106 protein-coding genes, 1 tRNA gene and 8 pseudogenes (1 of these 115 cut by a window edge) are annotated in these 113704 nt (G+C 64.9%); 70 read left to right on the top strand and 45 right to left on the bottom strand.

The genetic code is table 11. From position 1 onward, the window contains the following. The 3 genes from rho to hemE all read right to left on the bottom strand — a co-directional run. A protein-coding gene (gene rho / locus HUU99_RS06240; protein ID WP_174285708.1) for a transcription termination factor Rho crosses the window boundary here: on the bottom strand, positions 1-614 show its beginning. The gene continues 643 nt to the left of window position 1, outside the view; the window shows 614 of its 1257 coding nt (coding positions 1-614); it begins with the start codon at positions 612-614; the stop codon falls past the left edge of the window. Between the two features lie 240 nt (positions 615-854). Beyond that, positions 855-1316 (bottom strand): CopD family protein, encoded by a 462-nt coding sequence (locus HUU99_RS06235; protein WP_174285707.1) that lies wholly within the window; start codon positions 1314-1316, stop codon positions 855-857. Next, positions 1313-2347: a uroporphyrinogen decarboxylase gene (hemE, locus tag HUU99_RS06230; protein ID WP_302479976.1), complete on the bottom strand. Its 1035-nt coding sequence runs from the start codon at positions 2345-2347 to the stop codon at positions 1313-1315. The genes HUU99_RS06235 and hemE overlap by 4 nt, the downstream gene beginning before the upstream one ends. Positions 2348-2634: 287 nt before the next feature. On the opposite strand from hemE, the gene HUU99_RS06225 reads away from it, so the two are divergent. The 12 genes from HUU99_RS06225 (at position 2635) to HUU99_RS06175 (ending at position 9973) form a co-directional block, all read left to right on the top strand. Then, positions 2635-3465 carry a pyruvate, water dikinase regulatory protein gene (locus HUU99_RS06225; protein WP_174285706.1) on the top strand — a complete coding sequence of 277 codons (831 nt, stop codon included), beginning with the start codon at positions 2635-2637 and terminating at the stop codon, positions 3463-3465. Positions 3466-3570: 105 nt separating this feature from the next. Continuing rightward, on the top strand, positions 3571-4173 hold the full coding sequence (locus tag HUU99_RS06220) for a Maf family protein (protein ID WP_174285705.1): 603 nt from the start codon (positions 3571-3573) through the stop codon (positions 4171-4173). Between the two features lie 49 nt (positions 4174-4222). Further along, a complete protein-coding gene (locus HUU99_RS15545; protein WP_254602962.1) occupies positions 4223-5035 on the top strand; it encodes a shikimate dehydrogenase family protein in 813 nt (270 codons plus the stop codon). Continuing rightward, positions 5032-5640, top strand: coding sequence for a dephospho-CoA kinase (gene coaE / locus HUU99_RS15540; protein ID WP_254602961.1), 609 nt, complete (start codon positions 5032-5034; stop codon positions 5638-5640). The genes HUU99_RS15545 and coaE overlap by 4 nt, the downstream gene beginning before the upstream one ends. A gap of 7 nt (positions 5641-5647) precedes the next feature. Beyond that, positions 5648-6340: a DNA polymerase III subunit epsilon gene (dnaQ, locus tag HUU99_RS06210; protein WP_174285715.1), complete on the top strand. Its 693-nt coding sequence runs from the start codon at positions 5648-5650 to the stop codon at positions 6338-6340. 49 nt (positions 6341-6389) lie between these two features. Then, positions 6390-6974 carry a ribosome hibernation-promoting factor, HPF/YfiA family gene (gene hpf, locus HUU99_RS06205; protein WP_174285704.1) on the top strand — a complete coding sequence of 195 codons (585 nt, stop codon included), beginning with the start codon at positions 6390-6392 and terminating at the stop codon, positions 6972-6974. Positions 6975-6996: 22 nt separating this feature from the next. Continuing rightward, positions 6997-7464 carry a PTS sugar transporter subunit IIA gene (locus HUU99_RS06200; protein ID WP_174285703.1) on the top strand — a complete coding sequence of 156 codons (468 nt, stop codon included), beginning with the start codon at positions 6997-6999 and terminating at the stop codon, positions 7462-7464. Continuing rightward, entirely contained in the window at positions 7439-7918 is a 480-nt protein-coding gene (locus HUU99_RS06195; protein WP_174285702.1) for a PaaI family thioesterase, read from the top strand. The genes HUU99_RS06200 and HUU99_RS06195 overlap by 26 nt, the downstream gene beginning before the upstream one ends. Then, a complete protein-coding gene (locus tag HUU99_RS06190) occupies positions 7915-8241 on the top strand; it encodes a DUF1491 family protein (protein ID WP_174285701.1) in 327 nt (108 codons plus the stop codon). Before HUU99_RS06195 ends, HUU99_RS06190 begins: the two co-directional genes overlap by 4 nt. Before the next feature lie 151 nt (positions 8242-8392). Beyond that, on the top strand, positions 8393-9031 hold the full coding sequence (locus HUU99_RS06185) for a cell wall hydrolase (RefSeq protein WP_174285700.1): 639 nt from the start codon (positions 8393-8395) through the stop codon (positions 9029-9031). Between the two features lie 39 nt (positions 9032-9070). Next, on the top strand, positions 9071-9583 hold the full coding sequence (locus HUU99_RS06180; protein ID WP_254602960.1) for an MmcB family DNA repair protein: 513 nt from the start codon (positions 9071-9073) through the stop codon (positions 9581-9583). Between the two features lie 90 nt (positions 9584-9673). Next, the gene (locus tag HUU99_RS06175) at positions 9674-9973 is read left to right on the top strand and encodes a hypothetical protein (RefSeq protein WP_174285699.1); all 300 of its coding nucleotides are present in this window, start codon (positions 9674-9676) and stop codon (positions 9971-9973) included. Between the two features lie 19 nt (positions 9974-9992). Here HUU99_RS06175 and HUU99_RS06170 read toward each other — a convergent pair whose 3' ends face one another. Next, positions 9993-11168 carry an MBL fold metallo-hydrolase gene (locus tag HUU99_RS06170; RefSeq protein WP_174285698.1) on the bottom strand — a complete coding sequence of 392 codons (1176 nt, stop codon included), beginning with the start codon at positions 11166-11168 and terminating at the stop codon, positions 9993-9995. Between the two features lie 187 nt (positions 11169-11355). On the opposite strand from HUU99_RS06170, the gene HUU99_RS06165 reads away from it, so the two are divergent. Continuing rightward, entirely contained in the window at positions 11356-12924 is a 1569-nt protein-coding gene (locus HUU99_RS06165) for an amidase (RefSeq protein WP_438827178.1), read from the top strand. On the opposite strand, the gene HUU99_RS06160 is transcribed toward HUU99_RS06165, so the two are convergent. The 5 genes from HUU99_RS06160 to lnt form a co-directional block, all read right to left on the bottom strand. Continuing rightward, on the bottom strand, positions 12921-13370 hold the full coding sequence (locus HUU99_RS06160; protein WP_174285696.1) for a DUF2721 domain-containing protein: 450 nt from the start codon (positions 13368-13370) through the stop codon (positions 12921-12923). The genes HUU99_RS06165 and HUU99_RS06160 overlap by 4 nt on opposite strands. Before the next feature lie 52 nt (positions 13371-13422). Beyond that, positions 13423-14103, bottom strand: coding sequence for a tRNA (guanosine(46)-N7)-methyltransferase TrmB (gene trmB, locus HUU99_RS06155; protein ID WP_174285695.1), 681 nt, complete (start codon positions 14101-14103; stop codon positions 13423-13425). 55 nt (positions 14104-14158) lie between these two features. Next, complete coding sequence (locus HUU99_RS06150) at positions 14159-15202, bottom strand: hypothetical protein (protein WP_174285694.1); 1044 nt, start codon at positions 15200-15202, stop codon at positions 14159-14161. Positions 15203-15376: 174 nt separating this feature from the next. Next, positions 15377-16600 carry a methionine adenosyltransferase gene (gene metK / locus HUU99_RS06145; RefSeq protein WP_174285693.1) on the bottom strand — a complete coding sequence of 408 codons (1224 nt, stop codon included), beginning with the start codon at positions 16598-16600 and terminating at the stop codon, positions 15377-15379. 42 nt (positions 16601-16642) lie between these two features. Next, the gene (gene lnt / locus HUU99_RS06140; protein ID WP_375380067.1) at positions 16643-18202 is read right to left on the bottom strand and encodes an apolipoprotein N-acyltransferase; all 1560 of its coding nucleotides are present in this window, start codon (positions 18200-18202) and stop codon (positions 16643-16645) included. A 148-nt stretch (positions 18203-18350) separates the two neighbouring features. On the opposite strand from lnt, the gene HUU99_RS06135 reads away from it, so the two are divergent. Further along, positions 18351-18791, top strand: coding sequence for a VOC family protein (locus HUU99_RS06135; RefSeq protein WP_174285691.1), 441 nt, complete (start codon positions 18351-18353; stop codon positions 18789-18791). Further along, entirely contained in the window at positions 18788-19090 is a 303-nt protein-coding gene (locus tag HUU99_RS06130) for a polyhydroxyalkanoic acid system family protein (RefSeq protein WP_174285690.1), read from the top strand. The genes HUU99_RS06135 and HUU99_RS06130 overlap by 4 nt, the downstream gene beginning before the upstream one ends. Before the next feature lies 1 nt (position 19091). Here HUU99_RS06130 and HUU99_RS06125 read toward each other — a convergent pair whose 3' ends face one another. Genes HUU99_RS06125 through tsaD form a run of 4 tightly spaced genes read right to left on the bottom strand, consistent with a single transcriptional unit; the run spans position 19092 to position 23425 of the window. Then, positions 19092-20075, bottom strand: a complete 984-nt coding sequence (locus HUU99_RS06125) for a hypothetical protein (RefSeq protein WP_174285689.1) — start codon at positions 20073-20075, stop codon at positions 19092-19094. Further along, on the bottom strand, positions 20054-21376 hold the full coding sequence (locus tag HUU99_RS06120; RefSeq protein ID WP_174285688.1) for a PQQ-dependent sugar dehydrogenase: 1323 nt from the start codon (positions 21374-21376) through the stop codon (positions 20054-20056). Before HUU99_RS06120 ends, HUU99_RS06125 begins: the two co-directional genes overlap by 22 nt. Positions 21377-21416: 40 nt before the next feature. After that, positions 21417-22394: an NAD(P)H-dependent glycerol-3-phosphate dehydrogenase gene (locus HUU99_RS06115; RefSeq protein WP_174285687.1), complete on the bottom strand. Its 978-nt coding sequence runs from the start codon at positions 22392-22394 to the stop codon at positions 21417-21419. Continuing rightward, complete coding sequence (tsaD, locus tag HUU99_RS06110; protein WP_174285686.1) at positions 22391-23425, bottom strand: tRNA (adenosine(37)-N6)-threonylcarbamoyltransferase complex transferase subunit TsaD; 1035 nt, start codon at positions 23423-23425, stop codon at positions 22391-22393. Before tsaD ends, HUU99_RS06115 begins: the two co-directional genes overlap by 4 nt. A gap of 163 nt (positions 23426-23588) precedes the next feature. Between tsaD and HUU99_RS06105 the strand changes: the two genes are divergently transcribed. The 6 genes from HUU99_RS06105 to HUU99_RS06080 all read left to right on the top strand — a co-directional run bounded on the left by HUU99_RS06105 (position 23589) and on the right by HUU99_RS06080 (position 27697). Continuing rightward, positions 23589-24104, top strand: a complete 516-nt coding sequence (locus HUU99_RS06105; protein WP_174285685.1) for a DUF2975 domain-containing protein — start codon at positions 23589-23591, stop codon at positions 24102-24104. Between the two features lie 12 nt (positions 24105-24116). Then, a complete protein-coding gene (locus tag HUU99_RS06100; RefSeq protein WP_438827177.1) occupies positions 24117-24332 on the top strand; it encodes a helix-turn-helix domain-containing protein in 216 nt (71 codons plus the stop codon). A gap of 27 nt (positions 24333-24359) precedes the next feature. Then, complete coding sequence (locus HUU99_RS06095) at positions 24360-25049, top strand: hypothetical protein (RefSeq protein ID WP_174285683.1); 690 nt, start codon at positions 24360-24362, stop codon at positions 25047-25049. A 102-nt stretch (positions 25050-25151) separates the two neighbouring features. Continuing rightward, positions 25152-26063, top strand: a complete 912-nt coding sequence (gene hemC, locus HUU99_RS06090) for a hydroxymethylbilane synthase (RefSeq protein WP_174285682.1) — start codon at positions 25152-25154, stop codon at positions 26061-26063. An 11-nt stretch (positions 26064-26074) separates the two neighbouring features. Continuing rightward, positions 26075-26713, top strand: a complete 639-nt coding sequence (locus tag HUU99_RS06085) for a uroporphyrinogen-III synthase (protein ID WP_254602959.1) — start codon at positions 26075-26077, stop codon at positions 26711-26713. Positions 26714-26743: 30 nt separating this feature from the next. Beyond that, the gene (locus tag HUU99_RS06080; RefSeq protein WP_174285680.1) at positions 26744-27697 is read left to right on the top strand and encodes a hypothetical protein; all 954 of its coding nucleotides are present in this window, start codon (positions 26744-26746) and stop codon (positions 27695-27697) included. Here the strand turns inward: HUU99_RS06080 and HUU99_RS06075 are convergent. After that, positions 27694-28494, bottom strand: a complete 801-nt coding sequence (locus HUU99_RS06075; RefSeq protein WP_174285679.1) for a DUF72 domain-containing protein — start codon at positions 28492-28494, stop codon at positions 27694-27696. The genes HUU99_RS06080 and HUU99_RS06075 overlap by 4 nt on opposite strands. Positions 28495-28822: 328 nt before the next feature. Here HUU99_RS06075 and HUU99_RS15535 point away from each other — a divergent pair. From HUU99_RS15535 to HUU99_RS06065, 4 genes and pseudogenes are all read left to right on the top strand, one after another. Beyond that, positions 28823-29065, top strand: a pseudogene (locus HUU99_RS15535) (Arm DNA-binding domain-containing protein); the annotation flags it as partial. Between the two features lie 79 nt (positions 29066-29144). Then, entirely contained in the window at positions 29145-29645 is a 501-nt protein-coding gene (locus HUU99_RS15530; RefSeq protein WP_254602970.1) for a hypothetical protein, read from the top strand. A 57-nt stretch (positions 29646-29702) separates the two neighbouring features. After that, a complete protein-coding gene (locus HUU99_RS15525; protein WP_254602958.1) occupies positions 29703-30032 on the top strand; it encodes a hypothetical protein in 330 nt (109 codons plus the stop codon). Positions 30033-30130: 98 nt separating this feature from the next. Next, a pseudogene (locus HUU99_RS06065) lies at positions 30131-30365 on the top strand (transposase); the annotation flags it as partial. Here the strand turns inward: HUU99_RS06065 and HUU99_RS06060 are convergent. From HUU99_RS06060 to HUU99_RS06050, 3 genes and pseudogenes are all read right to left on the bottom strand, one after another. Further along, positions 30364-30851, bottom strand: a pseudogene (locus tag HUU99_RS06060) (transposase); the annotation flags it as partial. The pseudogenes HUU99_RS06065 and HUU99_RS06060 overlap by 2 nt on opposite strands. Before the next feature lie 55 nt (positions 30852-30906). Next, positions 30907-31402: pseudogene (locus HUU99_RS06055) on the bottom strand (IS110 family transposase); the annotation flags it as partial. Positions 31403-31643: 241 nt separating this feature from the next. Further along, positions 31644-34322: a TonB-dependent receptor gene (locus tag HUU99_RS06050; protein WP_174285678.1), complete on the bottom strand. Its 2679-nt coding sequence runs from the start codon at positions 34320-34322 to the stop codon at positions 31644-31646. A 299-nt stretch (positions 34323-34621) separates the two neighbouring features. On the opposite strand from HUU99_RS06050, the gene HUU99_RS06045 reads away from it, so the two are divergent. Both HUU99_RS06045 and HUU99_RS06040 read left to right on the top strand, forming a co-directional pair. Beyond that, a complete protein-coding gene (locus tag HUU99_RS06045) occupies positions 34622-36631 on the top strand; it encodes a tetratricopeptide repeat-containing sulfotransferase family protein (protein ID WP_174285677.1) in 2010 nt (669 codons plus the stop codon). Positions 36632-36829: 198 nt separating this feature from the next. Next, a complete protein-coding gene (locus HUU99_RS06040; protein ID WP_174285676.1) occupies positions 36830-37987 on the top strand; it encodes an MFS transporter in 1158 nt (385 codons plus the stop codon). Between the two features lie 10 nt (positions 37988-37997). On the opposite strand, the gene HUU99_RS06035 is transcribed toward HUU99_RS06040, so the two are convergent. Then, positions 37998-38468 carry a c-type cytochrome gene (locus tag HUU99_RS06035; RefSeq protein ID WP_174285675.1) on the bottom strand — a complete coding sequence of 157 codons (471 nt, stop codon included), beginning with the start codon at positions 38466-38468 and terminating at the stop codon, positions 37998-38000. 269 nt (positions 38469-38737) lie between these two features. Here HUU99_RS06035 and HUU99_RS06030 point away from each other — a divergent pair, with 269 nt between their 5' ends. From HUU99_RS06030 to HUU99_RS06005, 6 genes are all read left to right on the top strand, one after another. Continuing rightward, complete coding sequence (locus tag HUU99_RS06030; RefSeq protein WP_254602957.1) at positions 38738-39976, top strand: amine dehydrogenase large subunit; 1239 nt, start codon at positions 38738-38740, stop codon at positions 39974-39976. Positions 39977-39997: 21 nt separating this feature from the next. Continuing rightward, positions 39998-40507: a MauE/DoxX family redox-associated membrane protein gene (locus HUU99_RS06025; RefSeq protein ID WP_254602956.1), complete on the top strand. Its 510-nt coding sequence runs from the start codon at positions 39998-40000 to the stop codon at positions 40505-40507. 17 nt (positions 40508-40524) lie between these two features. Beyond that, positions 40525-41127, top strand: coding sequence for a redoxin domain-containing protein (locus HUU99_RS06020; protein WP_174285673.1), 603 nt, complete (start codon positions 40525-40527; stop codon positions 41125-41127). 31 nt (positions 41128-41158) lie between these two features. Next, entirely contained in the window at positions 41159-41701 is a 543-nt protein-coding gene (locus HUU99_RS06015) for a methylamine dehydrogenase light chain (RefSeq protein WP_174285672.1), read from the top strand. A gap of 10 nt (positions 41702-41711) precedes the next feature. Beyond that, on the top strand, positions 41712-42236 hold the full coding sequence (locus HUU99_RS06010; protein WP_174285671.1) for a cytochrome C: 525 nt from the start codon (positions 41712-41714) through the stop codon (positions 42234-42236). 129 nt (positions 42237-42365) lie between these two features. Then, the gene (locus tag HUU99_RS06005; protein WP_174285670.1) at positions 42366-42998 is read left to right on the top strand and encodes a TetR/AcrR family transcriptional regulator; all 633 of its coding nucleotides are present in this window, start codon (positions 42366-42368) and stop codon (positions 42996-42998) included. A gap of 149 nt (positions 42999-43147) precedes the next feature. Here the strand turns inward: HUU99_RS06005 and HUU99_RS06000 are convergent. Then, positions 43148-43689: pseudogene (locus tag HUU99_RS06000) on the bottom strand (ATP-binding protein); the annotation flags it as partial. 75 nt (positions 43690-43764) lie between these two features. Then, positions 43765-44355, bottom strand: a pseudogene (locus HUU99_RS05995) (DUF932 domain-containing protein); the annotation flags it as partial. A 385-nt stretch (positions 44356-44740) separates the two neighbouring features. On the opposite strand from HUU99_RS05995, the gene HUU99_RS05990 reads away from it, so the two are divergent. Beyond that, the gene (locus HUU99_RS05990) at positions 44741-46030 is read left to right on the top strand and encodes a tyrosine-type recombinase/integrase (RefSeq protein WP_217430796.1); all 1290 of its coding nucleotides are present in this window, start codon (positions 44741-44743) and stop codon (positions 46028-46030) included. 495 nt (positions 46031-46525) lie between these two features. On the opposite strand, the gene HUU99_RS05985 is transcribed toward HUU99_RS05990, so the two are convergent. Further along, positions 46526-47251 (bottom strand): TetR/AcrR family transcriptional regulator, encoded by a 726-nt coding sequence (locus tag HUU99_RS05985; RefSeq protein ID WP_302479973.1) that lies wholly within the window; start codon positions 47249-47251, stop codon positions 46526-46528. 248 nt (positions 47252-47499) lie between these two features. Here HUU99_RS05985 and HUU99_RS05980 point away from each other — a divergent pair, with 248 nt between their 5' ends. The 15 genes and pseudogenes from HUU99_RS05980 (at position 47500) to HUU99_RS05915 (ending at position 65421) form a co-directional block, all read left to right on the top strand. Further along, positions 47500-48198, top strand: coding sequence for a nucleoside/nucleotide kinase family protein (locus HUU99_RS05980; RefSeq protein WP_174285667.1), 699 nt, complete (start codon positions 47500-47502; stop codon positions 48196-48198). A 140-nt stretch (positions 48199-48338) separates the two neighbouring features. Next, entirely contained in the window at positions 48339-49535 is a 1197-nt protein-coding gene (locus HUU99_RS05975; RefSeq protein WP_217430795.1) for an ABC transporter substrate-binding protein, read from the top strand. 47 nt (positions 49536-49582) lie between these two features. Continuing rightward, complete coding sequence (locus tag HUU99_RS05970; protein WP_174285665.1) at positions 49583-50422, top strand: carbohydrate ABC transporter permease; 840 nt, start codon at positions 49583-49585, stop codon at positions 50420-50422. Further along, a complete protein-coding gene (locus HUU99_RS05965; protein ID WP_174285664.1) occupies positions 50419-51246 on the top strand; it encodes a carbohydrate ABC transporter permease in 828 nt (275 codons plus the stop codon). The genes HUU99_RS05970 and HUU99_RS05965 overlap by 4 nt, the downstream gene beginning before the upstream one ends. Then, a complete protein-coding gene (locus tag HUU99_RS05960) occupies positions 51243-52247 on the top strand; it encodes an ABC transporter ATP-binding protein (RefSeq protein WP_174285663.1) in 1005 nt (334 codons plus the stop codon). Before HUU99_RS05965 ends, HUU99_RS05960 begins: the two co-directional genes overlap by 4 nt. Positions 52248-52284: 37 nt before the next feature. Further along, positions 52285-53757: a mannitol dehydrogenase family protein gene (locus tag HUU99_RS05955; RefSeq protein ID WP_174285662.1), complete on the top strand. Its 1473-nt coding sequence runs from the start codon at positions 52285-52287 to the stop codon at positions 53755-53757. 121 nt (positions 53758-53878) lie between these two features. Beyond that, the gene (locus HUU99_RS05950; protein ID WP_217430794.1) at positions 53879-56128 is read left to right on the top strand and encodes a TonB-dependent receptor; all 2250 of its coding nucleotides are present in this window, start codon (positions 53879-53881) and stop codon (positions 56126-56128) included. Further along, positions 56076-57749, top strand: coding sequence for a tannase/feruloyl esterase family alpha/beta hydrolase (locus HUU99_RS05945; protein ID WP_217430793.1), 1674 nt, complete (start codon positions 56076-56078; stop codon positions 57747-57749). Before HUU99_RS05950 ends, HUU99_RS05945 begins: the two co-directional genes overlap by 53 nt. Before the next feature lie 55 nt (positions 57750-57804). Next, positions 57805-58836 carry an NAD(P)H-dependent flavin oxidoreductase gene (locus HUU99_RS05940; protein ID WP_217430792.1) on the top strand — a complete coding sequence of 344 codons (1032 nt, stop codon included), beginning with the start codon at positions 57805-57807 and terminating at the stop codon, positions 58834-58836. Further along, on the top strand, positions 58829-60403 hold the full coding sequence (locus HUU99_RS05935; RefSeq protein ID WP_174285659.1) for an AMP-binding protein: 1575 nt from the start codon (positions 58829-58831) through the stop codon (positions 60401-60403). Before HUU99_RS05940 ends, HUU99_RS05935 begins: the two co-directional genes overlap by 8 nt. A 288-nt stretch (positions 60404-60691) precedes the next feature. After that, positions 60692-61510 (top strand): annotated as a pseudogene (tnpC, locus tag HUU99_RS05930) (IS66 family transposase); the annotation flags it as partial. Between the two features lie 52 nt (positions 61511-61562). Further along, positions 61563-62087: pseudogene (locus HUU99_RS15520) on the top strand (IS110 family transposase); the annotation flags it as partial. 12 nt (positions 62088-62099) lie between these two features. Continuing rightward, a complete protein-coding gene (locus HUU99_RS15700) occupies positions 62100-63026 on the top strand; it encodes a TrbI/VirB10 family protein (protein ID WP_368039927.1) in 927 nt (308 codons plus the stop codon). Positions 63027-63803: 777 nt separating this feature from the next. Next, positions 63804-65126, top strand: coding sequence for a group II intron reverse transcriptase/maturase (ltrA, locus tag HUU99_RS05920; RefSeq protein WP_174285657.1), 1323 nt, complete (start codon positions 63804-63806; stop codon positions 65124-65126). A gap of 112 nt (positions 65127-65238) precedes the next feature. Next, entirely contained in the window at positions 65239-65421 is a 183-nt protein-coding gene (locus HUU99_RS05915) for a helix-turn-helix domain-containing protein (protein ID WP_302479974.1), read from the top strand. Here HUU99_RS05915 and HUU99_RS05910 read toward each other — a convergent pair. The 13 genes from HUU99_RS05910 to HUU99_RS05850 all read right to left on the bottom strand — a co-directional run bounded on the left by HUU99_RS05910 (position 65418) and on the right by HUU99_RS05850 (position 78685). Next, positions 65418-66371, bottom strand: coding sequence for a LysR family transcriptional regulator (locus tag HUU99_RS05910; protein ID WP_174285655.1), 954 nt, complete (start codon positions 66369-66371; stop codon positions 65418-65420). The genes HUU99_RS05915 and HUU99_RS05910 overlap by 4 nt on opposite strands. A 130-nt stretch (positions 66372-66501) precedes the next feature. Continuing rightward, complete coding sequence (locus HUU99_RS05905) at positions 66502-66978, bottom strand: MaoC family dehydratase (RefSeq protein ID WP_174285654.1); 477 nt, start codon at positions 66976-66978, stop codon at positions 66502-66504. A gap of 157 nt (positions 66979-67135) precedes the next feature. Then, positions 67136-67693, bottom strand: coding sequence for a hypothetical protein (locus HUU99_RS05900; RefSeq protein ID WP_254602964.1), 558 nt, complete (start codon positions 67691-67693; stop codon positions 67136-67138). 27 nt (positions 67694-67720) lie between these two features. Next, complete coding sequence (locus HUU99_RS05895; protein ID WP_174285653.1) at positions 67721-68599, bottom strand: SDR family NAD(P)-dependent oxidoreductase; 879 nt, start codon at positions 68597-68599, stop codon at positions 67721-67723. Between the two features lie 48 nt (positions 68600-68647). Beyond that, the gene (locus HUU99_RS05890) at positions 68648-69475 is read right to left on the bottom strand and encodes an enoyl-CoA hydratase-related protein (protein ID WP_174285652.1); all 828 of its coding nucleotides are present in this window, start codon (positions 69473-69475) and stop codon (positions 68648-68650) included. Next, positions 69475-70248, bottom strand: coding sequence for a tyrosine-protein phosphatase (locus HUU99_RS05885; RefSeq protein ID WP_254602963.1), 774 nt, complete (start codon positions 70246-70248; stop codon positions 69475-69477). The genes HUU99_RS05890 and HUU99_RS05885 overlap by 1 nt, the downstream gene beginning before the upstream one ends. 29 nt (positions 70249-70277) lie before the next feature. Next, on the bottom strand, positions 70278-71879 hold the full coding sequence (locus HUU99_RS05880) for a class I adenylate-forming enzyme family protein (protein WP_254602953.1): 1602 nt from the start codon (positions 71877-71879) through the stop codon (positions 70278-70280). Positions 71880-71980: 101 nt separating this feature from the next. Continuing rightward, the gene (locus HUU99_RS05875; protein ID WP_174285649.1) at positions 71981-72757 is read right to left on the bottom strand and encodes an SDR family NAD(P)-dependent oxidoreductase; all 777 of its coding nucleotides are present in this window, start codon (positions 72755-72757) and stop codon (positions 71981-71983) included. A gap of 10 nt (positions 72758-72767) precedes the next feature. Beyond that, positions 72768-73817 carry a phosphotransferase family protein gene (locus HUU99_RS05870; protein ID WP_254602952.1) on the bottom strand — a complete coding sequence of 350 codons (1050 nt, stop codon included), beginning with the start codon at positions 73815-73817 and terminating at the stop codon, positions 72768-72770. After that, positions 73795-75036, bottom strand: a complete 1242-nt coding sequence (locus HUU99_RS05865) for an acyl-CoA dehydrogenase family protein (RefSeq protein ID WP_174285648.1) — start codon at positions 75034-75036, stop codon at positions 73795-73797. The genes HUU99_RS05870 and HUU99_RS05865 overlap by 23 nt, the downstream gene beginning before the upstream one ends. Further along, positions 75033-76343, bottom strand: coding sequence for an NADH:flavin oxidoreductase/NADH oxidase family protein (locus tag HUU99_RS05860; RefSeq protein ID WP_174285647.1), 1311 nt, complete (start codon positions 76341-76343; stop codon positions 75033-75035). Before HUU99_RS05860 ends, HUU99_RS05865 begins: the two co-directional genes overlap by 4 nt. 37 nt (positions 76344-76380) lie before the next feature. Further along, positions 76381-77367 (bottom strand): alpha/beta hydrolase, encoded by a 987-nt coding sequence (locus HUU99_RS05855; RefSeq protein ID WP_174285646.1) that lies wholly within the window; start codon positions 77365-77367, stop codon positions 76381-76383. Between the two features lie 73 nt (positions 77368-77440). Beyond that, positions 77441-78685, bottom strand: a complete 1245-nt coding sequence (locus tag HUU99_RS05850) for a TetR/AcrR family transcriptional regulator (RefSeq protein WP_174285645.1) — start codon at positions 78683-78685, stop codon at positions 77441-77443. A 131-nt stretch (positions 78686-78816) separates the two neighbouring features. Between HUU99_RS05850 and HUU99_RS05845 the strand changes: the two genes are divergently transcribed. Next, positions 78817-81069 (top strand): TonB-dependent receptor, encoded by a 2253-nt coding sequence (locus HUU99_RS05845; protein WP_174285644.1) that lies wholly within the window; start codon positions 78817-78819, stop codon positions 81067-81069. Positions 81070-81529: 460 nt separating this feature from the next. Here the strand turns inward: HUU99_RS05845 and HUU99_RS05840 are convergent, their stop codons facing one another. The 5 genes from HUU99_RS05840 to HUU99_RS05825 all read right to left on the bottom strand — a co-directional run bounded on the left by HUU99_RS05840 (position 81530) and on the right by HUU99_RS05825 (position 86910). Beyond that, positions 81530-82798, bottom strand: a complete 1269-nt coding sequence (locus HUU99_RS05840) for a type IV secretion system DNA-binding domain-containing protein (protein WP_254602951.1) — start codon at positions 82796-82798, stop codon at positions 81530-81532. Beyond that, positions 82767-83306, bottom strand: coding sequence for a hypothetical protein (locus HUU99_RS15510; protein ID WP_254602950.1), 540 nt, complete (start codon positions 83304-83306; stop codon positions 82767-82769). Before HUU99_RS15510 ends, HUU99_RS05840 begins: the two co-directional genes overlap by 32 nt. Continuing rightward, a complete protein-coding gene (locus tag HUU99_RS15870; protein ID WP_375380070.1) occupies positions 83303-84040 on the bottom strand; it encodes a hypothetical protein in 738 nt (245 codons plus the stop codon). Before HUU99_RS15870 ends, HUU99_RS15510 begins: the two co-directional genes overlap by 4 nt. Then, positions 84037-84798, bottom strand: a complete 762-nt coding sequence (locus tag HUU99_RS05830) for an HAD family hydrolase (protein WP_174285643.1) — start codon at positions 84796-84798, stop codon at positions 84037-84039. Before HUU99_RS05830 ends, HUU99_RS15870 begins: the two co-directional genes overlap by 4 nt. Before the next feature lie 171 nt (positions 84799-84969). After that, positions 84970-86910: an ATP-binding protein gene (locus HUU99_RS05825; protein ID WP_174285642.1), complete on the bottom strand. Its 1941-nt coding sequence runs from the start codon at positions 86908-86910 to the stop codon at positions 84970-84972. 655 nt (positions 86911-87565) lie between these two features. Here HUU99_RS05825 and HUU99_RS05820 point away from each other — a divergent pair. Beyond that, positions 87566-88021 carry a hypothetical protein gene (locus HUU99_RS05820; RefSeq protein WP_174285641.1) on the top strand — a complete coding sequence of 152 codons (456 nt, stop codon included), beginning with the start codon at positions 87566-87568 and terminating at the stop codon, positions 88019-88021. Positions 88022-88511: 490 nt separating this feature from the next. On the opposite strand, the gene HUU99_RS05815 is transcribed toward HUU99_RS05820, so the two are convergent. Next, positions 88512-88586, bottom strand: a tRNA-Gly gene (locus HUU99_RS05815). Between the two features lie 232 nt (positions 88587-88818). Between HUU99_RS05815 and HUU99_RS05810 the strand changes: the two genes are divergently transcribed. Genes HUU99_RS05810 through HUU99_RS05800 form a run of 3 tightly spaced genes read left to right on the top strand, consistent with a single transcriptional unit; the run spans position 88819 to position 94367 of the window. Next, complete coding sequence (locus tag HUU99_RS05810) at positions 88819-89511, top strand: hypothetical protein (RefSeq protein ID WP_368039925.1); 693 nt, start codon at positions 88819-88821, stop codon at positions 89509-89511. After that, entirely contained in the window at positions 89405-90970 is a 1566-nt protein-coding gene (locus HUU99_RS05805; protein ID WP_174285639.1) for a Y-family DNA polymerase, read from the top strand. The genes HUU99_RS05810 and HUU99_RS05805 overlap by 107 nt, the downstream gene beginning before the upstream one ends. 49 nt (positions 90971-91019) lie before the next feature. Then, positions 91020-94367 (top strand): error-prone DNA polymerase, encoded by a 3348-nt coding sequence (locus tag HUU99_RS05800; RefSeq protein WP_174285638.1) that lies wholly within the window; start codon positions 91020-91022, stop codon positions 94365-94367. Between the two features lie 28 nt (positions 94368-94395). On the opposite strand, the gene rpoZ is transcribed toward HUU99_RS05800, so the two are convergent. Continuing rightward, positions 94396-94740 (bottom strand): DNA-directed RNA polymerase subunit omega, encoded by a 345-nt coding sequence (rpoZ, locus tag HUU99_RS05795; protein WP_174285637.1) that lies wholly within the window; start codon positions 94738-94740, stop codon positions 94396-94398. A 156-nt stretch (positions 94741-94896) separates the two neighbouring features. Next, complete coding sequence (locus HUU99_RS05790) at positions 94897-95511, bottom strand: class I SAM-dependent methyltransferase (protein ID WP_174285636.1); 615 nt, start codon at positions 95509-95511, stop codon at positions 94897-94899. A gap of 154 nt (positions 95512-95665) precedes the next feature. Between HUU99_RS05790 and HUU99_RS05785 the strand changes: the two genes are divergently transcribed. Next, positions 95666-95989: an antibiotic biosynthesis monooxygenase family protein gene (locus tag HUU99_RS05785; RefSeq protein WP_174285635.1), complete on the top strand. Its 324-nt coding sequence runs from the start codon at positions 95666-95668 to the stop codon at positions 95987-95989. Beyond that, the gene (locus HUU99_RS05780; protein WP_174285634.1) at positions 95986-97269 is read left to right on the top strand and encodes an MFS transporter; all 1284 of its coding nucleotides are present in this window, start codon (positions 95986-95988) and stop codon (positions 97267-97269) included. The genes HUU99_RS05785 and HUU99_RS05780 overlap by 4 nt, the downstream gene beginning before the upstream one ends. A 23-nt stretch (positions 97270-97292) precedes the next feature. Here the strand turns inward: HUU99_RS05780 and HUU99_RS05775 are convergent, their stop codons facing one another. After that, positions 97293-99560, bottom strand: a complete 2268-nt coding sequence (locus tag HUU99_RS05775; protein WP_174285633.1) for a CDC48 family AAA ATPase — start codon at positions 99558-99560, stop codon at positions 97293-97295. A gap of 314 nt (positions 99561-99874) precedes the next feature. On the opposite strand from HUU99_RS05775, the gene HUU99_RS05770 reads away from it, so the two are divergent. Beyond that, positions 99875-100768, top strand: a complete 894-nt coding sequence (locus HUU99_RS05770) for a LysR substrate-binding domain-containing protein (protein ID WP_174285632.1) — start codon at positions 99875-99877, stop codon at positions 100766-100768. A 26-nt stretch (positions 100769-100794) separates the two neighbouring features. Here the strand turns inward: HUU99_RS05770 and HUU99_RS05765 are convergent, their stop codons facing one another. Further along, positions 100795-101730 (bottom strand): ribose-phosphate pyrophosphokinase, encoded by a 936-nt coding sequence (locus HUU99_RS05765; RefSeq protein ID WP_174285631.1) that lies wholly within the window; start codon positions 101728-101730, stop codon positions 100795-100797. Between the two features lie 120 nt (positions 101731-101850). Here HUU99_RS05765 and gltX point away from each other — a divergent pair, with 120 nt between their 5' ends. The 8 genes from gltX to HUU99_RS05725 all read left to right on the top strand — a co-directional run bounded on the left by gltX (position 101851) and on the right by HUU99_RS05725 (position 107931). Further along, positions 101851-103179: a glutamate--tRNA ligase gene (gene gltX, locus HUU99_RS05760; RefSeq protein ID WP_174285630.1), complete on the top strand. Its 1329-nt coding sequence runs from the start codon at positions 101851-101853 to the stop codon at positions 103177-103179. Positions 103180-103282: 103 nt separating this feature from the next. Next, positions 103283-103945 (top strand): energy transducer TonB, encoded by a 663-nt coding sequence (locus HUU99_RS05755; RefSeq protein WP_174285629.1) that lies wholly within the window; start codon positions 103283-103285, stop codon positions 103943-103945. A gap of 54 nt (positions 103946-103999) precedes the next feature. Continuing rightward, a complete protein-coding gene (locus tag HUU99_RS05750; RefSeq protein ID WP_174285628.1) occupies positions 104000-104350 on the top strand; it encodes a hypothetical protein in 351 nt (116 codons plus the stop codon). Positions 104351-104364: 14 nt separating this feature from the next. After that, positions 104365-105324 carry a bifunctional diaminohydroxyphosphoribosylaminopyrimidine deaminase/5-amino-6-(5-phosphoribosylamino)uracil reductase RibD gene (ribD, locus tag HUU99_RS05745; RefSeq protein ID WP_368039924.1) on the top strand — a complete coding sequence of 320 codons (960 nt, stop codon included), beginning with the start codon at positions 104365-104367 and terminating at the stop codon, positions 105322-105324. A 1-nt stretch (position 105325) separates the two neighbouring features. Further along, positions 105326-105949 (top strand): riboflavin synthase, encoded by a 624-nt coding sequence (locus HUU99_RS05740; protein WP_174285626.1) that lies wholly within the window; start codon positions 105326-105328, stop codon positions 105947-105949. Then, positions 105933-107084 carry a 3,4-dihydroxy-2-butanone-4-phosphate synthase gene (ribB, locus tag HUU99_RS05735; protein ID WP_174285625.1) on the top strand — a complete coding sequence of 384 codons (1152 nt, stop codon included), beginning with the start codon at positions 105933-105935 and terminating at the stop codon, positions 107082-107084. The genes HUU99_RS05740 and ribB overlap by 17 nt, the downstream gene beginning before the upstream one ends. Next, complete coding sequence (gene ribH / locus HUU99_RS05730; RefSeq protein ID WP_174285624.1) at positions 107084-107506, top strand: 6,7-dimethyl-8-ribityllumazine synthase; 423 nt, start codon at positions 107084-107086, stop codon at positions 107504-107506. Before ribB ends, ribH begins: the two co-directional genes overlap by 1 nt. Next, positions 107503-107931: a hypothetical protein gene (locus tag HUU99_RS05725; protein WP_174285623.1), complete on the top strand. Its 429-nt coding sequence runs from the start codon at positions 107503-107505 to the stop codon at positions 107929-107931. Before ribH ends, HUU99_RS05725 begins: the two co-directional genes overlap by 4 nt. Positions 107932-108219: 288 nt before the next feature. On the opposite strand, the gene HUU99_RS05720 is transcribed toward HUU99_RS05725, so the two are convergent. Further along, positions 108220-109308 carry an alkene reductase gene (locus HUU99_RS05720; RefSeq protein WP_174285622.1) on the bottom strand — a complete coding sequence of 363 codons (1089 nt, stop codon included), beginning with the start codon at positions 109306-109308 and terminating at the stop codon, positions 108220-108222. A gap of 60 nt (positions 109309-109368) precedes the next feature. Here HUU99_RS05720 and HUU99_RS05715 point away from each other — a divergent pair, with 60 nt between their 5' ends. The 5 genes from HUU99_RS05715 to ssb all read left to right on the top strand — a co-directional run. After that, positions 109369-110337: a DMT family transporter gene (locus HUU99_RS05715; protein WP_174285621.1), complete on the top strand. Its 969-nt coding sequence runs from the start codon at positions 109369-109371 to the stop codon at positions 110335-110337. Continuing rightward, a complete protein-coding gene (locus HUU99_RS05710; RefSeq protein WP_174285620.1) occupies positions 110334-110981 on the top strand; it encodes a COQ9 family protein in 648 nt (215 codons plus the stop codon). Before HUU99_RS05715 ends, HUU99_RS05710 begins: the two co-directional genes overlap by 4 nt. 65 nt (positions 110982-111046) lie before the next feature. After that, on the top strand, positions 111047-111310 hold the full coding sequence (locus tag HUU99_RS05705; protein WP_174285619.1) for a FeoA family protein: 264 nt from the start codon (positions 111047-111049) through the stop codon (positions 111308-111310). Positions 111311-111323: 13 nt separating this feature from the next. After that, positions 111324-113189 (top strand): ferrous iron transporter B, encoded by a 1866-nt coding sequence (feoB, locus tag HUU99_RS05700; protein ID WP_174285618.1) that lies wholly within the window; start codon positions 111324-111326, stop codon positions 113187-113189. A 9-nt stretch (positions 113190-113198) separates the two neighbouring features. Continuing rightward, on the top strand, positions 113199-113704 hold a 506-nt coding region (ssb, locus tag HUU99_RS05695), incomplete at its 3' end, for a single-stranded DNA-binding protein (RefSeq protein WP_174285617.1).

The raw sequence follows: 113704 nt of genomic DNA, 5'->3' as shown, positions 1-113704 counted from the left end.
ATCAGGAACACCTCGGGGTGGTTGTCGGTGATCGCCTTCGCGATATTCTGCAGCATCACCGTCTTGCCGACGCGCGGCGGCGCGACGATCAGCGTGCGCTGACCCTTGCCCTGCGGCGACACGATGTCGATGACCCGCGCCGACTTGTCCTTCTGCGTCGGGTCGACGCAGTCGAGCGTCAGCTTCGATTCGGGGTAGAGCGGAGTGAGATTGTCGAAATTCACCCGGTGGCGCACCGCATCGGGATCGTCGAAATTGACCGCCGTCAGCCGGATCAGCGCGAAATAGCGTTCGCCGTCCTTCGGCCCGCGGATCTCGCCCTCGACCGTATCGCCGGTACGAAGCCCATGCTTTCGCACCTGGTTGGGCGAGATGTAGATATCGTCGGGGCCGGCGAGATAGTTCGCCTCGGGCGAACGCAGGAAGCCGAAGCCGTCCTGCATCACCTCGATCGTGCCGAGGCCCATGATCTGGTCGCCATTCTCCGCCTGGACCTTCAGGATCGCGAACAACAGGTCCTGCTTGCGCAGCGTGGAGGCGCTTTCGACGCCCAGTTCTTCCGCCATGCTGACCAGCTCGGCGGGGGTTTTCTTCTTCAGGTCTCTGAGATGCATGGATAGTTTCCGGGCGCTTGGGCGTATCGGTGAAAGAAGGCTGCAGCGTGTGGGAAGCGCTATCGCAGCAAAGCGGGTAAGGCTCGGGCAACGGCGCGGCAGGACGCCGCGCTGGTATCACGGACGGGTTAAGATGCGCCGTCGCTCAAGTCAAGCGCCGGACACCGCGGGCAAAGCCCGCCGTCGACCGATCCGGATGCGAGTTCCGGGCGAGCTGCGCTAACTCGGGCCGCGTTCGGATCAGAACGGCTTCACGATCACCAGGATCACGATCAGCGTCACCATCAACGCCGGTATCTCGTTGAGCATCCGCAGCGTCTTGCCGGTCAGCGTCGGCTTCCCCGCGGCGAGCTTTCGCGCATAGCCGACCGCCCAGCCGTGATAGCCGCTCAGGATGAGGACCAGCAGCAACTTGGCGTGGAGCCACCCAAGTCCCGGCTGTCCGCTCGCGATCCCCAGGTTGAGCGCCAGGGCGATACCCAGCACCCATACGACCACGAGCGCCGGCGTCAGGATGATGTGGCGAATTTTGGCCTCGCGCGACGCCCATTCGGCCGCCTCGGCATCGCGCCCGGCGGCCAGCGCCTCCTGGTGATAGACGAGGTAGCGCGGCAGCATGAACAGCCCCGCCATCCAGAAGATCACGAAGATCAGATGCGCCGCCTTCACCCAGTCATATGCCGCGCCCAGAAAGCCTGTCATCGTCTGCTCCTCACGCGCGCCAGCGCCCGTTCGACATGTTCGATCGGCGTATCCTGCAGGATGCCGTGGCCGAGGTTGAACACATGCGGCCGCCCCTCGAACGCCGCAACCACCCGGTCGATCGCATGATCGAGCGTCGCGCCGCCCGCGATCAACGCCAGCGGGTCGAGATTGCCCTGCACCGGCATGCCGCCGGGTAACGACGCATGCGCCCATCCGGGATCGACCGTCTCGTCCACGCCGATCGCATCGACACCCGTCTCGCGCGCATAGGCCGGCAGCTTGCCGCCGGCACCCTTGGGGAAGCCGATGATCGGCGTATCCGGATGCCGCGCATGCAGCGCATCGACGATCGTGGCGGTCGGCGCGATGACCCAGCGTTCGAACTGCTGCGGGCTCAGACTCCCCGACCAGCTGTCGAACAATTGCACCGCCTCCACCCCCGCCGCGATCTGCCCGGACAGATAATCGATCGTCCGCGCCGCGATCGCGTCGATGATCGCCGCGAACCCGGCCTCGTCGCCATAGGCGAAGCGCCGCGTCTCCTGCTGGTCGCGGCTCCCCTGCCCGGCGACCATGTACGTCGCGACGGTCCACGGCGATCCGGCGAACCCCAGAAACGTGGTCCGAGGCGGCAGTATCGCGGCGACCGCGCGGACGGTCGCATAGACCGGGTCGAGCCGCTCCACGGCATCGCTCAGGTCGACAAGGAGGCTGTCGACGAGCGCCGGGGTCAACCGCGGCCCCTCGCCGACGCCGAAGCGCAGATCCTGGCCGAGCGACCAGGGGACCATCAGGATATCGGAGAACAGGATCGCGCCGTCGAAGCCGAACCGGCGGATCGGCTGCAGCGTCACCTCGGCCGCCGCATCCGGATCGGTCGCGAGCGAGAGGAAGCCGCCCTTCTCGCCGCGGAGCGCACGGTATTCCGGGAGATACCGCCCCGCCTGCCGCATGAACCATATCGGCGGCACCGTCGCGACGTGCCCCTTCAGTACGGCGAGCAACGGTTTGGCGCGTTCGTCGGTCAGCGTCCCGGCCCTTCTTTCTATAGAATAGAGATTCAAAGAGGATGTAGCAGTTGTTGCACCGCGCAAAGCGGGGCTTATGCGTTCGTCCCCGACTTGCCAACAGCGCCAGCGCATCGCCGGGCCGATGATATCCCCGTTATCCACAGGCTGTGCGCGGAACCCGGGGGTGTGGACGCGGATGTGGATATCGTCGGGCTTTTCCACCGGTCCCGCGCGCCTTGGCGGCCCGGCCCGGTTACGCTAGCGATCGTCCCCATGTTATCCACGGTTTCCCCCCGGTCCGCACGATGAAGCGGCTGCATCTGCATCTCTTGTCGGATTCGACAGGCGAGACGCTGGAGAACATCGCGAAGGCGGCTTTGGCGCAATATGACGACGTCGAGACGGTCCGTCATTTCTGGCCGATGGTCCGGACCGAGGCGCATCTGGAACGCATCCTGCAGGAGATCGCGCAGAATCCGGGGCTGGTGATCTTCACGCTCGTGAACCCCGCGACGCGGCGCAACCTGGAACAACGCTGCCGCGCGCTCGGCCTGCCCGCAGTCGCGCCGCTCGATCCGGTCAACGATGCGCTGTCGGGCTTGCTCGGGCAGCAGGCGAAGGCGCGGCCGGGGCGTCAGCACGTCCTCGACGCCGCCTATTTCGCGCGGGTCGATGCGATCCAGTTCACCATCGCGCACGACGACGGCATCGCATGGGAGGAATGGGAGGAGGCCGACATCGTCCTCGCCGGGGTCAGCCGGTCGTCCAAGACGCCGACATCGATCTACCTCGCCAATCGCAGCTACAAGACCGCCAACATCCCGATCGTCGTCGAAAGCCCGCCGCCGCCCGCGCTGTTTTCGCTGAAGAACCCGCTGGTCGTCGGACTGACGACGAGCGCGGATCGGCTGATCCAGGTCCGCCGCAACCGGCTGTTGTCGCTGGGCCAGGCACCGCAGACGCCCTATGTCGACGAGGATGCGGTGACCAAGGAACTCGCGTTCGCACGGCGGATGTTCGCGGACAATGGCTGGCCCGTCATCGACGTCACCCGCCGCTCGATCGAGGAGACCGCCGCGGCGATCATCGCGCTGGTGAACGAACGGCGTGGGGAGCGGGTGATCGATGGGGAGTAAGGGTGTCCCGCTTTCCGTCACCCCGGACTTGATCCGGGGCCCATCGTCCCGCGAAGCCAAACGCCGGTGGATATGCGGCTCGATGGATGCCGGGTCGAGCCCGGCATGACGGACGGTCGCACCCTCGTCCTCGCTTCGCAAAGCGCGTCGCGCCGCGCGATGCTGACCGATGCGAGTGTCCCGTTCGAGGCGATCGCAGCGGGCGTGGACGAGGATGCCGCCAAGGCATCGCTCGCACATCTGTCGCCGCGCGATCTCGCGGATGCGCTTGCCGAACTGAAGGCGTTGAGGGTTTCCGCGCGAATGCCCGGCCGGCTGGTGCTCGGCAGCGATTCGCTCGTCGCGCTGGCGGACGGCCGCATCCTCGACAAGCCGGTGTCGCGCGACGATGCCGCGGATCATCTTCGGCGGATGAGCGGCGGCGTCCATGACCTGTGGAGCGGGGTGGTGATGGCGGAGGACGGTCGCGCGGTCTGGCGGCACGTCGAACGCGCGAAACTCCATGTCCGCCCCCTGTCCTACAGCTTCGTCGAGGCGTATCTCGACGCCGAATGGCCCGCGATATCGGGATGCGTCGGCTGTTTCAGGATCGAGGGACCGGGCGTGCAACTCTTCAGCAGGATCGACGGCAGCCATTTCACCGTCCTCGGGATGCCGTTGCTGCCCGTGCTCGATTATCTGCGCGTGCGGTCGGTGATCGCGTCGTGAGGGAGCGATTCCGACGCGGACGTGGCGTGTGGTTCGTCCACTTCCAGCGATGAATAGGCCTTATGCGGAGGTTATCGGCGATCCGATCGCGCACTCAAAATCGCCGCTGATCCACGGATTCTGGCTGAAGGCGCTCGGCATCGACGCCGACTACCGCGCGACTCACGTTACGCCGGAGGGGCTGCCCGCTTATTTCGCCGATCGCCGCGCCGATCCGGCCTGGCGCGGATGCAACATCACCGTCCCGCACAAGCTCCTGGCGCTCGACCATATCGAGGACCGCGGCGATGTCCGCCACACGATCGGCGCGATCAATCTGGCGTTCCGGGCGGAGGACGGCGCGGTGATCGGGACCAACACCGATGGTGCCGGATTCTACGCACCGATCGCGGACCTGCCGCTCGCTGCTGCGCCGGTGACGGTCGTCGGCGCGGGCGGCGCGGCGCGCGCGATCCTGTTCGCGCTGTCCCGGGTCGGGGTCGGGCCGGTCACGATCCTGAACCGCAGCCCGCTGAAGGGCGCAGGGCTGTTGTCGACCTTCGGGTTGAAGGGCAGGGTGCTGCCGCTCGACGCCCCGATCCCGCCTTGCGCGCTGCTGGTCAATGCCAGCACGCTCGGCATGGCGGGGCAGCCGCCGTTCGTGCCCGACCTGTCGGCGTTGCCGGACGACGCGGTGGTGTACGACATCGTCTATGCGCCGCTCGAAACGCCGCTGCTCGCCGCGGCGCGCGCGCGCGACCTCGATACGGTCGATGGGCTCGAGATGCTCGTCGGACAAGCGGCGGTGGCGTTCGAGATCCTGTTCGGCCGAGCGCCGCCACACGAGCGCGACGAGGAATTGCGCGGGTTGCTGACGGCGTGAGAACCGTCGCACTCACCGGCTCGATCGGGATGGGCAAATCCACCGTCGCGGCGATGTTCGCGGACGAGGGCGTGCCCGTCTTCGATGCCGATGCGACGGTACGCCGGTTGCAAGGTCCCGGTGGCGGTTTGCTCGCCCCAATCGAGGCGGCGTTTCCCGGGATGACGGGCCTGGCGGGGGTCGACCGCGCCGCGCTCGGCTCTGCGGTGTTCGGCGACGCCGCCGCGCTGAAGCGACTGGAAGCGATCGTCCACCCGGCGGTTGCGGCGGCGCGTGCCGCCTTCCTGGCCGAACACGCCGCCGCGCCGATCGTCTTGTTCGACATCCCCCTGCTGTTCGAAACCGGGGGCGACCGCGCCGTCGATGCCGTCATCGTGGTCTCCGCCGATCCTGCTGTTCAGCGCGCGCGGGTCCTCGCCCGCCCGGGCATGGCGCCCGAGAAACTCGCTGCGATCCTCGCCCGCCAGACCCCCGATGCGGAGAAGCGGGCGGGTGCCGATATCGTCATCCCGACGGACGTCTCGCTTGACGTAACCCGCGCGGCGGTGCGCGATGCGATCCGGCATCTTTCGGGCGCTTGCCTCCACCGGCGCGAAGGCGGATAAGGCCGCGATGCGCGAGATCGTCTTCGATACCGAAACGACCGGCCTCAATTTCTCGGGTGGCGACCGGCTGGTCGAGATCGGCTGCGTCGAACTGGTCAACCGGGTCGAGACCGGCCGCGTCTTTCACGCCTATTACCACCCCGAACGCGGCATGCCCGCCGAGGCGCAGGCGATCCACGGGCTGTCCGAGGCGTTCCTGTCCGACAAGCCGCGCTTCGCCGACGGGCATTTGACGCTGCTGGAATTCATTGGCGACGCGCCACTGATCGCGCACAACGCGTCGTTCGATTTCGGCTTCCTCAACGGCGAGCTGAAGAAATGCGGGCGCGAAGTGATCTGCCTGACCCGCATGATCGACACGCTGCAGGTCGCACGCTCGCGGCATCCCGGCGCGAAGCACAGCCTCGATGCGCTATGTTCGCGCTACGGGATCGACCGCAGCCACCGCGTGCTGCACGGCGCGCTGCTCGACGCGCAATTGCTCGCGCAGGTCTATGTCGAACTGATGGGCGGACGCCAGATCGGGCTCGGCCTGGTCAGCGACGTGGCGGCTGCCGCAGCCGCCCCGACTCGGGTGCGCGCGCCCAGCACGATCCGCGAACCGCGGCTGTTTCGACCGAGCGCGGCGGAACTTGTCGCGCACGCAGCCTTTCTGAAAACGATCGATCGTCCGATCTGGGGGGCCGCGGCGTCCGGCTGACGCCCTTCGCGAGGTCAACGGGCCCGCGTCCCGACACATGGAGAATAGAATGGATATCCAGATTTCCGGTCATCAGGTCGCCACCGGCGACGCGCTCAAGGCTCATGTGGAGGACCGGCTTCAGGGTATCGTCGACAAATATTTCTCACGCGCCATCTGGTCCGACGTCACCTTCGGCAAGGGACCGCACGATGCGGGCTTCACCTGCGACGTGACGGTCGGCGTCATGAAGGGCGTGGTGCTGAAGGGGAAGCACGACGCGCATGACGCGCACCAGTCGTTCGACGGCGCGGCGGGCAAGATCGAGAAGCAGCTCCGCCGTTATATGCGCCGGCTGAAGGCGCATCATGCGCCGGAGGCGATCGCGGCCGCGGAACAGTCCGAATTCGAAAATGCGGGCTATACGCTGTTCCAGGAGCAGCCCGACGCCGAAGAAGCAGGCGACGCACCGCTGATCGTGGCGGAAACGCGGGTCGATGTGCCCGACGCCAGCGTATCCGATGCGGTCATGATGCTCGACCTGCGCAATACCGCCGCGCTCCTGTTCAAGAATGCGGGGACCGGGGCCTACAACATGGTCTATCGCCGCGGCGACGGCACGATCGGCTGGGTCGAACCGCAGCGCGTCGGCTGACGCGTCGCGCCGCGACGGGATCATGAACGACTTGAGCGACATCCTGCGGCCCGAGGCCGTTCTGGCCGGGCTGCCGGTGGCGACGAAGAAGGCGCTGTTCGTGCAGCTCGCCACCGTCGCGGCGGGGATCGTGACGGTCGACGCGCGCGATGCCGCAGACCGGCTGGCGGCGCGCGAGAAACTGGGATCGACCGGCTTCGGTGGCGGCGTCGCGATCCCGCATGCCAAGATGCCGGGACTCGACCAGGTGACGGGCGTGTTCGCGCGACTGGTCCAGCCGATCGGGTTTCAGGCGGTGGACGACCTGCCAGTCGACCTGGTCTTCATGCTGCTGTCGCCGGTCGAGCCGGGGGCGGATCATCTGAAGGCGCTGGCCCGCGTGTCGCGTCGGTTGCGCGATGCGGCCTTCCTGGAAAAGCTGCGCGGGGCGGCGTCGCGCGACGCGCTGTACGCGCTGTTCACCGATGACGGGGTGCGCGGCGCTGCCTGAGCCGTCCCTTCCCGGCCAGGCGTCGCATTTCCGTGCGCTGGAGCGGCTCTACGCCGAGGCACCGATCAACCGGTTGTTCGATTCGACGCTCGAGATCGTCGAACCCGGGCTGGCGCGAATCTATTTTACGATCGACGACCGCTATTATCATGCCGCCGGCGCGGCGCACGGCACCAGCTATTTCAAGATGCTCGACGATGCGGCTTTCTACGCCGCGAACAGCCTCGTCACCGACCGCTTCCTGCTGACGACGCAGTTCAGCCTGTTGCTGACCCGGCCGTTGAAACGTGGCCCGGTGGTGGCGGAGGGGCGGTGGATCAGCGGGCGGCGGCGGGTGTTCGTCGCCGATGCCCGGCTGATCGACGCGAGCGGCGAGGAGGCGGCGCGCGGGACGGGCACGTTCATGCGTTCGCGGATCGCATTGGCCGGACTGCCCGGCTATCTCGCGCCATGACCACGAGATTGCCGAGCGGCGTGCTGGTGTCCGCGCTGATCCGGCGCGTGGCGGAGGCGGGCGGGTTCGCGACGGTGCTGGCGAAGGGCGACGCAGGGGGCGGCGGCATATTGGTCGTCGCGACCGACCGCGGCGATGCGGAGCGGCTGTACGAACGCGGGCTCGGCAGCGACGGGCGCACCGCGCTGATCGAGTCGACGCCGGCCGAAGATCCGTCGGGCTATTGGCGACGACGCCGGGCGCGCGATCCGGATTTATGGGTGATCGAACTGGACATCCCGTCGGCGCAACGCTTCGCCGCGGAAATATTGCTCGACGATTGACGCGACGGCGAAACGAAACCACGCGCCGCGCATCGTAATCGGCGTTGTGCCGCAGCGGGTGCGATCCGGTGTGGTTACGCAGTCGGGGGGATGCTCGGACGATCGCTTTGCCGATCGGGTCCGCGGTCCAACCGCACAGCAAATTGATTGAATGACCGTTCTGCAGCGTGCCGCGACCATCGCGGCGATGTCTTTTGCCCTGGCCGGCCTGATCGGCACCAGCAGCCCGGGTCTCGCGACGGAAATCGACCGTGGCACCGTGATCGCCTCACCGATCGTGACCCCGGTAACGCCGCTGGCCCCGACCTTCGGTCCCGCCCGTCCCGTCGTCCAGCCGATCCCGACCGCCGCCGCGCCCGTCGAGGCCGCCGGCACCGCATTCGACAGCCTGGATGCCGCGGTCGCCGCGCAGGATGCGGCCATTGCCGACGATGCGCTCCGCTGCCTTGCCGGGGCGATCTATTTCGAGGCGAAGGGCGAACCGCTGTCGGGGCAGCTCGCGGTCGCGGATGTCATCATCAACCGCACCAAATCGGGCCGTTTCCCCGAAGACGTCTGCGGCGTCGTCAAACAGCACGGGCAATTCTCGTTCGTGCATGGCGGATCGATCCCGTCGATCGACAGCAACCGCGCCGGATACCGGACCGCCATTGCGGTCGCCAAGGTCGCGCTTCGCGCCGCCTGGGAAAATCCCGCGACGGACGCGTTGTTCTTCCACGCCCGGCAAGTCGCGCCCGGCTGGGGAATGATAAAGGTCGCCGCGATCGGCAACCACATTTTCTATCGCTGACCGCTTGGCGATGTTCGCCTGATGTTCTAGTCCGGCGGCATGCCGTGTACGCGCCCCGATCGGCCGGACGATGCCTGTGTCACGCATCCCGGATCGCCGATGTGCGCCGCCGACGTGGTACGCGGCGCCACCCGGTTGCTGGTCGCGCACGATCTGCTGGCGATCGGCGAGGTGCCGCTGGAGGGGGGTCGTCGCGCCGACCTGATGGCGGTCGATCCGCGGGGCGGGATCGTCATCGTCGAGGTGAAGGTATCGCGCGCCGATCTGCTGGGCGACGGCAAATGGCCCGATTATCTCGGTTGCTGCGACCGATTTTTCTGGGCGGTGCCGGCAGGGTTCGACCTTGCGCCGCTGGAGAAGCCCGGCTTCCTGCCCGATCGGTGCGGGATCATCGTCGCGGACCGGTACGGTGCCGCGATCGTCCGCGAAGCCGCGACGATCCCCCTGGCCGCGCACGTCCGCCGCCGGGCGACGCTGGCCTTCGCCAGACGAGCGGCGCGGCGGGTGATCGCCGGCATCGACCCCGACGCGTTTCCGCTTCCCGTGAGATAGAAACTAGGTCTAACCGGGCGCAACGTCCGAGTGGCAATCCCGTTACGCCGCCGTCTCTCAAGACGGTCTATCGACGAAGGGGTCATCAATATGCGTCGTTTCACCATCGCGCTTTCCGCCGCGTCGTTTCTCCTGCCGGCCGCCATGGTCGTGCCGACCGCGGCGGCGGATGCGCGCCACCATTTCCGGCATTACAACCGGCATTATTATCACGGCTGCCGCCATTCGAGCGGTACGACCGGGCTGGTCGCGGGCGGCGTCGGTGGTGCGCTGGTCGGCAATTCCCTGTTTGGGCACGGTGCGCTCGGCACGGTCGCCGGCGGTGTCGGCGGCGCATTCGCCGGTCGTGCGATCGACCGGACGATCACCGCCCGGCGTCGCTGCCGCTGACGATGGGCGGTAAGCGCGCCTATTCGAGCGCGCGTACCGCCGGCGTATCGAGGCAAGCGAGCAACCGCGCCCGCGACATCGCCGCCACCGGGGCGGGCGGCGCATAAGGCGCGATATCGACCGGCCAGCCGATCGCGACGGGGTCGAACCCGCGCTGCCCGGTGCAGGTCATCGCCGCCGCCAGCAATTTCGGCGGCGTGTCGTACGCCTCGTACGACAGGCGGAAGGTGCCCCAATGGACCGGAATCGCGCGCGCCGCGCCGGTCAGGCGATACGCGTCGACCGCGTCGATCGGCCCCATATGCGCGGCGATCGCCATCTGGCCGGGGGTGAAGCGGAACGCGCCGATCGGCAGCAACGCCAGCCGGATCGGACCGTGCGCTGCGGCCTCGCGTGCCCATCGGCCGTCGCCGAAGCCGGTATCGCCCGCGAAATACAGATTGCCGCCGCTCGGAAATTGCACGACGAACCCGGACCAGAGCGCGCGGTTGCGGTCGGTGAACCAGCGGCTGGTCCAGTGATGCGCGCGGGTCGCGATGATCGTCACGCCCGGCTTCACGACGACCGAGCCGCCCCAGTCGATCGCGGTCGCCGTTGCCCCCGTCTGTGCGACGATGCTGTCGTTGCCCAGGCTGGTGACGATCCGCGGCCGGTCGCGCGTCCAGAGCCGCTTGAGCGTCGCCAGATCGAGATGGTCGTAGTGATTGTGGCTGACCAGCACGATATCGATCCGCGGCAGCGCGTCGAACGCGATCCCCGGTTCGGTCGTCCGGGTCGGCCCGAGCAGGCCGAACGGGCCGGCGCGGTCCGACCATAGCGGGTCCGTCAGGATATTGAGCCCCTGCGTCTGGATCAGCACGGTCGCATGCCCGACCCAGGTCACGACCATGCGATCGCCCTCGACGCGGGGTGGCGGCGCGATCGGCGCGATCGCGACATGGTCGGGCCAGGGTGGCCGGCCGTCGCGCTTCGTCAGATAGCGCCATAGGAACCCGGCGCGGCTGTTGCCGGTCGGCGGCGCGAAGGTTTCCGCATCGCCATCGGGATTGAAGAAGCGCTGGCCGTCGAAATGGTCGCTTGCGGGCCCGCGATAATAGATCCGGTCGAGGAAGCGGGGAACGATCGTGATCGCCAGCGCCAGTATCACGACGACGACCAGGATCGCCGCGGCAACGACCTTGACGACCACCATCATGCCGGGTCGATGGCCTGACCGACGCTCGATGCGCAGCCGGTGAAGAGGATATGCCGGCCGTCCAAGCGCATGAAATTCTTTCGTTCTGATGATCTGGATGTCCAGCGATCGAAGTCGATCGGGGGTTCCCGCGGTCGCCGGCGATGCTAGCATCGCCCGTAGAACGAGGGAGGACATGATGTACGGAATGGCGACCGCAATGGCGGTTCTGGCACTGGCTCCCGTGCCAGTCATGGCGCGGACGGTGACGGTCGAGGAACGGTCGATCGACGATCTCCAGCGGATGATGGCCGGCGGGCAAGCGACGAGCGTCGATCTCGTTCGCGCCTATCTCGCGCGGATCGCGGCGATGGACCGCAAGGGGCCGGCGCTGCGTGCGGTCATCGCGCTCAATCCCGACGCGCTCGCCCAGGCCAGGGCGCTCGATGCCGAACGGAAGAACGGCCATGTCCGCGGTCCGCTGCACGGCGTGCCGATCCTCATCAAGGACAATATCGAGACGCTGGACCCAATCGCCACGACCGCGGGCAGCCTGGCGCTGAAGGACAATGTCACCCGGCGCGATGCCGGGGTGGTAGCGCGGCTGCGCGCAGCGGGCGCGGTGATCCTGGGCAAGACCAACCTCAGCGAATGGGCCAATATCCGTTCGACCCGGTCGATGAGCGGGTGGAGCGCGATCGGCGGGCTGGTCCGCAACCCCTATGCGCTCGACCGGACCGCGTGCGGATCGTCGAGCGGATCGGGCGCGGCGGCGGCGGCGAGCTTCGCGGCGGCGGCGGTCGGGACGGAGACCGACGGATCGGTGGTATGCCCGTCGTCGCTGAACGGGCTGGTCGGACTGAAGCCGTCGATCGGGCTGGTCAGCCGCGGCCATGTCGTGCCGATCAGCCACAGCCAGGACACGCCCGGGCCGATGGCGCGAAGCGTGCGCGATGTGGCCGAGATGTTCACCGCGATGGTCGGCTCCGATCCGCTCGATCCGGCCACCGCCGGCGCTCACGCGATCGACTATGCCGCCGGCCTGTCGACCAGTGCGCTGACGGGCATGCGGATCGCGGTGCTGAAGCCCGATACGATGACCCCCGATCTCGCGCTCGCCTATGACCGCGCGCTGTCGGTGCTGAAGGCGGCGGGGGCGGTGCTGGTGCCGGTCGAACGGCCCAAGCTGGAGGGGATCGGCGAGGCCGAGTTCGCGGTGCTGGCGACGGAACTGAAGGCGGACCTCGACCTCTATCTCGCCACCACGCCGCCCGCGGTGAAGACGCGCACGCTGGACGACGTGATCGCGTTCGACCGTGCCAACGCGGCGACCGAAATGCCGTATTTCGGGCAGGAGACGTTCGACAAGGCCGCCACGACGAAGGGCCTCGACGACCCCGCCTACAAGGCCGCGCGCGCCAAATCGCTGCGGCTGGCCGGGGCGGAGGGGATCGACGCGATGCTGAAGACGGCGAACGCGACGATCCTGGTCGCGCCCAGCTACGGCGCGGCATGGCTGTCGGATCCGGTCTATGGCGACCAGTATAACGGCCCCAGCTCCAGCGAACTGCCGGCAATCGCGGGGTATCCCAACCTGACGGTGCCGATGGGGCTGGTCGGTGGATTGCCCGTCGGATTGTCCTTCATCGCGACGAAGTTCGGCGAGGCGACGGTGCTGGGTGCGGGCTATGCGTTCGAGCAACGCGCGCATGCCAGAGTCGCGCCGCGCTACTTGCCCGTGGCGGCGGTCGGGCCGGGGCTGGAGGGTGTCCGCTAGCCGAGCAGGTCCTTGCGGATCCGGATCGCCTCCAGCGACACCCGGACCTCGACCATGAAACCGACAAGCGCGGCGATCAGCAACGCCATGGCGATGATGAAGCTCAGCGCGACGACGGTTCCCAAGTGCAGTTTGGCGAGCCCGCCGATGAAGAGCAGCGCGACGACGGCGCATGTCATCACCGCGCTCGATACCGCGAGAAACAGGGCGGCATTGATGATCGAGATGCGGCGATCGAGCAGGCGCAGTTCCCAGATGTGGCGATCATGTTCGGGGCCCGTCGAGCCGGGATGCAGCGCCTCCAGCACGCGTCCGCGATCGACGACCCGCGACAGCCGCCCGGCCAGCACGTTCAGCAGCGCGCCGATGCCCGCGAGCATGAAGACGGGGGACAGCGAAAGCTGGATCGTCTGCGCGATCGTGGAAACGGCGGGAAGCGTCGGCATCGTCCCAGTCTACCGAGCGGCGCGGGGGCGGCAAGGCGCAAACAGGTTCGCGTCAATCGCGGATATAGCGGAAGTACCACACCTCGCGCCCCTGCCGCCGCGCCTTGCGTTCGTAGCGCGTCTCCGGCCAGTCGGCGGGGCGGTCGAGGAAATCGCTGGGGCCCGTCGCCAGCCAGCGGAAATCGCGGCGTCCACCCAGCACCATCAGCGCCCAGCGGCAATAGGTCGGATCGTCGGTGCCCAGCCGGAACTCGCCGCCCGGTTTCAGCTTGGCGGCGATCGCGTCGAGCGGGCCGTGATTGACCATCCGCCGCTTGGCGTGCCGCGCTTTGCGCCAGGGATCGGGATGGAGCAGGTAAACGCGCTCCAGGCCGGCATCGGGCAGCCGTTCCAGGACGTCCAGCGCATCGCCCATGTGCAGCCGGACATTGGTCAGGCCGTTGTCGCGGATATGCGCCAGCGCGCCGACCACACCGTTCAGGAACGGTTCGCAACCGATGAACCCGGTATCCGGTGCCGCCCCCGCCTGCCCCGCGAGATGCTCGCCGGCCCCGAACCCGATCTCCAGCTGCAGCGGGCGATCCTCGCCGAACAGCGTCGCCGCCGACAACGCACCCGTCACCGGAACGCTGACCCTGGCGAGCGCATCCTCGACGAGTGCCGCCTGTCCGACGCGTAGCTTGTGCCCCTGGCGACGGCCATAAAGGCGGCGGATGGTGGAGGGATCGTTCATCGCCGCCGCCCTTAGAGCAGCGCGCGCACCGGGCAAAGCCGCGCGGACCCGTGCGTTATCTGCGGAGCCCGATCGTCATGCCGGTCTTGCCCCCGGCACCCGTCGCGGTTCGCGCAATCGGCTGGTGACCGCCCAGCACCAGGTCGAGCACCTGCTGCGGCTGCGGCAATTGATCGAACGAGGGGAATGTCGCGATGCTGCCGTCGAGATCGGCATAGGTCACCGCATAGCCCCCCGTGCTCGGCTGGCCGGGTAGCGTCAGTCCCTTGTACACGCTGGCGATCCGGCCCGAATCGGCGATCGCGAGCGTGTAGCCGTCGCTGGTCCCCATCGCGCGGTAGACGGCGTAGTCGACCGTCGGCGGTACCGGATCGCGGCAATATTCGACGGGCGTCGCATCCGCGGGATGGTCCTTCTCCATACCTGCCGCGACCGCGCCGCCCAGCAGCGCCTGCATCATGTCGGGTTTGCGCGCCGCCGCCTTGTGGTATGTCAGTCCGTCGGCGCATTCCCCGACCGGCTTCGCGACAGGCACGCTGTCGCCGGTCGTCGGCCAGCGGATCGCCGCGATCAGCGCGGAAAGTTTCGCGTCCGCCGCGGCCGGGTCGAGCGTCGTCGCGCTGAGTCGGACCGCGACCAGCCACGCGCCGACCGGACTTACGGCCAGCGTGGTCGACTTGTACTTGCCGCGCCCGGGCACATAGACCTGCCGCAGGCCGGAGGCGACCGCTGCTCCGGGGTGCGCGAACGGCGTCGGCAGCGGGGCGACCGGGGTCGCGCCGCCATAGATGTCGCGCAGCGCGATCGCGGTCTGCGCACGGTCGAACCAGATGGGGACGCTCATCAACGCGGGTCGGAAGATATGGATGGTGGCGACCGTCGCCCGGTCGGGGCTGGCGAATTCGGCCGCGATGTCGCGTTCCGCGGTGCCGTTGTCGGTCAGCGTGGTGCGCGGCAGGCCCGCCAGCGTCGCGGTCAGGATCACCCCGCTATCGGCATGCTGCCATCCCTTGCCGAGCGGTACCGGCAGGTCGCGGCGCTGCGCGGCGGCCGGCGCGGCAAGGGCAAGAAGAGCCAGAACGACGATCGCGACGCGCATGAAAAGCCCCTGTTCCGCCCCGTCATATCTCTTCCGGTTCCCCCGCGAAAGCGGGGGCCCAGGGGCCACGAACGTACCGCTCGTATTCCTCGGCTCCTGCGTTCGCAGGAGAACGAAAAGATCGTGCCAGTCGAATCGGATCGCAGGCTAGTGGCGGTCGCCCGGACGTCGAGATCAGTTGGCGACCGCCGCCTTCAACGCGTCGATCAGGTCGGTCTTTTCCCAGGTGAACAGGTCACCTTCGGGCTCGCGGCCGAAATGGCCGTAGGCGGCGGTCTTCTGGTAGATCGGCGCGTTCAGCTTCAGATGTTCGCGGATACCCTTGGGCGTCAGGCGGACCAGCTTGGGGAGCACCGCTTCGAGCACCGCCTCGTCCACGGTGCCGGTGCCATGCGTATCGACATAGACGCTCAGCGGCTCGGCGACGCCGATCGCGTAGCTCAGCTGGATCGTCACCCGGCGCGCAAGTCCGGCGGCGACGACGTTCTTCGCCAGATAGCGCGCGACATAGGCGGCGGAGCGATCGACCTTGGTCGGGTCCTTGCCGCTGAACGCGCCGCCGCCATGCGGGGCCGCGCCGCCATAGGTGTCGACGATGATCTTGCGACCGGTCAGGCCTGCGTCGCCGTCGGGGCCGCCGATCTCGAACTGGCCGGTCGGATTGATGTAGATGCTGGTCGCGTCGGTGATGAAGCCGTCGGGCAGGATGTCGCGGAACGCGCCCATCACGTAATCGCGCAGCACCTTGTACTTCGCGGGATCGGCATTCTCGCCCTTCTCGCAATAGCCCGGCGCATGCTGGGTGGAGACGACCAGCGCGGTCGCGCGCACCGGCTTCTCGTTCTCATATTCCAGCGTCACCTGGCTTTTCGCGTCGGGTTCGAGGAACGGGGCCGCGCCCGAATGCCGGTCCGCCGCCAGCCGCTCGAGGATCTTGTGGCTGTAATACAGCGTCGCCGGCATCAGGCCCGGGGTCTCGTCGGTCGCGTAGCCGAACATGATGCCCTGGTCGCCCGCGCCCTCGTCCTTGTTACCGCTCTCGTCGACGCCCATCGCGATGTCGGCGGACTGCGGATGGAGATTGTTCGAGAAGGCGAAGGTCTGCCAGTGGAAGCCGGTCTGTTCATAGCCGATCCGCTTCACCGTCGCGCGGACGGTGTCCTCGATCTCCTGCTCGACGCCGGGTGCCCAGTTACCCTCGGTATCCATGATGCCGGTGCCGCGGATCTCGCCCGCGATCACGACCATGTTGGTCGTCGTCAGCGTCTCGCACGCGATCCGCGCCTGCGGGTCCTTGCCAAGGAAAAGATCGACGATCGAGTCGCTGATCTGGTCGGCGACCTTGTCCGGATGACCTTCGGAAACCGACTCGGACGTGAAGAGAAAAGAGCTACGCATCGATCGTTCTCACACCATATAAAGAAAGCTTTATATGACCGCCTAGCGCGCGCGGCGGCGGATGGCAACGCCGAGCAGCAGCATCGCCGCTGCGACGATCGCCGCCGCCGCGTTGCCGATCCGCGAAAACGGGGTGGGGGGCAGCGCGTCCGGTATGGGTGCCTCGACCGCGCCCGCCCGGCCCGCCGGGATGCTCGCGACCAGGCGACCGTCCGCGGCGACGATCGCGGAAATACCGGTGGGGGTGGAGCGGACGATCGGCAGTCCTTCCTCGATCGCGCGCATCCGTGCCTGCGCCAGATGCTGCGGCGGCCCCCAGCGCCCGAACCAGGCGTCGTTCGACGGATTGAACAACAGTCGCGGCCGATGCGCTTCGTCGACGATCTGACCGGAGAAGACGATCTCGTAGCAGATCTGCATACCGATCATGCCGAACCCGGGCAGCGCGAACGTCCGCGGGCCCGGCCCTTCCTTGAAATCGACATCGCCGGGCACCAGCCGCGACAGCCCGATCGCCGACAGGACGGGTCGCATCGGCAGATATTCGCCATAGGGCACGAGATGCGCCTTGTCGTAACGCGCGAGGATTCGGCCGCGTGCGTCGAGCGCGTAGATCGCGTTGCTCGCGCTCGTCACCGCGCCGCGTTCGAACTGCAACGCGGTCCCGCCCGCCAGCAATATGTCGCGCGGCCCGAGCAACCGCGCCAGCCGCGCGCGTGCCGCCGCCGGATCGACGTCGTAGATGTAATTCGGATAGCCGCCTTCGAGATAGTCGCGCACCACCCCCTCGGGCCACAGCAGCAATCGCGGGGTCGCGTCCGATCGGCCCGACAGGCCGCCGAGCGTGTGGATCATCACCGTGCTATCGGTCTCGCCGCGCTGGTCCTGGCCGATGTTCGGCTGGACGACTCGCAGGCTGGCGGTTTCGGCCGCCGGCGGCACGGTGTCGTCGTGGCTGATGAGAAACGCCGCGCCGATCGACGCCGCCACGACCGTCACCCCGCGCCAGCGTCGCTGTACGACCGATATCAACGCGCCTGCGACCACGATCGTCAGCCCCGACAGCGCATAGGTGCCGACGACCCGCGCGACCCGCGCGATCGCGATCACCGGTACCCACACGACGCCCAGCGGGTCCCAGGCATAGCCGGTGAACATCGTCGCGCGCAGCCATTCGGTCGCGATCCACGCCGCGCCGAATACCAGCACGAACGGCCAGCCGGGCGGCGTCGTCCGATCGCCGGTCGCGCGCGGGCTCCCCAGCCGCCATGCGACGCCCGCCGCCATCATCGGATACACCGCGAGATACAGCGCGAGCAGGACGGGCGCGGCATAGCCGAGCGTCGGCGGCATCGCCTGCTGGAAATCGAACGCGTGCTGGATCCAGTTGTCGTTGATCGTGAAGTGCCCGAGCCCGAACAGCCAGCCGCGCCAAAGCGCCGAACGGATCGTCGGCGCGTCGTGCACCAGCCAGAGCCACGCGGCGAAGCAGGCGAGCGTCAGCGGCCATAGATCGAACGGCGCGAACCCGCACGCGGCGGCAGCGCCGAGGAGGACGCAGGCGAGGGCAGGGAAGCGTGTCACGGTCGCGCCTATATCCATTCCTCCCCGGGACGGGGAGGGGGACCAGCGAAGCTGGTGGCGGGGGTGGGCCGCTAGCGGATCGCTCGTGGTGAGCCCCCCTCCACCCCGCCGCTGCGCGTCGCGGTCCCCCTCCCCGTCCCGGGGAGGAATGTGTTAGGAGCGTCGCATGACGCTACGCCCCTTCCACCTCGCCTTTCCCGTCCACGACCTCGCCGCGGCGCGCGCCTTCTACGGCGGCGTGCTCGGCTGCGCCGAGGGGCGGTCGAGCGATCGGTGGATCGATTTCGATCTGCAAGGCCATCAGATCGTCGCGCATCTCGATCCCGCCGCGCGCGCGGTGGCGGTCGAGAATGCGGTCGATGGTCATTCGGTGCCGGTCCCGCATTTCGGCGTCGTGCTGACGATGCCCGGCTGGGAGGCGATGGCGGCGCGGGTGGCGGCGGCCGGGGTCAGGTTCGGGATCGAACCGCATGTCCGTTTCAGGGGCCGGGCCGGCGAACAGGCGACGATGTTCTTTTGCGATCCGAGCGGCAACGCGCTGGAGTTCAAGGCGTTCGGGGACGACGCCATGCTGTTCGCGACCGACGAGGAAGAGGTGACGATATGAGCCAGCCGATCGAACTCGACATCACGCACCAGCTGGGCAAGGCGGGGGCCCGCGCCAGGCTGGACGGCAACATCGCCCGGATCGGCGAGAAGATTCCCGGCGGTGCCGTGGTCGATCACCGGTGGGAGGGCGACACGATGCACTTCACCGTCGGCGCGATGGGGCAGAACATCGCCAGCCGGCTGACGGTGTTCGAAACCCATGTCCATGCGGTCGTGAACCTGCCGCCGTTCATGGCATTGTTCGCCGGCATGGTCCGCGCATCGATCGAGCGCGAAGGACCCAAATTGCTGCGGTGAGTCAGAGTTTGCCGTCGAACCGGTAGACGTCGATCGTGCCGGGTGTTTCGGTCGGGAAGGCGAGGATCACCGTCGTCAGTCCGGATTTGGCCTGGAAAGCGGCCATCGCCGATGGCGACCGCGTGAAGGTCAGGATCATGCGGGGCGGAATCGGGGGACCGCCCCATATATCGCCCCAGCGCTCCCGGTACACGAGACGCAGCGTCGCGCTCCGATCGCCATTCGCCGGACGCGTGAGCGCCAGGATATACGGCACGATGTGGGTCGGATTGGCGAGCGCCACGAGACGCTCGCCGACCGGAACGAAGGGGTTCGCCGTGCCGGACGGCACGACATCCCTCTTGTCGTAGGGCAGCAGCACCGCATCACCGTGCGCGCTGTCGGGGGCGGCGATGCCGAGATAGGTATAGGCGGCCTGGACGATGAACGGCGAAGGCGTTGCGTCGGTCGTCAGCCATGGCACCGCGGTCGCGTCGGTCCCGCAGGCGGACAATGCATAGCGCGCGATCTTGCCGGTGCCGCCGGCAAACGCGACGAAGGACAGGCTGCCGTACAGATCGGCCATCGATGTCGGGCGACCGACCGCGCCGCGCATCGGGGCGATGCCCACCGCCTTGATACCGGCCAGCGTTCCCGCCTGAAGATCGAACGTCAGCCAGTCGCCGCTGCCGGTGGTCGCGATCAACCCGTAAGGGCCGGAAAAAGCGAGTGCGGTTACGTCGGCGACGCGCCGATCGTGCGTGGCGATGCGGACGCCCCATCGCATCGCCAGTGTCCCTGCGTCCTTCGTCGGTGCGATAGCCAGCGGGGTGACCGTCGCGGCGACCGGTGCGGGCGATCCCATCGGCGCGACGCCGCAAGAGGCGGCGATGAAGGGCGCATCGTCGGGTGGCGGCGGCGGGATCGACGACCAAGCCGCGGACGCCGCGAGCAAGCCGGCCAAGGCGATCGCGGCGACCTTCATCACCGCGCGCTCACCCGCCATACCCGGTTCCCGACATCGTCCGCGACCAGGAGGCCGCCGTCCTTGTCGACGATCACCCCGACCGGCCGCCCGCGCGCCTTGCCGTCCTTGTCGAGGAACCCGGTCAGCACATCGATCGGCTTCGCACCGGCGGTCGGGAATCCGTTCGCGGCGAAGGGGATGTACACGACCTTGTAGCCCGACACGGGTTTGCGGTTCCACGATCCGTGTTCGCCGACGAATGCGCCGTTCGACCATGCCGCGCCCAGCTTCGTCCCGTCCGCGAACGCCAGGCCGAGCGCCGCGACATGCGGGCCGAGCGCGTAATCGGGCCGCTTCGAATATTGCTGCAGCTGCGGGTTGTCGGGCTGGACGCGGGCATCGGGATAGCCGCCCCAATAATACCAGGGCCAGCCGAAATGATCCCCGAACTCGACCTGCGTCAGGTAATCGGGCGCAAGATCGGACCCGAGCATGTCGCGTTCGTTGACGACGGTCCACAGCTGCCCCGCCTTGGTCAGCGCCATGCCGTTGGGGTTGCGAAGTCCCGCGGCGTAGATGCGGAACGTCTTCTCCTTCGGCCAGACCTGCAGGATCGCGGCGCGGTTCTGCTCGGCGTCGATGCCGTCGTCCGCGATGTTGGTCGACGAGCCGACGCTGACCAGCAACGTCCGCCCATCGGGCGCGGGGATGACGTTGCGCGCCCAGTGATTGCCGCCGCCGGGCAGCTTCACGACCAGTTCGGGCTTCGCGGTAATCGCGGTCGCGCCGTCGGTATAGGGCACGCGGACCAGCGCATCGGTATCGGCAATGTACAGCTGCCCCTCGAACAACGTCATCCCGAAGGGCGAATCGAGCCCGGTCATGAACACGGTCTTCACGTCCGCCACGCCGTCGCCCTTCGTCGATCGCAGCAGCGTGATCCGGTTCGCGGACGGCGCACCCGCCCCGGCCTTGCCCATCAGGTGCTTCATCACCCAATTCTGGATACCGCCGCCCCCCCGCGGCGGGGAATTGGTTTCGGCGACCAGCACGTCGCCATCGGGCAATCGGTAGAGCCAGCGCGGATGGTCCAGCCCGGTCGCGTACGCCTTTACCGACAGGCCGGGTGCCGGGGTCGGCGTCGCGCCGGCGGGCCAGCCGACCGCATCGGCGACGTCGATCGTCGGGATCGTCTGCACCCGCGGCGTGGAGATCGTCGGCGTCTTGCCCTCGACCGCCGCGATCGGCAGCCGCGCCGTGTCGGGCCAGCCGACATAGACCGCAGCGGCGATGACGACGAGGACGAAGAGTCCGAAGACGATCAGGATGTGTCTGCGCATGGCGGCGAGGGTAGAACGGCGCGGGCGTGGGGGGAAGGGGTCAGGCCGTCTCCGACCGCAACGGCCGCGCGAGCAGGTCGCCGATGACGTCGTGCACGTCCGCCCCCTCCAGCAACCGGCACACCGCGTCGCACACCGGCATGTCGACGCCCGCCGCCGCAGCGGCTTCGCGCAGCACGGGGGCGGTGAACGCGCCCTCCGCCACCGTCCGCCGATCCGCGAGCAGGTCCGCCGCCGCAGCGCCGCGCCCGAGCCCGACGCCGAGCGAAAAATTGCGCGAGCTGTTCGACGAACAGGTCAGCACCAGATCGCCGAGCCCCGACAGCCCCGCGAGCGTCTCGGCCCGCGCCCCGCGCGCGAGCCCGAACCGCGTCATCTCGGCAAAGCCGCGCGCGATCAGCGCGGCGCGCGCGTTCTGGCCGAGCCCGCCACCCTCGACCACGCCGCACGCGATCGCCAGCACGTTCTTGACCGCACCGCCGATCTCCGCGCCGGTCACGTCGGACGACGCATAGAGCCGGAAATGCGGCACCGCGATCCGTTGCGCGATCCGGTCGCGCAAGCCGTCATCCGCACATGCCAGCGTCACCGCGGTCGGCAGTCCGGCGGCGACCTCGTGCGCGAAGGTCGGTCCGGACAGCACGGCGATCGGGCTGTCGGGGCATATTGCGGCGGCGACTTCGCCGACCAGCCGCTGCGTCCCCGCTTCGATCCCCTTGGCGCACAGGATCAAGGCCGCGCCACCGACCGGCGTATCCGCCAGCACCGCGCCGACATGCTGCGCCGGTGCCACGACGAGCAGCGCGTCGTGTCCCGCCATCGCGGCCAGGTCCCCCGTCGCGCGCACCCGCGACGACAGCAAGACGCCGGGAAGGTAGAGCGCATTTTCGTGGCCGTCGTTGATCCCCGCGACCACCGCCGGCTCGCGCGCCCACAACAGCACGTCCGCCGCGTCCCCCGCCGCGACCTGCGCCAGCGCGGTGCCCCATGCGCCACCGCCGATGACGCCGACCTTCACGCCTTCACCCCCGCCCCGCGTACCGCTTCGGCGGCGGGGTCGAGCGGCCAGCGCGGACGCGCTGGCACGTCGAGCGGATCGGTCAGCCCGGCCGCGAACCGCTCCGCCCCCGCCCAGGCGATCATCGCGGCATTGTCGGTGCACAGCCACGAGGGTGGCGCGACGAAGCGAAGCCCGTGCACGGTCGCGAGCGACTGCAAAGCCGTCCGCACCGCGCCGTTCGCCGCGACCCCCCCCGCGACGACGAGGGCGGTCGCCCCGTTTGCCCGCCCGATCGCGCGGGCCGTCCGGTCGACCAGGCAATCCACCACCGCCGCCTGGAACGACGCGGCGACATCCTCGGCGCGGTGGTTCGGCGCGGCGCGCAGGACCGCGCTCTTCAGCCCGGCGAAGGAGAAATGCGGCTCGGCCGATCCCTTGAGCGGCCGCGGCAGCGGCACTGCCGCCGCATCGCCCAGCGCCGCGGCGCGCTCGACCGCCGGCCCACCGGGAAAGCCCAGCCCCAATATCTTCGCGGTCTTGTCGAACGCCTCGCCCGCGGCATCGTCGATCGTCGTCGCCAGCCGCCGGTATCGCCCGACGCCCTCGACGAACAGCAACTGGCAATGCCCGCCCGACACCAGCAGCAGCAGATAGGGAAAGCCGAGATCGGGATCGGACAGCCGAGCGGACAGCGCATGTCCTTCGAGGTGATTGACCGCGATCAGCGGCCTGGCACCCGCATGCGCCAGCGCCTTCGCCATCACCAGCCCGACCATGACGCCGCCGATCAGCCCCGGCCCCGCCGTCGCCGCCACCGCATCGACATCGTCGAGCGTCAGCCCCGCGTCGGAAAGCGCCCCCGCGACCAGCGGCTGGATCATCTCGACATGCGCGCGTGCCGCGATCTCGGGCACGACGCCGCCGAACGGCGCATGCGCTGCCTCCTGCCCCGCCAGCCGGTGCGCCAGGATACGCCGATCCCCCGTGACGATCGCGGCGGCGGTCTCGTCGCACGAGGATTCGATGCCGAGGATGATGGGGGCGGGCATGGGACCAGCCCTAGGCCCGATCGGCGATGGCGGACAAGCCGGGCGTGGCGAACGCTAGGGAAGGGGACGGTAGGGCAAGCTTCCCGTCGCATCGATAAACAATAAACGTCTTGACCTGCTTTGGCGGTTGTCTTATTGATTATCGATAAGAGGAGCCGATCACATGGATCAGACCCGACGACTGACGACGGCAACATTATTGGTGATCCGAATTGGCATCGCCTTGAACGCGCTGTTCCTGGCCGCAGTCGTAATCGGCCTGACGGCATCCGCCCTTATGGGCCAGCGATTCACCATCCTGCTGCTCGGGGCCGGCATCGACCTTGCCGAGCGGACCGCGGGCATGCGTTTGCTCCTCCTGGTCGGTCTCGTGATGGCGCTGGCGACCTTCGTCCTGCTCCGCGCGCTGCGCGACATCGTCGCGAGCGTGCGGTCGGGTACGCCGTTCGTCGCCGCGAATGCTGGTCGACTGCACCGAGTCGGCTGGGCGCTGCTCGCGCTTCAGCTGCTCGATCTGCCCTGCGCCCTGATCGCGCGCGGCTATCCGAGCCTGGGCGATGCAGCGCCGGCCGGCGGCGTGTCGCTGGGCGGCTGGATGGCCGTGCTGATGGTGTTCGTCCTCGCCCGCGTGTTCGCGGCCGGGACGGTCATGCACGACGAACTCGAAGGGACGGTGTGAGCCGTGCCGATTATGGTTACGTTGGACGACATGCTTGCCCGGCGAGGCATGACGCTGACCCAGCTTTCCGAAGCGGTCGACATCACGCTTGCCAATCTTTCGATCCTGAAGACCGGCAAGGCCAAGGCGATTCGTTTCTCGACGCTGGAGGCGATCTGCGCCGTTCTCGACTGCCAGCCCGCGGATATCCTCGCGTTCGAACGCTCCGACGCCGCGGCTGCGCGCTGAAATCGACCCCCACCAACGAGGTGAACCATGACCGCCGTTTCCGTCTTCCGCCTGAACCTGCTGCGCGCAGGCTATCTCTTGCTCGTCGTCGGGCTCGGCCTGACGATCTGGCCCTCGATCCTCGATATCGGACACGCCTGGGCGCTGCGACAAGGGGTCGTCGTCTGCATGCTCGGTGCCATGTCGGCGCTCGCCGTGCTGGGACTGCGCCATCCGCTCCGGATGCTGCCGATCCTGTTCTTCGAAATGGCATGGAAGACGCTTTGGCTCTGTCGTGTCGCCCTGCCTCTATGGTCCGCCGATCGGCTCGACGCGGCAACGACCGAGACGATGTACGAATGTCTCGGGGTCGTGATCTTCCCCTTCGTCATTCCCTGGACCTACGCGATCGATACCTATTTCGGGGTGCGGCGGATCCCTGGATCGCGTGCAGGACGGCGGCGCGATGAGTTTCACGGCTGCGGTCGATCTCCTGCCGGCGCGCACTTCGCTTCAGGAACGAAGGCCGCCGCAAACCGGCTGGTGGACATCGCCGCGCGCCGTGCCCGGATGATCGTCGGGCGCGATGGCAGGCCAGCCCGCTTCCCGTCGGAACGCCCCCTCGCAATGTTGGATTTTCCGTGCCACCTCACGCCGCATGCCGATGACGCCATGCCCGATGCGTTGCTTGTCCAATTTGCAATCGACCGCGCGGGAGGGATTCCGGCGCGGACGTAGTGTCCACTTCGTCCACTTCCGAATGCGTTTCCTGCAATCGCCTGAGAATCGGATGATGCCGACTCGCTCGTCGGTATCGCGCCGAAACGCCGGGAAAGCGGCATGATTCGCTTCAGGATCGGCACGCGCGGCTCGGCGCTTGCGCTGGTGCAGGCGCATATGGTGCAGGCCGCGATCGCGGATCGCCAAGGCTGGGCGCTGGACGATATCGAAATCGTCACCATCAAGACCACCGGCGACCGGGTGCAGGACCGCGCACTCGCGGAGATCGGCGGCAAGGCGTTGTGGACGGAGGAACTCGACCGCGCGCTGCTGGCCGGCGCGGTCGATGCCTGCGTGCATTCGATGAAGGACGTCGAGACGATCCGTCCGACTGCGATCCGCATCGCCGCGATGTTGCCGCGCGCCGATGTGCGCGACCGGCTGATCGGCGCGGAGAGCGTTCCGGCGCTCCGGCAGGGGGCGGTCGTCGGCACCAGCAGCCCGCGGCGGCGCGCGCAGCTGCTTCGGCTTCGACCCGACCTGGAGATCGTCGTGTTCCGCGGCAACGTCGGTACGCGGTTGGCGAAGCTGGAGGCGGGGGCGGTCGACGCGACGTTGCTGGCGGCGGCTGGGCTGGACCGGCTTGGGCAGGCGGATATCGGCCATGCGATCGGGACCGACGTCATGCTGCCCGCACCCGCACAAGGCGCGGTCGGGATCGAGGTACGGCAGGACGATGCGACCGCGACGGCCATCATCGGTGCGATCGACCATGCCGAAACGAGCGTCTGCATCCATGCCGAACGCGCGTTCCTGGCCGCGATCGGCGCGGATTGTCATTCGCCGGTCGCCGCGCTGGCGAGCCTTGCCGGGGAAACGCTGTCGATCCGCGGCGAACTGATCGCGGTCGACGGCGAGGTGTCGGTCGAGGGCCGGGTCGAGGGAACCCCCGACGAGGATCTGGGCGGGGCGCTGGCGGCCGACCTGCTCGCGCGCGCGCCGCGCGCGCTTCGGGCGTTGTTCGCGGGGTGAGGCATGCGATCGTGCTTCGGCCCGCGCCGGGGGCGGACCGGACGATCGCCGCGCTGGCGGCGGCGGGGCTGGTGGCGACGGCGTTGCCGCTGTTCGCGGTGCGGCCGGTCGCCTGGACGGTGCCCGCCGGGGGCTATGACGCGGTGGTGCTGACGAGCGCGAATGCGGTGCGCCACGCCGGACCCGAGCTCACCGCACTGGGCCTGCCCGTGCTTGCGGTGGGACAAGCGACCGCGGCCGCGGCGGCGGAGGCCGGTCTCGCCGTCGCGGCGACGGGGGAGGGCGATGTCGCCGCGCTGCTGGATTCGCACGGCCGACGCTATCCGCGGCTGCTCCATCTTGCGGGGCGCGACCGAGCCGCCGACCCGCGGCTGACCGCGGTGACCGTCTATGTCGCCGATCCGCTCGGCGTGACGGCAGCGGCGCTCGCGGTGCTGGACGGTGGCGTGGTCCTGGCGCATTCGCCGCGGGCCGCGTGCCGATTGCGGACGGTGATGGCGGCGTATGCGCTCGGCCGTGCCGATACGCGGCTGGCGGCGCTCAGCGCGGCGGTGGCGACGGCGGCCGGGACGGGCTGGGGGGCGGTCGCGGTGGCGGACCGGCCGACCGACGCGGCGATCGTCGCGGCGGCGCGGCGGCTCGCCGATTGACCGTTGCCACCGGGACGGGGATAAGCGGCTATGGACGGCTACCGATCGACCGAGACTTCGCGTGCCCGCCGACCCCGGATCGGGCTGCCGATCGCGATGGTCGCGCTTGGTCTGCTCGCCGGGATCGCGCTGACCATCGTCGCGGTGCAGCGCGTCCGCTGGTTCGGCGCGCCGGTTGCGACCAATGCGGCGGCGGCGGTGCGGACGGGCAATTCGGATTTCCAGCCGGCCCAACCGCTTGGCCCCGGCGATACCGCCGCGACGCCGGTGCCGGCAGACCCGGCGCTGCTGGCGACGCGGGAGGCGACGCTCGCCGCGCAACTGACCGGACTGGAAGTGCGCACCGCGACGGTCTCGGAGGATGCGGTGGCGGCAGGCGGCGAGGCGGCGCGCGCCGAATCGGTGCTCGTGGCGGCGGCGGCCCGGCGCGCGATCGATCGCGGCACCGCGCTCGGCTATCTCGAGGAACAGTTGCGCGTGCGCTTCGGCCAGTCGCAACCGCGCGCGGTCGCGATCGTGCTGCAGGCGTCGCGCGCGCCGGTGACGCTGGACGATCTTCGCCAGGGGCTGGACGGGATCGGGGCCGATCTGGCGACCGGACGCAGCGACGCGCATTGGAGCGACAGTCTCGACCGGTTGTTGGCGAACCTGGTGGTCCTGCGCCGGGCCGGGACGCCGTCGCCGCTGCCGGTCGATCGGCTGGCGCGCGCACGGCGGTTGCTCGACGGCGGGCAGGTCGATGCGGCACGCGGCGAAGTGGCGGGCCTGCCGGGGGCGGGAACCGCCGCCAACTGGATGACCGCGGCGCGGCGCTATATATTGGTCCGCCAGGCGCTCGATGCGATCGACAACGCCGCCATCCTCGGCCAGCCGGTCGCGGCACCGCCCCAGCCGGCGGGGACGTCCCAGCCGGCGGTGAAGCCCGGTCCTGCCACCGGACCCCAGGGGGCGAACGCGGCGGTGCCGCCGATGGCGACCCGCTAGGTACCGATCCGCTCGATCAGCGCCATCGCTCCTTGCGGCGCGCGGACCTTTGCACCGTTGATGAAGAACAGGAAGGTATCGCGGGGTTGCCGGACCGGGGCCTTGTCCTCGACATAAGCCAGCCCGTCGGGTCGCCCGCCCGCCGCCCAGATCGTCGCGGCGGTCGCCCAGCCGTCCAGCGCCTGCGGGGCATAGCCGGCGACGAACCGTTCCTCGGCCTGTTCGAGCCGCGCATAGACGAAATCCGCGGTCACATCGGCGATGGCCGGATAGTCCGCGGAATCGGCGAAGACGACGGCGACGCCGGCTTCGCGGCACATCGCGACGAATTCGGGGACCGCGAAACTGTCATGCCGGACCTGCACCGCGTGGCGGAGCGACAGGCCGTCCTGCTTGGCGGGCAACAGCTTCAGGAACGCCGCGAAATCGTCCGCATCGAATGTCTTGGTCGCCATGAACTGCCACAGGATCGGGCCGAGCTTGTCACCTAGTTCGACGATCCCCTGCCCGGCGAAGCGCGCGATCGACTCGCCCGCCTCGGACAATATCTTGCGGTTGGTGCAATAGCGCGACGCTTTCAGCGAAAAGACGAACCCGTCGGGCACCGCCTTCGCCCAGGCTGCGAAGGTCGCCGGTTTCTGGCTGCCATAATAGGTGCCGTTGATCTCGATCGCGGTGACATGGTTCGCGGCGTAATCGAGTTCGCGCTTCTGCGGCCATTTGTCGGGATAGAATGTCCCGCGCCAGGGTTCGTAGGTCCAGCCGCCGATACCGACGCGAATCGCTGCGTTGCTCATCGGGTGGGTATAGCTTGGTGTTCGATGGGTGTGGAGCGCCGCGGCGAAGCCGCGTCGTCGGTCAGCGCCGGGCGCTGCCGACCGGGCCGCCGTTGATCGCGCTTCAGCTTCGCTAAATCTCGGCGGCGGCTGGAGCGGGCGAAGGGATTCGAACCCTCGACCCCAACCTTGGCAAAATTGCTTAGGGCCAATTCGTACATATCCGACTCTACGATTTTCTACGCTTAATCATGTAGTTGGTTGATTTCAGTCGCCGACAATAGCATACCCATATCCAACTTTCCGGTCGGCGTGGTGGCTACGTGGTGTCTGACGGTCGCAACCTTGGATGCAACCCATGGTAAGACGTAGCAGCACAGCATTGACGAATCGACTCTGCAACGACGCGGGGAAGCAGCCCCGCCGCTATCATCTCTGGGACAGTGATCTGCCCGGCTTCGGCCTGCGGGTCGAGCCGAGCGGGACCAAGACCTTCATAGCGAAGTACCGTGGGAATGGCGGCGGTGGCCAGGCTGAGCAGAAGGTGGTGACGATTGGCCGCCATGGTCCGCTCACCCCAGAGCTTGCTCGCCGGAAGGCAAAAGTCATTCTCGGCGGCGTCGCGGTCGGCGAGGACACCTGCGTCCAACGTGAAGGAGCAGCGGCGTCGGATGAAGATGGCAGCGCTGGTCGACCTCTACGAGAGGGAGGGCTGCTACATTCAACGGGGAAAGCGTCAGGGCTTTCCCATGAAGGAGCGTACGAAGGCCTACACGATCGCGCGCTTGCGGCACCACGTAGTGCCGCTTTTGGGGTGCCGTGTGGCTGGCGAGGTCACTGCAGGTGAGATCGAGCGCTTCTTCAAGGATGTTACCGAAGGTAAGACGGCCAAACAGGAAAAGCTGGGGCCACGGCGGATCGTCACAGCGAAGGGTGGCGACCGCGCGGCTCGAAAGGTCTTTCGTGATCTGTCCGCCGTTTTCAGCTTCGCGATCCGGCACGAAGTCGTCGATCGTAACCCATGCGAGAAGGCGGCAGTTCGCAAGACCGACAATCGCAAGGAACGATACCTGACGCTGCTGGAAGTCCAGCGGCTCCGAGAGGCGATCGACGGGCTTGCCGCAAAAGGCACGAACACCAAGGCCCTAGATATCATGCGACTGTGGCACTGACGGAGTGTCGACGGGATGAAATCGCGGGGCTCAAGCGGGACGAGATCGATTTCGAGCATGGCTGCCTGCGGCTTGCCGATTCGAAAACCGGAAAAATCGGTGCGCCCGCTTGGTATCGCGGCAATCGCGGTTCTGCGCGGCGTTACCCGGGTCGACGGATCGGACTATGTCTTCCCGACGGAGTTGGGCGAGGGGTTTTTCCAGGGATACAAGACGCCTTGGAAGCACGCGATAGCGAAGGCCAATTTGCCGGGTGTTTCGCCTCATACGCTTCGCCATACGATGGGTTCAACGACGATATCCTCCGGGGAAGCGATGGCCTTCGCCGGGGCAATTAGCTCACTCCAATCCGCGTTCCACGGCGATCTACGCTCATGTTCAACATGAGCCGGCAAGACAGGTCGCTGAACGCATCAGCGAACGTATAGATGTTTGGTCCCGGTGATTGATGGTGCATTATCCGCGAGCGAGTGGAAGGATGCACTATGGGCCAGGTTCTACATGGGAGCGCCACGACGACAGAGATCGTCCGTCGAGCGATACAGTATAGTCAAGAGAGCCTGAGAGCGCTGGCCCGGAGGCATGGCGTCAACCAGAAGACGATCCATCAAGTGGCGCAAGCGGACGTCTACGGCCGATCTGCGGACCGGCCCCAAGGAACCCAGGTCCACGACGCTGACGATCGAGGAAGAGGCCGTGGTGGTGGCGTTCCGCCGCCATAGACCGGATCCAGCGGCCGCTGCTGCCAGGTGACGATCTCTCGTCGAGCACCGCGTCCGTCACCGTGCTGATCAGGTCGGGCGAGACATCGATGCCGTACAGATCGTGCAGGTGCCCCGTGATCTCGCAGGTGCTCATGCCCCGTGCGTACATCGACACGATCTTCTCATCGAAGCCGGGGAAGCGGCGCTGGTACTTGGCAATCAGCTGCGGGTCGAAGCTCGCCTGGCAATCGCGCGGTACGTCGATCGCCAGCTTGCCGGTATCGGTCATCACGGTCTTCCGACCGTAGCCGTTGCGCGTGTTGCCTGCGCCGTCATCGCCGGCGAGGTGATGGTCCATCTCGGCATTCAACGCGCGCTCGGTCAGCGCCTTCTTCAGAGACTCCAGCAAGCCACCTTGTTCAAAGGCAGCGCTGGCCGTGCCGCCCGCCAGCAGCTGGTCGAGTAGCGCGTTCGGTATCGTCGGTTCTTTGCGTCGTGACATAGGGGAACTCCTCGTACCCATTATGCCCGCCCACACGGAAATCCTGACAGGCCCAGCGAGCGTTCGCCTCGAACTTGCCGCCGATGCCACGCGGCACGATCAGCCCGAACGTCTGCATCAGCCCGCGGATCTGGCTTGCTATGTCCAGCGTCGCCCGGACGAGCTTCGTGCGCGCCGCAATCAGCGTGCGTGAAAGCATGCTGTCGAAGCCCTTCACCCGCACCTCGCGGTAGAAGCCGACCTCGGCCAGGTGCGCCAGGTCATCCGCGTCGTTGGCGTCCGTCTCGTTGGGCCATGTCGAGCGCCGCCTTCGCGTGGCGTGCGTCGATGCAGATCGCCGGCAGTCCTTGCGCGCTCAGGGCATGGTAGAACCACACCGAGAGCGGCCCGTCTCGAACACCACCCGCTCGGCAGACGGCATGCTTGCGGATCAGAGCGGCAATAGCCGCTGGGTCTGAAAGGCACTTGCCACGCCACACCCGCTTGGCACCGCGCCGGATCGAAACGGCTGTCTCTTTCAACGATACGTCGAGCCCGATATACTCACCCATGGCTGTTCTCCGTCCGATGTATGGGCCCGGCTGTCAGTCGTGAGCCCGCACCTCCTCTATCGGGGAACAGCCACCTTCTCCACCTCATCCCTGATCGGGGTAGCTCGCTTCCGCAATTACCTCATGTTCGTTCATCCACCTGACCTAGCCGGCTGGAGGGCCGCGCTGGATCAGGTGGAACGACCGCCTGGTCTCTCAACGGCTCAAGAAATGAGTCTCCAGCCGTATCGATGCCTGTTCCTCATTTGAAATGCTGACCGAACCGCAAGCCGAAATATTGTGGCTTGATGATAAAGGTCCGGGAGGAATTAGAGCAGAACGTGATCGTGCAGAACGTGTTCTTCGTCAGCTGGCCCCGTTTGTCGAAGGCGTTATCAATGAACAGCTCGATGGTCGTGTTGCCTTTCTTCAGTCCACCCGAAAAATCGAAGGACATGAAACCTGGCGTATCGCCCAGCAACGCATCGTCATACACGTTCAAATCCTGCGTCGCGCCGGTCTGATACAAGGCCGCGCCCTGAAGATAGGCGCGGTAGCTGCCGAGCATCGTGTCGTAGCGGATCGACGACGTGCCCTTGAACTGCGGCTGACGGGGCAGGCGAGTGCCGTCGGCGGCCGCGACCTGCGGCGTGGGCGGGCTGGAGCCGGCTACCGTCTGGCCGAGCGTGCAACTGGGCAATTGCGAGATCGACAAGGTCGTCGGGTTGAAGGCGAAGTTGCAGAAGTTTCCTTTCAGCCGGGCATCATTATAGGCCCCCGATGTCGAGATCGTGAACTTGCCGAGCTTGAGGTCGGCATCGTATTCGACACCTTTCACCTGTGCCTTACCGGCGTTGCCGGTGATCCCCGCGCCCTGGGTGCCAGAGACGACGACGCTATACTGGATGTTGTCCCATCGCTCCAAATAGGCCGCGGCATTGAACCTGAAGATATTATGCCACGTCGTCTTTACGCCCACTTCATAATTGGTGAGTGTCTCCGACTTATAAGGCGGAACGGTCGCGACGCCGATGTTCCTGATGCGGAGTGGTCGATTGAACCCGCCCGGGCGGAAGCCGGTCGAGTAATTAGCGTACACCATCTTCGACGGATCGAATTGCCAGGCCAGCGCGACTTTGTGCGTTTCGCCATGCTCGCTATAACGGCCCACTTCGTCTGGTGCTGCAAAATTCGAGTTCAGGCATTGCAGTCGCGCGGCGGGCAGCGGGAGCGGGCAGCCATAGGTGCCGGTGGGGACATAGAGCGACGTGACCGTATTTCCCGCGGAACCCGCTACCCCGCTGAAGCCCAACACTTTGTAGCTGGTCCAGAAATACCGGATCCCGCCAGTGAACTTCAACTTGGGCGTGATATTATAATGACCCTCGGCGAAGATCGCTTCGTCGTGATAATATTGGTTGCTCTCGTTGATGTAGAAGCCGTCCTGCTTCACCGCCGGTGATCCGGGGACCAGCGTACCACCCTGCGAGACGGGAATGCCGAACCCCGCCGGATTGCTATCGCCTCCACCCGCTTCGGTATAGCCCGCAATCTGGTCTAAGCCATGGATGGCGTAATAATTGTTGTTCTCCTGTTTTTGATACTGGAAGAAACCGCCCGCGGTCACGTCGAACGGCCAGCTCTTCGGCGTAGTCACACGGGCTTCCTGGGTGAAGGTATTCTTCGTGGTGGTCGCATGATAATATTGCGTCGGGTTGATGAGCGTGTTGCATTTCAGGGTGACGCCTGATCCGGTACAGCCGCTCTTGTTGAAGAACTGCAGGTAATTTTCATAGTTTGGCCCGAAGCGGTCGTACGTCACCGTGTAATAGGTGTAATCGTTACGCAGGTTCGTCTTGCGCTGGAAATAGCCGGTCGAGGAGACGACATCCCAATCGCCGATATGACCATGGATCGCCAGTTCGGCCTGGTACCATTTGTCGTCCTGCCGGGTCAGATCGTAATCATGGACATCCAGATCGCCGACCCGGGGATCATAGCCGAAATAGCCGTACGAGATCTGCCGCTGCGCGGTGATCTCCGGCGTTATATCCCAGCCGGGTGCCATCTGCCACAAGAGCTGGATGCGGCCGCCATATTCATAAATCGGATTGTAATTGTCCTTCGCGATCGAGGAGTTGTCCAGCTTGTACGACGTGGCGGGATTGTTATCGCCCAGGTTCAGCACGGACGAGCTGCCGTCGTTGAATTTCCCATTATTCGGTTTGTTGTCGATATAGCCGCCGTCATGGCGATAAAAACCCATCGCGCGGATCGCTATCTTGTCGTTCACGGGGATATTGACGTACGATTCGATTTGGCCACCGAAATTGCCATCGCCATATTTACTGCCTTCGGTGTCGTAACCGAATTCGAAGACGCCGATCTTGGGCTTGTTGGTGATGAAGCGGATGGTGCCTGCCAGCGAACCGGCACCGAACAGCGTGCCCTGCGGGCCGGACAATGCTTCCACGCGTTCGATGTCGTAGACATGGATATCCGGCACCCCGGTGCCGAAGATCGGGATATCGTCGAGATAATAGCCGACGGATGCGTAATTGCCGCCCGCCGGAACGATGCCGCGAAAATAGACGGTGTTGCGGCCCGGCCCGATCCCGGCGAACGACACGGATGGTAGCAAGGCGGCGACGTCGGTCAGCCCCTTGACCTGTCGCTCCTCCAGCGTATCCGCGCCTAGCGCCTCCATGGAGATCGGCACCTTCTGGATGCTTTCCGATCGGCGAGTCGCGGTAACGACAATATCGCCGATCGATTGATCGGTCGGGATGGGGTCGGACGTTTGCGTTTGCGCGGCGACGGTTGTCATCGTCGGCGGCGCGGCGACTTGCGCTTGCGCGGTGGCGGCCGCGACCGGTGTGAGGATTGTCGCGCTCAGCAGCAGAGCCGTGGACGATAGTTGCCGGCGAGTGGAGTTGATCATGCGTTTCCCCCTTTTTTCGATATGATCTCCTCTCCCGGCACGTACGGTTCGCCCGACTTTAGTCGGGCCGAGTTCCGGCGCACCTCGCGAGCATCAGCACGCGATCCATTTCATCCCCGTCGACGGCGAGCCTTCAATCTCGGCCGACCGTCAAGTTTTTAGATTAACATTTACTTTCGCGATGCTGTCAAGCAGGATCAATCCACTAAGGCCGCTCGGAACGAAAACCAGGGATGTGTTGTAAAAAGGGTACCAGAAGCGGTGGGTGAGTGCGGACAAAAGGGGTAGGCACGGCCGGAATGACCAGCGAACGGAGCACCATCAGCGAGTCGCTGGCGCAGGCAATCGACCAACTCGAAACGAATCCGCAGCGCGCGCTAACGCAGGCGCAGGAGATTCTGCGCAAGGATCCCGGCCACCCGGTTGCCAGGCTGGTGGAAGGGCAGGCGCTTCGCCGCGCCGGCGATCCGGGTGTTGCGCTCCGGCGGATGGCCGATCTGGTCCGGTCCCAGCCGGGCATGCCGGAAGCCGTATGGGAACTGGCGCAGGCCGCGAGCGAGGCAGGCGAGCACGGACAGGCGATCGCCGCGCTGGAACGCCTGACCAGATTGCAGCCGATGGTCGCCCGCGGATGGTTCTTGCTCGCGCGGGAATGCCGCAAGGCCGGTCGCGACGACCAGGCGTGGCGCGCCGATCTGTCGGGCGTCCGCGCTTCTTCGCGCGATCCGGCGTTGCTGAACGCCGCGGTCGCGATGAACGAGGCGCGGTTCGCCGATGGCGAGGCGATCCTGGAGGCGCGGCTGTCCCGATCGCGCGACGATCCGGTGGCCACCCGGCTGCTGGGCGAAATCAACTGGCGTCGTGGCGACATGTCCGCCGCGATGGTCTTGGTCGAACGGGCGGTGGCGCTGGCACCGGGCTTCGATATGGCGCGCGATTTTCTCATCCGCCTGCTCCTCCAGAATAATCGCCTCCCCGAAGCGCTGGAGCAGGCGACCGTGCTGACCGCCTCGCCGATCAGGCATCCGGGTCATCGGCTGCTGATGGCGTCGGTCATGGTGCGGCTGGGTCACCAGGAACAGGCAAAGGCGATCTATGAGGACCTGCTGGCGCAAAAGGCCGACGAGCCCCAGCTCTGGCAAAATCTCGGCCATGTGCAGAAAACGCTGGGCGACCAGGCCGACGCGATCCATTCCTATCGCCAGGCGGTCACGTATCAGCCGACCATGGGCGAGGCATGGTGGAGCCTCGCCAACCTGAAGACCGTGCGATTGGACGACGCCGATATCGCGGCGATGGAACAGGCGCTCGCCGTACTGGAACGGGCCGGGAAGCCTGATGGCGAGGATATCTTCCACATCCATTTCTCGCTGGGCAAGGCGTTGGAGGACCGTGCCGATTATGCCGCGTCATTCCGTCATTACGCGCAGGGCAATCGGCTGCGTCGCGCCATGGTGCGTCACGACGCCGACGAGTTCGCCGCCGAGGTGGCGGCGACCGCAGCGGTGTTCACCGCGGGGTTCATCTCCGAACGGGATCGGGGCGGCTGCCAGGCGCCGGATCCGATCTTCATCGTCGGCTTGCCGCGATCGGGCTCGACGCTCGTCGAACAGATCCTCGCCAGCCACAGCCAGGTGGAAGGGACGATGGAATTGTCGGAGATGATGATCATCGCCGGACGCCTGCAATCGCGAGTCGACGAGCGGGAATTCCCCGATTTCCAGGCGATGATCGACTCGCTCTCGGCCGCCGACTGTCGGAGGCTGGGCGAGGAATATATCGAGCGCACGCGCGCGCACCGGCAGACCGCCAAACCGTTGTTCGTGGACAAGATGCCGAACAATTGGCAGCATGTCGGCCTGATCCGGCTGATCCTGCCGAACGCCAAGGTCATCGATGCCCGCCGTCATCCGATATCGTGCTGCTTTTCGGCTTGGAAACAACATTTCGCGCGCGGGCAGGCCTACTCCTACGACATGGTCGATATCGGTCGCTACTACCGCGATTACATGGCGCTCATGGCGACGTTCGATCTGGCCGCACCCGGTGCGGTGCACCGCGTGATCTACGAAAAGATGGTGAAGAACACACGCGGCGAGATCACGCGGATGCTGGCCTATCTGGGGCTGCCGTTCGAGGAGGGCTGTGTCACCTTCTGGCAGAACAAGCGGGCGGTGCGCACGGCCAGTTCGGAGCAGGTCCGCCAGCCGATCTTCACCGATGCCGTCGATCACTGGCATCATTTCGAAGAGTATCTGTCGCCGCTGATCGATACGTTGGGCGACGCGGTCGATCGTTATGCGGCGTAGCCGATCGGCCGTGATCGATCGGTGGCAGGGCGGCAGCCGCTGTTCCGGCATACCACGACAAGGCATTCACAAAAGGCTTGCCAAGCGGGGCGTCGAGTCGAATAATCGATAGCACAGTGGCCCCAGCGGAGAGGGCCGGTCGAGAGGAACCTGCAGGTCGCCGCGCATCTCGCGCGTTGTTCGACGTGGAGAAATCCGATGGGCCTCGAAGCTGCCGGCACGCGTGCAAGGGTGATCGCGACATTGGCGTCGCTGCAGTCCGGCATAGAACCCGTCGCGCTCGCCTTGCTCGTCGATCATCACGCGATCGACCCGCAGGATTTCGGCTGGATCGTCAGCATCGGACAGATCGGCATGACGGCGGGTGCCTTGCTGAGCTGGTTGCCGGGCAACGCCACCCGGCGCTTGATCAGGGCGGGGCCAGCGCTCGGGATGGGCGCGAGCTTGGCGCTTTCGGTCGCCCACGGGCTGTTCGCGATCATGGTCCTTCGGCTCGTCCTGGGCGCGGTCATGGGACTGTTGCTCGCCCATGCGGTCGCGATCGCGGCGCGCGCGCGGCCCCACCGCGCGATCGGTATCATCATGCTGGCGCAGCAACTTCTCTCGACGCTCGTCCTGGCTGGACTGCCTTGGATCGCGGTAATGTGGAGCCCGGGGGTCGCGTTGGGGACGCTGGCAGGGGTACCGCTGATCATCGCGCTGTTTTCCCGGAAGGAGGATGTCGATCATGATCTCTGGCCGGCGGGATCACGCGACTCAGCGGGGGAGCGATTCGGGCGCGTGGTGACGGGGCGATCGTTCGGCCGCGAGATCGTGCCGATGGCGCTGACGATCGCGATCACGATGATGCTCTGGAGTTATATCGCGACGATCGGCTCGGCGCTCGACGTGCGGGACACCGATATCGGCTTTGCGATCGCGATGGGTTCGCTCGCGAGTGCGCCGCTCGCGTTGGTCGCGGCGTTTTCGGGTCCGCGACTCGAGCCGTGGCTGACCGCGCTCGTTTGCGGCGCGGCCATGGTGTCGCCGCTGTTCCTGACGGCGGGGACGGGGCTGGCCGGCTATATCGTCGCGCTCGCGCTGTTCAATGCAGGGTCGACGTTCGGGACCATCCGCTTTTCCGCCTGGGCGATGGAGCGATGCGCGACGGAACGGGACCGGCGGTTCGTCGCGATGGTGCAATGCGGTGCCATGGCGGGCGGCCCCGCGCTCGGTGCCATCGCCATGCGGTTGGACGGCCTCGCCGCGCTGGGTGCCATCGCGCTGGCCGGTACTGCGGCGACGGTGCTGCTGCCCGCGATGTTCAAGAACGGGTCGCCTGCGCAAGCGCCGATGGACGGCGCGTTGGCCGGCTAAGCCTGGCCGCTTAGTGCACCGTGCCGCTGGCGACGAGCTTCGCCCGCTCCGCATGGACCGCCGACGGCCCGATCGACCCGTTCTTGCGGATCGCGGCGATTTCTCCGGCGGTAAAGGCTGCGGGTTTCTTGCCCTTCGCGATGGCCCCGAGCTGGATCGCGTGATTCAGAAGATCAGCCAGATCCTGATCCTTCAGCGCCGCCATCGACGGCATCAGCCCGATGATCCGCTGCCCGTCGACGTCGATCTGCCCGACCATGCCGTTCAGCATGACCAGGATCAGATAGCGGCGGCCCGGGTCGGTCTGCGCCATACCGTTGACCCGCCCCGCCAGGCGCGGGAACTGGCCCGGTAGGCCGGTGCCGCTCGCCTGATGACACATCGCGCATCGTTCGGCGAACAGCTGTGGGGCGGGTGCCGCGAGCGATGGAACCGCGATCGCGCCGGCAAGCGAGATGGCTAGAGCGTAAGCGAGCCGCATCGTGATTCTCCCGAAACCATCCGGCACCCAAGGGCCCCGCGAACCTCGTTCAAGTTAGGTCGGTCTTCAAGGTTTCGTCAAGCCGAACCGATGAAAATGTATCGTCAACGAACCGCCGGAATATCGCTTGACGAAGTCTTGACGATCGTCCAGCCTTTGGTGGCGGCATGATGCGGGCGGTGCCGACAATGGTCGCTCGGTCATGGTGCAGGCGCACCGTTCAGGGGGTTGAGAGCATGACTTTCCCGGGTTGCACGTGGCAGAATTGGATGAGAGTTGCGGCGTTGGCCAGCGTCGCGCTGCCGTTGACCGCCGCCATGGCGCAGACGACGGAAACGCCGCCGATGCCGGCCGCGCCGCCGTCGAACGTCGAACTGAAGGCCGAAGAGGCATCGGTCGCGACGATCCTGCCGCCGCAGCCGCAATGGGCCTATATCCGCGGCGGGTTCGGCATGGGCGGCGTCCGTATCTTCGACGGCGCGACGGGCAAGATGCGCGGCGAGGTCGATACGTCGAACCGGGCGGACATGGCGATCGATCCCGCGGGCAAATATTACTACGTCGCGGATACGATCTGGACCAAGGCCGATCGCGGAACACGCCAGGACTTCATCGCGGTGTACGACAGCACGACGTTGAAGTTGCAGACCGAGATCCCGATTCCCGGCCGGATCATTATCGGTGGCGAGAAGCAGAATTTTATCGTCAACGACGATGGCAAGACAGCCTATGCCTATAATTACAATCCCGCCTCGTCGGTCAACATGATCGACCTGGAGAAGCGCAAGTTCGTGCAGGCGATCGAGCTGCCCGGTTGCGCCAGCCTGATCCCCAATCCTGGGATCGGCTTCTCCGCACTATGTTCGGACGGCTCGATGGTCACGGTCGACACCATGACCGGCAAGCCGAAGATCACGCACACCGCCTCGTTCTTCTCCGCGACGGGCGATCCGATCTTCAGTAATTTCACCTATGACAAGACCAAGAAGCAGGTGACGTTCATCAGCTATTCGGGCCTGGTGTACCAGGCGATGATGGGTGCCGCGCCTGCGGTGGGGGCACCCTTCTCGATCCAGGCGGCGGCGGGGGTCAGGCCCGGCGAGGCCAAGCCGCTCGACGTCAACTGGCTGCCCGGCGGGCGGCAATTGATGGCGCTGCACCGGCCGAGCGGCCATCTGTACGTGCTGATGCACAAGGGCGAATATTGGTCGCAGAACGAGGCGGGCGAAGAGATCTGGGACCTCGATTTGGCCACTAGGAAGGTCGTGAAGCGGCGCCCGCTCAAGCAGCCGTCGTCGACCATCGAGGTGACGCAGGATGCGACGCCGCTCCTCTTCGTCAGCGACAAGGAGGGCACCACCTACGTGCTCGACGCGCGCACGATGGAAGAGAAGCGCAAGATCGAGAAGACGGGGCCGGGGCTCATCATCACGGCCGATGTCGGAACACCGGCTACAGCGCCGATGGCCATGCCCACGCCGGCAAAGAGCAACGGGATGGGCAACTGACGAATGCTGCACGAGGCCGCCTTGACGATCGGTGACGCTGCCGCGTTCTGCGCGGGGCTCGTCTTCCTGGTGGGCGCGTGGGCAAAGCTTCGCCACCGCGCGACGCTGTCCGGCGTGGTCGCCAACTACCGTCTGCTCCCGCCGATCGCGGTTGCGCCCGTCGCGGCCATCCTGCCCTGGCTGGAAGGGGCGGTGGGGCTCGCTCTGCTGCTCGGCGAGCGCCGATGGGTGCCGATCGTCGCGGCGGTCCTACTGCTGGCCTTCGCCGCGGCGATCGGCATCAACATCCGGCGCGGTCGCAGCCATATCGATTGCGGATGCGGCGTCGGCGGTCTGCGCCAGTCGCTGCACGGCGCGCTGGTGGTGCGCAACCTGATGATGGCGATCGCGCTCTCGTTCAACCTTCTCGCTGGCACGCTGCCCGTCATGGAGCGGATCGCCGCGATGGCGACGGGCCTGACGCTCTTCCTGTTGATCCTCCTCCTCAACGCCCTCCTGGCGCTGCCGGGTTTCCGCCCGCAGCCTGCCTGACCGATAGGATATCGCCGATGCTGACTGCTCTTCTCGTCTCGCAAGGTCTGTCCTGGGTGGTGATCGCCTGCCTGTCCGTGGCGTTGATCGCGCTCGCCCGCCAGGTCGGGGTGTTGCACATGCGCGTCGCGCCGGCGGGGGCCCTGACCGGGGACCGCGGACCGGCGGTGGGCGATGCGGCACCGCAGATGCACCTGAAGACGATGGACGGCGAGGCGCTGGAAATCGGCGGCGCGCTGACCCATCAATCGATGCGGCTCCTGATGTTCGTCTCGGCGGAATGTCCGCTCTGCAAGAACCTGATCCCGGCCGCAAAGTCGTTCGCCCGGGCGGAACGCGTCGAACTCGTCTTCATCGGTGACGACGATGCAGCGGTGCAGCGCAAGATGATCGCGCAACAGTCGATCGAGCGCTACCCGTTCGTCAACGGTGCCGAGGCGGGGCTCGCCTTCCACGTCGACAAGCTGCCCTATGCGGTGCTGATGGATGCCGCCGGCACCGTCCTGTCCAAGGGCCTCGTCAACAGCCGCGAGCATCTGGAAAGCCTGATCGTAGCGCATGAACTCGGGCTGCGCTCGGTCCAGGATTATATCAACGGCCTCAAGGTCAAGACCGCGTGACCGTGACCATCTACCAAAAGGGGCATTTCCAATGAACACGAAGGTCGATGCGATCGGTGAGCGGCTGCTGCGGCGATTTGCCGGCGCTACGTCACGACGGAGCATGTTGTCGAAACTGGGCGTCGCCTTGGTCGCCGCGCCTGTCTTCCCCTTGCTGCCGGTCAGTCGCGCCCAGGCGCAGAAGCCCGATCGGTCGCTGGAAGGAAAGACCAGCTTCGCGCGGTCGGCCCAGACCAAGGACGACACCAAGTGCGATTATTGGCGCTATTGCGCGATCGACGGATCGCTCTGCAGCTGCTGCGGCGGTGCGGTCAATGCGTGCCCGGCGGGTGCGCAGCCGTCGCCGGTGTCTTGGGTCGGCACCTGCATCAATCCCGACCAGGGCAAGGCGTATCTGATCGCGTACCGCGATTGTTGCGGCAAGCCGGCCTGCGGCCAGTGCAATTGCGACAATACCGATCGCGCGACGCAGCTTTACGTGCCGCAGCTCAACAACAACGTCATCTGGTGCTTCGGCACGCGCAGCATGGAGTATCACTGCTCCACCGCGGTGCTGGTCGGTGCGGCACAATAAAAGCTCGCGCATGACCGCCGGTAGCGTTCGTCGTTGGATGCTGCTGGCCCTGTTGTCGTGCACAGGCGCGGCCGGCGCAGCGGTGGCGGAGGTCGCCGCCGGCAAGATCGCCGATCCGGTGCAGGCGCGGTCCGATTATGTCGAGAATTGCGGGGGGTGCCACGGCATCTCCGGCGATTCGGCACCTGCGCTCCTCCCGGTGCTACGCGACCGAGTGGGCTATTTCCTGTGCGATCCCGCCGCACGCGCCTATCTGATCCAGCTGCCGAACGTCGCGCATTCCCGCATCACGGACAATGCCGAACTCGCCGATCTGCTGAACTATGTTGTCTTCACGCTCGGCGGACCCAGCACGCCGCCGTCCAGTCCGCCGTTCACCGAAGCGGAGGTAAGCCGGGAACGACCGCACGCACTGTCCGAGGTATCGTTGAAGGCGCTTCGCGTGAAACTGGTCGAGCGGGTCATCCGCGCGTGCAAGGCACCGGCATCGCTGCGGCTGCTGTACCCGGCGTCACCCGGCGGCAAGGCAGGTTAACCGGTATCCTATGGTAGCGAGCCGTGCATCCTCGAGCGCGGGGAACTTGCGGATTGCAGGAAAACTGGCATGGGTCCGCAACTGATAAGAGCGGAGCCGATGGGACAGGATCAGAAAGATGTTCCGGTGATGAAGATCCGGACGCGGCAAGGTGCGTATGCCTGCAGCGTGGAAACGATCGAGCAAATTCTCCGTGCCGCGCTGAACGTCCTGGTCGAGGAAGGTTCAAGGGCCTTTACGCTAAGGCGAATAGCGGCCGCATGTGGCACGAAGGTCGGCAACGTCAGTTATTATTTTCCGCGCAAGGAAGATCTTGTGCAGGAACTGCTCGAAGCCATCCTGCTAGGCTATGCCGACCTTACCGCCGAGATCATGAGCGACGTGTCCGATGATCCGGACGAGCGACTCGAGCGCGCCATCGCGTTCACGCTGGACGACATCCGATCGAAGCGGACGACCAACCTCTTTCCCGAACTCTGGGCGCTGGCGAACCACAATCCCAAGGTCGATCAGCTCGTGCAGGAATTCTACGCCAAGGCGCAGCAGGGCTTTGCCCGATTGGTCAAAGAGGTGAACCGCGCCTTGTCCGAAGAGGATTGCCGCACAATTGCCTTGTTCATCAGCGCCACCATCGAGGGGACCACGATCTTCGCGGGCTATTCGAAGCCCTGGGAACCGAAGATGCCCGAGATCAAGACGTTAGCCGTGCGATCGCTTCTTCACTTGGTCAAAACCATGAAAGTGGGCGACTTGTCGACCTAAGCGCTGACGTTCCCCGACATAGTGACAGACTCGGTACGCGAGCGGGTGTCAACGCCGGTCGGATGCCAGGCCAGCGGGGCGGAGAGGCCATTGTTGATGCGGGCCTGACGATATGAAGGGCCCCGAGCGGGGCCCTCTTCCTATCGTCGTCATCGTCGATCATACGTGGTGATCTCGCCGGTTTCGGGGTCGATGATCTCGGCGGCCTGGTTTTGCTCCGCCCTGGCAGCGGAGCGGCGACGCCCAGCGGACTGCTTCAGTCGATAGCTGTCGCCGTTCATCGTCAGGATACTGACGTGGTGGGTGAGACGGTCGAGCAGCGCGCGGGTGAGCCGTTCGCTGCCCAGCACCTGGGTCCGGTCCTCGAACGGCAGGTTGGAAGTGACGATCGTGGAGCCGCGCTCGTACCTTTGCGAGAACACCTCGAACAGCAGCTCGGCACCGTGGGCGACAGCGGCACATAGCCAAGCTCGTCGATGATCAGCAGCTTCACCGCTGCAAGGTCGCGCTGCATCTTCAGCAGGCGGCGTTCGTCTCGCGCTTCCAGAAGTTGGCTGACCAGCGCAGCCGCGGTCGTGAACGCGACCGTAAAGCCCTTCTGGCAGGCGGCCAGACCGAGGCCGAGCGCGACATGCGTCTTGCCCGTGCCGCTGTTGCCCAGTGCGATGATGTTCTCGCGCCGCAGGACATACCCGCCGGCGAAAGGGGCTCACGGAGCGGGAGGCGTCCGTCTGGTTCTTCGCTGGCGTCGCGCCGGACCTCGATCCGACCAGTCGAGCAGCCCCGGCACCTTCCAGCGCGTGTCGCCAGTGCCGTCGCCGGCGATATGCATCACCGCTTCGACCAGCTCGTAATCCCAGATGCGGCCGTAGTCGGGACCGGTCACGGCGCGCAGTTCGATACGCCCGTCGTCGGCTTCCAAGGTCTTCACCAGCTCGGCGCGGTGCGAGAGCAGGCCGTGCTGGAGGTTGATGCCGGCGAGCGGTGCGGGCAACTGGCGCATGTAGCTGGCTGGTGCGCCAACCAGGCTGCAGAGCTGGCCGTACGACCAGTGGGTGGGTGCCACCGGCATATCCTGGCCGGGCAGGATCAGCGACAGCCGCTCCGCATCGTCGCGGCTCGCCTCGACGCGGAGCGCCTTGGTCTCGACGGTGCGGGCGGTCGACCGCTCGGAGCGGGCGCGGACGGCTGCGTGCAGCGCGCCTAGCGACAGGAATCGCTCGTCGTCGGGGCGCGAGAACCACTCAGAGGAGACGCGGCCGATCCGCTCGCCGCGGCTGATGTCGACCTTGTAGGCTCCCGAGGGTGCAGGACGCGAAACGCCGGAGGCGCGAGAATCGGAAAGGACAGTCGCTATGAGAGATCCCCACGACGGGCGCCGAGAGCCTCTCTCAACCTCAACCCGTCACGGCGAAGAGCCGATCTCCTCTTCCTCTTGAGGCATTACGGGGCCTCCCACAGAAAGGGTCCGGCGAGAATGGCTCGCCGGCAGGAATGCTGGTGCTGCTGGTGAGGATTGAACTCACGACCTCAGCCTTACCAAGGATCGTAGCTCCTCTATCCGTCTCTCGCCGATCGTGCGCTTCTCTCCGCTTTTCATGTAATATCAATGGTTAAGCTAAGGACGACCTACTCATGTATATCCGGCGCTATCCCCTAATACGCCTACGCCTTTATTACTTTTCATGACGCCCTGAGTGACGTAATATCGCCTTCAGAGGTAAAGCGCTATGCCTGGTAAATTGACCACTCACATTATCGAAAGTGCAAAGGTGCCCAGCGAGGGACAGACCTTTCTGTGGGACGGCGAACTCAAGGGGTTCGGGGTGCGGGTCGGTTCCACCGGCGTGAAATCGTACGTCCTCCAATATCGGAACCCGGACGGCCGGCTGCGCCGCAGCGCTTATGCGCGATTTCCCGTCTTCAATGTCGATCAAGGCCGCAAAGAGGCGATTAGAATGCTCGCGGATATCACGCGTGGCATTGATCCGGCGGACGAGAAAGAGGCGAAGCGCGCGGCGCCGACTATCGGCGACGTCTGCGATTGGTACCTTGAGGAGGCCGAGGCCGGTCGTCTGCTCGGACGCCGACGCCTGCCTATCAAGGCGTCTACCGTCCGGATGGAGCGCAGCCGGATCAATCGGCATATCCGTCCCCTGATCGGGCATCGAAAGGTGACCTGCCTGAAGCCGGCCGACATCGAGTCGATGCAAGCTGATATTGCGGCCGGAAAGAGCGCCGCCGACAAGGGCAAGGGGCGTGGCCGGTCGACGACGGGCGGTAATGGCGCGGCCTCCCGCGTGATTTCGACGCTGCACTCGATGTGCGAGCACGCGGTCCGCCTAGGCATCATCGGCAGCAATCCCGCAAAGGGCGCCCGCCGGATGGCCAGCAGCTGCCGAACGCGACGTTTGAGCGCGATTGAACTTGGCAAGCTCGGCACCGTGATGCAACTCGCGGCCACGCGCGACGAGAATCCGACGGGGCTAGCTGCCGTGCGGCTGATCGCGCTCACCTGCTTCCGGTTATCCGAAGCCCAAGAGGTCGAACGCACCTGGGTCGATTCCGAAGGTAGTGCCGTTCACTTCCCGGATACGAAGTCGGGCGCGCAGGATCGCCCGGTGGGAAAGGCGGCACTGGCAGTGCTCGGAGCGCAGCCCGAGATGGCCGGGTGCCCGTTCGTGTTTCCCTCTGACTATGGCGACAGCCACTACAAGCAAGTGCCCGAAGTGCTGCAGCGCCTCTGCATCGCCGCCCGTATAGAGGGCGTCACAGCACATACGCTTCGCCACACGTTCAGCAGCGTCGCCGGCGATATGGGCTATTCGGAACTGACGATCGCGGCGCTGCTCGGTCATGGGAAGCGCGGCGTGACCCAAGGGTACATTCACATCGAAGAGGGTTTGCGCGAAGCCGCTGACAGGGTCGCCGCGAAGATCGCCGATTTGCTGGACGGCCGCGCCAGCAACGTTCGCGATGACAAGAAGCCAACGTCGAACAGCCGCTCGGCGCCTAATCGCTACGCCGCGTAACGGCCGTCTTCGAGTTTGCGGACACGACCCATTCCAGCGAGTGCATCCAGAACAGGGAGGACTGATGAAGCGCGATTGTTCTTGAAGAGCCGTGCAATTTCGGAGGCCGAGATCGGTCGGGCAGAGTGATCGACCATCGCTGCGACGGCGACGACTTGGTCGGGTAGAGCGGTAGGCAATTCTAGGCCATCGATCTCTCGCTTCGCACCGTCCGAAGGAGCAGAGCCGTCTGCTCGGCTGGACTCGGGCGATTCCGAGTAACGTGTGGACCCGCACGGAAGCAATACCTTCGTCAGGTAAATTCCGTTTCAGCCCGAAGAACGCTGGACGGACCAACGAGTGCGATGATGGCACGGGCGATGGCGCTCAAGCAGCTCCAACTCCAACGGATCACGTTGGACTCGCCGATGGTAAGGTCATGTATCTTGTCGCCCCATGCGCTAACCTATCCCTGCTGCAGGTAGCGCGCACTTCAGCTTTGAGGCCCACCGGTTGTCAGACCTGCGATCGAGCAAGACCTCGACGGATCATGTTGGCAGCTGCCTCCTCAAGTTGATGTGCTCGGGCCGGACGAGTCTGTAACACGGCCTTGATTGGTCCGCCGGTGAAAAGCGTAGTCAGGCCGTGCAGCGTAGCCCATGCTGCGATCGCCAAATCACGAGGGTTTCCTTCGATGATCTGCCCTGCCGCTTGCCCGTCCTTTACTGCATCGACCATCATCTTGATTGCGGGGCGATACTTCTGCTCCGCCGCTGGACGCGCGCCAAAGTCGGAGTTTGCAACGAGCCGAAAGTGGCCCGGATATTCCAGCGCGAAGCGCGCATAGGCCTGCACCAAGGCGACCAAGAGCTTTAGGTAGTCGCCCGCGTCGTGCTCTTTGCTGGCAGTCGTCGCGTCACGCTCGACCTGCTCAAGGAGGTCTAGCCCCTCAAAATACAAGGACTCGAGCAACTGCTCGACGCTCGTGAAGTGCCTATAGAACGCCGCAGGCGTGACGCCCATCTCGTCGGTGAGCTCCTTGACGGTCAAGCGTATCGCGGTGCCCGACGCAACCAAGCGCGTCGCCCCCGCAAGCAGCGCTTCACGCAGATTGCCGTGGTGATACGTGCGCCCTCGTTTACGGTCGCCCCTCGCGCTCTTAACCGATCCGGGCTCGGCCTCTGATCTCACTTCACGGCTCGTATGGTCTAACGGTTTCTGCACTAGGACTCCGATCCTCATCTTCTAGAGACAGGCACCTGGCCCGAGTGGCCGGTGCCTGGAAGGGCAAGTCGCTAACGCATCTCCGCCGCCACCGACAATACGGCGCTTCCGGTCGGCTGAGAAGGCCGGCGGAGGAGATGGCACACGACTCGAAGCTTGGCGCGACACGGCGTCGGAGTTCGCACTTGACATATCGGATGTGAATGTTACGCCACATTGATTTAATGATAAATGATAGGCACGAATTGCCGCGAATGGGGAGAGGTATGGCGCTGCGCACACCGGCCGACAGGTCGCATCGTCGAGAGGTTCGCAGTTCAGGTCTGGCCGTGACTTCTGGTACGCTCGAGGAGTGGATCAGCCAGCTGTGCGCCCGTGGCGGCCGTCGACTGCTAGGCATCGTCGGGGCCCCCGGCAGCGGCAAATCGACGCTGGCGGTGCGCTTAGCGGCGACCATGCCAGACCAAGCGGTGGTCGTGCCGATGGACGGTTTCCACTTGGCTCAACCAGAACTGGAGCGGCTCGGGCGCGCTGATCGGAAAGGCGCGCCCGACACTTTCGACCCTGCGGGTTTCATCGCGCTCTTGGTAAGACTCCGGCGCCCAACGGCGGGCGAAACGGTCTATGCACCCGCATTCAACCGCGAAATTGAGGAGTCGATCGCCGGAACGATCGCTGTGCCGCCGGGCGTACCCCTCGTCATCGTCGAAGGCAATTATCTCCTGCTCGGCGACGTCTGGGCAGGAGTGAGCGGTTTGCTCGACGAGAGTTGGTACCTTGATACACCGGAACTACTCCGAAGGACGTGGCTTCGAGAGCGTCATATGCGCTTCGGGCGGGGCGTCGGCGCAGCCGACGCCTGGATTGACGCAACGGACATGCCAAACGCAAGCCTGATCGAAGCGACGCGCGAACGTGCGACTCGCCTTTTAAGTTGGCCGCTTGACGTGGACAGCGCGTCTTGAACGCGGAAACTACACAATGGCCGCGGCTCCGCCGCTCGCTCAGGTTCATGACGTGCGTCGTGGCCGTAGCGACGGGCGCTTGCAATCGCCATCAGCCCAAGTTGGTCACCCTAACAGTTGCTACGGTGAACAACGAGGATATGCTCACACTGCGGGCATTGTCTCCCATTTTCGAGCATGCCAATCCAGACATCAAGCTGCGTTGGATTGTGCAAGAGGAAAATGTCCTTCGGCAACGGCAGACCATCGACGTCGCGACCCGTTCCGGCATCTTCGATGTTGTTACTACGAGCTCATTTGAAGTGCCAATCTGGTCGCGGCTCGGCCTGATCCGTCCTATTCGCCCGCCGGCAAGTTACGCGATCAACGACCTATTGCCACCGATCCGCGCGGCCGTGTCGCGCGGCGGCCACCTGTATGCGGGACCGTTTTATGGCGAGAGTAGCATGATCTACTATCGGAAGGACCTGTTCCACCGCGCCGGCCTTTCCATGCCGCAACAGCCGAGCTGGCCCTTCATCTACAAAGCCGCCGCCCGGCTGCATGATCCCGGAAACGGGATCTATGGCCTGTGCCTACGCGGCAAAGCTGGCTGGGGCGAGAATACGGCGGTACTCACGGCAATGGCAAACGCCTATGGCGCGCGCCTTTTCGACATGCGTTGGCAACCACAGTTCACGTCGCCAGCCTGGATCAGCACACTAACCGATTACGTCGCGGCGGTTCGTACAACAGGCCCGCCCGGCGCATCAAGTGACGGCTTTAACGAGATGCTGGCGCTTTTCGCATCAGGCAAGTGCGCCATTTGGTTCGACGCGACGGTCGCCGCCGCTTCGCTCAGCGACCCCCGTACCTCCGCAGTGGCAGGGACTGTCGGCTTCGCTTTCGCGCCGGACCATGGCTATAGCAAGAAGTCCAACTGGCTGTTTGTGTGGGCGCTCGGCGTGCCATCCGGTGCGCGACACCCGCAGGAGGCCGAGCGCTTTGTGGAATGGGCCACGGGTCCGGAATATCAGGAGCTGCTCGCGCGAGATCGAGGCTGGGAGCATGTTCCACCCGGCACACGCACCAGCTTCTACGCCAATCGCGCCGTTGCAGCGCAGCCCTACTCCCCCATCGTGTTGCGGTCGATCAACAGCGCCGATCCCAGTCGGCCGAGCGTCTTGCCGGTACCTTACCAAGGCGTGCAGTACGCCGCCATACCTGAGTACCAAGCCTTGGGAACGCAGGCGGGCCAAGCGTTCTCCGCCGCAGCTGCCGGTGTAACATCACCTCTCGACGCAGCAAAAACGGCGCAGGCCGGAGCCGAACGCCTGATGGCAGGTCGCCGGCGGTGAGCAGGGGGGCAACCTCGGCACACCACGCTCGCCGCCTTGCTTTTTGGATGACGGCGCCGGCAGTCGGCTGGCTCACGGTCGCCTCGTTGGTGCCGCTCGTCATGACGCTCTGGTATTCAGTGCACGATGTCCACCTTCTCGAGCCAAGCGCGGGGTTCGTTGGAGCGCGCAATTACGTGACCTTTCTACAGGACCCGGACTTCGTTCGGGCAATCGTCAATACGGTCATGCTCATCGTGGGAGTGCTCGCGATCGACATTGTGCTCGGCATCGCGCTTGCCCTGCTGCTCGCCAGCGATATCCGCGGAGTGAGCGTCCTCCGGTTACTCGTAATCTCGCCTTTCTTCGTGATGCCTACGGTCACCGCGCTGCTATGGAAGAACTTGCTTCTGAATCCCGTTTCGGGCGTCGTCGCCGCACTGCTGCACGGCGTAGGCCTGCCACCGATAGACTTTGTCGGCCGCTTACCCTTGGGCACAATTGTAATCATGCTGTCTTGGTCGTGGCTGCCGCTCGGTACGCTTGTCTTCCTGACGACCTTGCAATCGATTGGTCAGGATCAGTTCGAAGCGGCGACGCTTGATCGCGCTGGAGCGCTGGCGCGTTTCCGGCATGTCCTGCTTCCCTACCTCTTTCGACCGATCGCGTTCGTAGTCCTGATCGAGACAATCGCGCTGATCGCGGTATTCGCCGAGATCTTCGTGACCACCGCCGGTGGTCCCGGGAACGCCACTACGACGTTGTCGTTCTTAGTGTTCGCTGAGGCGCTGCTTCGATTCGACATCGGCGCAGCGGCCGCGGCCGGCATCGTAGTAGTTTTGTTTGCCAACCTGTTGTTCGCAGCCTTCGCCCGGCTGGCTGGGCGAAGGCTGGAGCAACGACAATGATCCGCAAATCCACTCGGCGAGAGATCTTGATCACCGCGGTAGCGTGGCTGTGCGCCTTCGCTATTTCTTTCCCGATCCTCTGGATGTTGTTAACAAGTTTCAAGACGGAGATAGAGGCGTTTCATACGCCACCCCGGCTGTTCGGCTTTCATCTCACGCTCGAAAACTACCGATCCATTCTGGCCGGAGGCGATTACGGCCCAGCGGCGATCAATTCGCTGATCACTGCGACAGCCTCCTCAATCATTGCGATCATAATCGGATTGCCCGCCGCATATGCCATGACGTTTCTGCCGGGACGGCGAACGCGGAGCACATTGCTTTGGATGCTGAGCACCAGGATGTTGCCGCCGGCGGGCGTGCTGGCGCCAATTTATTTCCTGCTGCGCGATGCACACCTGCTCGATACTCGCCTTGGCTTGACGGTGATGCTGTGCACTGCAGCGTTGCCACTGGTAGTCTGTATGCTTTTCAGCTTTTTTCAAGACGTACCGGGCGAAGTACTGGAGGCAGCCCGGCTCGACGGCGCGAGCCCGATGGCCGAGCTGTTCTTCGTGCTAATTCCAATGACCGTCCCGGGCATCGCCTCGACGTTCCTGCTCAATTTCGTTCTCGGTTGGAACGAGAGTTTCTGGTCGCTGAATATCACCAGCGTTGATGCTGCGCCGCTCAGCGCTTTCATCGCCTCCTTCTCCGCTCCGCATGGGCTGTTCTGGGCCAAGCTCTCCGCAGCATCTGTTCTCACTATCGCGCCAGTCGTGGTCGTCGGCTGGCTGTGCCAGCGCCAGCTCGTAAGAGGCCTTACCTTTGGAGCCGTAAAATGAGCAGCATAGAACTCGCCAATGTCAGCAAGGCGTTTACCGACCTGCCTGTCATAAAGTCGATTGATCTTGTTGTGCATGAAGGGGAATTTGTCGTCCTCCTGGGGTCGTCCGGTTCCGGCAAATCAACGCTGCTGCGCCTCATAGCTGGGCTAGAGCATGTCGATCAGGGCCGCGTTCTAATCGATGGCGCCGATGTCACTCATATCTCTCCCGCCGATCGCGGTCTGGCAATGGTGTTCCAATCTTACGCTCTCTATCCGCACATGACGGTGGCGGCGAACATAGGCTTTCCGCTTATGATGGCCGGCGTGGCGCGCGCGGAGATCCAACGGCGGGTGGCCGATATGGCAGAACTGCTCGGCCTGTCCGATCTGCTCGCGCGTAAACCAGCAGCCTTGTCCGGCGGACAGCGTCAGCGTGTCGGCATCGGGCGCGCTCTCGCGCGAAATCCTCGAGCTTGTTTGTTCGACGAGCCATTGTCAAACCTTGACGCGGCAATGCGCGCGAGCATGCGGATCGAGATCCGCCGCCTCCAGACCGCTCTTGGATCTACAGCCGTCTATGTGACTCACGATCAAGTCGAGGCTATGACCATGGCTGATCGCATCGTGCTGCTTCACGAAGGTGTAGTGGTGCAGTCAGGGCCCCCGCGTGCGCTCTATGAGCGACCGGTCAATCAGTTCGTGGCAACCTTTCTCGGCTCGCCTAAGATGAACCTGATCCGAGGGGCAGTGGCGGCCGACCATGGAGCGGCGTCGATCGGGGTGCGTCCCGAGCATCTCAGAATTGTAGAAGGCAAGGGCTGGCCCGGAACCGTGATATCGGTCGAAGACCTCGGCCACGAAATCCTTGTCCATGTGGAGCTCCGCCAAGGCGGAACGGTGTGCGTCCGGTTGCTGGACGGTATCGCTCCGGCCGCCGGCAACGCTGTCAATCTGGCCTCCAACGCGGGCCAAGTGCATCGGTTCGACCAGCAGGGCCAGTCGCTTTGCACGTCCTGACGATCAGCAATAGCAACGCTTTCAGAAGCTTAGAACTATGATCCGGCTGAATCGGTCAAGCTTGACTGAGATTCCAAACTCGATCTGCCAACCGGCCTATGATCCGCGTGCTGTTTCGGCCGGCATCGTTCATATTGGTTTGGGCGGGTTCCACCGCGCGCATATGGCCCGCTACGTCCATGACCTGATGACAGTCGATCCCGACGCGACCCGCTGGGGGATTGTCGGCAGCGGCTTACGGCAGAGCGACAGCCGATTGCTCGAGCGCTTGGCCGCGCAAGATCACCTATATACTTTGATCGAGCGCGATGCTGCCGGCGAGGCGAGCACTATCATCGGCTCGCTTTGTGGCGTGATCGATGCATCGACCTCCGCCTCCAAACTGCTCGATGCCTTGACCGCCCGAGCCACCAAGATCGTCAGTGTCACCGTTTCGGAACGCGGCTACGGTCTTAATCCGGCAACAAAGAAAATAGATGCTGACCTCCCGGAAATCAGGCAGGACTTAGAAACCCCACAAGCGCCTCGATCAGTGCCCGGCTTGCTCGCGGAGGCGCTGCGACGGCGACGCGCAGCGGGGCTCTCTCCTTTCACGGCACTGTGTTGCGACAATATTCAGCATAATGGCCGCGTACTGCGAGAGGCCGTAATGACGCTAGCAGCTGCGACCGACGCGCGGCTGGGGGCGTGGATCGAAACTTACGGCGCTTTCCCAAACGCTATGGTGGACCGCATTACACCCGTTCCGACGCCGGCCGACATCCAAGCAGTCAACATGGCAACCGGTATCGCGGACGAGGCGGCGCTGGTGGCGGAGCGTTTCCGTCAGTGGGTGCTGGAGGACGCGAGCGTCGCCGAGCAGCCCGCGTGGGAGCGGGTCGGCGTGCAGATCGTCTCCGATGTGACGCCCTATGAGACCATGAAGCTTCGATTGCTGAATGCCAGCCACTTGGCGATCGCCAGCCTTGGAGCGCTAGACGGGCATGTCACTGTGCTTGACGCCATCGGGGACAAATCGATCCGTAGCTACATGATGCGCCTTATGGATGAGGAAACCGGGCCAACCGTCCCACCGGTGCCGGGGATCGATCTTACCGTATACAAGCGAACGCTGGTTGCTCGGTTCGGGAACCCGGCCGTTCGCGACACACTCGAGCGGATCAATCGCGATGCGCCACTCAACCTGCTCCTGGATCCGCTGCGCGACCGGCTAACCCTTGGCGCTCCGATTGAGCTGCTGGCACTTGCCCTTGCGGCCTGGTGCAGCCGGGTCCGGCTGGACGCTCGGCTCGCCGCAGAGAAAAAGGACATTGCCGGCTCCGTTGAGCTGATGCGCCGCGCCGCGGCAGCGCATGACAACCTTGATGCTGTTTTGGGCTTCTATCCAGCCTTTGGCGACGTCGGCCGGAACGTACGCTTGGTAGGAGCGACAAACCAGTGGTTCAAACGGTTGAACACGTACGGAGTTCGCGAAGTCTTGCGCGAGGTGGCATCTGAAGATTGTGCCTAGGACGGCAGGGATAGAAAAGCCCCTATTGACTCAATGTGAATGTTGCGTTACATTGACACCGGTTCCCGTTCGGGAGCCTCAACAGCGAGCCGCAGCATAGCGGCCATGAGGAGGAGGGGTTATGAAGCGATCGGCGTTTGCTCTGTTGGCGGCGAGTAGCATTTCCGCTGGACCCGTTGCCGCACAAACGTTATCAGCCGCGTCATCCCCTTCATCGCCGTCTCGAGCTCTTCCGGAGGGGCAAGCGTCTGCCGCACCCGTGGTCGCGCCAACGGCTGATCCGGCACAAGGCGACATCGTGGTCACCGCAAATAAGCGGTCGGAGTCTGTGAGCCGTACTCCTATCGCAGTGACGGCACTCACAGGCGCTACGCTGAAAACTGAGGGCGTGGTCGGGCTCCGTGACCTGACCTCGACCACTCCCGGGCTCCAAATCAAGACTGCATCATTCGTCGGATCGGTCCAGGTCACCATCCGCGGGATCACCAACACCGATTTCAACTCGAGCGGCAACCCGGCAATCGCCACCTACATCGACGGGATGTACATCGCCCGAACCCAGGGACTGAGCGGCGATCTTCTCGATGTCTCCCGTGTGGAAGTGTTGCGCGGCCCGCAAGGTACGCTTTACGGTCGCAACGCTACCGGCGGCAACGTGAATGTGATCACCAACGACCCGGTACACGAGTTTGGCGGGTCAGCCGAGGTTTCCTATGGTCGGTTCAATGACCTCCGCACCGAGGTTGTACTTAACGTTCCAGTCACCGACTCTCTCGCGGTGCGGTTTGCCGGCGCATTCCATCGCAACGATGGGTTGTTCAATAACAGTTCGTCGGTTTCAGACCGTTACGGCCGAGCCGATGATCGCAACGGTCGAATAGTCGCGCTTTGGACCCCTAGCAGCCGCTTTTCCTGGCGCGTGGCCGTCGACGGCTCAGAGCAGAACGGCACGCCCGGCGCTCTCTTCGACACCGGCCCCGACGGCCAGCCGATTGATCACCGCAACCCATACTACCATCCGGTGATTACCGAGACGATCAGCCCCGACCAACACTTGTCGAACTTGCTCCTTCGCTCGACGATGAGCTTCTCGTTCGATCCGTTCACGCTATCCTACGTCGCTGGTTACCAGCATCTAGATGTAAAGTTCGACTTCACGAATGCGGGCTCATTGACCCCGGCGCTAGACGGAGATCGCCACGGATCGAGCGACAGCACCTATCATGAAGTGAATCTGAGCTATAAAGACAGTCGTCTACAAAACGTTGCCGGTGCGACCTATTTTCATCAGACCGAGTTCGCTAACGAAGCCTATGACATCTTCGACCTGAATCTTGGCTTCGCGAGCGGTAATCCCACCGGACCATTTCTGCATGGGTCCGCGTGGGGAGTGTTTGACCAAGCGACCTTCTCGGCCACAAGTAAGCTACAGGTGATTGCGGGACTGCGGTACAGCAGTGAACGCCGACAGCTACCACTTAACGGCACCCGCCAAGCTTTCTGTCCGGGCGGAACGCCGCTGCCGGTTCTGCTGCAGCCCGTGCCGATGGGCTGCGCGATCGCCCCGTCCGATCCGGCGACCGGCCGCTTCTCGGATGTCACCTATCGCGCTGGACTGCAGTATGATTTTAGCGCGACAACAACTGCATATGCTACCGCCACGTCGGGCTTCAAGGCCGGCGGTGTCAACGAGATCGTCGGCGTAGGAAATCGCACTTACCGGCCTGAAAAGAACACAAACTACGAAATCGGGCTGAAGACTCGCTTGCTGGACAACAACCTCCGGCTCAATCTTGCTGGCTTTTATACACCCTACAAGGACCTGCAGGTCACGCAGATCAAAGGCGTACAGCAGATTATCGATAACGCCGCGAAGGCCAAGATATACGGTGTAGAGGCCGAAGCCGATTGGCGGCTGACCTCTGCCGACCGCCTATCGGGCTTCTTCAGCTACCTACACGCTACGTTCGAGAGCTACCCTAACGCCGTTGACCAGCAGACCGGTGCCGTCTTCCCGAGCTTGGCGGGCAACCGGCTCATCAACTCACCCCGGTTCTCCGGTCGCGTGCAATATACCCACGACTTCCACTTCGGCAATGGCGGCACGCTTTCCCCATCGGCCGCGATCTACGCCCAGTCGTTCGTCTTTTTGCGCGAGTTCAACCTGCCGGTAGATAGAGTGAATGGTTATACTCGTACCGACCTTTTGCTCACATACGCAAGTCCATCTTCGAAATGGACGGTTCAGGGCTTTGTCTACAACCTTGAAGATAAAATCGTCCGTAACGGCATGATTAACGTGACCAATCACTTGTACAGTGATTATCAACCTCCGCGCCTTTACGGTGTTCGCCTCTCAATTAAATATTGAAATACAGGACCGATCAATGTCTGCTAAGCTGCAAATATTGGCGTTGTATGTGTGCCTCCCGCTCGCACTCGCTACGGCGAGCGGTCCGTCCTTGGCACAGACGACGACGCCCGCAATTTCGTGCGACCGTGATACAGTTCTTAAGGCGCTCGGACCTGACATCGGGCGGCTTAGCACCAAGCAGGTTGAGCCAAAAACAGGCGGATCGGGCTATTGTGAGGTGGCCGGGACTTTCACCGGCAGGGGAGAAGTTGGCTTCCGGCTTGCCCTTCCTTCCCGTTGGAACGGGAAGTTTCTATTTCTCGGTGTGGGTGGATTCGCAGGCGAGCCGGCTGACCTCGAATATGGCGTCGCTCGCGGGTATGCGACTGCCTCTGCTGATACTGGGCACTCGTCGCCTTGGTCAAACAACGGCACTTGGGCGGCCAACGATCCCGCGCGGAAGATCGACTTCTTCGAACTTGCAATGCATGAGGCGGCGAGCCGCCTCAAGCTTCTCACGTCCATGCTCTACGAGCGGGCTGTAAAATTTGCCTATTTTCAGGGCTGCTCCGGCGGCGGTCGCCAAGGAATGGTCGAAGCTGAGCGCTTTCCCTCGACGTTCGATGGCATCATTTCGGAGTCACCAGCCTGGAATTGGAGCGCTCTGTTCTCACAGATGCTGGAGAACACCAGGATCGTGCGACGACACGCCGACTCCTGGATATCGAACGAGGAGTTTCGTGCTGTTGACGATCTGGTGGTTCGGCAGTGTGATACGCTAGACGGGATTCAGGATGGCCTTGTCGGTGATCCGCTGCGCTGCCACCCGCGACTTGCTGAGCTTTCATGCCGCGGCGCCAAAAAGTCTAAGCCTTGCTTGAACTCGCACCAGATTGAGGCGCTTGAGGAGCTTCAGAACCCAGCGTTCGCTAACGCCAGCCGGGGCCTCTACGCGACGCGACTATCGGGCGGCGACCGCGATGACTACGGGCTGGGTTGGCCGGCCTACATCTTCGGTACCGCCCCAGGCGGCCGCTGGCAGGCGGTCGGTCCCGAGGAGGACAAGGCATCATGGCCGGGAGCCGCGCACGGATTCGTACTCGGCTATCAGTTCTACCGCTATTTCGATCGTGATGGTTTACCCGTTGATCCGGCAAGTTTTCGTGCGGACAGCGATGGCGTGCGCTGGAAGCAAAGCTACGGCGAGTTGATTGACGCCGATCAGACCGACCTCAGCCGTTTTTTTCGAGGCGGTGGCAAACTTCTGCTCTGGGCGGGACTCTCCGACCCGATCATTCCGTGGCAGATGTCGGTCGATTTAGCGCAACGTATAACCCAGGAAACGCACGGTACGGTGTGGGACCGCTCTACTGACGGTTCATTTCGGTTCTTTCTTATGCCCGGCGTGCAGCACTGCGGCCCGTTCGGAGACTATTTCGGGCATGGCTTTACTCATTTCGATGCACTCGGCGCGCTCGATAAGTGGGTCGAGAGTGGTCACGCCCCGGACGCGATCCGTGCTGAACAGCGGAGCGGATCGACTATCATACGGTCGCGCCCGATCTGCGCTTATCCAAAAAAGGCGACCTACTCCGGCCAGGGCGATCTCAACGACGCTGCGAACTTTCATTGTGCCTGATCTTCCCGGAGGCAGCTCGCAAATCGGGCAGAAACCCCGTGCGAATGATTGGGCCGTGGATGCCGATTTTGCCAAGTCTCAGCCAGGACCTATCGCGATGCAAGGTCTACCTCATCGGATCGCATCACGGTTGCGGCTTCCGCTCATTGCGGCACCGATGCTCCGGATTTCAGGACCGGAACTGGTAGGGGTGGCCTGCGAAAGCGGCATCATCGGCGCCTTCCCCACCGCCAACGCCCGCAGTGAGGACGAACTTGATGGTTGGCTGGCGCGGCTGCACGATCAGGCGGCTGCGGCCGAAGATCGTACGGGCCGAGCAACAGCCCCGATCTGCCCGAATCTCATTATGCGGGAAGGGCGGCTTAATCAGGACCTCGGAACGCTGGTGAGGCATCGGGTCGAGCTCGTCATCACGAGCGTGGGGTCACCATCCCCCGCTATTGCTCCGCTGCACGATGTCGGATGTCTCGTGCTTGCGGACGTTGCGACGCTTCATCACGCCGAGCGGGCGATCGAAGCGGGGGCGGATGGCTTGGTCCTGCTATCTGCTGGTGCGGGCGGCCAAACCGGTTGGATGAACCCGCTTGCTTTCGCGCGATCGATCCGCAGCTTCTTCTCGGGTCCGCTGATCCTCGCGGGCGGCATTGCCGATGGAGCTGCGCTCTGGGCGGCCCAAGTATTAGGATGCGACTTGGCCTACATGGGTACCAAATTCATCGCTACTGCCGAGAGCCGTGCTGCTTCCGAATATCGAGACATGCTCCTAGCAGCGTCGATGGACGACGTCCAGCTCACGTCCGCCTTCACGGGCTTACCAACTAACATGCTGCGCTCCTCGATCGTCGCCGCCGGTCTCGATCCGGCGAATTTGGACGAGAAGGTGAGCATGGCGGACGCGGACGGGCGGTGGGGACAGGAGGCGGGCCCGTCACTGATTAAGCGATGGCGCGATATCTGGAGCGCCGGCCACTCCGTGTCCGGCGTTGACCGAATTCAGCCGGCGGCGGAACTCATTGAGCAAACCCTCGGCGAATATCGTGCAGCGCGAGCTGCGACGTCCTCGATGCTCGGACGCCAGAATGGTTGAGCGGCCAATTCTTCAAGCTGTCACGGTCAGTAGCCAGTTGCTGGGGGCGCTACGCCGCTGGCCGAGCCGCATAGCATTCAGTGCGGATCGGGAGGAGATTAGTTTTCGCGCCACGCTCGACTTGGTAGGCCGGTTCCAGCGCCTGCTCGCCTCAAGTGGCTTGATCTCTGGCCGGCGCCTCGCAATCTTGAGTGGCAATGATCCGCTAATCTGGTGCCTGGGGGCCGCCGCACAGGCGAGTGGGATCGCGACAACATGGTTGCATCCGGCAGGCTCCTTAAGTGATCACTGTCATCAGCTTGATGACTCGTCAGCCGACGCGATCGTCATCGATGGGTTGCGGCACCATGAACGCGGCGAGGCCCTTGCCGGTATCTATCCCGAGATGAAGCTTTTCTCGCGGGGGCGGCCTGGACTCGGAATCGACATCGCGGCAGCGGTCGAACAGGTCGGCACCGACACCGCGCGCGATCTCGCGATATCCAGCGACATCGCGTCGGTCATGTACACCGGAGGAACAACCGGTAAGTCGAAGGGAGTAATACGCTCCCATGCCACGCTGGCGGCTACGACAGTGTCGAACCTCGCGTCTTTCGAATTCCCGGCGCGTCCTCGACACTTAGCGATCACCCCTGTTTCCCACGTCAGCGGCTTCAAGATACTCCCCGTACTATTGCTCGGCGGAACAGTCTTCATGGATAACTCTGCTGATACGGAGAACTTGATGAAAGTGATAGCTCGCGAGGCGATTACGAGCACTCTCTTAGTCCCTACGATGATCTATCGCATGCTGGATGACCCATCGCTGGCAAGGCATGACTTGAGTTCGCTTCAGCTTGTTATGTATGGAGCTTCAACGATCTTACCTGGTCGATTGGCCGAAGCGATCAACCGGGTCGGTCCAGTCTTTTCGCAACTATACGGCCAGAGCGAAGGATACCCGCTCATGGTAATGCGGAAAGGCGATCACGATCCGACTGATCTCACCCGTCTCGCCTCGTGCGGCATGCCTGTCGCCAACTGCGAGATCAGTTTACGCGACGACGAAGGGAGGGAGGTTGCGCCGGGTAGAGTTGGTGAGATCTGCGCGCGCGGATCATCCATCATGGATGGCTACCTTAACCGGCCGGAGTTGACAGAGGAAACGCTTGCAGATGACTGGCTGCATACGGGCGATCTAGCCAGGGTTGACGAGCAAGGCTTTTTCTTTGTCGTCGACAGATTGAAAGACATGGTAATCACCGGCGGCTTCAACGTGTTCACCCGGGAAGTCGAAGATGCGCTTGCGACGCACCCGAGTGTCGGGAGCACAGCTGTCGTTGGCTTGCCGGATGAAGTCTGGGGTGAGGCTGTCACGGCTGCTGTTGTGAGGCGACCTGGCTTTCACGCGAGCCCTCGCGAGCTCGCCGCGCACGTTCGTGCGTCCAAAGGTGCGATTCACACGCCGAAGCATCTCTTTTTCCTCGATTCTCTTCCACTTACCTCCATCGGCAAGGTCGATAAGAAACGGCTTCGAGAAGAGCTGGCGGTCCTCGCAGCCGGCAACCGCTCGAAAGTCGAGCTTTGAAGCCGGCCACCGCTCGGTGCTCCATTAGGATATCCGCGACAATTTTTGGCTCATCGGTGTGACTTGGCAAACGGACCGGCACGGCCTGGGCCTTTTCAGCACATGACAGATAGTAACGGTCCTTTTCGTTCGCTTGGACCGTGCTGGTTGGACGACGTCCGACAGTGAAAATCTGGAGTCGACTATGATCGGTCCGTCGAGGGTCGCGGTACGCCCGGAATTTTACCAGTTAGAAGCATTCTTGCAGGTCGTCGAAGCGCGGACGTTCGCGGGCGCTGCGAGGGTTTCCGCGTACTCGCTCCGGAACGGCGCGCCAAAGGTATCGGCAAGGGTGTGATGCAAGGCCGGATCTGGGGTTATGTCTGTGATCAGCGCCCCTGGGCCGGCACCGCGCCGCCCGGGGTCGTCTACCGCTATGCTCCCAACTGGAAAGCCGAGCATGTATTGGCCCATCTGGGCAACGCGAGCGGCATTCTTCAGGCCGACGCCTACAAAGGCTACGCGAAGCTCTATGAACCCGGCGCGGATGGGAACCCGCGCTTCCGGGAAGCGGCCTGCTTTGCGCATTGGCGACGCGATTTTCATGACATCTGGACGTCGCAAAAGTCCGAGATCGCACACGAGGCGCTTGAGCGTATCGGGCAACTCTACGACATCGAACGCGAGATCGCGGGCAAGCCTGCCGACGTCCGCCGCGCCGTGCGCCAGGAACTGAGCAAACCGAAGCTCGAGGCTTTGCATAGCTGGGCCGAGAAGCAACTCACTCGTATCTCGACCAAGGGAGACCTGGCGAAGGCCTTTCGCTACGCCCTGGGTCGCTGGCACGCGTTCAGCCTGTTTCTCGATGATGGGCGCGTCGCCATCGATAACAACGCCGCCGAGCGCGCTGTTAGGCCCATATGCCTGGGCAAGAAGAACTGGTTATTCGCCGGCTCCGAGACCGGCGCCGAAACCCTTGCGCGCGCCATGACGCTGATCGAAAGCGCCAAGATGAATGGCCTCGATCCCCAGGCCTACATCACCGACCTGCTCAATCGCATCGCCGACCACCCCGCGACCCGGCTCGACGAGCTCCTGCCGTGTTGGGGTGGACGGCTCCCAACGGCATCGCAATGTGCCAGAGTGAGGTCGTTGCAAGACTCAATCGAGGGAGCCGCCCGTGGAGCAAATTACCCGCATAGGCATGGACACGTCAAAGAACGTTTTTCAGCTGCATGGCGTAGATGCATCGGAGAAGCCGGTGCTTCGCAAGAAATTGACGCGTCGGGAAATGGTGCGCTTTTTCGAGAAGCTGCCACCCACCGTCGTCGCTATCGAAGCATGCGGCAGTTCGCACCATTGGGCGCGCCTTCTCGCTTCGCTCGGGCACGAGGTCAAGCTGATCGCCCCGCAATTGGCGAAGCCCTACGTCAAGCGCGGTAAGAACGACGCGGCGGATGCAGAAGCCCTTTGCGAAGCTATGAGCCGCCCTACGATGCGCTTCGTCCCTGCCAAGACTGCTGACCAACAAGCCGCTCTTATGTTGATGAGTGTGCGCGAAAGGCTCATCCAGAAACGCACCCAGCTCGTCAATGCCATACGGGGACATGGCGCCGAGTTCGGCATTACAGCAGCAACGGGCGCATGTCGCGTCATACCACTCCTCGATCGCATAGCGGCGGATGAAGCCATTCCTGAACGCGCAGCGGCGAGCAAGATGCCGCCGCCCGGCACCGAAATGCCTGGATCGGCAACGCTCCCATCATCGTCCGCGTCCGAGCCGCAGGCGGATACACCAGCCGATGGCGAGCGGAAGGCTACGCTTCAGCAAAGGCGTCAGCGGCAGGAGAGTGCCCGAGGGAGCAAGCTGTTCGCCAGCGATGGTGTTCGTCAGTCACCGGAAACGGCGGATGCTGCCGCGACGCCGACGGCAGTCGCAAACGGAAACGCTGGTTCGACAAGCGCCGCCGATGTTCAGGATCGGAAGGCTGCGTTTCTGGCCGGGAGCGGGCGAGTGGCGCCGGCCGTTAACGGCGGTCGGCTGGAGGAACCTGCTGGCCGGTACGTCGTGCTGGCGGGCTCCACGATCGCGGCGGCGCTGATGAGGGGCTTGGCCTCCGACCTGCCCGGCCAGGTGGTCGCTCAAGTGACGGAAGACGTGTTCGATAGCGCGACCGGCAAGGCGCGTCTCATCCCGCAGGGGACGCGCCTGATGGGCGAATATGATGCGCGGGTGAGCTACGGCCAATCGCGCGCTCTGGTCGTGTGGACGCGCATGATCCTGCCCGACGGACGCTCGATCGATCTCGATCGGATGATTGGGACCGATGGCGCTGGCCAGTCGGGGTTCGCGGATCGCGTCAACAACCATACCGGCAAGCTGCTGACCGCGGGACTGCTCTCGACGCTCTTCGGTGTGGGCGCGAACGCGGCCACGGCGGGCGGCAACAACGCCGACATAGCTTTTGCAATCCGCGAAAGCGCAGGCCGTTCCGTCGAGACTGCCGGTGACAAGATCGTGTCGCGTCAGCTCGATGTGCAACCGACGATCACGGTGCGGCCTGGCGCGCGGGTACGTGTGCTGGTGAGCCGTGACCTGGTGCTCGCGCCCTGGTCGGAGACTCGCACAAATCAATCGCGCTAGCGCGACTGCGCGCGCTCTTCTTCGATCACGAGGTGGAGGACTTCGACAGCTTGATCGAGATGGATGACTGCGAGCTCCTTTGGGGTCGGTTGAGCAATCCCCTCGCAAGCATGATCAGACGCTCCGCCTCTTCGCGACGTTGATCACCCATTCTTGACCGCTCCGCCATGTTCTTTCCACCAGATAGCGCGCTTGGCCGTCCATAACGAATCGGCACGATCGTTCCTAGAACGATCGTGCCGGCGCTGTGATCACGTGGTGGATGGATCTCAAGCTCGTTCTATCCAGTGCGCCCCGACGGCGCGTAACACCAGTGGAGGGAGGTTCCACCCAGATAGTTGTCGATAGGTCTGGTAGCTGACGAGCGGCTTTGCCGGGTGACCGGTCGGGCCGAAGCCTCGTGACAAAGGCCGCTTTGGGCGGTTGAGCAATCCAGCGGGCCGTAACGTGTGAAGCCTGAGCAGGCCTCGAAAGTGATGATGCGGATGCCGACCCGCCTGAATAACGGGGAAGGCAGAACGAGCGGGGAAGAAATCGACGAGCGCACCCGCTCGATCCGCCGGGGTAGTGGGCACGGCACGCTGGAATGGTGATGCGGGTAATCGGGGGAGACCCGTCCCGGGCGGGGGTAGCGGCCTCAACGGCGTGCTTGGCGCGTCGGTTCGGAGCGGGGGTCGGACAGGGTCATAGTACTGCTGAGGCCGGGTAATGCCGGTGGAGGGAAGGACCCTGACTTCTGGTGTGCTTTTGACGATGATGAGGTGGAGGTGATTGGCGATGAGCCTGCAAACGCCTGATAAGATCCGGACTCTTCAGAGAAAGCTGTATTGTAAAGCGAAGGCGGAGCCTGCCTTCCGCTTCTACGTCCTCTACGACAAGATCTGTCGCGACGACATTCTGCACCATGCCTACCGGCTCGCCCGCGCCAATGCAGGTTCGCCGGGTGTGGACGGGGTGACGTTCGAACGGATTGAGGCGGCGGGCGCGCAGGAGTGGTTGGAGGGCGTGCGCGAGGAACTCGTCGCGGAAACGTATCGGCCACAGCCGGTGCGTCGGGTCATGCTTCCCAAGCCTGGAGGTGGTGAACGACCGCTCGGTATTCCGACCATTCGGGACCGTGTTGTCCAGACCGCTGCCAAGCTGGTGCTTGAACCGATCTTCGAGGCGGATTTCGAGGACAGCGCCTATGGCTATCGACCCAATCGGGGCGGTGGTCAGGCGATCAAGGAAGTGCACCGGCTTATCTGCCGGGGCTACACCGACGTGGTAGACGCCGATCTGTCGGGCTATTTCGACAGCATTCCGCACTCGGACCTTCTGAGGTCCGTGGCCCGCAGGGTCGTCGACAGGCATGTGCTGCATCTCATCAAGATGTGGCTCAAGTCGCCTATCGAGGAGAGGGATGGCAACGGGAAGCGGCGTATGCATGGTGGTCGCAAAGCAACGCGGGGTACGCCGCAAGACGGCGTCGCGAGCCCATTGCTGGCCAACATCTACATGAACCGGTTCCTGAAACACTGGCGTCAGACCGATCGGAGCGAAGCGTTCCGTGCCCATGTTGTCGCCTATGCCGACGACTTCGTCATCCTCAGCCGCGGTTGCGCGGAGGAGGCGCTGGCGTGGACGAAAGCGGTGATGACCAAGCTCGGGCTCACCCTCAACGAGGCCAATACCTCGGTGAGGAACGCCCGTCAGGAGCATTTCGACTTCCTTGGATATACCTTTGGCCCCGAGTATTTTCGCAAGGACGGTCACTGGTATCTGGGCGCAAGCCCATCTCGGAAAAGTGTCCAGCGTCTCAAGGACAAGGTGGGCGATCTTCTGGTGCCCGGCGATATGGGCACCTGGCCTGATGTGAGGAACCGGCTCAACCGCCTTCTGCGCGGCTGGTCGGCCTACTTCAGCTACGGCACCCGCTTGCAGGCGTATCGGGCGGTCGATCACCACGTCTATGAAAGCGTTCGGCATTTCCTTGTGCGGCGGCACCATGTGCCGGGGCGCGGCAACCGCCGCTTCTCCTATGACTATGTCTACGGGGATGGCGGCGTAATGCGGCTTCGGAATGCTCACATCGGGCCACCACCGAAAGCTGGGCGGTGAAGCCAGTCGGAAAGCCGGATGCCGGAAATCGGCACGTCCGGTTTGATGAGCGGGGACGGGAAACGGCGCACAGCGACCGCGCCCGTCCTCGACTCTACCGAATCTCCGCCGGATACGGAACGATAGCGGGCGCACCCAGGAAGAGATGGCGCACGTGCTGGGTATCAGTCTTCGCTATCTGGGCTCGATCGAGCGCGGCAAAGTGTCGCCGAGCGTGACGCTGCTTGGCGCGTTCGCGACGGCGCTCGACGTCAGTCCTTGCGACCTTATCACTCCGCTTGGGGAGTCGCGCTAGCTCGGACTGCGCGTCGTCCACTCGCTGCTGGCGTGCTTGCGGATGCAGACGAGGAAGCGGTGGCGAAGCGGATTGCGGTCGTCCTTTGGCCAGATCGCCTCGGCGGCGATCAGCGCATTGCTGTCGACGATGGGGCGATAGCCGATGCCGGCATGAGGGACAGTAGCCGACGTGCAGACGATCGTGGCGCCGAGGCCAAGATTGACCAGGTCCATAATCGCCCCGGCAGACACGTCGTGTGAGACACACTCGAAGGGCAAATCGCCCATGCGGGCGGCTATCGTCCGGTAGTAGGACAGGTCGCCATGATGCGCGGGCAGGATGATCGGTAGGGTCGATACATCGGCCCAGCGCAGGCTGTCATTGGCGGCAAGGGGGTGATCTTCCCTGAGAGCCACAAAGAGGCGATCGTCCCAGAGTCGCTCTTGTACGTTTGGGCCGCCGCCAAGACTGGGAAGAAGTCCGGAAAACATGATATCGAGGGTCCGCTCGTTCAGCTGCCGGTACAGCTCGTTCGGAGATCCTTCGACGAAGCGAAGCTCGACGTCGGGACGCGACCCGTGAAACTCGGCAATGCCCGCACGCAGCGGCCCGGAGGCCAGCCCGGAAGTAAAGCCGATCGTGAGCGAGCCGGCCATGCTCTGCGCGATCATGACGGCGCGGTCGATCTGCGTATCGACCATGAAAAGGAGCAGCTTGGCTTTTGGAAGGATCGCGCGGCCCATCAAGGTCAGCGCGACGGGTGCCCCGCGGCGTCGCTCGAACAGGTCGCCGCCGTAGCTCTCTTCGAGCTTCGCGATTGTCTGGCTCACCGCCGGCTGGCTGACGCCGAGTTGGCGCGCTGCCTCAGCGAAGCTGCGTGTCTCAGCGACTTTCAAAAAGGCCTCTAGGTGCGCAAAGTCGGGGCGCGTCCGCTGGAGACGATTCTTCCCTTTTGCGCCTATGGACATTCAGCGCCTCGCTATAACGAGGGCAGACACGTTAATCATGGCGCGGTAGCTTCCATCCAAGATCACGCCCTCTTCGCCAGTCTTGAATCCGATTTGCGCGAAAAAGGGCATCTCCTAATGTCCACAGGCCTTAGTTTGATGGCGCCGACGTAAAGGCAAGCGTGAGCCACTCCGCGATCAGTGCCGGCTTGTCCTCGCCCTCGATCTCGATTGTGTTAGCGGTGATGATCTGCCACTGTTGAGGAGCGCGCTCCTCCATGCTCTCCAGCTTGACCACCACCCGGACACGCTTGCCGGACCTGACCGGGGCCAGGAAACGGACCTTGTTGAATCCGTAGTTCATGCCCATCACTGCGTCGGCGAGCCTCGGGGTCGCGGACTCCGCCATTGCGCTTAGCAGCGAAAGCGTGAGGAAGCCGTGGGCGATGGTGCCGCCGAATGGCGTCCTTGCCGCCGCTTCCGGGTCCACATGGATGAACTGTTCGTCCTCAGTCACCTTTGCGAAGATGTCGATCCGTTCCTGGTCGATGAGGAACCAGTCGGACACGCCGACTTGCTGACCGACCAATTGCCGGTACTTTTCCGCAGCTATCGTCTTCTTGATCATTCCACTCTCCGGCATGATTCGCTGTTCCAGTCTCGACAGTAGGCAATGTTCAGGGGACCCCGAACAGGGCGGCCGCGCCCATCCCGCCGCCGATGCACATCGTCACGACGACGTGCTTCGCGCCGCGACGCCTGCCTTCGACGGAGGGCGTGCGCCGTCATGCGCGCGCCGGACGCGCCTCAGAATGGCCGATCGCGATCGCGCCGCCGTCCACGTTCAGCTGTTTTTCTGGGACGCCGAGCTTGTCGCAGCAGTAGATCACCTGACGGGCGAAAACCTTGTTCAGCTCCCACAGGCCGACATCTTCGACGCGCTTGCCAGTCCATTCGAGCGGCCGTAGCACGAGCGCGACCGGGCCGATCCCCATCTCGTCGGGATCGACGCCGCCCGTGATCGCCGTGCCGTCCACTATGATCTGCTTGGCTGCGGTGGCGATCGTCATCAGGCCCGAGCCGCACTGGCGGTCGAACGACATGCCCGCGATGCTGGTCAGGAGGCTGGCGCGCAGGGCGCCGAGACGGCCGATGTCGGGCGCCTGCATGCCTTGCTGCAGTGACGCGCCGATCAGCACGTCCAGCACCTCGCCGCTCTCGAGAGCGGCGCGAGATCCACTGCGTGCCGCACGGCATGCCCCGCCAGCGTCGGAGCGGGGTTGACGTTGAAGGTGCCCTTGTAGGCCCGCCCAATCCGGGGTGCGGGCGGACGAGACGATCATGGCTTCACGCATGGTCCGGGCCCCCCTTCAAGCGATATTCCTGGCGCGGGCGGCGCTCGCCAACTCCTGCTGGATCTGCGCGCCGCCGCTCTCGGGGACAGTCTGACCCGCCGGGTCGCCAATGGCTTCCCAGGCCGCGATCACCCGCTCCCCGGCGTCAGGGTCGTCACCCGCGTACGCGCCAGCGGTCAGCGTGACGTAGGCGCGCTCGAAGTGACCGGCTCCCGCGCAGAGGATCGCGCGCGTCGGCGCCTCGTCGCAGACGAGCGCTAGCAGGCCGGGGCTGACGAGCTCGGGCACAAGCAGCGCCTTCATGGTCGGCGGGATGAGGTTCTCGGTCATCGCGGTCGCTGCGGTGGGCGCCAGGCAGTTGACCTTGATCCCGTTCCTGGCGCCCTCAAGCGCGAGCGTTTGCATGAGGCCGACCAGCGCCATCTTGGCCGCGCCGTAGTTCGACTGGCCGAAGTTGCCGTAGAGGCCGGTCGAGGACGTGGTCATGACGATGCGGCCGTGGTTCTGCTCGCGCATGATGCCCCAGACCGCCTGGGTGCAGACGACCGAGCCCATGAGGTGCACCTCGACCACTAGGCGAAAGTCGTCGAGGCTCATTTTCGCGAACGTCACGTCCCGCAGGATGCCGGCGTTGTTGACTAGAATGTGGACTGCGCCGAACCGCCGACGCGCCTCTTCCACCATTGCCGCGACGGCCGCCTCATCGGTCACCGAGCACCTGACCGCCATCGCGTCCCCGCCTGCGGCGCCGATTTCGGCGGCGACCGCGGCGGCACCCTCGCCGACGTCGTTGACGACTACCTTCGCCCCGCTCCGCGCGAGCAACAGGGCGTGGGCCCGGCCAAGGCCTGTGCCTGCGCCCGTGACGATCGCGACCTTTCCTTCGAGCTTCACTTAGTTCTCCATCATCTATGTTCGTTGATGCGAGCTGCGCGCGTCGCCTCAGGCGCCGACGAACACCGGGTCGCGCCGCTCGACAAAGGCCCGCGCCGCTTCGCGGTGATCGCTGGTCGCGAAACAATGGATGTGGTGCGTGACTTCGACATCAAGGCAATCATCGATCTCGCCGCCGAGCGCGCGATTGAGGTTTTCCTTCATGTAGCGGAACGCGACGCTCGGACCCGCAGCCAGCCGGACGGCCCAGCGCGCGGTTTCCGTCGCGAGATCTTCGGGTGCAACGGCCCGGTTGACCAAACCGATTCCGACAGCCTCGGCCGCATCGATCCGGTCAGAGAGGAAGAGCAACTCCCGCGCTTTTGCCGTGCCAACCAGTCGCGTCAGGAAATAGGCACCGCCGAAATCGCCCGAAAGGCCGATCTTGGCAAAAGCGGTGGTCAGCACGGCCGCGCTCGACATCAGCCGGATGTCACACGCCATCGCCAGCGCCAAGCCAGCGCCCGCGGCTGCCCCGTTTATCGCGGCGATCGTCGGCTTGGGCATCTTGAACAAGCGGCCTGCGGTGGCATGCTGCGCCAAACGCTGACGATGGATGATCGCGTCGACGGTATTTGACGCGCCGGACCCGTCGCCGTGCTCGGCCATGCCTTTGACGTCTCCGCCCGCGCAGAACCCGGCGCCGGCACCGGTTAGGATGACGCACCGGACCTCAGTGTCGATTTCGGCGGCCGCCAGGGCCTGGCTTAGCGCCACGATCATCGCCGCCGTCATGGCATTACGCGCCTCGGGGCGGTTCAGCGTAAGCGTCAGAATGCCGTCCTCGCGCGATGCCTGCAGTTCAGGGCTTCCGGTCTCGATCAGCTCGATGGGCATCATGGTTCCTTTGGTTCGGTGGAAAGAGGAAGTGGTTCGAGCAGGCGCTCCTTCATCCGCGTGAGGGTAGCGTCGGTCACGCGCAGCATGTCGCGCACGTATCCGCGAATGCCGCCGTGCTCCTCGGCGACGGCGGCGAAGGCGGCATCAAGGTACGCCGGGTCGGCGGCGAGCATGAGGGAGGTTGCCTCCGGCGGAAACCGCTCCTGTACGCTGATCGTGGGCCCCGTCGCCATCGCGCGCGCCATGTTGACCGGCGAGATAAAGAACCGGTTGGTCAGTTCGTAGTCAGCACGGATCGCTTCACGCTTCGCCCCAAGTGCAGCCAGGATTAAGGCAATGGCGACGCCGGTACGGTCCTTGCCGATGGCGCAATGAACGATGCACGGTAGTGCGCCCTCGGCGATCTCATGAAAAATAAGCTCCAGCGCCGGCGCGAGCGCTCTCGGCAGAGCGGTATAGGCGTCGATCATCAGCGCCCGCGCACCCGCAACATCCGGCGAATAGTCGAGCGCCCGTTCGGCTAGCCGCCGTTCGCGATTGCGGGGTGCAAAAACTCGCGTAACGAGAGTGGAATGCGCCCAAAGGGTCGGATCAGCCGCGCGCTCGGACGAAGAACGAAGATCGAAAACCCGTGCAATTCCGAGTGCGGACAGTACCCTAGCGTCTTCTGGTGTGGCCCCGGAGAGCGCGTTGGCGCGGTACAGCCGTCCGGCACGAACCCGACGACCGTCCGATGTCGGACATCCGCCCGCATCCCTGAAGTTGGGCACGCCCCGAAGGAGGACAAAGGTGTCTGTGCTCACGATGCGTCCGCGAGGCGCAGGGATGCTCGCAACGCCGGCCGCAACAGCTTGCCGCCGGCGTTTCGCGGCAACGGTCCGTCCATACGCCAGAGATACCGCGGCGTCTTGTAGCGAGCGAGGAACTCGACTGCATGCGCACGCAGCGCGTCGGCGGTTGTCAACGATCCGGGCCGCAGCACGACAGCGACGCCGACTTCCTCCCCGAGCCGTGTGTCGGGAACTGAAAAGGCGCAGACTTCGATAACATCGGGATGACGGAAAAGCGCCGCCTCCACCTCGGCGCAATAGACGTTCTCGCCACCCCGCAGGATCATGTCCTTCTTGCGGTCGACAATGAACACGAAGCCCTGCTCGTCGAGGCGCGCGATGTCGCCGGTGCGCAGCCAACCATCGACGATTGCCGCAGCAGTCTCAACGGGTCTGTTGAGGTAGCCGGCAATCACCCCCGCACCCCTGACACACAGTTCGCCGGTCCGTCCGGACGCAAGTTTCTGACCTGCGTCATTGATGATCTTGACGTCGAAGGTCGGCAGCGGCCGCCCGCAGCTCTCGGGCCGCGCCGCGAACACATTGCCGGCGATCAAGGTGATGCTGCCGCTCGCCTCGGTCATCCCAAAGCCGGTGCCGAGCCCGACAGCCCGGTCCCAATCATCCACCTTAGCGACGAGGTCGGGCGGAATCGGCGCGCCGCCACCGGCCAGCGACGCCAGGCTCGACAGGTCGCGGGCTCGAGCGTCGGGATGCCCGATCAGCTCGCGCACCATGATCGGCACCCCGCTCATGGTGGTCACCCGTTCGGCCTCGATCAGGCGAAGCGCCTCGCCGGCATCCCACTTGTACATGAGGACCAGCGTACCGCCAGCCGCGGTGACGGGATGAGCGAGGCAGTTGTTGGCCGTGACGTGAAACAGCGGCGTGGTGACCAGTGCAACCGGCAGCGTCTCCGCACTGGCCTGGAGCCCGCGGCCGGCCGCCAGCCGATGCACCTCGACGCCAAAGCCGATTCCCATCAGGTTGTTGGTGCAGCCACGGTGCGACAGCCGCGCGCCCTTCGACTGGCCAGTCGTGCCCGACGTATAGAAAATGCAGGCGTCCGCATCACCATCGATAGCGACCGGGACCGGCATGTCATTCGTCGCGATGACGTGGCTCCAAGGGGTCGTGTCGGGCGGCGCATCGGCGCGCACGACGACGATGCAATCCCGATGCGCGGTGCGCCAGTCGGCGATGCGGGCAAGGCGCTCGGCATCGCAGAATATCGCCTTAGGGCCGGCGTCGTCGAGCGCTCCGGCGAGCTCGCCCGACACCCACCAGGCGTTCAGTCCGACCACGACGGCACCGATCGACATGCAGGCCCAATAGATCAGCATCCATTCGGGATAGTTGCGCATCGCGATCGCAACCCGGTCGCCAGACGACACGCCCCGCGCCGTCAGCCACGCGCCGACGGCGTTGGTGATCGCGTGTGCCTGGCGATAGGTGACGCGCTCTGTGCCGAATACGAGATAATCGCGTTCGCCCAGATCCCGCGTCGTCGCCCAGACATCGCCCAGCGTCGCAGGCGCATGTATAAAACAGCGTGTCGGGCGGCCCTGCACCGAGATGGTCCCGACCTCGAAGGCGGCACCCGGCGCGGTCAGCTCCGCCCAGGCCTGGCCAAGCCTGCTGTCCGAGGCGGGAGATGCATCAGGCGCGGTCATCACGCCCGGCCGCCAATCGTCACGCCTCCGTCGACGACCAACGTTTGGCCGGTCATGTACCTGCTGGCCTGTGACGCGAGGAAGACCGCCGCACCCGCGATCTCGTCCGGCTCGCCGATGCGACACAGGGGCGTCGCCTGCCTGATAGCGTCCTCGGCGGCAGGGTCGCTCCAGATCGCCTTGGCAAAGTCAGTCCGGATTACGCCGGGCGCGATCGCGTTGACCCGGACGCCGGACTGACCGAACTCGACGGCAAGGTTGCGGACCAGCTGGAGGTCGGCAGCTTTTGAGATGTTATAGGCGCCGATCACGCTCGACCCGATAAGGCCGCCGATCGACGAAACGACGATGATCGCACCGTCGCGCCGCTCGGCCATTTCCGGCGCGACCATCTGGATCAACCAGTTGTTCGCCACGATGTTGTTGGTCAGCACCTTAGCGAACTGCTCGTCGGAGATGCCGGACATCGGCCCGTAGTAGGGATTGGTAGCCGCGTTGCAGACCAGGGCGTCGATATGTCGGAACGCCCGGCGGGTCTCGTCGACCAGTGCCTGGAGAGCCGCTTTGTCGGACAGCGAGGCCGCGACGGCGATGGCGGTCCCTTCGCCGTGACGCTCGTTGATTGCGTCAGCGACCGATCGACACGCGTCGAGCTTGCGGCTAGAGATCACAACCTTGGCGCCGTTGGCCGCCATTTCCTCGGCTATTGCCTTGCCGATGCCGCGCGAGGAGCCGGTAATAAGAGCGACCCTGCCGGACATGTCGAATTGCGTCATGGCTAATCCCTTAGTGGAGGAGGTCTGGGGCGCCCGCCTGACGCGCAAATGACCAGGCGGCCCGGATGAGTCCGGGCAGCGTGTCCACCGCCGCCGCAGCGTCCACCCCCGCAGCGTTGCCGTCCGCCATGCGTTTGGCGATCCCCTGTAGAATCCCGGCACCCCGAAAGAGATTGAACGCGAAGTACCACTGCAGCGGCGGTATGGAGGCGAGGCCTGCTGCCCCGCAGTATTGCGCGGTGACCTGCTCCAGCGTCGGAATTGCGAGCGCGTCGAGCTCCAGCCCCCCCAGACCCGAGCGCCCGGGCGTATGCGGCAGCACCCAGTTGAGCGCCAGATAAGCAAAATCCGCTAGCGGGTCACCGGTCGTCGCCAGCTCCCAATCGAGCACCGCCGCGACCGTCGGTGAACTATTCGCGTACACCAAATTGTCGAGCCGGTAATCGCCGTGGACGATGGTCGTCCGCGTCGAAGCAGGAATGGAGCTAGGCAGCCAAGCGATCAGCGCCTCCATCTCGGGCGAATGCTCGGTTTGGGACGCGCGGTATTGCCTAGTCCAGCGATCGATCTGGCGGGCGAACGGATTGCCCGATCGGCCGAAATCGGCAAGTCCGACCGCGACCGGGTCGATCGCATGCAGCGCCGCCAGCGTGTCGACCATCGACCGATAGGCGATGCCACGCTCGGCGGGCGCTAGGTCCGGCAGGCCGCCGTCCCAGAACACGCGTCCGTCGACCATCTCCATCAGGTAGAACATGGTGCCGATGACGCCGTCGTCCGTGCACAGCGCGACCGGGCGAGGCACCGCGAACCCTGTGGGATACAGAGCGCTCAGCAGCCGATACTCGCGATCTACCGCGTGGGCGGAGGCAAGCAGGGCGCCGAACGGTTTGCGGCGCAGCACATAGTCGCCGTCGGGCGTGGCGACACGATAAGTCGGGTTGGACTGACCCCCTGCAAACCTGGCGAACACGGCCGGCTCACCAACGTCTGGAACAGCTCGTGCGATCCAGCGGCGCACGGCGTCCTCGTCAAGGTCAGACGGCATGGCCAGCTTCATCCGTCCTCCCCCAGCGCGCGAGTTCCAGCTTGGCGATCGCGTTGCGGTGCACCTCGTCTGGACCGTCGGCGACGCGAAGGTGGCGCGCGTAGGCGAAGTAGCCCGGCAACGGCGTATCCTGGCCGAATCCGGCGGCACCGAACGCCTGCATCGCCCAGTCGATGACGCGCAGGCAGTTGTTGGGCGCGATCACTTTGATCATCGCGATCTCCTTTGCCGCTACCTTGTTGCCGACAGTGTCCATGCGGTGGGCGGCGTGGAGGACCATCAGCCGGGCCTGGTCGATCAGCATGCGGCTTTCCGCGACGCGCTCGCGCCAGACGCCCTGCTCGGCCAAGGTCCGGTGGAACGCAACGCGATCGTTCAAGCGGCGACACATCAGCTCGAGCGCCGCCTCCGCCATGCCGATCGCGCGCATGCAGTGGTGGATCCGCCCCGGCCCGAGCCGGCCTTGCGCGATCTCGAACCCGCGGCCCTCGCCAAGGATGATGTTGGCCTTGGGCACGCGCACGTTGTCGAACAGGATCTCGGGATGGCCGGCCGGCGGATCGAGATTCCCGAAGAACTGCATATCACGGACCCGGGAGACGCCCGGCGTATCGATCGGCACGAGAACCATCGATTGGCGACGGTGACGGTCGGCTCCGTCCGGGTCAGTCTTGCCCATTACGATTAAGACCCGGCAGCGCTCCGCCATCGCGCCCGTGATCCACCATTTACGACCGTTGATGACGTAGTCGTCGCCTTCGGAGCGGATGCTGGTCTCGATGTTGGTCGCATCGGATGAGGCCACGCCGGGCTCGGTCATGGCAAACGCCGACCGGATTTCACCGTTCAGCAGCGGCTCCAGCCATTCCGCCTGCTGCTCGAGAGAGCTGTAGTTCGCCAGCACCTCCATGTTGCCGGTGTCGGGTGCCGAGCAGTTGAAGACCTCCGAGGCCCAATATAGCCGACCAAGCGTTTCGGCGATCGGCGCATAGTCGTAGTTGCTGAGCCCCGCGCCATGGTCGCCCGGCAGGAATAGGTTCCAAAGGCCCTGAGACCGCGCCTCAGCCTTCAGTTCGTCGACGATAGGCAAAGTCGCATAAGGACGCCCGGCTGCGGCATTCGCAGCGAGTTGTTCGTTGTGTTGAGCATCGCTCGGGAACACGCGTTCGTTTAGAAACGCCTGCACGCGCTGGTGAAGGTCGGCGGCGTGCGAAGAGGGGGCGAGCGTCATCGAGGACTCCTAAGATCCTGTTGTGCGTCCGTAAATTGGCTCTCTGGCACGCCGCGAGCGGTGATCCAGGCGCGGTATCGCCTGGTTTGCGGTTTGGATTTGATCGTGCCGCACAGCAGGGCGAGCACGGCGGATGGCCGCCGTCGCGGCTTGCGACCGCTCGCCAATCGCGCGAGTTGGCCGCCAGTCATCGCCATGCCGGCAAAGCTCGCCAGAAGACGGTTTTTCCATGCGAGCGCAGGCAGCGCGACCGCAGACGATCGCCCCTCCCGCCAGTGCAACGGCAGATCCGGGACATAGGCCATCGCCGTCGCGATGCCGACCATCGCCACGCCAGCGCGGCCGTTCTCCGACGCCAGTGCCCGGCAGGCCGTCTCCAGGTCGGAAATTCCTCCCGTGACCATGATCGGCATCGGCGCAACCGCGCCGATCTCGCGCGCGAAGTCTATGAAATAAGCCTCCCGCCGTTTGGTGCTGGCCGGCTTTTCCGATCCTTGCATCGCCGGGCGTTCGTAGCTGCCGCCGGAGAGCTCCACGAGATCGACCCCGAGATCGCCAAGCCACGAGACGACGGCGGCCGCGTCGGCAGGCTCGAACCCACCCTTCTGGAAATCCGCCGAGTTCAGCTTTACGCCGATGCAGAAGGATGGCTTCACGCGCGCCCGGATCGCGCGCACCACCTCGAGCAAAAGCCGCGCCCGGTTCTCGAGCGAACCGCCCCACTGATCTGTTCGGAAGTTGGTGAGCGGTGACAGAAATTGGCTAAGCAGGTACCCGTGCGCTGCATGCACCTCGACTCCATCGAATCCTGCCTTTTCCGCAAGGGCGGCCGTGGTCGTAAAGCGTGCAATGATCGTCTCGATCTCCTCCGGCCCGAGCGCGCGGGGGGTCGCGAACATCTTCGAAAAGCCCCCCATCTCCAGCGCTACGGCGGAGGGCGCGACGGTCGGCTGACCCAAATCAGACGGCACTTGGCGGCCCGGATGGTTGATCTGAAGCCAAGCCTGGCCGACCCCGCTATGTGCTGCCTGCGCCCAGGCGACGAACGGGGCGAGCGGCTGATGTTCGTCCAGAACCACGCCGCCAGGACCGGTCAAGGCGGTCGGGTCGACCATGACGTTGCCAGAGATGATCAGCCCCGCACCGCCCTCGGCCCACCGTGCATAAAGCCGGCGCAGGGCTTCGCCCGGCAACTGGTTGCGGTCCGCCAGACTCTCCTCCATCGCGGCTTTCGCGATGCGGTTTGGGATTACCTGACCATTCGGTAGGGTCAGGGGAGCGAACAGGACGGGAGCGGTGGTGACCATGGTGTCTTTCGATTGACAGCAGAAAGGTGGAGTTCGCTCAGTCGGCCAGAAAGCTCGCGATTTCGTGGATTGCCATCCGAGCCTCGGGAAGCTCGTCGGTGAACAGCTGGAAGACGTGCGGCATGTTGGCGATAATATGCAGCCCGACTGGCCGGCCTTGATCCCAGAGCGCTCGCGCAAACGCGACCGCTTCGTCGCGAAGGTATTCGTCGGAGCTTGCCTGGATGAGGGTTCGGGGGAACCGAGCTAGCAGTTCGTCCGGTGCGGTGATCGGGGATATTCGGAAATCATCTGCGCCGCCGCCATCAGGACGGTACAGCGGCAGCAGGCTGTTGCTCCCGCCCTCGCGCCCGACCGGGTCGTCGATTCCCAGCGCCGGACTACTGGACGGCCGCGCATCAAGTACCGGCGAAAGCAGCACGACCGACGATGGCACCGGCGCGTTCCGTTCCAGGGCATCGAGGGTGGCCGCCGCGGCGAGGTTCCCGCCCGCGGAGTCGCCGATGAGCGCGACCTCACCATTCGAAGCGCGACCGTAAGGGTCGTGCGCAATCACCCAAGCCAACGCTGCCGCGCAGTCCTCGAGCCCAGCCGGGAATGAATCCTCCGGTGCAAGGCGGTAATCAATTGCAAGTGTCGGCCGCCCGGCCGCCTGTGCAATCGCATCGATGAGATGACGATGCGTGTCGATCGAGCCGGCGATCCATGCGCCGCCGTGAACATAGAGTATCCGCTTCGAATTATCAGCATCGGCGGGGATGAACCATTCGCCACCTAGCGAGCCTAGGGCCCATGGCCGAACTTGGCAGTTTAGAGACGGCCGAGATACGCCGGTCTCACTGTAGTCGGCCATGAAGGCACGGATCATGCCGATCGGGTCGGCAGCATTTCCGTTCCTAGACGCGAGGTCCCAGAGATGCTGCTTTACCTTGCCCTTCCTGGATAACTGCTCCTCACCAGAAGCCGTTCTGCGCGGCGAGGGTGGAGCAATCGTGACCACCCCTTTGCCATTTTGATCGCGCACGATCGTCTTCTCCTACACCGCTTGTTCCTACATCTAATTACCCCAAAGGACTCCGGTGTCAACATTCTACTTTTTACGTTCCTAAATCGGATCGGCCTATACCGTGCATCAGAAGGTCACTGATCTCTCGAGCGATGCGGTGCCGGTCGGAGCGATCCACGTCGAGCGTGCCGCGACTGAGCCAAGCAAAAGCGCCGGGGAGGAGCAGCAAAAAGGCCTCACCATCAATCGCGCGTAGCACGCCCGCATCCTGGGCTTGCGAGACCAGCGCTCGATATTGTTCACGCAGGTCGAGCGAAAGCGCCTCCAAATCACTTTGCACCGCTTGTCTCAGCGAACGGAAACCAGCACGTGCCGTGAGGGGCGACACAAGCACATCCAGATAGGCTTCGGCGTCTGCTGCGCAGGCGCTGGCCAACCGTGTGGCTGGCGGGACGGACTTATTAACGAGGCTAACCGGGATGAGTGAAGCAATCGCGAAAGAGCGCTTATACGCCTGCTCGACCAAACCCTGCTTGTCGCCAAAGTAGTGCAGAATGGCCCGCTTCGTCGCCCCGACGCTTTCCGCGATTTCATCCAGCGAGGTCGCGTCGATACCCTTACCGTTGAACAGTCGGGAGGCGGCCCTTAGCAGTGCTTCACGTCGTGCGTTTGTGAGATATTCTTTGTCAAACAGACCTTTAGATGACGGCATCAGCTCGTCAAAAGGGACCGGCACCAGTTCGTCTGCAATCCGTGGCCCGGTAAGCACGCCATGGAGGACAAAGTCGCTCAGTGCAGTCGGCAGCGTTACGTCCGAAAACCGTTTACCGGCAGACCAGGGCAACGTCAGGGGGGTCCAGAATAGCAGGCTGACGATCGTGTTAGCTGCGATCCAGGGATCGCAGGACCGCAGCCTTCCCGACGAAACACCCTTGGAGATGAGCCCCGCTAGCTGCGCAAGCATGCCATCATAAAGGCCCAGGATAACTTCGCGTTGCGGCTCCCTCAAATATCCGATTTCACTCAGGCTGGCGAATTTATCGGCATCGGGCGCCAGCACAACGGCGATGAACTGCGCGATGATCGACAACTCTGTCCCGCCGCTGCGAACCTCATGCGCCAACGAGGCCGACATGCGTTCGCACGAGAGGCGATAACACTGGAAAACAAGGTCGGGCAGATCCTCGATATAATAATATAGCGCTGCGCGCGAGATGCCGAGATCGTCAGCGATATCTGCAAGTGAGGTCTGGGAAATCCCGCGTTCATTGAGAACGACAACAGCATTGTTCAGCAGCTCCGTTAGGCGGCTAGGGGTCTTGGCTGGGTTGCTCATGCGAGCACAACCCAGAACACTGGGAGCGCCATCCGGCAAATAGAATCCGCTTTTCGCCTTGACACCGCAGTCCCTCCATGTAGTTTCAAGTTAATAAGGCTCGCACGAAGCCACGCCAGGAGAGGCAAGATATGAAGGCTCGTCCGCGTTCGCAAACGGTACTGCTGTCAGTGGCGATGGCCACTGCCTCCTGTTTGCCTGCAGAAGCGCTAGCGCAGGCGGCTCCAACCCAAACCTCTGGAACGTCCGCGCCAGTTGCTGACAATCGTGCCATCGATAATCGCGACATCGTCGTCACGGCTTTGCGACGCGACACGACGCTCCGGGACACACCCGCCGCGATCACGTCGATCGGCGGTGATGCACTTCGCGAACAGCACGTCACGTCGCTTACGGATTTGAGCACCACGGTACCCGGTCTGCAAATAGGGGAGGCGGGCGGTGTGTCGCTTGTGACGATCCGCGGTATCAGCCTCGACGCGCTGATCGGCGGCATTGAGAGCTCGATCGCGCTCTACCGCGACGGTGTATATCTGTCTCAGGCCACGCCACTTGATTTTCTATTGATGGACGTGGGCAGGGTGGAAGTGCTCCGCGGGCCACAGGGAACGCTGTATGGCCGCAACGCAACCGGTGGCGCAATCAACATCACGCCCGCTCGCCCAACACAGGAACTCTCCGGCTTCATCACGCTCAGCGCCGGCAACCTCGGTTCGTTCCGCGAGGAGGCGGCGCTCTCCGGTCCGATCATTGCTGACAAGTTATTGATCCGTGTTGCTGGACTGTCCAGCCAGCGTCGGGACGGCTACGCGGTAAATGACTTGACTGGCGATAAGCTGGGCACCAATTACGAAGACGGCGTGCGCGGGACGCTTGAGGCTTTTCCTGCCGGCAATGTCGATTTGCGACTGGATGGATTCTACTTCGCAGGGCGCAACACAACCGATTTCTGGACGAACCGCGAGTCGGTGTCTGCGTTTCAGACAGCGAACAACCCAGATTTCGCGAATCACCCGGCGTCTCTCGACCCGCGACGACCGACGTTCGATTTCTCGCCAGAGGACGTCCAAACCGATCAGGGCGGGAGCCTTTCCGCAAAATGGGATTTGTCGCGTTCGGTGAGCCTGACTTCGCTTACGTCTTACACGGATCTGGATTATCAGCGTCGTCACGCCGATTGTGACGGCACCGCAACACCGACCTGCAACTCTAGCCGCGCTGATCGCTCTCGATCCTTTCAGCAGGAACTCGATCTCGGCATTAAGGCGGGGCCGTTGAGCGGCGTTCTCGGCGGCTTCTATGATCACGACCGGCTCACGGGAAGGCAGACCTTTCCATTTAATAACCCGACGCAGGGCTTCGTAGTTATCGACGGCTCACCGGTTCCGAACGGCGCCCAGATCGAGCAGATCAGCCGCCAACGGACCGACTCTGTCGCGGTGTTCGGCGATGGCGAGCTTAAACTGGCGCCTTGGGTTAGCCTTTACGGCGGCGCCCGCTACACGCACGATTCCCGCACGATCGTCCTTACCAGCGGCCTTGGCCTAACCTTCAATGATGCCATCCTGCTCGGCTGCACGGCGCAACCAGATCAGGTCAGCTATTCCAACGTCTCAGGAAAGGCCGGCATTCAGTTTCACCCGAATACGACTAGCCAGTTCTATGGTCAGTGGCAGCAGGGCTTCAAGGCCGGCGGCTTCAATACGGGCTCGTGCGGATCGACCTTCCGGCCCGAGCACATCAACGCGTATGAGGTCGGCTACAAAGCGAGACTGTTCGACGGCCTGATGGACACCGCGCTGTCGGCGTTTCACTACGACTATAATGATCTGCAGACCGCGCAGATCGTCGGCGTCAGCTATTCGATCACGAACGCCGCAACCGCTAAGGTCGATGGCGCTGAAATCGAGCTGACCGCCCGCCCCGCATCCGGCCTGCAGATCGATGGTCACGGTACCTACCTAAATGCTCGTTATGGCCGCTATTTCAATTTCGACCCCATCAACCTTGCCGCTGGCGAGCAGGACCTAAGTGGAAAGCGGCTCAACCGTGCACCGCGGTTCAGCGGGACGCTGGGACTGCAATATGGCACGGCTATCGGTAGAAATCACCTGACTGCGCGCGGCGAGCTGACTTACACTTCCGACTATTTTTTCCGTCCCTTCAATGAAGGGCTCGATCGGCAAGATGGATACATGACCGGCAACGCGTTCCTGACCTACGAACTGGCGGGGAGTGGAGTTCAGCTGCGCGCTTTCGTTCGGAACATCGCCGACAAGACGATCCTTGCGGGAGTGTTTACCAGCGACCTTACACAGACGCATCAGGCTCAGTATCAACTTCCTAGGACTTTCGGTGGGGAGGTGACGTTTCGGTTCAAGTAGTGACGCACAACACACTGCTCTTCGTCGTGAAAGCGCGGTCCTACGCGTACCGGCCAAGTCTTTCGTGTGAACCGCTGGTACAGTTTGACGCCGGGTCCGTTTTTGTACCGTTTCCGGGCCGTCTTCACTCCCGTTCATGCCCCACGTCTGGGATAGCTCGCCTCTTGTCCAGATTGCCAGCACCACCTCACTCGTCCTGGAACGTGGCCATGTTGTGTAGCTTGACTGCGACATCGAAGTGCTCGCAGCGCGTACTGCGCGCCGACCCGGTCAAAGACCGCTTCTCCGACAAATAGACGCTCGCGAAGTGCTCAGGGATCAGCTACATTTCGTAACCCGCTCTATCCGGCGACTCGCTTACGTGTCCGAACTCAGTAAGGGCGCCCTGGCAGGATCGTTGAAACGATCAAAGAAACACTTTTGCAGAATGACCTGGAACGAGATGACCCAGTCACCGAACTCAACTATCATGACCGAGCTCGAAGCCTTGGACACGTAATGGATAGTTCACGTAAGGGAAGCGGACACGCCACCAGTCCGACTCGGTCGCTCTTTTTACGAAGCCCTCTCGATTGTGAAGCTGCATTATCTCGCTGGCGAGCGCGACATCCTCAATGCTTCGCTTGCTTTGCATCGACATCGACCGTGAGATGAACCGCCCGCGCGTGCGTGACTGACTTACGTCATCACGATCGACTTCACGACTGCCGATTAGGTCGGAGGCGAGTTCGGCAGTACCGCCCCCTTCGCTAAGACCGCAGCGGAGCAGCAGAAGATTTCCGCAATTCTCAATGATAGTATGCGCACCCTCGCCATAGATCTGCTTGACCTGGGCGAAGCTCTGAAACCCGATTGCGACGCGTCCGCCGAACTTGCGCAGTCGAGCCTGTGCGTCCTTGAGCCCCTCGATGCGCCCCAGCGCGTCGAGTTCGTCGACATGGAACCAAATGCGGCGTTCGGTCGAGGGCGCTAGCGACAGCGTTTCCATGATCGCTAGATTCATCCAGCAGGAGATGAGCCCGCGCAGCGCCGCGATCTGGTTCGCGGCATAGGGCATCCACAGCGAGCCGCTACCATTACGCACCCAGCGCCGGACGGAGAAGGCCGGTCCCGTCTGCACGGCGAAGCTGCGCAGGCTGGCGACGGCGGGTGTGACCGTCCCGAGGATGCTGGCGAGCATGCGCTCGCCGCCCTCCTCGAAATAGCGCGCCGCCGGCGTGCCCTGGCAAAGCGCCTTCAGCTGCGCCTTGTTGGCCGAGCCGAGCGCCATCACGAACTCGGCCGAGCTGCCCATGGCATTGACGACCCAGCTTTCCATGGCGCTGGCGAGGAACTGCTGGCCGTAGCTGATCCACTGGTCGTGATCGCCATGGCCCAGATGCGGCAGCAGCGACTGCGCCACCATCGCGAAGTCGCCGACCTGCTCGATCTCGCTCAGCAGATCCCAGCGCGCGCAGCGCGCGTCATAGGGGTTGAGGATGATGTCGCCGGGCTGATGGAAGACGCTAAGCGCCGAGCCGTCGGGATCGGCGACCACCTGCCGGTCCCCGCGGCGGGATGCGTCGGCGATCAGCGCGCGGAGGGCGGTCGACTTACCCGAGCCGGTCGCGCCGATCGCGGCGACGTGCATCGTTTCATCCTCGGGCGTCAGCGGCACACCGGCAAGCGCGACGCGCCCGGTAAGGCCAGTGATCAGCCTACCGCGAAGCAGGTTCGCGGTTCCGCGCATCCGCGTGCCGCGCAGAGGTGTATCTGGGCGGCCAGGCGCCGAGCCGCGGGGCGACCGCACCGCCCAGATAGCCGAAGATCGCCGGCAGCAGCACGGCGAGCATCGGGCTGCCGGCCAGGAAGCTCGTGTAGAGCCACAGACCGACCAGGCACCCGCCGCCCCAGCCGAGCGGCGCCGCGAGCAACGCCCAAGGTGTACGGCGATCGACCGCCTGGACCGTGCCGATCGCAAGGGTGCCGGGGAGCGCGGCAAGCGCAAACCAGACATGGTAGCGATGGAGTGCGAGCCAGAGCCAGCGCTGGTCGAGATAAGGCTGGAGCGCCGCTCGGTGCCGCCAATGCTCTAGCACGAGGTCGCGCCAGGCGAAGCGCGCATCGGCGGGGATCAGGCGCGCCACGAACTGCCAGCCAAGAGCGATCGCCACCAGCGACAGCAGGAAGCTGATCTGATGGACGATCGGACCCGAACCGGATCCCTGACCGCCGCCGCTGGTGGCACCGCCGCTCACAGCTCGGCGCCATAATCGCGATCGCGGCTCGGCGTCGGCAACGCCTTGGCAGCGGCCGCGAACGCCGCCCGCGTCTGCTCCGGCGAGCGCTGCGGCGCATCGGCCAGCGCCGCGAAGGTCTCGCGCAGGCGCTTTGCGCGATCCGGGGCGGGAGTGACTGCACCCGCAGCGGCTTCCCTTTCCTTCCCGGCGGCGCCGCGCGTCGCGGCAGCGCCAGCTGCTTGGGCCGGTTGTCGCAAGGCGGTCGCGTCCGGGGCATCACGCGCGCTCCTGGTCGGCGCGCGGTCGCCGCGTGACTGCGCTCCCGGTTCGCGGTCATAGTCGAGCGCCATGTCCTTAGGCCGCTCGCGGGCGAGCACGCGACGCAGCTGCTGCTCGTCGGCGAAGTCGTCGCGGCCGTAGTGTAGCGCAGTGCCCGTCCGGTGCCGCGACAGCGCGACATAGCTGGAGTGCGCGTCCATCCCGGGCGTGGCGAGGACATGGGTGCGGTCGACGGTCATGCCCTGCGTCTTGTGGACGGTGGCGGCATAGCCATGATCGACAGCTGAGTAGCTCTTGAGATCGACCTCGACCCTGCGACCGTCATCGAGGCGGACAGCGAGCGTGTCGCGGCTCGCTTTCTCGACGGTGCCGAGCGAGCCGTTCTTCACGCCGAGCTCACGCTCATTCCTGAGGAACAGGATTCGGTCGTTCTCGGCGAACTGTCGCTCACCGCGCTCGGTCTGCACAGTCACGTCGCGACCGAGCTCGTCTTGCGCCTGCAACCGTTCCGCAGCAGCTCATATTCGGGTTTGTGCTGACTGGCGCCATATAGCGCGTGGACATCGGTAACACCGGCCTGCTGGGCCATGAAGACGTCCTTGAGGATATTGTCGCCGACATAGACCACCTCCGGAATTGAGGCGCCGAGATCCGCGATGATCTGGATGAGGATGTCGGGGTTGGGTTTCATCTCACCTTCGGGGGTGTAATGATGGACCGTATGTTTGAAGCTGTAGGTTTCGGGAGCATAGAACCGGGTGCCCGGCGTCTCGTCGGGCATGCTGTGATCTTCGGGTGAGTAAAGGTAGTCGATCAGGCCGTCGAGGCCGAGCTTGCGAAATCGGTAGTTGGTGTAAAATGCCTTGGACTCGGTAAAAGCGGCGATAAGAACGCCGGCCGCTTTAAGCGACTTCAACGTCTGCTCCACAGTCGGGTAGAGCCGCAAGGCGCTGCGGCGGGCCTCGCGGAATGCGTCGATTGCCGGCGCCATGATGGCGACGGTATCATCACCATAGAGCGCGCGAAGACACGGCAGTTCCTCGAGAAGGCGCGAATATTCGCTCGTGCCGTATTTTTGGTGGATCACGCTGCACTGGACGTAGAACTCCTCGGGATCAACGCCAGAAATCTCGAGAACCTTGCCGATCATTGCCGAAAAGGTCTGATACCAGAGCTCCTGCCAATCCAGCAGGGTGTTGTCGACGTCGGTGACGAGTACGCGTTTCTTCAAAAATCCCAACTTTCCCGCAAGGCAGGGAGAGATGGTCCGTCCGCGCCTGTTTGCGGTGTCAACCTAGGCGAGCGGGGTCGGCTCGACAACCAGATCGACCGCTGGCTCCTGTGATGGGGTGCGACGAGAACATGCCTGCCGCGGTTGAGAGCGACTACGTTCCAAAGCGCGCTACTCGCCAAATAGGACGCTGAAAAACGCCTGATTGCGCTTTTTAGCGTGCGCGATAAGCGTGTCGTACCCCATTGCCTGGATGAAGATCTGTTCGTTGTCGCGGTAACGGACGTAGATGTCTGGATTCCAATCGTTCTTGAAATCGTGGTTCCGCAGAACGGTCTCAAGCGATGGCTTTAGGTCTGCGACGATGTAGCCAAAGCGACGAACGACGCCCCGAAAGGCGAAGTGCGAACCATCCGTCTTTGCGATGCCACCCGCCGCGGTGGCGCCTTTAAGGGTCTCAATAACCTGCATGACCGGATCGTGCTTCACGTCGCCAAACCGATAATCGTCGCGGCTCGGCCGCTTGAACTCGACGATCGTGATCGTGGTTCCGTCGTTGTCTCCGAGGACAAGGCTATCGTCGAAGAAGGCGAGATCAGCGATCTTGTCTCCCTTCTTGCGACCCTTGCCGTGCATCGCCCGGTCGCTCGAGATGTATGGGAGGAACGCAAGGGCATCGTCGATCAGCCAAAGGTTGTGCTCGAAATAGTCGGTATCAACGCTGTCAGAGAACCGATGGAAGACGAGGTCGTGGATCGTGTCCTCGGGCGCGTGCGCACCGGTGGTGCCATATTTGCGAGCGGCTTCGATCAGTTCGATCACCTTTTTGCGATGCACGACATATTCTGCGAGCGCTTCTTTATTGGATGCATCGATCTTGTCGACGATGTCCTTGATATTGGCCATATAATCATCAGGATTGTTGGCCGCGCTCGTGATCGCCTTGGATAGGTCGCGCGAGACCCGATAGCGCTCGATAGCGAGGTTTGAGACGAAGTCCTGGGCCTTCCAGTTGTTAGGCTTCCCTGCCACGTAGGACGAGATGGACTGGCCCTTGAGGCCGATGCGTAAGATCGGATTCTCCTGAAGCGCGCCTTCCAGATCGCGCGATTGCGTCGCCTTGATCTTAGCAATTTGGGTGTTCTCGGTCTTCTGAATGATATCGCCGATCGCGCCAACGATCTCCTCAACCGCCGTAGGGGTAATGTTGATGCCGGTCCGTGCGTCATTGAGCCGGGTCTCGAAAGCGCTCGATCGAACGACCGCGATCACGATGTAGGCCTGGTCGTTGTCGTCATAGAAAGCCGGCTGGCCGAGCAGGTTCGTGAGGTCGCGCGGGTTGCCGACGATACGATCGCCAGCGGCGAACAGCAGGCTGTGATTCTTGAACGACCGGGTTCGGGGCACCTTGGTCAGCGAATAATCGATGCGCTCCACCTTGCCGTCGATCTGGACGTCGAACGATCCAGCGTCTGACTGCACGAACACGTTCTTGAAATGCGCTGTGATGCTGCTCGGCTCGGCATCATCGAACCGGATGGTGATCTCAGGGAGCCAGCGGTAAAGGAAGTGCGGCAGGAAGTGGCTGCCGATGTGATCAGCAATGTCGCTCTGGTCGAGGGTCGCGATCAGTTCTTGCCATTCCGGGCGGGGCTCGTCGTAGTCGACGCGGAGGCCGAGATGGGCGAAGTCCGGTTCGCCATCATGGTAGATCAGCTCGTTTTTCTGGTGAATATCGAACCGGAAGGTGCGCTTATCCGGCGCCGGCAGCGCTTCAAAGCGGCTTGAGTAGAGGATGCGATTGAAGACTTTGAAGGCGATGAAGCGGCCAAAGCCACGGCCGTTCTGGCGAAGCTTGTGACCCGAGAACGGCGTCTTGAAAGACGTGTAATTGCTATCATCGAGGCCGATGCCGTTGTCGGTGATGGAGATCATGAGGTGCCTTGGATCGTTGATACCCGATATGGCGATCTCGATCGTCCCGTGCTTTCGAGCTTCCTCGCCGAAGCGTGTCTCGATCCCGTGCATGGCGTTCGACACCGCCTCAAGCGTCGGAAGCAGGAAGCCTTGGAGATCCTTGCTGACATGGGTGCGCTCCAGCACAGCCTTCATGTCAGGTTTTACGAGGGTGTCGGTTTCCGCAGTCACAATCGATCCGTTCTCCTACGGCGTGCTTACTGGAGCAGATGATCATGTAGCCAGAAGAAAGCGCTCTTCCGCACAATGGACGCTCCGCTCCCGGCGCGCCCACCCACCGTTCATAAGCCCCACCGCGCCATCATCGACGAGATGTAGGCCCGACAAGACTCCCTCCACATTGGCCGAAACTAACCGACACTACGCTTTCAGGTGGATACGAATTGGAGACGAGAGATGCTGCATGTTCATTCGTATCCAGCTGTGGCGCCCCCGAAGGGGATCTTTTTCGCAGATTTCCGCTGGTGCGAATGGTGCTGCCGAAGGGGATCGAACCCTTGACCTCAGCCTTACCAAGGATCTTTTCAGGCCGTTCGGGTCGCCCTTTTCGTTCCCTAACTCGGGTTGCTTGTTCATCTCGTCACGGCGGCTACCTGCTGGCGAGGCCGATCAGTCGTAAGGGTATCGCAACGTTTTTTTGCGTAGTTGCAATTCTTCACGGCCGGCCAGGTGGAGCAGGCACTCCGATTCGTCCGGACACGTTGCCGAGCGGGGGCTCTAATTTATTAACGTTTCGATCAGATCCACGAAGCTAGTATCAGCAGTCAATTTCCTTTTGGGGAAGGATGCGATGTCTCAGACTCCTCATACGCTGCTTGCGGCTGGCTTCGCGAAGCTTGAGGATTGGCGTGACGGGAAGGTCAACGACACTCCCACACCGGCGATCGGGGCACTCGGGGAGCTTATAGCCTCTAGCGTCCTCGGAGTGCCGATAGTCAGCCAAACCGAAGACCTTTTTGATCTTCAAATGGGATCACGGACAATCGAGGTGAAAGCCCGCACGAAAAACAATCGCATATGTTTGCGCAACAAAACCTGCCACGAGGTGGCGCTCGTGAGATTGGCACGGGGCAAAGATGCCGAGGATAGGCACGCGATTGTTGTCGACTCCATTCGGATACGTTGTGCTTCTAAAGACTGCTCCAATCGTGACTGGCAGACCGTGCCCCATGCGCTACCCCCTTTCCGGCACACGTTTGAGCAAACCTGCGATCTGCTGAAAGCCTATTCAGCAAGCGACACATGACGTTTTTGGCTGGTCCCGCCGGCCCGCCAAGGGATGTAAGACGAGCCTTGGCCTGAGCACATTGAGCGGGCCCACCCGTTCCACCGGAGATCGCGGTTTAGCGCTCACCCACTGAGCGGGTTATCGCTGGTGGGGAGGTGCTCGTCGTCATGTGATGTGGCACCGCTGATATCCGTTCGCCCGACACTATGCGTACAGGTAGCGGAAATCGTTTAATCTGTTCGATCTTTCTCTAACTTATTGCAGGCCCCACGATCGCACGCATCTGATTTCTCCCGAGGTGACCCGTGGCTTACTGACGTACGCAATTCCCTGGCGGACGATCCCTCAGCCTACCGGCAGCACCATAGCTTGCCCGCAAGTCGCTCCAATCAGGCGTGGAAAGGAGGGCACTCATTTGCGTTTCGTGGTGGCTAGGGTGTCCAGCCACAACTTGTGAGGAGAGCGTCCTTTCGAACGCGTGGTAAATATCGGATTTGAAATTGAAAACTGGAGCGGGCGAAGGGATTCGAACCCTCGACCCCAACCTTGGCAAGGTTGTGCTCTACCCCTGAGCTACGCCCGCTCTGGCGCCGTGGCCCGGACGGGTCCGGGCGGGTGAGCCGCGGCCACTAGCAGCGGCTCGGGGGGTTCGCAAGCCCCGTCGGGATCGACCGATCGACACGAACGATTCATGGTAGCGGCCTCGGACTTAGAACATTACAAGAACATAGATGTCCGAGTCGCCAACCCCGATCGCCCGATTGCGGAGCCTAGCCGTCACGGCCACGCTTTCGTCAGCCAGGCTTTCGACGGCGATGATCGTCGACGAGGCCGCATGGCTGACGGACGGGTTGGGCCGCGCACAATTGCACGAACTGTTCGCGATCGATGCCGATGAAGCTGCAGCGGCCGCAGGATTCGCGGTCGCAGTGGCGATCGCTGGCAAGGCGCTGCCGGTGCTGTGGTTGCGTACGATGACCGCCGAACGCCGCGGCGGCCGGTTGCGGGCGGGGGGACTTGGTGAGCTCGGACTGGACTCGCGCGCGGTGGTGCTCGGCGTCGTCGCGGACGAGGCGGCGCTGCTCCGTGCGGCGGCGGATGCGGCGCGCTGTCCGGGGCTCGGCACGCTGATCGTCGAGGCCTGGGGCCCTGCGCCCGGTATCGATCTTACCGCGACCAGGCGTCTGATGCTCGCGGCGGAGGCGTCGGGCGCGACCGTGCTGATGGTCCGTATCGGTGCCGAACCGCGACCGAGCGCGACGGCGACGCGCTGGTCGGTGGCGGCGGCACCGTCGACCGCGCTTGATGCCGATGCACCCGGCGTCCCCGCCTTCGCGGTCGAATGCCTGCGCCGTCGCGGGGGACCGGCGGGGCGACAATGGCGTGTGGAATGGGACCGAGATGCGACATGTTTCCGAAACGCGCCGTTACCTGGCGCTGATCTTCCCCTGGTTGCCGATCGAACGTCTGCGCTCGACTCGCCCGCATTTGTTCGCCGGACGGGATGAAGTGCCGGTCGCGTTCGTCGAAACGCGCGGCAATGCGGTGCGGCTGGTCGCGGTCGACCTTGTGGCGACGCAGGCGGGGCTTGGCCCCGGACTGACGCTGGCGGATGCGCGCGCCCGCGTGCCGACGCTGGAAGTGTTCGAACATGACGCGCATGCCGATCTCGACTGGATCGAACGGCTGGCCGACGGGTGCCAGCGTTACACGCCGATCGTCGCGGTGGTGCCGCCCGATGCGCTGCTGCTCGACATCGCCGGGTGCGTGCACGCGTTCGACGGCAACGAACGCTGGCTGGCGGCGGATGTCGAGACGCGGCTCGCAAGGCGCGGGGTGCTGGTCCGGCATGCGTTCGGCGATACGCCCGAGGCGGCGCAGGCGCTGGCGCGCTTCGCCGGTGCCCCCGCCCCCGACGAGAAGCGCGCGGTGCGCCGCCTGCCCGTGGCGGCGCTCGGGCTCGACGAGGATTCGACGACCGCGCTGTCGCGGGCCGGGCTGAAGACGGTGGGCGACGTGATGACGCGGCCGCTGGCGACCATCGCCGCACGGTTCGGCGAAGAGGCGGCGACCGCGATCCGGCGGCTGTCGGGCGAGGCGCGCACACCCGTCATGGCCAGGCGAACCATCGTACCGATCGCCGCGGAACGTCGCTTCGCCGAACCGATCGCGCGGACCGATATGGTGCTGGCGACGATCGCTGCGCTGATCGCGGAGGCCGGGGAAGCGCTGGAGCAGCGTCATCAGGGCGGTCGCCGGTGGGAGGCGCGGCTGTTCCGCGCCGACGGGCAGGTACGACGGCTGCGGATCGAGACGGGGCGACCGACGCGCGACGTGGCGCTGCTGATGCGGTTGTTCCGCGAACGGATCGACGGGCTGGCGGACCCGCTCGACCCGGGGTTCGGCTACGACCTGATCCGGCTCGACGTCGCGCTGGCCGAAGGGCTGGATGCCAGCCAGTTGAAGCTGGAGGGCGGCCATCATCAGGCGACCGGCGAGGATGCGGTCGCAGCATTGATCGACCGGTTGTCCACGCGGTTGGGCCGCGGCGCGATCCGGCGCTTCGCGCCGCGCGAGAGCCATATCCCCGAACAGGCCGAGCTGCTGCTGCCCGCGACCGACGCGCCCGCCGCTGCCACCGACTGGCCCGCGCTCGAACCCGGCGAACCGCCGCTTCGCCCGATCTACCTGTTCGACCCGCCCCAGCCGATCGACCTGCTGATGGGCGAAGTGCCCGACGGCCCGCCAAAGCGATTCCGCTGGCGGCGCAATCTGCACGAAGTGTCACGCGCCGAAGGTCCCGAACGGATCGCGGGCGAATGGTGGCGACGGCACGATAAGGCGGTGCCGACGCGCGATTATTACCGAGTCGAAGACCGGCGCGGGCGGCGCTTCTGGATCTTCCGTCATGGCCTGTACAGCGAGACGGAGACGCCGCGCTGGTATGTGCACGGGTTGTTTGCATGACGCGCTTTCGCTCGCCGAAGGCGTCGACGCGCTTTCGCCCTGTGGTCGAATGACCGATCCGGCTTTCGCCGAACTGGTCGCGGCGACGAACTATTCCTTCCTGCGCGGCGCGTCGCATCCGTCGGACATGGTCGGCCAGGCACTGGCGCTGGGGCTGAAAGCGATCGGCATCGTGGATCGCAACAGCGTGGCAGGCGTCGTGCGCGCGCATGTCGCGCTTCGCGATGCGGTGGCACAGGCGCGAAGCGCGGGGTTGCCGCCGATCGATTTTCGGCTGGTGGTCGGCGCGCGGCTGGTCCTCGGCGACGGGACCCCCGATATCGTCGCCTATCCCACGACCCGGTTCGGCTGGGGGCGGCTGACGCGGCTGCTGACGATCGGCAACCGGCGCGCGGTGAAGGGTGGGTGCATCCTCGGGATCGACGATCTGCTGACGCATGCCGAGGACCTGTTGCTGATCGTCCTGCCCGACACCAGCATGGAGGATGCGGCCGACCCCCTGCCGGTCGTACGTGGCGGCACCGGCGATGCCGATCCGCCGCCGCGCATCGGGGAAGCGCTGCTGGCGGAAACATTGGCATTGCTGGCCCGCGCCGCGCCGCGCCGTGTGTGGCTAGGAGTGACGATGCCGCGCGGCGGGCGCGACCGCCGGCGGTTGGCTACGCTCGGACAGATTGCCGATGCCGCTGGGGTTCCCGTGCTCGCGACCTGCGACGCGCTTTACGCCGAGGCGGGCGACGGGCCGCTCCACGATATCGTTAGCTGCATTCGTCACGGGGTTCCCATCCAGCAGGCGGGGCTCCGGCTCGCGGCGAATGGCGAGCGGCACTTGAAGGACGCGGTCGAGATGGCGCGGCTGTTCCGCGACCGGCCGCAGGCGGTGGCGGAAAGCCTGGCGTTGCTCGCTCGCATCGCCTTCACCCTCGACGATCTGTCCTATGAATATCCGCACGAGCCGGTGCCTGAGGGTTGGGACCCGCAGGACTGGCTGGAGCATCTGGCGATGGAAGCGGCGCGGACGCGCTTTCCAAGCGGTATTCCCGCCAAATTGCAGGGGCTGCTGGACGAGGAGCTGCCGCTGATCCGCGCACGTAACTATGCCTATTATTTCCTTACCGTGCACGACATCGTGAAATTCGCGCGCGAACAAGTCCCGCCGATCCTGTGCCAGGGGCGCGGATCGGCGGCGAATTCGGCGGTATGCTGGCTGCTCGGCATCACCTCGGTCGATCCGATGAAGCACGATCTGCTATTTTCCCGCTTCGTATCCGCCGAACGCGACGAGCCGCCCGATATCGATGTCGATTTCGAGCATGAACGGCGCGAGGAGGTGATGCAGTATATCTATCGTCGTTATGGCCGCGACCGTGCGGCGATCGCGGCGACGGTCATCCACTACCGCCCCAGATCGACGGTGCGCGAGGTCGGCAAGGCACTGGGACTGACCGAGGATGTGACGAGCGCGCTGACCAGCACGGTCTGGGGCAGCTTCGCCAACCGGTTCGAGGAGAAACGATTCCGCGAGACCGGGTTCGACCCCGAAAATTCCGATATCGCGCGGCTGCGCATGATGGTCGACCGTTTGCTCGAATTTCCGCGTCATCTGTCGCAGCATGTCGGCGGATTCGTGCTGACCGAGGGGCGGCTCGACGAGACGGTGCCGATTCACAACGGCGCGATGGACGAGCGCACCTTCATCGAATGGGACAAGGACGATATCGACGCGCTCGGCCTGATGAAGGTCGATATCCTGGCACTCGGCATGCTGACGTGCATCCGTAAAAGCTTCGACCTGTTACGGCTGCACGGCCTGGGCGATCACGATCTGGATCGCATTCCGCACGAGGACCCGAAAGTCTACGAGATGCTCTGCCGAGGCGACAGTATCGGCGTGTTCCAGGTCGAAAGCCGCGCGCAGATCAACATGCTGCCACGCCTCAGGCCGATCGAACTCTACGATCTCGTCATCCAGGTCGCGATCGTCCGGCCGGGGCCGATCGAAGGCGATATGGTGCATCCCTATCTGCGGCGGCGCGCAGAGAAGGAGATACCCGACTATCCGTCCCCGGCCGCGCCGCACGATCCGGACGAACTGCGCGGCGTGCTTAAAAAGACGCTCGGTGTGCCGCTGTTTCAGGAACAGGCGATGAAGCTCGCGATCGTGGCGGCGGGTTTTACACCCGACGATGCCAACCGACTGCGGCGCGCGATGGCGACGTTCCGCAACGTCGGCAAGATGGAGAATTTCCAGGTCAAGATGGTCGAGGGCATGATCGGCCGCGGCTACGAACGCGAATTCGCCGAACGGTGTTTCAAGCAGATCGAAGGGTTCGGCAGCTATGGTTTCCCCGAAAGCCATGCGCTGTCGTTCGCGCGGTTGGTCTATGTCTCGTCGTGGCTCAAATGCGCGCATCCCGCGCCTTTTTGCGCAGCATTGTTGAACGCGCAGCCGATGGGGTTCTACGCGCCGGCGCAGATCGTCGCGGATGCGCGTGCCCATGATGTAGATATGCTACCGATCGATGTGAATGAGAGCGCATGGGACAATGGGTTGGAGGCCGGTGGATCGGCGGTGCGCCTGGGCTTTCGCCAGATCGACGGGTTCCGCAAGGACTGGGCCGATACTCTCGCGATCGCCCGCACCGCCGGGATCTTCGTCTCGATCGAAGACCTCGCCCGTCGCGCCGGCCTCCCCCAGCGTGCGCTGACCTTGCTTGCGGATGCTGACGCGTTCGGATCGATCGGGCAGGACCGCCGCGCCGCGGCCTGGGACGTGCGGCGGACCCCGCCTGTCCAGCTACCGCTGTTCGCCGCCGCCGCTGTGCCCGAACTCGGCGTCGAACCCGATGCCCGCCTGCCCGACATGCCGCTGAGCGAACAGGTCGCGGCGGATTACCAGATGACGCGGCTGTCGCTGAAGGAGCATCCGATGACCTTCCTTCGGCCGATCTTCGCCGCCGAAGGCGTGCTGTCCTCGGCGCAGGCGGCGAAGACGAAGGACGGTCGCCGTGCGAAGGTCGCCGGCATCGTCCTGGTCCGTCAGCGCCCGGGCAAGGGCAATGCGATCTTCGTGACGATCGAGGACGAGACCGGGATTACCAACGGTCTGTTATGGGCACGCGATTTCGAGGCGAACCGGCGTGCGGTGATGGCGTCGCGGCTGATGGTGCTGGAGGGCACGATCCAGCGCAGCGAGGAAGGGGTGACGCATCTGATGACGGTGCGCGTCCAGGACCGCACCGCCGATCTCGCGCGGTTGTCGAGCGACCATAGGGTCGACCCCGCGCCGATGCCGCCCGACGAGGTGGTGCGCCCCGTCCATACCCGCAGCCGCGATCCGCGGCCGCACCACCCGCGCGACGTACGGCTATTACCGAAATCGCGCGATTTTCACTGATTGCTATGCTTCGCTCGAAGCGAACCGATCAGCCGTCGTAATCGCCGCCCAGATTCTGGTTGCGCGGCGGCGCGGCGGCGGTGAGACGGAGCGCCTCGGCGGAGGCGGCCAGACTGCCGATCGCATCGGCCTCGTCCTCGTCGTCGATCTGCACGCGCTGCAGACCGGATACGACCGATTCCTCGAGGTGATCGGGTCGCACCGTCTGCTCGGCGATCTCGCGCAGCGCGACGACGGGGTTCTTGTCGCGATCACGGTCGATCGTGAGATCGGCACCACCCGAAATCTGGCGCGCACGCTGAGCGGCCAGCAAGACCAGGTCGAAACGGTTGGGGATCTTGTCGACGCAATCTTCGACGGTCACGCGTGCCATATGTACGCTTCCTCAGGGATCAGCTTTATGCGGATAAGCGATCTCGCCTATGCGAGCGGGTCGCGTGAGTCAAGAAAGGCCGGCCGCGCCTGCCGCTCTACGAGGTGTCGGCGCGCCGATCGCGCGCCGTCTAGCCGGACGCCGACGTACCTGCGCTCAGTCCCTCCACCCCCAGTAAAGCTGTGCCGGAGGTACGTTCCACCATTCCATATCATGATCGATCGACGTGAAATGCGGGGTCAGGAAATCCTTCACCTTGGGCGAGAATTGATAGACCAGGAACGCGCCACCGGGCCGCAGCACTTCGTGCGTCGCGGCGGCGATCGCGGGGCCGACGCCGGGGGGGAGCGTCGAGAAAGGCAGGCCCGAGAGCACATAGTCCGCCGCCGCGAACCCGTGATCCGCGACGATCGCGGCCACGTCCGCCGCCGATCCGGACACCGCGGCAAAGCGCGGATCGGTGATGGTGTGGCGCAGATAGCGGATGAAATCGGGATTGGTGTCGATCGCGACCAGCATGGCGTCGGGGGCCATCCGCTCCAGGATCGGGCGGCAAAAGGTACCGACACCAGGGCCATATTCGACGAACAGCTTGCAGTTTTCCCAGTCGACCGGTGCCAGCATCTTGCGGATCAGCCGATCCGACGACGGAACGATCGACCCCACCATTACCGGATGCTTGACGAACCCCTTCAGGAACATCTGCCAGGGGGACGACACCCCCGCCGGGCGTGAACGCGATCGCCTGGCGGCGGTGGTCGAGCTTGGCATCGAATTCCTGACGATCATGACGGAGAATAAGCGTGGCCGAAACGATAGCCCCGTTCCGTCGCACGTTTCCAGAACGATGTTCAAGGGTTCGGGTTGCTGCCCATGGTTTTCGTGCGACTTGGCGTGTCGAGCGCAAGCGCCTAACCGGTTGCGGATGCGCCACCATCGCACCGGCCGGATCGCCGTCATCTTTGCCTCGACCCGCAACCGGACCGACGACGCCGGCTATGCCGCGGCAGCCGAAGCGATGGATGTGCTGGCCGCCGCGCAACCCGGCTACTGCGGCATCGACAGCGTTCGCGACCCGGACGGACGCGGGATCACGGTCAGCTATTGGATCGACGATGCCGCCGCGATCGCGTGGCGCGACCATCCCTGTCATCGCGCGACGCGCGACGAAGGTCGTGCGCGCTGGTATTCGGATTATTCGGTCACCGTCGCACGCGTCGAACGCGATTATGACTGGTCCGGCGAATGACGGCATCTTCGGTCGATCGCCGCTTCACGCTGATGTTCCTGGTGATGCTGACGATCGCTGCGGGGAATACCGCGCTGCAATCGGTGCTGCCCGCGCTCGGTCGGTCGCTTGGCGTGAAGGACAGCGCGGTCGCAGCCGCGTTTTCGGTATCGGCGCTGTTATGGGTCGTCGCCGCGCCGTTCTGGGCGGATCGGTCGGACCATCACGGCAAACGCGCGATGATCCTGCTCGGGGTCGGCGGTTTTTCCGTGTCGCTGACCTTGTGCGGCCTGTTCCTGGCAGCGGGGATCAATCACTGGATCGGCGGAACGCTGGCGTTCGTCCTCTTCATAGGCGGACGGCTGATCTACGGCACGTTCGGATCGGCGGCGCCGCCCGCGGTGCAGGCGATCGTCGCCGGGGAGACGACGCGCGACGAACGGACCAAGGCGCTGACGCTGCTCGCCTCGGCCTTCGGGCTCGGCACGATTCTCGGCCCTGCGCTCGCGCCCTATCTGCTGCTCGGCAAGATCGGCTTCGTCACCGTCGGGCTGGCGGGGCCGGCTTTCGTCTTCGCGCTGTTCGGGGTCGGCGTATGGGTGACCGTCCGGCGGATGCTGCCCGACGACCACGCCAGCCGGACCAGCCCGACGTACGGCGCGACGAGCGCCTATCCCTCGATCGGCGGTGCGCCCACCGGCGCCAGCGTCACCGCCGCGACTGCGCCGGTCGGCGAGCAGGTGGCCTATACCGACCCGCGCATCCGCGCCTGGATGATCGCGGGCCTGGTGATGGGGCACGCGCAGGCGATGACGAGCCAGGCGATCGGGTTCCTGGTCATCGACCGGCTGCACGTCGCCCCCGACAAGGCGCTGGAGCCGACCGGGATCGTGCTGATGATGGGGGCGGGCGCGGCGCTGTTGGCACAATGGGGGGTGATCCCCCGGCTGAACCTCGCGCCGCGGGCGCTGGTGCTGGTCGGGCTGATACTGGCGGCGGCTGGTACCGCGCTGACCGGGCTCGGCACCTCGCTCTACACCATCGCGACCGCCTATGCGTTGGCGAGCCTCGGGTTCGGCTTCACCCGGCCAGGCTTCACCGCGGGGGCTTCGCTCGCGGTCGGGGCGGACGCGCAGGGCTCGGTCGCGGGCAAGGTGACGAGCGTCAACGGCGCGAGCTTTGTGCTCGGCCCGTCGATCGGCGTGGGCCTGTACGAACTCCAGCATTCGCTGCCGTACCTGGCCGCGGGGGCGGCCTGCGCGGTGATGATCGTCTACGCCTGGGCGGCGTTGCGCGAATAAATCCTCCCCGTGCCGGGGAGGATCTACGTTGGTCGAGGAAACGCGAACCCCAGCGGCTGGATCGCCGAGGCGTCCTGTTTCAACCGTGCCGCCATCTGCTCGTAGTCGCGTTCCATCTCGGGCGTCACCGACGCACGCGATTCGCCGAGAGCGGTTTCGAAATCCGCCATTGCCACGCGGTCGGTCGCGATCGAACGGCGCAGCGCGACCAGCCCGGCGCGGCGGACCACGTCACCCAGATCGGCACCGGTGAACCGGTCGGTGCGGTGCGCGACCACGTCCAAGTCGACATCGTCCGCCAGCGGCATCTTCTCCGTCTGGATCGACAGGATCCGCCGCCGCCCGGGTTCGTCGGGCACCCCGACATAGACCAGCTCGTCGAACCGTCCCGGCCGAAGCAGCGCCGGATCGACGAGGTTGGGCCGGTTGGTCGCGCCGATCACGACGACCGATTGCAGTTCCTCCAGCCCGTCCATCTCGGCGAGAATCGTGTTTACGACGCGTTCGGTCACCTGCGGCTCACCGCCGCCACTACCGCGCGCGGGCACCAGCGAATCGAGTTCGTCGAGGAAGATGATGCACGGGCTTACCTGTCGCGCGCGGGCGAACAGGCGGGCGATCTGTTGTTCGCTCTCGCCATACCATTTGCTCAGCAGGTCGGACGATTTGGTCGCGATGAAATTGGCCTGCGCCTCGCGCGCGACCGCCTTGGCCAGCAGCGTCTTCCCGGTGCCGGGCGGGCCGTACAGGAGAAATCCCTTGGCCGGCCGGATGCCGAGGCGGCGAAACGCCTCCGGGTCCTTCAAGGGGAGTTCGACGCCCTCCTTCAGCCGCATCTGCGCATCGTCGAGCCCGCCGACATCCTCCCAGCGGACGCGCGGTGCCTCGACCATCACCTCGCGCATCGCGCTCGGCTGCACGCGCTTCAGCGCGCCGAGGAAATCCTCGCGCGTCACCGACAGCGTTTCCAGCACCTCGGCCGGGATCGTGCGCTCTTCCAGATTCAGCTTCGGCATGATCCGCCGCACCGCCTCGATCGCCGCCTCGCGGGTCAGCGCGGCCAGGTCCGCGCCGACGAAGCCGAAGGTCGTGCGCGCCAATTCGTCCAGATCGACCCGCTCGCCGATCGGCATACCGCGCGTGTGGATGCCCAGGATCTCGCGCCGCCCGCGCTCGTCGGGGACGCCGACGACGATCTCGCGGTCGAACCGGCCCGGGCGACGCAGCGCCTCGTCGATCGCCTCGGGACGGTTGGTCGCGGCGATCACGACCAGGTTCGCCCGGGACTCCAGCCCGTCCATCAACGTCAGCAATTGCGCGACCAGGCGCTTCTCCGCCTCGCCCGACACTTGTCCGCGTTTGGGCGCGATCGAATCGATCTCGTCGATGAAGACGATCGACGGCGCGGCCTTGGTCGCTTCCTCGAACACCTGGCGCAGCCGGCCTTCCGACTCGCCGTACGCCGACCCCATGATCTCGGGACCGTTGATGAGGAAGAACTGCGCGTCGCTCTCGTTCGCGACCGCACGCGCGAGGCGCGTCTTGCCGGTACCGGGCGGGCCATAGAGCAGCAGCCCCTTGGGCGGATCGACGCCGAGCCGCTGGAACAGCTCGGGATAGCGCAGCGGCAGCTCGACCATCTCGCGCAGCTGATCGATCGTCGCCGCCATGCCGCCGATATCGTCGTACGTCACGTCCGCGCGTCGGGCGGCGGCGGGTTCTTCGTACTCCGGACGCAGCTCGATTTCGGTATGCTCGTCGATATGGACGATGCCCTTGGGGCTCGCCGCGACGACCAGCAGCCGGACTTCCTGCAATGCATAGGCCGGCGCGTTCATGAAGCGCTGGACCTGCGGCGGCATGTCGGCGACACGCTGGTGCCCCGCAGTCGCGACGATGTCGCCCTGGCAGAAGGGGCGGCCGAGAAAGGTGCGTTTCAGCGCGTTGCTCGATCCCTGCAGACGGAGGTTCTGCTGCGCGGGCGCAAAGACGACGCGCGTCGCGGGTTTCGACTCGGCTTTGCGCACTTCGACGAAATCGCCTGATCCGACGCCTGCATTGGCCCGCTGAAGCCCGTCGATGCGGATGATGTCGAGGCCTTCGTCCTCCGCATAAGGACCTACCGCGCGCGCGGGGGTCGATTGCTTGCCGAGGATCTCGATCACGTCGCCCTCGCCGACCCCGAGCGCGGTCATCATCGCGCGCGGTAGATGCGCCAGACCGCGGCCGCTGTCTTCGGGCCGGCTGTTCGCCACTTGAACCTTGCGGACGCCCGCTTCCGTATCCGCCATCGTCATTCGCCCCGTTGGTTCGGCATGTGCCGACAGTAGCGGGCGACAGGGGGCCCGGGTTCCGACCGATGGCCCAGCGCGCACGGCAGGGCGCAAAAAAAGGGTCGATCCGTGAGGATCGACCCGTGAAAGTTTTTAGGAGAGGATGCCTGAAAGGCCCGATCCTTCTGGCCGCCATCAAAATATGTTGCAAGTGCGAAGGGCGTGTGCATGATTGCAAAAAACGCACTCAGTGGCCGCGATCGTCAGCGTATGAAATCGGGGTCGATCGGGTCTGTCGGCATTTCGTCGGCCAAGGCGGGAGGAGAAGAGCGATGCGCAGGCTGCCGCCGCTCGGCGCGATCGAGGCCTTTGTCCAGGTTGCCCGGCTTGGCTCGGTGAAGGCCGCGGCGAACGAGCTTGCCCTGTCTGCGCCCGCGCTCAGCCGGCGCGTCCAGAACCTGGAACGCTTTATCGGCCGGTCGCTGTTCGATCGCCGCCATCAAACGATCGTGATCAATGCCGATGGCGAACGGCTGCTCGCGCAGATCGCGCCGGTGCTCGACCAGTTGTCCGACGCGGTCGAGGCGATGACGAGCGGAACCGAGGTGTTGCGGTTGCGCCTCGGTGTCCTGCCGCTGTTCGCGTCGCAGCGGCTGTTCCCCCGGCTCGGCGAATTACGCGCGGCGCACCCGGAACTGCATCTCGATATCGATACCGCGGGGCACGGCATCGCGCGGCTCGGCGAGGGGCTGGATGCGGTGATCGCCCTGGCGCGCGAGATCGATCCCTTGCTTTACGGGCACCGGCTTGATCGCAACTCGATCTATGTCATCGGCGCGCGCCGCCTGACCGAGGGGCCGGACCCGGTCGTGCGCCCGCAACAATTGGCGACGCTGACAGCGCTCGTCCACCGCGACATGGCGGATACCTTCACCGCCTGGCGGCAGGCAGCCGGGCTCGGCGATATGGAGCCGCTCGCGATCGATCATTTCGATTCGGGGCCGCTGATGCTCGAGGCGGCGGCGCAGGGGCTCGGCGTTGCGTTCATGCATGAAAGCCATTTCGCCGACGCCGCCGATCCACGGCTGGTGCGGCTGTTCGATATCGATGTCGAAAGCCCGTACAGCTATTGGTTCGTATGCCGCCCGCGCGCGCTTCGGCAGAAACCGGTGCGGCTGTTCCACGATTGGCTGATCGGGGCATTGCAGGAGGGGGCGGGGGTTTAGCCGCCACCACCGAGCGCGTTCGTCGATCAGTCGAACAAGCTCGACACGCTGGTCTCGTCCGCGATGCGCTTGATCGCCTCGCCCAGCAGCGGCGCGATCGGCAGATGCCGGATCTTCTTCGTCGATCCGATCGTCTCGTGATTGCCGATCGAATCGGTGATGACCAGTTCGCTCAGCACCGATCCCTCGACCCGCGCCACCGCGCCGCCCGACAGGACGCCGTGCGTCACATAAGCGACGACATCCTCCGCCCCGGCCTCGCGCAGCGCCGCTGCGGCATTGCACAGCGTACCCGCAGAATCGACGATGTCGTCGATCAGGATGCAGAACCGCCCTTCGACCTCGCCGATGATGTTCATCACCTCGGATTCGCCCGCACGTTCGCGGCGTTTGTCGACGATCGCGAGCGGGGCGTTGTCGAGCCGTTTCGCCAGTTGGCGCGCGCGCACCACGCCGCCGACATCGGGCGAGACGACCATCATGTTGCGTCCCTTGAACCGCGCGACGATGTCCGCGGACATGACCGGCGCAGCATAGAGATTGTCGGTCGGGATATCGAAGAAGCCCTGGATCTGGCCCGCGTGCAGATCGATCGACAGCACCCGGTCCGCGCCGGCGACGGTGATCAGGTTCGCGACCAGCTTCGCCGAAATCGGCGTGCGCGGTCCGGGTTTGCGGTCCTGCCGCGCATAGCCGAAATAGGGGATGACCGCAGTGATCCGCTTCGCCGACGCGCGTTTCAGCGCGTCGATGCAGATCAGCAATTCCATCAGATTGTCGTTGGCGGGATAGCCGGTCGACTGGAGCACGAACACGTCCTCGCCGCGGACATTCTCGTTGATCTCGACGAAGATCTCTTCGTCCGCGAAGCGGCGGACCAGCGCGTCGGTCAACGGGATTTCCAGGTAGCCGGCGATGGCGCGTGCCAGCGGCAGGTTCGAATTGCCGGTCATCAATTTCATCGCGCGTGTCCCGTCCCGACTGCCGCGCTTCATAGTCTCGTGCCCGAAGGACGCAAACATTCCGTCGAAATCCGGTGCTGGCGATTTGAGGCCGCCACGCTTTGCATCTAGGGCGGCACCATGACGACCGTCACCCGCTTTGCCCCGTCGCCGACCGGTCGGCTGCACGTGGGCAATATCCGCAGCGCGCTTCACAACTGGCTCTGGGCGAAAAAGACCGGCGGCCGGTTCCTGCTTCGGATCGACGACACCGATGCGGCGCGCAGCGAGGAGCGCTTCGTCGATTCGATCCGCGCCGATCTCGGCTGGCTGGAACTGACGCCCGATGGCGAGGTGCGCCAATCCGAACGGTTCGCGCTCTACGAACGGCGCTTTGCCGAACTGGTCGCGGCGGGACGGATCTATCCGGCTTACGAGACCGCGCAGGAACTGGATCTGAAGCGCAAGGTGCAACTCGGGCGCGGCCTGCCCCCGGTCTACGACCGCGCCGCGCTCGGCCTGACGGACGCGGCACGCGCGGCGTTCGCAGCGGATGGCGTGAAGCCGCATTGGCGGTTCAAGCTCGATCACGATCGGCCGATCGCATGGGACGACCGGGTGCGAGGGGTGCAGCGGTTCGATCCCGCCACGATGAGCGACCCGGTGATCCGCCGCGCGGACGGATCGTGGCTCTACATGCTGCCGTCCGCGATCGACGATGTCGACATGGGGATCACCGATGTCGTGCGCGGCGAGGATCATGTGTCGAACACCGCGCTCCAATTGCAGATGTTCGCGGCGATGGATGCCGCGGCACCCGCCTTCGCGCACGCCGCGCTGCTGACCGGGTCGGAGGGCAAATTGTCGAAGCGGCTCGGTTCGCTCGGCGTCGATCATTTCCGTGAGGCCGGGATCGAGCCTGTCGCGGTGCGGGCGTTTCTCGCACGGATCGGAACCAGCGATCCGGTCGAGCCGATTCTGGATACCGACATCCTCACCGGCTCGTTCGACTTCGCGCGGTTCGGCCGTGCGCCGGCGCGGTTCGACGACGCCGAACTGACGCAGCTGAACGCGCGGATCGTCCATCAGCTGCCTTATGACGTCGTCGCCGCACGGCTGCCCGTCGGGATGCGCGCCGCCGAATGGGATGCGGTGCGGCCCAATCTGTCGACCCTCTCCGATGCCGCCGATTGGTGGCGGGTCATCGAAGGCCCGATCGACGCGCCCGACGCCGGCGAGGATCGCGCGTATCTCGACGCCGCTGCGGATATTGTCGTGACGATCGACTGGGCGGGCGATCCCTGGCACGCGCTCACCGCCGCGTTGAAGGACGCGACCGGGCGCAAGGGCAAGCCGCTGTTCCTGCCGCTCCGCCGCGCCCTGACCGGCCTCGATCACGGCCCCGATATGGCGGCGTTGCTGCCGCTGATCGGTCGCGATCGCGCGGTCGAACGACTCCGCCGGACCTGAAACGATCGACTGCAACGGCTATTGGCTTGACCACGTAATGATGTATCATGTCGTCGGCGGCCGGAGAGTCGCTGCCCCTCGAGGAGAATGAGGAGACCGAAGGATGTACGCGGACAGGCGATCGCCACGACAAGGACTCGACCCACGGAGCGCGGGGATCGCGCTCGTCGTCAACGGCGCGGCGATCACCGCGCTGATCTTCGCGGCACCCGACATGGTCACTATCCGCCGCGATCCGCCGCTGAGGACCTATCCTGTCCCGATCGATCCGCCGCCCGAACCGCTGCCGCCACCAAAGCCCGTGACTCGCGCTCGCCAAGCGCCGCACCCGGTCCCCGCGCCGATCCCGATCGTACCGTCGATACCGAGAGCCGATCTCACCCCAACCCCGTTCCCGCCCACGCCCGGGCCGACGTCGGACGGCACCGGCATGGCGACCGGCACCGCGACTGCGACGCCCACGCCCACACCGATGCCGCCGCTCGTCGGCCCGCAGTTCGATCCGCGCTATGTCCGTGACCTGCAACCCGACTACCCGCCCGAGGAAACCCGGGCGAGCCGTCAGGGGCGCGTGATCGTTCGCGTGTTGGTCGGGGTGGATGGCCGCGTCCGCCAGGTCGAGAAGACAAGCGCGACCAGCGATGCCTTCTGGCGCGCGACCCAGCGCCAGGCCTTGTCGCATTGGCGCTTCACGCCCGCGACACGCGGCGGCGTGCCCGAGGAGGCGTGGCGGACGATGGCGATCAGCTTCGTCCTGCAGGAATAGTGATCGGACGGCGCAGGGCTGGTCTAGCGCCCGCCTCGCGCCTATTTCGGGCTCATGAGCTTTCTCACCCGCTTCTCGCCGCTGCGCGCGGTGCGCGATCTTCGCGTCTTCCTCGCGCAGCGCGGGAAATACGAGCTGATGTTCTTCGCCACCGCGATGGCGATCACGGGGGTCGTGCTGTTCGCGTTCCTCCGCGACGCGAACGACATCCGGCCAGCATACCAGCCGACGATCATTTATGTCGAGCAATGGCCGCTGTCGCGCACCGACGCGCAGATCCGCGCGCAGCAGAAGATCGACCAGTTCGACAAGGAAAAACGCATCGCCGAACAAAAGGCGGAACAGGCGAAACTGCAGGCGCAGTACAAGAAGATCGACGATCGTCTGAAGGCGATGGGGATCTGACCCGGCAATCGTCCGTGGAGGACCGGCGCTGGATGGCCGCTGCGCTCGCGATCGGCGAGCGGCCGCGGGGCCGAACCGCACCGAACCCCAATGTCGGTTGCGTGATCGTCGCACGCGGCGTGGTGGTCGGGCGCGGCTGGACGCAGGTAGGCGGCCGGCCGCATGCCGAGGCGATGGCGCTGGCGGCGGCGGGTGAGGCCGCACGGGGCGCGACCGCCTATGTCACGCTGGAACCGTGCGCGCATGTATCGCCCCGCGGGCCGGCCTGTTCGGACCTGCTGGTCGCGGCCGGTATCGCGCGCGTCGTCGTCGCGATCGAGGACCCCGATCCGCGCACCCTCGGGGCGGGCAGCGCCCGCCTGCGCGCGGCGGGAATCGCGGTCGAAACGGGGGTGCTCGCCGTCGAGGCGCGGCGGGTGATGGCGGGGTTCCTCGCACGCCGCGCGCTCGGTCGCCCACAGGTGACGCTGAAGCTCGCCACGTCGCTCGACGGCTGCATCGCGCTGGCGGACGGGCGCAGCCGCTGGATCACCGGGCCGGAGGCGCGCGCGCACGTGCATCTGGAGCGAAGCCGGCACGAGGCGATCCTGATCGGACGCGGGACATATGACGCCGATTCGCCGTCGCTCGACGTGCGGCTGGCGGGATTGGCGGATCGGTCGCCGGCGCGGATCCTGCTGTCGCGCGGCGGTCCGATCCCCGGCTGGACCGTGATCGACGCGCCGGCGGCCATCGCGACGCTTACCGGCGATCATGTGCTGGTCGAAGGCGGCGCGCGGACCGCGGCGGCGTTTCTGTACGAAGATCTGGTCGATCGGCTGCTGCTTTACCGCGCGCCGATCCTGATCGGTGGGGGGCGCGCGTCGGTCGGCGATATCGGGCTGGCCGATCTGGCCGATGCGCATGGCCGGTGGCGGTTGCACGATACCCGCATGCTTGGCAGCGACCGGGTCGAGGTCTACGAACGGAACTGACATGTTTACGGGCATCATCACCGATATCGGCAGGATCGACCGAGTCGAGACGCGGGGCGATACGCGCGTCGTGGTCTCGACCACCTACGACACCGCAGGGATCGACCTCGGTGCGTCGATCGCCTGTTCGGGGGTGTGCCTGACCGTCGTCGACAAATCCCCTGCCGGGGCGCCCGGCTGGTTCGCGGTCGACGTCTCGGGGGAGACGATCGCGCGTACCGCGGCGGACCAGTGGATGCAGGGCCGTCGCCTCAATCTCGAACGCGCGATGAAATTGGGCGACGAACTGGGCGGGCATATCGTCACCGGGCATGTCGATGGTTTGGCGACGATCGTCGACGTCGACCCGGAAGGCGACTCGAAACGAATCGCGATCCGCGTACCGGCCGATATCGCGCCCTTCATCGCCGCCAAGGGATCGGTGACGGTCGACGGCGTCTCGCTGACCGTCAACACCGTCGAGGATGCGGCAGACGCGTCGCTCTTCAGCATCAACGTCATTCCCCATACCCAGGCGATGACCACGCTCGGTGCGCTCGTGCCGGGCCAGGCGGTCAATATCGAGATCGACGTACTCGCCCGTTACCTCCAGCGGATGGATCATTATCGTGCAAAAGCCGGCTGAACTCGCACGCCTGCGCCATGGATATCTCTCCAGCCCCGAGGAGATCGTCGACGAGGCGCGCAACGGGCGGATGTTCATCCTGGTCGACGACGAGGACCGCGAGAACGAGGGCGATCTGGTCATCCCGGCGCAGATGGCGACGCCGGAGAAGATCAACTTCATGGCGCGCCATGGCCGCGGGCTCATCTGCCTCGCGCTGACGAAGAAACGCGTCGACGCGCTCGGCCTCGGGCTGATGAGCCGCAATAACGGCACTCGGCACGAGACCGCGTTCACCACTTCGATCGAGGCGCGCGACGGGGTGACGACGGGGATCTCCGCCGCCGACCGCGCGCGCACGGTCGCGGTCGCGATCGACGCAGGCAAGGGCCGCGACGAGATCGTGACGCCCGGCCATGTCTTCCCGCTGGTCGCGCGCGACGGCGGGGTATTGGTACGCGCGGGCCATACCGAAGCGGCGGTCGACGTCGCGCGGCTCGCCGGACTCAATCCGTCGGGCGTGATCTGCGAGATCATGAACGACGACGGCACGATGAGCCGGCTCGACGACCTCGTCTCTTTCGCGCAACTGCATAACCTCAAGATCGGCACGATCCGCGACCTGATCGCCTATCGCCGCCGCCACGACCATCTGGTCGAGAAGCGCGCGGAGATGAATTTCGAATCGCGCTGGGGCGGCACGTGGAAGGCGATGACGTTCCACAACAAGGCGACGGGCGACGAGACGATCACGCTGGTGAAGGGCCGGATCGATCCGGAGAAGCCGACGCTGGTCCGGATGCATACCGCATCCTTCTTCGTCGACATGTTCGGCGAAGCGTCGGAGCGGTCGGGGCTGTTGTCGCGATCGATGGAGACGATCGCCGAGGACGGAACCGGGGTCATCGTCGTCATCAACCGGCCGATGAAGGATTCGCTGTCGCGCTTCATCAAGCTGCGCGGCGAGGGCAAGGGTGCTGGCGCGCCCGAGGTCGAGGAGCTGCGCGATTACGGCGTCGGTGCGCAGATCCTCGCCGAATTGGGGGTCGAGGAAATGATCCTGCTGACCAACACGCACCACACGCTGGTCGGTCTGGAAGGCTATGGCCTGTCGATCGTCGGCGAACGCCCGATTCCCGGCACGGGGGGAGATTGATGGCACTTGTCCTGATCGTCGAGGCGCGCTTCTACGACCATTTGAACGACCTGCTGCTGGCGGGCGCGCGCGCGGCGATCGAGACGGCGGGGCACAGTCACGAAACGATCACCGTCCCCGGCGCGCTGGAGGTGCCGGGCGCGATCGCACTGGCGTCCGAAAGCGGGCGCTACGACGCCTATGTCGCACTCGGCGTCGTCATCCGCGGGGAGACCTATCATTTTGAGATCGTCGCCGGCGAAAGCGCGCGCGGGCTGATGGCATTGTCGATGGACGGGCTCGCGATCGGCAACGGCATCCTGACGACCGAGGACGAGGCGCAGGCGATCGTCCGTGCCGAGCCTACGCAGCTCGACAAGGGCGGCGGCGCGGCGACCGCGGCGTTGGCGATGCTGGCGCTGAAGGACCGGTTCGCGCGGTGACGCCGGTGGCCGAGCCGGTGCTTTTCACCGAAGCCTCCTCACCGCGGCCAGAACTTCGGCGAGACTGGTTTCATCTGATCGTCGATGCGTCCGTCAATATGGATGGAGCCGGCGTCTATCAGTGGTCCATCGAAGGCGAAGGACTCTATGTCGGAAAGGCCAAGGTGCTTCGGAAGCGATTGCGCGATTATCCCCAGAACGTCCGAAGCATGATCGAAGGACGTTTCTGGCACGGCGACCCGACGAAAGATTACCGCGCCATCCATCACCAACTCCGCAAGGCCTATGACGCCGAGATATGCGTCGTCGTTACCGTATTGGAAACGTGTGACGCGGCGGTCAGGTCGGAGCGCGAGCGTTGGTGGATCACGCTGCGTCGGCGCGAAGAGGCGGGGGGCGGGCCCCGGGTCTTGAACGGAAGTTGAACGCATGCGCATCGCCGTTGGCCTTATTGCCACCGCGCGCTGCATAAGACTCGGGTTGCCGCGTCGCTTCGTTTCTCGCAACGACGGTTCGATGTAAGGTCATCCTCCTCTAGATGCAGGCCGCTACGCCCCACCCCGGCGGAGGCCGGGGCCCAGTTGGGTAAGCATCTGTAACGAAGCGCAACCGCCCTCATGACCGGATTGCAACTGGGCTCCGGCCTTCGCCGGGGTGGCAGTTTACCGGCGGCGGACATTAGGATTAGTCCGGATCGCCAGGATGGAAGCGGCTTACGCCTCTACCGTCTCAAGCGCCGGATAGTCGATATACCCCTCGGCCCCCCGGCTGTACCACGTCCTGGGATCGTCCTTCGCCAGCGCCGCGCCGGTGCGCAGGCGTTCGGGCAGGTCGGGGTTCCCGATGAACGCGCGGCCGAAGCTGATCGCGTCGACATCGCCCGTGTCGAGTGCGGCCTGCGCCTGTTCGCGCGTGAAATAATCCGAGTTCGTGATCAGCGGGCCGTCGAAGACCTGGCGGATTTTCGGCGAGAGCCGCGGTACGTCGGTACGGCCGAACGTCCCCTCGGGCCCGGGCTCGCGCAGTTCGAGGAAGGCGATGCCGATCTCGTCGAGCGCCTTGGCGGCGGGCAGGAACACGCTTTCCGGATTGCTGTCGTCCACGCCCTGCGACTCGCCGTTGGGCGACAGGCGCACCGCGGTGCGATCCGCGCCGGCGACGGAGGCGACGCGCTCCGTCACTTCGCGGAGAAGACGGATTCGATTCTCCGCGCTGCCCCCGTAGCGATCGTCGCGGAAATTCGCGTTGTCGCGCAGGAACTGGTCGATCAGATAGCCATTGGCGGCATGAATCTGCACGCCGTCGAACCCGGCGGCGATCGCGTTCGTCGTGGCCAGCGCATAATCGTCGAGCAATCGCGGGATTTCCGCGATGTCGAGCGGTCGCGCGGTCTCGAAATCCTGCTTGCCTTCGAACGTGTGCGCTTGCCCCGGCGTGCGAGTCGCGGAGGACGAGACCGGCTGGCCGCCGATCACCGACGAATGCACCTGCCGGCCCATGTGCCATAGCTGGGCGACGATGCGGCCGCCTGCACCATGCACCGCAGCCGTCACCGGCTTCCAGCCTTCGACCTGTTCGTCGGTCCACAGACCGGGCGCGAACGGCCAACCGAGCCCTTCGCGGCTCATCCCCGTCGCCTCGCTGATGATCAGCCCGGCGGTCGCGCGCTGCGTATAATAGTCCGCCATGATCGCAGTGGGCACGCCGGATTTCTGCGCACGGCCGCGGGTCAGCGGTGCCATGAGGATACGGCTGGGCGCATCAATCGCACCGAGCCGGATTGGGTCGAACAGATTGGGCATCGTCGCTGGGCTTCCCGTTTCAGTGCCTGACGCGCGGAACATAGGTCGCTAAAGGGCGGCATGCACGCCGCCCGCCCGCAAAGAATTTCTGCTGCCCCGACGAGCGATCCTGTCATCCCCGCGACCGCCCGCGTTCCGGCGCGCGCTTTCGCCGCCGTCGTGGTCGCCAACGTCGCGCTCGCCTTCGGGCCGTGGTTCGTCCGCATGGCGGATACCGGTCCGGTCGCGGCGGCGTTCTGGCGGATCGCGCTCGCCGCGCCGCTGCTGATCGTCGGCGCGCTGGCGAGCGGCGCGCGACCGGTGCGGTTGACGCCGGTCATGTGGCTGCTGCTGGCGGCGAGCGGGATCGCGTTCGCGGCCGATCTCGCCAGCTGGCATCTCGGCATCCTTCGCACGACGCTCGCCAACGCCACGCTGTTCGGCAATTCGGCGACGTTGCTGTTCCCGCTCTACGGCTTCGTCGCGACGCGCAGCCTGCCGACGCGGATGCAGCGTTGGGCGCTGCTGCTGGCCTTTGCGGGTGCGGCGTTGCTGATGGGGCGATCCTATGCGCTCGACCCGCGGCATCTGACGGGCGACCTGCTGTGCGTGCTCGCGGGTGCGCTCTACACGGTGTATCTGGTGATGGTGGCGCGCGCGCGGACGGCGATGGCACCGATCCCGGTGCTGACGATCTCGACCGTTGCCAGCATCGTCCCGCTGCTGATCTTAGCGCTGCTGATGGGGGAGCGGATCGTGCCGACGCATTGGGGCCCGCTCGTCGCGCTGGCGCTGGCCAGCCAGGTGCTCGGGCAGGGCGCGATGGTCTATGCGCTGGGCAAACTGCCGCCGCTGGTGATCGGGATCGCGCTGCTGATCCAGCCGATCGTGGCGGGGACGGTCGGCTGGATCATATATGCCGAGCGGCCGGGTGCCGCCGACCTGATCGGCGCTGCAATGGTCGCGGCGGCCTTGGTTCTCGTACGACGACCCATACGGGTTGCGCCGGCCGTCGGTGCGGCGCATCTTGCGGCGAAGGACGATATATGACCGACGACCCGACGCTCGACGAAATCCGCGAACTGCTCGTGCCCTCGATCGCCGCCAATGCCGCGTTCGACGGCTGGGGCGATGCCGCGCGCGACATCGCGGCGCAGAGTGCGGGGGTCGACCGCGAGGTCGCGGCGCTCGCTTTCCCGCGCGGCGCGGTCGACATGATCGATTCATGGTTCGCCGATATCGACCGGACGATGGTCGCCGCATCGTCCGATATCGCCGCGCTGAAGGTGCGGGAGCGGATCGCCGCGCTGGTGGAGGCGCGGTTGAGCGCGATGGCATCCGATCGGGAGGCGCTGCGCCGTGCGCTGGCGGTCCTCGCGCTGCCGCAGAACCTTGCGCGCGGGGCGCGGCTGGGATGGCGGACGGTCGACCTGATCTGGCGGACCGCGGGTGATATCGCGACGGATTACAACCATTACACGAAGCGCGCGATCCTGCTCGGCGTCTACGGCGCGACGATCACGGTGTTCCTCGACGACGACAGCGAGGATTTCGCCGACACACGCGCGTTCCTGGCGCGCCGGATCGCCGGGATCATGCGGTTCGAGAAGGCGAAGGCCGGCATCGTCAAGCGCGCCGAATTCCGGCCGAGCCTGTCGCGCTTCATCGGACGATTGCGCTATCCGGTGGCGTGATGCCGTCGAGAACATGACGCGAATGGTAATTGATAATCAATCGCAATTGACCTACATGCCATCCCATGGCGACCGCGATCCGTTTCGATTCCCTGAGCCTCGAAGCCCTGCCCCGCCGCCAAAGCGCGGTGGTCGCGGATATCGACTGGGCGCGGCTAGCGGTGCCCGAGGCGCGGCGGTTGCGCGAACTGGGGTTCGACGAAGGCGTCGCGGTCGAGGTGCTGCACCGCGCGACGCTCGGCCGCGGGCCGATCGCGTGCCGGATCGGGCGGATGACCGTGGCATTGCGCCGCGCGGTCGCCGCCGCGATCCATGTCCGTCCGGCCTAGGTCCGCACGCTAGATGAACGCCGCACCGCTGGTCGCGATGGTCGGCAACCCCAATGCCGGCAAGAGCGCGCTGTTCAACGCGCTGACGGGGGCGCGGCAGAAGGTCGGCAATTATCCCGGGGTTACGGTCGAGCGGCATTCGGGGCGACTGGTGCTCGACGACGGCCGTCCGGTCGAACTGGTCGACTTGCCCGGTGCCTATAGTCTGGAACCGTCGTCGCCGGACGAACGAGTCACCCGCGATGTCCTGACGGGTGCGCAATCCGGCGAGCGATTGCCCGATGCGCTGGTCGTCGTGGTCGATGCCGCCAATCTCGACAATCATCTTCGCTTCACGTTGCAGCTGATCGCGCTGGGTCTGCCGGTCGTCGTCGCGCTCAACATGGTCGACCTGGCCGAGCGCGACGGGCTGACGCTCGATCCCGTAGTTCTGGAAGGCGAGCTTGGGGTGCCCGTCGTCGCGACCGTCGCTGTGCGCAGGCGCGGGATCGACCGGCTGCGCGCGGTGCTGGCCGATGTTATCGGGAATAGCGCCACGCGGCCGCGCACGTCGGACGCGAGCGCGATACAGGCCGATATCGTCACGCTCCAACGCCGCGCGCGCGCGATCGCCGCGAAGGCGACGATTTCCGAATCGCCCGTCCGCCGCTGGACGCATGCGTTCGATGCGGTGGCGCTGCATCCGGTCGCCGGGCCGATCCTGCTGCTGGCGATCCTGTTCGTCATGTTCCAGGCGGTGTTCTTTGCAGGGGCCGCCCCGGCCGACGCCATCGCCGCCGGGTTCGACCGGATCGCCGGGCTGGTGAAGGGCGTCCTGCCCGATTCGGTGCTGCGGTCGCTGATCACCGACGGCGGGATCGCGGGGGTCGGGGCGGTGGTGAAGTTCCTGCCGCAGATCCTGATCCTGTTCCTGTTCATCCTGGCGCTGGAGGCGACCGGCTACATGGTCCGTGCGGCGTTCCTGATGGACCGGCTGATGGCGGGCGTGGGGTTGTCGGGGCGCGCGTTCATCCCGCTGCTGTCGAGCTTCGCCTGCGCGATCCCCGGCATCATGGCGACGCGGACGATCGACGACGAGAAGGACCGGCTGACGACCATCCTGATCGCGCCGCTGATGACCTGCTCCGCGCGGCTGCCCGTCTACACATTGGTCATCGGCGCGTTCATCCCCAATATCCGCGTGCTGCCGTTCGTCGGCCTGCAGGGGCTGGTGATGCTGGCGCTGTACGTCCTCGGCATCGTCGGCGCGTTCGTCGCCGCGCTGGTGCTGCGCCGGACCGTCACCAAGGGCGCGTCGTCGGGCTTCATGATGGAGATGCCCAAATACCAGCTGCCGCGGCTGCGCGATCTCGGGATCGGGCTATGGAGCCGCGCGCTGATCTTCCTGCAGCGCGCCGGCACGATCATCCTGGCCTCGACGATCATCCTGTGGGCGTTGCTCAGTTTCCCCAAACCGCCCGAACATTCGCGCATTTCCGCGGTCGATTATTCGATCGCCGGGCGGATCGCGAACGGGATCGCGCCGGCGTTCGCGCCGATCGGGTTCAACCGCGACATCGTCCTGGCGCTGATCCCGGCGATGGCCGCGCGCGAGGTCGCGGTCGCGGCGATCGGAACGGTCTATGCGATCGACAATCCCGAAAGCGCGTCGGGCGGCGAGGCGATGGCGAGCAATCTGCGCGGCCATTGGCACCTGCCGACCGCGCTGGCCTTCCTGATGTGGTTCGTCTTCGCCCCGCAATGCATTTCGACGATCGCGGTGACCCGGCGTGAGACGAACGGGTGGAAGTGGCCCGCGTTCATGGTAACGTACCTGTTCGTGGCGGCGTATGTGTTCGCCGGAATCACTTACTGGCTGGCGGTTCTCGCCGGTCTCTAGCGAGGCAATATGGCAGGCAGCGTCAACAAGGTCATTCTCGTCGGCAATCTGGGCAAGGATCCCGAAAGCCGCAGCTTCCAGAACGGCGGCAAGGTCGTCGAGATGCGGATCGCCACGTCCGAATCGTGGAAGGACCGCAATTCGGGCGAGCGCAAGGAAAAGACCGAATGGCACACGGTGAAGGTCTTCAACGAGGGTCTGGCCACGGTTGCCGAGAAATATCTGCGCAAAGGGTCCAAGGTCTATATCGAGGGCGCGCTGACGACGCGTAAATGGCAGGACCAGTCGGGCGCGGATCGCTATTCGACCGAGATCGTGCTGCAGGGCTTCAACTCGATGCTCACGATGCTCGACGGCGCGCCCGGCGGCGGTGGTGGTGGCGCAAGTCGGGGCGGCGGCGACGATTGGGCGAGCGGCGGGGACGACATGGGCGGCGGGTCGGCGGGCGGCTATGGCGGCGGGGGACGCGCGAACGCACCCGCCGGCGGGAACCGCGGCGGCGGCGGCGGGTTCGG

The sequence above is a fragment of the Sphingomonas bacterium genome, from assembly GCF_903642285.1.
GTDB lineage: Bacteria > Pseudomonadota > Alphaproteobacteria > Sphingomonadales > Sphingomonadaceae > Sphingomonas.
Note: the sequence above shows the minus strand (reverse complement) of the source record. Positions and strands in the feature narration are given on the sequence as shown.

Bases quoted from the DNA above. Each gene is read 5' to 3' on its own strand.
- HUU99_RS06235 (WP_174285707.1), bottom strand. From the start codon at position 1,316: ATGACAGGCTTTCTGGGCGCGGCATATGACTGGGTGAAGGCGGCGCAT.
- HUU99_RS06225 (WP_174285706.1), top strand. From the start codon at position 2,635: ATGAAGCGGCTGCATCTGCATCTCTTGTCGGATTCGACAGGCGAGACG.
- HUU99_RS06220 (WP_174285705.1), top strand. From the start codon at position 3,571: ATGACGGACGGTCGCACCCTCGTCCTCGCTTCGCAAAGCGCGTCGCGC.
- HUU99_RS15545 (WP_254602962.1), top strand. From the start codon at position 4,223: ATGAATAGGCCTTATGCGGAGGTTATCGGCGATCCGATCGCGCACTCA.
- dnaQ (WP_174285715.1), top strand. From the start codon at position 5,648: ATGCGCGAGATCGTCTTCGATACCGAAACGACCGGCCTCAATTTCTCG.
- hpf (WP_174285704.1), top strand. From the start codon at position 6,390: ATGGATATCCAGATTTCCGGTCATCAGGTCGCCACCGGCGACGCGCTC.
- HUU99_RS06200 (WP_174285703.1), top strand. From the start codon at position 6,997: ATGAACGACTTGAGCGACATCCTGCGGCCCGAGGCCGTTCTGGCCGGG.
- HUU99_RS06195 (WP_174285702.1), top strand. From the start codon at position 7,439: ATGACGGGGTGCGCGGCGCTGCCTGAGCCGTCCCTTCCCGGCCAGGCG.
- HUU99_RS06190 (WP_174285701.1), top strand. From the start codon at position 7,915: ATGACCACGAGATTGCCGAGCGGCGTGCTGGTGTCCGCGCTGATCCGG.
- HUU99_RS06185 (WP_174285700.1), top strand. From the start codon at position 8,393: ATGACCGTTCTGCAGCGTGCCGCGACCATCGCGGCGATGTCTTTTGCC.
- HUU99_RS06180 (WP_254602960.1), top strand. From the start codon at position 9,071: ATGCCGTGTACGCGCCCCGATCGGCCGGACGATGCCTGTGTCACGCAT.
- HUU99_RS06175 (WP_174285699.1), top strand. From the start codon at position 9,674: ATGCGTCGTTTCACCATCGCGCTTTCCGCCGCGTCGTTTCTCCTGCCG.
- HUU99_RS06170 (WP_174285698.1), bottom strand. From the start codon at position 11,168: ATGATGGTGGTCGTCAAGGTCGTTGCCGCGGCGATCCTGGTCGTCGTC.
- HUU99_RS06165 (WP_438827178.1), top strand. From the start codon at position 11,356: ATGGCGACCGCAATGGCGGTTCTGGCACTGGCTCCCGTGCCAGTCATG.
- HUU99_RS06160 (WP_174285696.1), bottom strand. From the start codon at position 13,370: ATGCCGACGCTTCCCGCCGTTTCCACGATCGCGCAGACGATCCAGCTT.
- trmB (WP_174285695.1), bottom strand. From the start codon at position 14,103: ATGAACGATCCCTCCACCATCCGCCGCCTTTATGGCCGTCGCCAGGGG.
- HUU99_RS06150 (WP_174285694.1), bottom strand. From the start codon at position 15,202: ATGCGCGTCGCGATCGTCGTTCTGGCTCTTCTTGCCCTTGCCGCGCCG.
- metK (WP_174285693.1), bottom strand. From the start codon at position 16,600: ATGCGTAGCTCTTTTCTCTTCACGTCCGAGTCGGTTTCCGAAGGTCAT.
- lnt (WP_375380067.1), bottom strand. From the start codon at position 18,202: ATGGATATAGGCGCGACCGTGACACGCTTCCCTGCCCTCGCCTGCGTC.
- HUU99_RS06135 (WP_174285691.1), top strand. From the start codon at position 18,351: ATGACGCTACGCCCCTTCCACCTCGCCTTTCCCGTCCACGACCTCGCC.
- HUU99_RS06130 (WP_174285690.1), top strand. From the start codon at position 18,788: ATGAGCCAGCCGATCGAACTCGACATCACGCACCAGCTGGGCAAGGCG.
- HUU99_RS06125 (WP_174285689.1), bottom strand. From the start codon at position 20,075: ATGGCGGGTGAGCGCGCGGTGATGAAGGTCGCCGCGATCGCCTTGGCC.
- HUU99_RS06120 (WP_174285688.1), bottom strand. From the start codon at position 21,376: ATGCGCAGACACATCCTGATCGTCTTCGGACTCTTCGTCCTCGTCGTC.
- tsaD (WP_174285686.1), bottom strand. From the start codon at position 23,425: ATGCCCGCCCCCATCATCCTCGGCATCGAATCCTCGTGCGACGAGACC.
- HUU99_RS06105 (WP_174285685.1), top strand. From the start codon at position 23,589: ATGGATCAGACCCGACGACTGACGACGGCAACATTATTGGTGATCCGA.
- HUU99_RS06100 (WP_438827177.1), top strand. From the start codon at position 24,117: ATGGTTACGTTGGACGACATGCTTGCCCGGCGAGGCATGACGCTGACC.
- HUU99_RS06095 (WP_174285683.1), top strand. From the start codon at position 24,360: ATGACCGCCGTTTCCGTCTTCCGCCTGAACCTGCTGCGCGCAGGCTAT.
- hemC (WP_174285682.1), top strand. From the start codon at position 25,152: ATGATTCGCTTCAGGATCGGCACGCGCGGCTCGGCGCTTGCGCTGGTG.
- HUU99_RS06080 (WP_174285680.1), top strand. From the start codon at position 26,744: ATGGACGGCTACCGATCGACCGAGACTTCGCGTGCCCGCCGACCCCGG.
- HUU99_RS06075 (WP_174285679.1), bottom strand. From the start codon at position 28,494: ATGAGCAACGCAGCGATTCGCGTCGGTATCGGCGGCTGGACCTACGAA.
- HUU99_RS15530 (WP_254602970.1), top strand. From the start codon at position 29,145: ATGAAGATGGCAGCGCTGGTCGACCTCTACGAGAGGGAGGGCTGCTAC.
- HUU99_RS15525 (WP_254602958.1), top strand. From the start codon at position 29,703: ATGGCTGCCTGCGGCTTGCCGATTCGAAAACCGGAAAAATCGGTGCGC.
- HUU99_RS06050 (WP_174285678.1), bottom strand. From the start codon at position 34,322: ATGATCAACTCCACTCGCCGGCAACTATCGTCCACGGCTCTGCTGCTG.
- HUU99_RS06045 (WP_174285677.1), top strand. From the start codon at position 34,622: ATGACCAGCGAACGGAGCACCATCAGCGAGTCGCTGGCGCAGGCAATC.
- HUU99_RS06040 (WP_174285676.1), top strand. From the start codon at position 36,830: ATGGGCCTCGAAGCTGCCGGCACGCGTGCAAGGGTGATCGCGACATTG.
- HUU99_RS06035 (WP_174285675.1), bottom strand. From the start codon at position 38,468: ATGCGGCTCGCTTACGCTCTAGCCATCTCGCTTGCCGGCGCGATCGCG.
- HUU99_RS06030 (WP_254602957.1), top strand. From the start codon at position 38,738: ATGAGAGTTGCGGCGTTGGCCAGCGTCGCGCTGCCGTTGACCGCCGCC.
- HUU99_RS06020 (WP_174285673.1), top strand. From the start codon at position 40,525: ATGCTGACTGCTCTTCTCGTCTCGCAAGGTCTGTCCTGGGTGGTGATC.
- HUU99_RS06015 (WP_174285672.1), top strand. From the start codon at position 41,159: ATGAACACGAAGGTCGATGCGATCGGTGAGCGGCTGCTGCGGCGATTT.
- HUU99_RS06010 (WP_174285671.1), top strand. From the start codon at position 41,712: ATGACCGCCGGTAGCGTTCGTCGTTGGATGCTGCTGGCCCTGTTGTCG.
- HUU99_RS06005 (WP_174285670.1), top strand. From the start codon at position 42,366: ATGAAGATCCGGACGCGGCAAGGTGCGTATGCCTGCAGCGTGGAAACG.
- HUU99_RS05985 (WP_302479973.1), bottom strand. From the start codon at position 47,251: ATGAGGATCGGAGTCCTAGTGCAGAAACCGTTAGACCATACGAGCCGT.
- HUU99_RS05980 (WP_174285667.1), top strand. From the start codon at position 47,500: ATGGCGCTGCGCACACCGGCCGACAGGTCGCATCGTCGAGAGGTTCGC.
- HUU99_RS05975 (WP_217430795.1), top strand. From the start codon at position 48,339: ATGCTCACACTGCGGGCATTGTCTCCCATTTTCGAGCATGCCAATCCA.
- HUU99_RS05970 (WP_174285665.1), top strand. From the start codon at position 49,583: ATGACGGCGCCGGCAGTCGGCTGGCTCACGGTCGCCTCGTTGGTGCCG.
- HUU99_RS05965 (WP_174285664.1), top strand. From the start codon at position 50,419: ATGATCCGCAAATCCACTCGGCGAGAGATCTTGATCACCGCGGTAGCG.
- HUU99_RS05960 (WP_174285663.1), top strand. From the start codon at position 51,243: ATGAGCAGCATAGAACTCGCCAATGTCAGCAAGGCGTTTACCGACCTG.
- HUU99_RS05955 (WP_174285662.1), top strand. From the start codon at position 52,285: ATGATCCGGCTGAATCGGTCAAGCTTGACTGAGATTCCAAACTCGATC.
- HUU99_RS05950 (WP_217430794.1), top strand. From the start codon at position 53,879: ATGAAGCGATCGGCGTTTGCTCTGTTGGCGGCGAGTAGCATTTCCGCT.
- HUU99_RS05935 (WP_174285659.1), top strand. From the start codon at position 58,829: ATGGTTGAGCGGCCAATTCTTCAAGCTGTCACGGTCAGTAGCCAGTTG.
- HUU99_RS15700 (WP_368039927.1), top strand. From the start codon at position 62,100: ATGCCGCCGCCCGGCACCGAAATGCCTGGATCGGCAACGCTCCCATCA.
- ltrA (WP_174285657.1), top strand. From the start codon at position 63,804: ATGAGCCTGCAAACGCCTGATAAGATCCGGACTCTTCAGAGAAAGCTG.
- HUU99_RS05910 (WP_174285655.1), bottom strand. From the start codon at position 66,371: ATGTCCATAGGCGCAAAAGGGAAGAATCGTCTCCAGCGGACGCGCCCC.
- HUU99_RS05905 (WP_174285654.1), bottom strand. From the start codon at position 66,978: ATGATCAAGAAGACGATAGCTGCGGAAAAGTACCGGCAATTGGTCGGT.
- HUU99_RS05900 (WP_254602964.1), bottom strand. From the start codon at position 67,693: ATGATCGTCTCGTCCGCCCGCACCCCGGATTGGGCGGGCCTACAAGGG.
- HUU99_RS05890 (WP_174285652.1), bottom strand. From the start codon at position 69,475: ATGCCCATCGAGCTGATCGAGACCGGAAGCCCTGAACTGCAGGCATCG.
- HUU99_RS05875 (WP_174285649.1), bottom strand. From the start codon at position 72,757: ATGACGCAATTCGACATGTCCGGCAGGGTCGCTCTTATTACCGGCTCC.
- HUU99_RS05870 (WP_254602952.1), bottom strand. From the start codon at position 73,817: ATGAAGCTGGCCATGCCGTCTGACCTTGACGAGGACGCCGTGCGCCGC.
- HUU99_RS05865 (WP_174285648.1), bottom strand. From the start codon at position 75,036: ATGACGCTCGCCCCCTCTTCGCACGCCGCCGACCTTCACCAGCGCGTG.
- HUU99_RS05860 (WP_174285647.1), bottom strand. From the start codon at position 76,343: ATGGTCACCACCGCTCCCGTCCTGTTCGCTCCCCTGACCCTACCGAAT.
- HUU99_RS05850 (WP_174285645.1), bottom strand. From the start codon at position 78,685: ATGAGCAACCCAGCCAAGACCCCTAGCCGCCTAACGGAGCTGCTGAAC.
- HUU99_RS05845 (WP_174285644.1), top strand. From the start codon at position 78,817: ATGAAGGCTCGTCCGCGTTCGCAAACGGTACTGCTGTCAGTGGCGATG.
- HUU99_RS05840 (WP_254602951.1), bottom strand. From the start codon at position 82,798: ATGCGCGGAACCGCGAACCTGCTTCGCGGTAGGCTGATCACTGGCCTT.
- HUU99_RS05825 (WP_174285642.1), bottom strand. From the start codon at position 86,910: ATGAAGGCTGTGCTGGAGCGCACCCATGTCAGCAAGGATCTCCAAGGC.
- HUU99_RS05820 (WP_174285641.1), top strand. From the start codon at position 87,566: ATGTCTCAGACTCCTCATACGCTGCTTGCGGCTGGCTTCGCGAAGCTT.
- HUU99_RS05810 (WP_368039925.1), top strand. From the start codon at position 88,819: ATGATCGTCGACGAGGCCGCATGGCTGACGGACGGGTTGGGCCGCGCA.
- HUU99_RS05805 (WP_174285639.1), top strand. From the start codon at position 89,405: ATGCGACATGTTTCCGAAACGCGCCGTTACCTGGCGCTGATCTTCCCC.
- HUU99_RS05800 (WP_174285638.1), top strand. From the start codon at position 91,020: ATGACCGATCCGGCTTTCGCCGAACTGGTCGCGGCGACGAACTATTCC.
- rpoZ (WP_174285637.1), bottom strand. From the start codon at position 94,740: ATGGCACGCGTGACCGTCGAAGATTGCGTCGACAAGATCCCCAACCGT.
- HUU99_RS05790 (WP_174285636.1), bottom strand. From the start codon at position 95,511: ATGCCAAGCTCGACCACCGCCGCCAGGCGATCGCGTTCACGCCCGGCG.
- HUU99_RS05785 (WP_174285635.1), top strand. From the start codon at position 95,666: ATGCGCCACCATCGCACCGGCCGGATCGCCGTCATCTTTGCCTCGACC.
- HUU99_RS05780 (WP_174285634.1), top strand. From the start codon at position 95,986: ATGACGGCATCTTCGGTCGATCGCCGCTTCACGCTGATGTTCCTGGTG.
- HUU99_RS05775 (WP_174285633.1), bottom strand. From the start codon at position 99,560: ATGGCGGATACGGAAGCGGGCGTCCGCAAGGTTCAAGTGGCGAACAGC.
- HUU99_RS05770 (WP_174285632.1), top strand. From the start codon at position 99,875: ATGCGCAGGCTGCCGCCGCTCGGCGCGATCGAGGCCTTTGTCCAGGTT.
- HUU99_RS05765 (WP_174285631.1), bottom strand. From the start codon at position 101,730: ATGAAATTGATGACCGGCAATTCGAACCTGCCGCTGGCACGCGCCATC.
- gltX (WP_174285630.1), top strand. From the start codon at position 101,851: ATGACGACCGTCACCCGCTTTGCCCCGTCGCCGACCGGTCGGCTGCAC.
- HUU99_RS05755 (WP_174285629.1), top strand. From the start codon at position 103,283: ATGTACGCGGACAGGCGATCGCCACGACAAGGACTCGACCCACGGAGC.
- HUU99_RS05750 (WP_174285628.1), top strand. From the start codon at position 104,000: ATGAGCTTTCTCACCCGCTTCTCGCCGCTGCGCGCGGTGCGCGATCTT.
- HUU99_RS05740 (WP_174285626.1), top strand. From the start codon at position 105,326: ATGTTTACGGGCATCATCACCGATATCGGCAGGATCGACCGAGTCGAG.
- ribH (WP_174285624.1), top strand. From the start codon at position 107,084: ATGGCACTTGTCCTGATCGTCGAGGCGCGCTTCTACGACCATTTGAAC.
- HUU99_RS05720 (WP_174285622.1), bottom strand. From the start codon at position 109,308: ATGCCCAATCTGTTCGACCCAATCCGGCTCGGTGCGATTGATGCGCCC.
- HUU99_RS05715 (WP_174285621.1), top strand. From the start codon at position 109,369: ATGCACGCCGCCCGCCCGCAAAGAATTTCTGCTGCCCCGACGAGCGAT.
- HUU99_RS05710 (WP_174285620.1), top strand. From the start codon at position 110,334: ATGACCGACGACCCGACGCTCGACGAAATCCGCGAACTGCTCGTGCCC.
- HUU99_RS05705 (WP_174285619.1), top strand. From the start codon at position 111,047: ATGGCGACCGCGATCCGTTTCGATTCCCTGAGCCTCGAAGCCCTGCCC.
- feoB (WP_174285618.1), top strand. From the start codon at position 111,324: ATGAACGCCGCACCGCTGGTCGCGATGGTCGGCAACCCCAATGCCGGC.